Raw genomic sequence first — 94995 nt, forward strand, 5'->3', positions numbered from 1 at the left:
AGGTGTACTCGGGGTCGCACCAGATGCGAACCTCTATGCAGTTAAAGTTTTAGACAACAATGGTAGTGGATCGTATTCGGGGATTGCACAAGGAATTGAGTGGTCGATTATAAATGGGATGGACATCATTAATATGAGTCTAGGTGGCCCGTCTAGTTCATCCATTTTACAACAGTACTCTGACTTAGCTTACAATAATGGAATCCTAGTTGTTGCAGCCGCAGGAAATAGTGGAAACTCATGGGGTTGGGGGGACACAGTAGGTTACCCAGCTAAGTACGACTCGGTAATTGCAGTCGGAGCAGTTGATCAGAATAACAACCGCGCTTCCTTCTCAAGTCACGGCCCAGCTGTAGAGCTAGCTGCACCAGGAGTTGGTGTTTTAAGTACTGTGCCAGGAAACGGCTATAGCTCATTAAACGGAACATCCATGGCATCACCACACGTAGCAGGGGTGGCAGCACAAGTTTGGGAGGCTAAGCCGCATCTTTCAAATGTCCAATTACGATCACTTTTACAACAGACAGCTCAGAACTTAGGTAACTCTAACTACTACGGTAGTGGATTAGTTAAGTCATACCAAGCGATTACGCATTAGGCTATTAGATAGGGAGGGGAACGGGAAACCCTCCCTATCTATTTTATAAAAAGAATAAACTCCTACTCTACTTCTTTTCCCTTCTCTTTTTGTATTTGCTCAATAATATATTTCGAACCGATCATAGAACAAGCAATAACAGTAAAAATTAAGGTGATAATCAATGAATGTGTGATCAGATGGTTATAACCTTCGACAGAGCCATAACCAAAAATATAAGAGAGAATTGGCAAGACAATTATAAAAGAAACAAAAAATAAAAATATAGTTGCAATCAAAGCAATTCCTATTTCCTTCACAGTTTGTACACCTTCCCTTCACTCAATAAAAAGTTTCCTTTGAATAATTGGATAAACAATTATATTAAGTTAACTATGAATACATGAATCACCATTACTAATAGAAACGAAACATATCCAGTTAACTTCACAGGATGATTTGGTTGGTATTCATTTGAAGGATAAACCCTCCTAACAATTTCAAAAAATAATAGTGTTCCGATTAAGATTAAAGGTCCACCAATTAGAAAAGTTTGGTCCAATGAATTTGCGATCCCAACCACGTGATAAATGAATATTAACCATAGATAGCCTAAGAACAAATGTAGGACGATGGAAAATGCAATATTTTTTAATTTCATATGTACACCTCCTTATACTAGAAATTCCTTAAATAAAAAAACATAGTTTCATACAGTTAATCTACGTTCAATTTCACTTTAAATAATTACCTAACTATGTTCTCCAAGTATTAGAAAGAATACCAAACCATCACATATTCAATCTCATGCGTGTTTTCATCCACTTTATCGTCTATAACCTCAAAACCCTCTCGAAGGTAGAAATTGGTCGCACGCTTGTTTTTCTTATAGACCTGTAAAGAAAGCGAGCTGTAACCATCCTTCACATGATTAAGTAAGGCAGTTCCAATGCCATTAGACTGTTTTGTAGGATCAACAAAAATGCCTGCAATTTGATGTTCCTTTAGACCAACAAACCCGAGAATCTCCTTATTTTCTTCATAAACAAAGATAGTTGCTTCCGGTAGCATCCCTTTTACACTTTCATAATTGTCATGCCAATATTGTGCGTCGATAAAATCATGCGCGTTAACATTAGCCTTTAGCCATATCTTCATTACGTTAGTTAAATCGTTGTTGATGAATTTACGTATCATTGTTCTTCCATACTCCTCCAGTGCCCGGATTGAAGCCGCACTTTTTATATAGACTTTCCTTTTCTTTCTCATAAGTAATAGAAACAATCTCCAGACCATATTTATTAGATTCCCCAAGCATCTCTTTTATCATTTTAGTTGCTAGTCCTTTTCCTTGATAGGAGGGGTGCACCATAATATCTTCCATGTAACCATGCTCTAATCCCATTCCGCAGACATAACCAAAAGCAATAAGTTCCGCCTCATCGTTTCTTACACCTATCCAAAAATTACAACGTTCGAATAACTTTGGATAATCTTGCTCTCTTCTTTCCCAGCCTACAGCTGCTCTTAGTTCTGGTACTTCATTATTCGCTATAGGTATGTTGATTTTTAAATCAAAGTTCATCCAACCCCCCCTCACTTCAGCTCTTCTATGAAATAAAAACAACTAACACCAAAGATAAAAATTTATTCAACTAATTCCCAACTCGTATCCGTTTCCTCAATACTTTCGATCACTTTATATTGATCAAACAATTTTTGAGTATGGGTTATAGTATATACTTGTTCAGGGTCAATCAGATTTATAGCAACTGGATGTATTTCTAAAGCCTCAACTTCACCAGTCATAAATTGTACAGTTACAGACATCTCATTTTCAGAATCTACAACTTCCAATACTTTTACAACAGCAATTCCAGATGCTGTAGAATTGTTATATAGGAAACTTCCTCCAACTATTAAGAAAGTTAAAAAGAATAAGATGAATATGTAAATTATCCATTTCCTATTAATACGACTCCCCCCTTTCACCATAATGAATATTCAAATCTAATTACCTTCCGGCGGCAATTTATAAGTAACTTCTCCTTTTTCATTCAAAAATTCCATCCTTGGCACGTCATCATCACCAACTACCATTCTAATCCGTTGGTTTCCTTTTGAATCCATAAGTTTAACGCCAACTTCGCCATCTGGAGTTTTACTCATCGAGGCGCGTGGTGCAGCACCTTGAAATAAGTCATTAATCGCTTTTGCTTTCTCAGCTTCTGGTAGATCCTCACGTTCAATTTCCTGCATTTCTTCTGTAATTTTAGACAAAGGAGTACTCGGCCTATCAAAAATTTCAAAACCATAATGTGATTGACCTTTTTCCTCTGTATAATGCATCTGAACAACTTGATCTTGTTTATATTGATCAATGGTAAAAGACATGCCACTCTCCACATTGCCTTCCTCATCAACTTCACTACCGAAAATCAAACCACCACATTCGTCACCTTCACTGTTGTAAAACATAATCCCTGAAATAGGATCTTCCTGTCTATGGCCTGGAAGAATATCCTTTCCATCCATAATCGCCGGCGGAATATTATTCTGGTTAAATAGGGTCATCTTTAAATTATCGTCTTGATCAACAATATTAAGCTTTTCTACGTTTAATTCTGAATATCTCTTTTTGTCTGACATGAAATCACAACTCCTTATATAGCAATAACCAAAAAATTACTGTAACTTCATTGTTCTCCAAGGTTTCTTCATTCTCCTCCATTTTTTTGACAAAATTCTGTTTGCTCAAATGGATTTGTTTAGCTATAACATAGATTATGAATTTTTAGTTGGATTTAATAGAAATAGAAATTGTAGGTACTTTAAAAGGCTTGTTGATACGTGGCTGTTCGAGGAGAAAAATTGGGGAAATGGCGTACCCCATAATAATTATTATCTATGGTTAAAGTGAGGAGCTAATTGATCCATGACAAGTGATTCCGCCTTTTTATTAGGAGTTGGCACTACCAAGTAAATTTGTGATTGAAGTGCATAAGAAGTGTAGGCTAAAAATTGAAACGTTGGCGATAATGAACTTGTAAAATCCTCAGTAGAAATCTTTTCAACACTTACTTCTTTTTCAAGATAATCATGATTACCTTCATTCTTACTATCAATAGGCGATATCCACGGATACATATTAGACCTCCTTATAATAAGTATTTACAATCTTGAACAAAGAAGACAATTACTGAACTAACACCCTAATCTACATTTAATATCCATTCGTCGATGTACTCAAAAAAATAGTGCAGAAAATTAGTAAGTAAATTGAAGAACTCATTCCCACTTCAACGATTTTTACCTTCATTTCCTCTTTTAAAATTTCCTGTTATCTTTGCCATGATTAATTGTCTTTCCTGTTCGTTTTCAGCAATGTTTATTTTTCTTATAAATTTCTCTGCGGTCTTCCCTTTTAAAATTTTAACTTGCTTACCTTCATAATCCAGAAATACTGTATTGCCTTTATTGACTCGATAATGAAAAGGAACATCGCTTAAACGATTTCTTTTATCAATATTACTCATTGATTTCCACCTTCTTTTTTACAGCACTATTCGACGACTTCGAAAAATAATTAGCTTATTGGAAGATTGTTTCTGTTATATTCATTATCCAATTTAATGATTCCTCCCTATGTTTCACCTAGTAACGAAACAGCTAACTCCTATATGATATAAGAATTTATGTTGGGTTAGGTCCTGATAAATTTAATGCTAAAAACTCCGACAAATCATCAATAACAAAATCGGCAACACAAGAACTTTCATTACTTCCGTTTCTCTTCCAAACGCTCTTCACCCCTATTTGACTTGAAGCCCCGACATCATTGATAAGATGATCGCCAACAAACATGGTTTCTTCAGGGGTCACATTTAGTCTTTGTAGAGCCCTTTGAAAAATTAGGGGGTCCGGCTTTTTAATTCCCTCTTGTTCTGATATTAATATTTCGTCAAAGTAGGATTCAATCCCAAGTGCTTTGATATTATTTAGTTGAAATGGATACTTACCATTTGTGATAATCCCTAGTTTAATAGAATGATCTTTCAAGGTGGATAGTGTTTTTTCTAAATTTGGGTATGGTACGCAACATGAAGGAAAGTGATTAAGATAATCCTCCACTAACGCTTCCCATGATATTTTTGTTATATTAAACTCTTTAATTAGGCTTTGATAAACTACATCCTTCCAAACATAACCGTTATCGTCTAATTGTATAAACCTTGAGGCGAAATCTTCTTTAGGAATATGACTAAAATTACTTCTTAACCTCTCATACTGTGATTCTAAAAACTTTCTCAAAGACTTATTTCGATCTAATAAAGTTCCATCCAGGTCAAATATAATACTTCTTATCATCTCAAACACCTACACCATCTCTTGAAGTCTCGCTACATTCTCTTCCAAAAAATTAGCGTGCTCATTCACACCTCGTCGCTTACACCAGCCTATACTATTAAATGCATCGGTAAATCGGTAAAATGGCAGCACCGCTTCTAAATCAATAATCGGTTTGATGCTTGTATACCCTTGCTTATAAGCATGAAAAATATTAGTATCTAGACTTAAATAATCCCGGTAGAGTTTTGTAAAATCAATTTCAGTTGCCCCGAACCGTACACTTTCAAAATCGATTACACCTTTCACCTGCTCCCCATCAGTAATAATATTTGTCGGGCGAAAATCCATATGAATAAAGCTCGGTCCAACTGGTTCTGGGAGCTGACTCTTCATGTCTTGGAAGGTTTGCAGGGCTTTTTGGTACAACGATTGATCAATAACCTCTTTCACGTCCTCCGCAAAGCTGAAAAATTGATCCTCCACAAATGTAGCCCAGGCGGGAAATTCGTTTTTAATTCCTTTAAACTCAAGGTGTTCAGGGGGTGTTATATTGTGAAGCTGAGCATGGAGCTCTCCTACCTGATAAGCTATCGATTCTGAAGATGATGCGGATAATGGTTCTCCTTTTAAATCTGATAATAAAATAGCTCCCGGCTCCTCGTCACTTCCCGACCAATAATCTAGTAACTCCGGCACAGCAACACGTCCTCTTAATATCTCATAGGATTCGAGTTCACGCTGATATTTCAAATGGGAAAAAGGGATTTTTAAATAGACGCTCTCCCCGTCATTCAATTGACATTTATAAACGGTCGAACTTTTTGCATCCGGAACCTCACTCATCGAAACCACATTAAGTCCAAAGTGTTCAATTTTTTTTTGTACCAATCAAGACCCTCCCTTATGCAGCTACATTGCTTTCGGCGCTTCAATGCCTAGTAAATTCAACCCTTCTTCTATTACTATGGAAACACTTTTAACCAATGCCAATCTAGCTTCTAATCCTTCATCGTCAATTAATATTTTTTCATTCGCATAGTACTTATTAAAGTCCCTGCATAAATCAATCAAATACTTGGCGATCTGTGACGGGTCATTTCCGTGAAATGCTTTTAATATGGTTTTTGGAAACGTATCAATCGCCTTGATAACCGCCCAGCTGTAGGGATCGCTCAAGCCGGTTTCTGTTGAAATCTTTTCAAGTTTTGCTTTTCGTAAAATCGACTGAGTTCTTGCGTACGTATATTGAACATAAGGACCAGTCGAGCCTTCGAACCTAAGCATATCCTCGATTGAAAATTCGATATTGCTCTTTCTGTCGTTCTTTAAATCGTGGAAAATAATTGCGCCAACCCCAACCATACGTGCGACGTCATCCTTATCATTCAATTCAGGGTTCTTTTCCTCAATATTATTTCTAGCTGTGGAGATTGCCTCTTCTATTACTTCTTCTAATAAAACCACTTTTCCTTGTCTAGTGGACATCTTTTTACCATCTTTTAAAATAAACCCAAACGGAACATGCTCCAAACGGTCTGCCCACGGATACTCTCCTTTTTTTAGTACAGAGAATAATTGGTTGAAGTGTAAGCTTTGTTCATGGCCTACGACATACAATGATTTCGCAAACTTATAGTTATCATATCTGTAAAAGGCAGCAGTCAGATCCCGAGTAGCATAAAGTGTCGCCCCATCTGATTTTGTTAACAAGCAAGGCGGCATGTTGAACTCTGATAGCTCAACGACCTCTGCACCTTCTGAATGAGTAACTAAATTTTTACGTTTAAGTTCCGTAATCGTGTCTTTCATCTTATCATTATAAAATGCTTCTCCATGATAAGAATCGAATGCAACGTTTAAAAGCTCATAAATCTTTGAAAACTCCTTAAGGGATTCGCCTCTAAACCATCTCCATAAATTTAATGCTTCCTCATCACCATCTTCAAGTTTCTTAAACCATTCACGCGCAAGTTCGTCTAAGTCAGAATTATTTTTTACCTCTTCATGAAACTTTACATAAAGACTTAATAACTCTTTAATAGGCTCCTCTCTGACTGTAGCTTCATTCCCCCAAAGCTTATAAGCTACAATCAGCTTTCCAAATTGCGTTCCCCAGTCTCCTAAATGATTAACTTTCACTGTCTGGTAACCGCATTTCTCAGCTATGTTTGAAATAGCATTTCCGATCACCGTTGATCTCAAATGCCCCATCGAAAATGGCTTGGCAATATTAGGTGAGGAAAAATCAATTACAATCCGTTCATCGTGGCCAAATTCATGCGAGCCAAAGTTTCTTCCCTGTTCCAAAACAGTTTTCATCACCTCTTTACTCACTTCTGTTTGGTCTAAAAACCCATTTACATATGGTCCTTCAGAAACCACCTTTTCAAAAAGCGGATGCTCCAGTTTTTGCGCGAGATCGCTCGCAATTTTATGAGGAGCAACCTTCATTGTTTTCGCTAATGTAAAGCAAGGAAACGCTAAGTCGCCTTGGCCCTCAAACTTCGGCTTTTCGACTACATTCATAATTTCCTCTTTGGTTAGTTCTCCGTTTAATTGCTTGGCTATTATATCCGAAAATACATCAACATAGGACATACATACCCCTCCTTTTAAATATAAAAATCCCGCCTCTAAAAATAGAGACGAGATTACCCGTGGTACCACTCTGCTTGTTCACACTGAACCAACTTCACATGGATAACGGGCATGACCCGACCACTCCTAATTAATTTCAGGTGGTCTCTTAGAAGTGCGCTTCACTATGAGGTGTCTATTAGGCTCTCACCACTCCCTAATTCGCTTCAAAACACTTATCGTAGCTACTCTCTTCCTCACCGAGTTTAATATTAAGATTCATTATATACATTCGATAAGTAAATATCAAACAGATTTTGTAAAATAATTTTAATTCGCTTTCGCTGGTTTCTTTTTAGTCGTTTTCTTCTTAGTCGTTTTTGTTTTCGTAGACTTCTCTTTCGACGTTTTCTCTAATGATGCTTCTAGAGCTGACATAAGATCGGTGACGTTGTCTGGTTTCGTTGGTGTTTCTTTGGCGGTTGCTATGTCTTCCCCTGCCTTTTTCTTTTCAATTAATTCTAACAATGCGGTGCGGTAATCGTCGGTATATTTTTCTGGTTTAAATTCGGTTGTTAACTGATCAATCAATAACTTGGCGGTATCCAGTTCTTTCTTTGCGACTTGATCCGCTTCTGGAACGCTCGGAACCTCTTCGACATCTCTAACTTCATCAGGATAATGAATGGTTTCCATGACTAAAGTATTTTTATAAATCCTCACTACGGCAAGCTGTTCTTTGGAACGGATCATAATTTTCGCAAGTCCAATCTTACCCGATTCATTCAAAGCTTCTCTTAATAAGGAATAGGCTTTGCTTCCGCCTTCATTTGGCGACAAATAATAACTCCGATCAAAATAGATAGGATCAATTTCTTCTAATTTCACAAAATCTATAATCTCAACAGACTTGTCTGTTTTCTCTTCTTTGATGCTTTCCATTTCTTCTTTTTCAAGCATCACAAATTTATTCTTGGTATACTCAAAAGCACTCACAATCTCTTCTTTCTCCACCTCGCGATCACACACAGGACAAACTTTTTCATACTTAATTGGATTCTGACATTCTTTATGCAATTGGCGTAGCTTTATGTCTTTGCTTTCCGTTGCAGAGTGTAATTTAACTGGAATATTAACCAGTCCGAAGCTAATCGATCCTTTCCACATCGTATGCATGCTAGATGCCTCCTTTTTGCTTAGCTTTTGAGTTTTTTTAATAAAAATACAAAATAAGCAAAAATTAATAAAAAGGATGATGAACATGTGGAAACCGATGCTACCCACGTTAATGGACGAACCACCAACTGATGAAGACTGGATTTATGAAATTAAATATGACGGATTTCGCTGTGGGCTTGAATGGAACGAGTCTGGCGTAAAACTGTGGAGTCGCAATGGCAATGATTTATCTAGGCAATTTCCAGAAATTCTAGACTGGTGCACAGAGAACAGAGACCATTTTAAAACATTTTTTCCTCTACACCTTGATGGCGAGATTGTCATACTAAACACGCCCCTTCAAAGTAATTTTTCCCAAGTCCAACAAAGAGGTCGAATGAAATCAGTGGGTAAGATTAAATCAGCCGCAATATCTCGACCTTCGACACTAATGGTGTTTGATTTGGTTATGAAAAATGGGAAAAGTTTAAAGTCGTTTAAGTATCACAAAAGAAGAGCCGCTTTAGAAGAGATGCCGTGGGAAAGTAGGTTAAAACTTGTTGATACGTATGAGCATTACGACGAAGCCTTTGATAAGGTTTTTCTACATCAAGGGGAAGGCGTGGTCGCCAAAAAAATAACAAACAAGTACGTGGAAGGAAAACGAACGGATCAATGGATCAAAATTAAAAATTGGCGAACAATCAGTGGAATCATCACCTCTTGGAATCTTGAGAATGACTACTTTGGCATGTCTATATATAATGACAAGCAACTAATAGACCTTGGGAAAATCAAGCACGGTTTTTCTGATGAAGAGAAAAACACACTCACACAATTGATACGAAAACATGGGGAAAACATAGGTTCCTCGTGGAAAGTTTCCCCGTCTATTTGTGTAGATGTACATTGTCTGCATGCTCATGAAGGTGAACTTAGAGAACCCGTTTTTAAATCCTTTAGACACGACCTAGTTGCCAAGGATTGTACGATGGAACAGGTAAAAACTGGCCTAGCTATGCTTCCGAAAAATGTGGAATTATCCAACCAAGATAAACTCATTTTCGATCAATACACAAAAAAAGACTTAATTTTTTATTTACGCAAAATCGCTCCCCTTTTATTACCAAAAATAAAAGATAAGCGCTTAACCATGATTCGTTTTCCAGATGGTGTCGATGCTCATTCTTTTTATCAAAAACATTTACCGGACTATGCTCCTGATTACATTCAATCGATTGGGGAGGATTTGTTATGCCAGGACTTGCAATCCCTAATCTGGTTTGGCAATCAAGCTGGTGTGGAGTATCACGTCCCTTTTCAAACCATACATTCTTCTAAACCAGATGAGATGGTCTTTGATTTAGATCCACCTTCATTAAACGAATTTAACTTAGCCATTAAAGCTGCACATTTGATTAAACAAATGTGTGAGCACCACGGATATAAAGTCTATGCTAAAACGTCGGGTCGAACAGGCCTTCAGTTACATGTGCCAATAGAAGACATGACCTTTGCAGAAACAAGAACGTTTATGGAAGCAGTAGCCAACGTCTTAACACAAAAATACCCCGATTCTTTTACCACCGAAAGGCTAATAAAAAATCGAGGCAAACGACTTTATATTGACTATGTCCAACACGCTGAAGGAAAGACGATCATTGCCCCTTACTCCCCAAGAGGGACCAAAGAAGCAACCGTCGCGACACCCTTGTTTTGGGAGGAAGTGAAGGAAGGACTGGATCCTAGGCAGTTTACGATTGGAAATGTAGTTAAGAGGATGGAAGAGAAAGGATGTCCTTGGGTGATCTAATAGGACTCAACATTCCTTGCGACTTTAATTAATTCTTCTTTAGAAGTTGTGTTACTATTTGCTAATAATTCATAAAAGATATCTTCATTGTTCCACCTCAAAATTTTGTGGTCCTGATCGTTACCATAACTACCTTCAAGATCTTTATGTATTTCTACCTTTTCGCTAGTAAAATCAAAAGTATTCGGTGCTAAACTAGATCGGTAGGTCAGTTCATTTTGATCGTTTCCAATAAATTTCACAGAAAAAAGGGAACGATCCGCAGTTATTTCAATATCTTTTGCTTTAAACGGGATTTCTCTAGGAATTTCAGGGGTAAATGAAAGTTCTTCTATTGCTTCACCCAACTCATTTTTTTGATGCTCTTCCAAATCACTTGTAGCACTATTACTACATCCGGCAAGCAGAAAGGTCATTAAAATAATAAATATTTTTTCAAACTACCCCACCTCGCTACTCATCACAAACTGCTCTCCAATTGGCCCGTAAACTCTCCTACCCGTATCTTGAAAGTCAACTTTTTCATACAACTTTTGAGCCGCGATATTTTTATGGTTAACAGCTAACACCAATTCATCGCAGCTTGGGAATTCACGTTTCACAAACTCTCTAAGCTGAGTCATAGCTTGTTTAGCAACACCTTTTCCTTGTGCAGCTTGATTTATGGATAAAGACGTTAACAACATAGCTTTAGGATTGTCAGAGTAATCTTTCACTCTCGCGGTAGCATGTAATAAAAAGAATCCCACCGGCTTCGAGTTGTTCAGAATCACGATCCGATGCTGACCTTCTTCTACCTCAGTGTACTTGTTGGGAAGTGCTGTAAATTTAATCTGGTCCTCAGGAAGCACAAATGAATCAAGCGCTTTTTGGTGTTCGGTACTATAATGACTTAGCTTGACCTCAGGTACCGACATCACACTTCACCTCGACTTTCAAACTCTTCTTTCAATAGTCCCATATGTATAATGTCGTGCCACCGACCATTTCTATATAAAGCTTGGCGACTTTTACCTTCTTCTTGAAAACCTAATTTCTTATATAAGTGAATGGCCTTTTCATTAAATGAGAAGACCCTTAATGATAACCTGTGAAAATTAAGTTCTTGGAAAGCGAAATTCAACAGTAGAGTCACCGCTTCAGTTCCATAACCGCTTCCCCAGTAAGTCTTCTCCCCAATATCAATGATTAATTCTGCATTTCTATTTTTATAATCGATGTTGATTAGAGAGGTGATTCCAATTGCTTGTTGCTGATCTAGTTCCTCTATCATATAACTCTTGGAGGAATCGGAACCTATAAATACGTTTTCAACAAAGCCTCGAGTGTCGTCTAATGAGTATAAATCTAAAGATGGGCTTGTAGACGCCATCACTTCTAAGTCATTTCTCCATTGATGATAGGTTTCGACATCGTCATTTTCTACTTTTCTTAGCTTGATCCTTTTTGATGAAAGCAATTCGTTCCCTCCTTATATACGTACGTCTGAGGCTAAACTAACCTACAAATTTAATTAATCTAATGAAGCTTTAAATACATAACTAACCTTCTCATAATCCATCTTCTCTTCATAAAACCGATGCGCCTCTGATCGGCTTAACCCTGAAGACAGCGCTACACTTTCATAGCCATTGTTCTTTGCCCATTCGTGAATGTGATTAAGCAGTATCTCCCCATAACCCTTCGAGCGTTTTTGTTGGTTAGTAACTAAATCACAAACCCAAACAAAACGACCGTAGTAAAGGGTAATCATCGGCTTAAATCCGATAACAGCTACCATCTCATCTTCATCAATTAAGGCAAACAGTTTATAACGATCTTTTTCCTGTGCCTCTAAAATCAACTCAAGATAGCTCTCTTTATCCAGGTGAGTCCTCAATTGATTCATCACAGGAAATGCTTCAAGGATCTCGTTTTGAGTTTGGAGTTCTTGTACTTTAAGATTATCTCTCATTATATGCTCCTATCAATTTTATTTGGCCCCTAAATAAGTGGTTTGGAGTTCTATTTCTTTGACACCGTCCTCAGCCGAAACTTTATAAGCTTTGGCGTTAGGCCTTGAACTGACGATTTTATCAAGTTCTTCATCAATATAGTGAAGAGCAACGCCGTCATCATGCCCACAATAGCTTTTTTATCCAGTCCCTACCTTCTAAATCATATTTTAATCTAATATGCTGTCTATTTTCATCCGCTTGCCAAAACTCAACCTCATCCGCCACAACTTTGAATAAAGTCCACGATGCTGCTACTTCATCAGGATGATCTTCCAAATAAGACAGTCGAGCTTTTAAAGCTTCCTCAAAATCACTTTGTTTATCTATAATAGAGCTCTGTTTTTCAATTAGTGAAATGGCGCGCGCTACCTTTCCACGGTTCAAAAAGTCCTTAACATTTGTTTCTTCATCCATCTTCATCGCTTTACCACGTATTCTGATTTGACGACCAATTATAGACCAATAAAAGTTCAAAGCGACATCAGAGTTATTCATTAATTGTTTTCCTTTTTCACTATTGGTGCTAGTAGCAAAATACCATCCTTCTTCATCCACATCTTTAAGTATGAGAACTCTAGAATCTGGGGCACCTTCTTTATTAACAGTTGAAAGCGTCATTGCGTGAGGTTCATGCACATCATGAGCCAACGCAACTTGAAACCATTCTAAAAATAATTCGTTAGGGAAATAAGGGGTACCTTCGACATCAAATGTTGGGAAAGGCCCTAAGAGCGTTTTACTATCTTGGATTTTGTTCCTAATGTGATTCATAGCAATATACAGCTCCTTATTAATTGTTAATTCAAAGTTTGATGCCGGGTGTGTTCAAAGATTTTAGTTTAATTTATTTTACCATATGGTGATTAAACTTTTACCTCTCAGCATTTTATTAATCTAATAAAGTATCCAATATAGAGTCCAGTAAACATTAAGAATATACTTTAGAGGCTTTGGAAGAGGGAAATGGTTAAAATAGGTGTTGATAGCGTTCCTACTGACAATAAAATTATAATTTTGCCTCTATTTATTTTCCTATCTGAAGAACTCATAACTTCGTAAGATAAGATGATCCAAATAACTAAAGATATGAATGATACAATTAAAAGCCACACACTATTTACTCCTTTTCATCAAGTTATCTATCTAAAACGAGTTTTAAGCAATCGATTCACTTTATGAGTATTCAAGGAAGTATCCAATATAATATCTGAATTATTATCAACGTCTACTTTGATTGGTCTTATTACGTCTTCTGAATAACCCAAACCACTTAACCGCTCTGTATAAAATGCAAAATAACTTAACTTCTCTTGCGAAGCCATATGCAATATGCCATGAAAGTCTATGTTGATAATCTCTAATATAGCATTAGATAAATCTTCTATATGTACAAATGTACGATACAAATTTGCAGCAGCATTAAAGAAATATTTTTCTTCAACTTGTCTAATAACCTTTTGAGTTCGTATCTCCATATTTTCATATGAGTGACCACCATATATAGGACCAGGTCGAATAATTATGTGATTTGGATGATTTTCTTGAATCATCCTCTCCCCATTTATTTTAGAATTAACATAGGTTGATAGAGGTGAGTCCCCAGCCATAGGGTGCGTATTATCTAATTCAAGGTAACCCCCATTCCCCTCAGAAAAAACAGCATCAGTTGATATGAAGATCAGTTTTGTTTCTGACGGTATAGAAGACAAAAGGTTAGAAAGACCAATATTAATTAGTGAATCTTCATTCTCCATCCCTAACAGTGACCATATGATAGTATCTGGCTGATAATTTTTTATTGTCTGAGAGATGGAAATTTTATCAGTTACGTCCAACTTTATTATATTCGATTTTTCATTCACTGACCTCGAAGTACCCAATACTGTATATTTGGAACCCTCTATTAATCTAATTAAATTAGAACCTAAAAATCCTCTTGCTCCTAAGATTAGAATTTTCAAACTTACCACCCACTAACTTTTGTAGCTACTATTTTACTAGAATATACTATGAAATTATATAAAAGACAATTTCATCCACCTTCATATCTCCCCTAATGTTCATACAATTGTTCACTCCTAAAAATCTTAGAAATAAAATTACTATTTTAGGTAATTTAATTCCAATTATAGAAACTTATGATACAATTAGTTAATCAAAATTAAATTTTCAGAAAAATATGAGAAGGAGAACTTTTTAATGAAAAATAATAAAAAAGCCTTAACGTACATATTAATTGGGGTCATTGGAATGTTGATTGGTATGTTCATAGCAAGTCCCTTATTTCAATCATTTTTTTAAGGTCAACTTTAGTTGTGAGTACTCTAGTTATCTTGGCAGTGATGATGACTCTTTTTTGCTCAGAAAGAAATGAAATAGAATGGGGGAGTATATTGATTTTACATACTGAAGTTATTGGAGACGAAGAACCAATTGTATTTTTACACACTGGGTTGCAAACTGGTGTAACAGATTTTGAATATCAGAGAGATTATTTTAAAGATAAATATAAAATAATCCTACCTGATTTGCGTGGTCATGGCAATTCATTGGGAGATGACTTTACTAATTTTTTTGAGGACTCAGCAGTAGATATTGATGAAACACTCGTCCACTTAGGAGTTGACTCTGCACATATTGTAGGCTGCTCGTTAGGTGCTTTGGTGGGATTGTTTTATGCGAAAAGGTTTCCTCTTAAAGTAAAAAGTTTAACAATTTCAGGCATTTTATCCGAAAGACCAGATGACTGGTTAGATATGCAGAAACAAGACATTAAACATCAGGCAAAACTATTAAAAAATAAAAATACTTTAAGTTACTTTGATAATTTGCATAAGTCTGATTGGAGACAATTTTTAGAGATGGTCAAGGATGAAAATTGGTATCCATTTGAAGAAACTAAAGATTTAGACGGCATCATTTCTCCTGTCTTGTATATTGTTGGGGAGGGAAATAAAGAAGAAACTAAAGGGACACTTTTATACCCTTTATTAAAAGATGATGTTCATGTATCTATTATTCCATTTGCTTCACACTTAGTCCATTTGGAACAACCAGATTTATATTCAAGAATTTTAGAAAAGTTTATAACTGAAATTAACAATTAAAATCCGTATTGAACAAGGAAATCGTAATAATTTTTCAGGATTTTTTTATTCGTGCAAGGCACTGGGGGAATTAGTATGTTTATAGTAAGATCAATTATTTTATGGATTATTATAACTACGATCATTAATGCTTATTTAATGACGTTCCCTATGCCTGTCTTACGAAAACAGGATTATCCGTCCAACTATTTAATAAAAGGAAATAAAAGGATCGAGATACAAAACAAAAGGGAATGTGCAGCACTTTCGACTGCATATATGTTACGCCATTTTGGAATGAAGGCAGATGGAAAAGAGTTGTATACCAACTTTCCATGTAAAACAAGTTCAGGCGAAGTATACCCTAAGGGAATTCGAAAGGTATTAAAAGAAAAGGGATTTAAAACAAGCTATTATAAAGGAAATATAAATACATTAAAGCACGAAGTTAGTAAAGGAAATCCCGTAATTGTTTTTATTAAAGTACAAAATCGACATCATAGCTTGCACTTTGTCCCTGTAGTAGGTTATGACGAGGACCATTTCTACCTTGCAGAATCTTTAGAGCCATTGATTAATAGTAAAGATAATTCCAGCTTTAATCGAAAAGTTCCTATTAGTGAATTTAAGAAATTGTGGAATATAAAGAATTTTAATACGCTTTTTTATAGCAATACGTACATAACGGTAAAGACCTTATAAAGCAAATATAAATAACGACACAAACTTATTTTACTTTAGCAACTTCAATTTAAACTTTTGAACATAGGAGGATAAGGGAATGTTCTATAGACAAAAAAGTTATGTAATAAAAAATGATTTTGTAGATGAGTTTAACGCCCATTTCATTAATACTAATCTACCGAACCAACTTAAATATGGTTCTCGTTTAATTGGTCGTTGGATGAAAGCTAACAATGACAACACCACTGAAATATTTGCCATTTGGGAATATGATAGTTATGAAGAATATATTAATATTGAGGGAAAAATTCGAAATGATGACAAGCATATTGAACGAATTAACAAATGGTACAACGATTTTGGTGGAAGAGATTATGTGTTAGAAGAATATATCTTGGAAGCTAAAAACGAAGCTTTAGTTTCAACAGTATCTAATGATGATTTAAAATAATAGCATAAGAGATTAAGATATGATCCTTTTACTATTGAAAGAAGAAAGTGGAAACCCATTTCGGATCTTTCCACTCCTTCCACTATTCACTCTAAAATTCAACTAAAAAAGGATGTGTGCTCTCATCAAGAGAGTTTTTCTTTTTATTACAGCACGGTGGGTAAAAATGACCACAAACCATTTTACTTATTTATAATGTTTTCTAATCTATCTAACAAATTTGTCTGAAGGTCTTCTGAAATAAAAGAATAATGACTGTCATCTGTGTTAGGTGAAGATGAAATAACCGTTCCATCTTCAAAAATTGTAAACGTAAAAATGCTAGAAGAATTTGCAGCATCATTTTCAGAAAAGCCAAAGCTATAATAAGTTTCTAACTCCATTTTATCCTCAATACTATCTATCTCATCAATACTATTTAATTTGATATTCTCTTCATTTATTATCGAAATAATATTATCAATGGTTCCTTCATCATTAAACTGTTCTGTCATATCACTAGACGATTGATTTTCTTCATTTTTTTGAAGTAACACAGTATTATAATCATTACCTTCTAGCTCTAAACGTACATTGGAATTATTCTGTTCATCATCAGTACTACAAGCGGCTAACAATAGAATTATAATAAAACTTGCTATTAAACTTTTCATTAGGAACCTACCTTTCAGAACATCAAGAACACAAGAAATGTTACAGTAAAAAATGCTACTAAATACATAAAACGGAACGTCCTTAGATTACTTTTCTTGGTTTATCAATTCAAATGACTCTTCGGAATCATTCCATTTCACATTCACTTGAACTACCGCATCCTCTTCTATTTTTGTACTAGTGCTTACTCCACTAATTGTAAACGTAGCATTACTTGGTGGTTCATCGAATTCCCTACTTCTATATCCACCTTCTGCCCCTGCATCATATGAAAATTCAAGTAATTCTATTGACTGGACATCTTCCTCCAGTTCTTTGTACTTCAGTTTAAATTCAGAATCACCTTCATTAGAATACTTGTTCACTCCATCTTCTTCCTCCCAAATTTCTGTTCCCTCATAAATATATTCAGCTTCCCAAGACTCACCTTCACCTATAAATGTATACTCATAGTTAGTCGTTTCTGTATTCGAACATCCAGAAAGTAACAAAATCACTATAAATATTGAAGATATAAATAGATTTTTCACCTCTATCCCCCCTTAATACAAATGATTTTTCTCTTATAATATATTTAGTTAGTTTATGGTAGTTATTTGTTAATCTTCTCTGTATCGTTAGTTGACTTAGGTATGATCTTATACAGTAAACGTTGATAACCATTGTATCATGATTTTCTATATTTAGAATTCAATTACCATTTATTTAATTATAACTTCAGTTGTTGTCAAATAAAAAAGCGATAAGTGTGTAGGCATGGTTTAGAGGAGTTTCCACGGAATCATCAAAAAAGCCACCCCTAATTTGGGTGACTTAAACTTGCTATTTATTCTTCAACTAATTTAAGCAATTACCTTTATCGCATCTATCCAATAGATTCGTTTCTTTCAGTCCATATTTTACTTCAACTGCTCTATATTTATATATAAACAATTAAAGATATATTTTTATTATTCCAAAATATTCTAAAATTACATATACATTTCAATAGTTACTTGATATTCTTACTATAAAATCATGCTTTTAGTAAGTTAAACCTAATTAATCAATTCCATTGGCTAGATCAATTATTCTAATTATAGGCTAAGGAAGGTGGGATATTACATATGACCATTCACAAACCACAAAAAATTAATATATGGATTCAGTTGTTATTATTACTTTTTAATATTATCTTCATTTCATTTTTAATCGAAGAATTAATAGATGCTACTGAACCAAATTATGGGGGTTTGGCTTTCTTCACACCAATAATTGCTTTAATTTCCTTACTGTATATTAGGAATTTAAAAAGCGAAATCCGTAGTTACCTATTTCGATCTTTACAAGTGTTAAACTGGTTCTTTATTATTTTTCCATTTACAGTTTTTATCGTTATCTTTTTAGCTTTTTTATAAAATAAAATGGACATTAGTAAAAAAAATCAATAAAACTAAACAGAAATTCTAGTTTTAAAGAAATTCATTATGATATAGCATAGTTCAACCTAAAATCGCTTTATCGCTAGCAATTTGTTCACCGCGAATGCGTTGGAATTCGTCTAGCAGATCTTTAATGATCAGGTTTTGTTTTTCCTCACCTTTAACATCAAAAATGATCTGGCCTTTGTCCATCATAAATAGTCGGTCACCTAGGTCGAGTGCTTGTTGCATGTTGTGGGTGACCATCATGGTGGTTAATCCGAATTTGGAAACGACATCTCCTGTGATTTTTGTTATTAATTCTGCGCGCGATGGATCGAGTGCTGCAGTGTGTTCATCTAATAATAAAATTTTAGGCTCGGTGAATGTTGCCATTAAAAGTGATAAAGCTTGGCGTTCTCCCCCAGACAATAAACCGACTTTGGCATTTAATCGATCTTCTAATCCTAAATTCAAAGTATCAAGATAGTCCCGGAAATGGTCTTTTCGTTTTTTTGAAACACCGGGAACGAGGCGCCGTTTTTTGTCTCTGGAATATGCCATGGCTAAGTTTTCTTCTATAGTCATGGATGGTGCTGTTCCTGCCATTGGATCTTGGAAGACGCGGCCGACCATTTTTGACCGTTTATATTCAGGGAGATGCACCACATTTTGGTCATCAATCAACACATCACCGACGTCTGGAATTAAACTGCCCGAAATCACGTTCATAAGCGTTGATTTACCTGCACCATTACTTCCAATAACCGTAACAAACTCACCCTTTTGTAGTTCTAAGTTAATATCATCTAAAGCAATCTTTTCATCCGGTGTACCTTCATTAAATGTAAGGGATACATCATGTATGTTAAGCACTGGCCTCCCTCCCTTTCCGTTCCATGAGCGCTGCGCGTTTAGCTAACCTGCGTTTCTTTTCACGTCTTGATTGCAAAATCTTTGGTGTAACAAGTGCAGCTATAACTAGTACGGCTGTAATTAGTTTCAAGTCACTTGATTCTAAGAAATCCACTCTTAATGCAAGTGTGATCACGACACGATAAATGATTGCTCCACCAATAACGGCGAGTGTCACTCTAGCGATCGTTTTCTTTCCGAATAATGCTTCACCGATAATAACCGAGGCAAGCCCGATGACAATCATTCCAATACCCATGTTTAGATTTGCAAATCCCCCGTGTTGGGCGACCAGGGCACCTGATAATGCGACTAACCCGTTTGATAACCCTATCCCAATAATGATTAAAAAGTTCGTGTTCGCTGATAAGCTGCGGATCATCTTTTGATTATCCCCCGTAGCACGAATCGCAAGGCCTACTTCGGTTTTCAAAAAGAAATCTAGCATAAATTTAATCGCAAGTGTCACAATGGTCATAATGATTAAAATTGCCCAAGTCGTCGGGACTCGATCTGCTCCAATAAATATACTATTTAAAGCGGAATCAATTGCCGGTGACCAGAAAGATTGAATTTGATTAACAATCGTTGTTTCATTCAGCATCGAGACGGTTGGCTGCCCCATAAACCTAAGATTAATAGAATATAAAGCGATCATCATGAGAATCCCCGCAAGTAATGCATTGATTTTTCCTTTCGTATGAAGGATTCCGGTTATACATCCTGCAATAAATCCTGCAAAAGCACCTACCAATGTTGCCGTAATCGGAGACATGCCATTAACGATTAACATGCCTGTAATACCTGCCCCAGTTACAAAGCTTCCATCCACTGTTAGATCTGGGAAGTTCAATACTCGGAAGGATAGATAGACTCCTAAAGCCATGATGGCATAGATCGCTCCTGATTCTACTGCACCAAATAATGATATTAGCATGACGCCCTCCCTTTCGTTATGTAGATAAGTAAAGCAGGCTAAGCCTGCTTTACCATTTAAGCTTATTCTTCGCCTTCTATAAATTGAGCATCGTCATCCCAATCCTCATTCCATTCAATATTCTGCTCCTCAGCAGCACCTTTGTTGATGAAAAGTTGAATTTCTGGTGGATACTCCGGTGCGATTTCGTTTGCTGCTGCGTCCCCACTTAAGATATCTGCAGCCATTTCTCCTGCACGGTATCCAATCGTGTGGTAATCAATACCAAATGTTACAAATCCACCTTTTTCCAATGAGCTAGGCTCACCTACTACAAGTGGAATATCTTGGTCATTCGCAACGCCAACTACACTATCAAGCGCTTCTACAACTGTGTTATCTGTTACGACGAAAAATACGTCAATATCACTTACAAGTGATTGTGCCGCTTGTTGTACATCAGCGGCGTTTGCTACTGTACGTTCTTCAAGACTTAGGCTAGTGCCTTCCGTAGCTTCTTTCACAGAATCAATTTGAGCGACAGAGTTTGGTTCTCCAGCATTGTAAATCAGACCTACTGTTGCACCCTCAAAATACTGATCAATAAAGTCGACCGTTGTCTTGATCGCATCTGGATGTAAGTCAGATACACCTGTAATATTTTCACCCGCTTCATCCATAGAAGGAACGAGGTCTGCCCCTACTGGATCTGTCACTGAAGTATAAACAATAGGAATATCATCAGTCGCATTTAAAGCACCTTGAGCACTTGGAGTTGAGTTCGCAAAGATTAAATCTACATCATCTGCAACAAAACCATCTGAAATCGTCTTTACATTATTCTGATCATTTTGTGCACTTTGAAAATCGTATTCAATCTCCAAACCCGCATCTTCTAATGCTTCTTGAAATCCTTCATAAGCTAAATCTAGCGAAGGGTGCTCCACAATTTGTGTTGCACCTACCACGTAGGAATCCCCATCTTCACCTGAAACATCATCATCTCCACAAGCAGCTAATAAACTTAATCCAACTATCACTACAGCCAATAATAAAATCCACTTTCTCATTCAATTTCCCCCTTAAATTTTAATAAAGTACTTTCATTGAACACGTAGATTTACATTAAAAACTTTCTTCTTTTAATTTTGCCTGCTTTTTCTCAGGTGGATGATGAATCGCTTGACCTGTTAAAGCTTCAACTGCTTCAAGTAGGCCTTCATTAATACTCGGGTGCGCAAATAACGGAAACCTTATATCTTCCACTTTAGCTGCCATTTCAAGCAATTGGACGAAGGTAGTCGATAGCTCCACCGCACCTTCTCCAATCATATGAATCCCAAGAATAATCTCCGTGTTTGCTTCACTTATTACTTTAATAGTTCCATCCGTTTTGCCAGTTAGTTTGGCATAGCCATTGGCGTTTAAATGGAACTGACCAACCAAATAGTTGAGTTCGTTTTCTTTCGCCTCTTGTTCCGTTAACCCCACGAATGCGACAGGTGGATCGGTGTGAATGATCGTTGGTAAAAATGTTAAGTCTACCTCTACCTTCTGGCGTGCAATAGCTTCTGCAGCTACTTTTCCTTGTTTGATCGCTTTAACAGCAAGCGACGGACCTTCTGTAACATCACCGACTGCATATATATTTGATACTGTTGATTTCATCGTAGGATCAACAACGATGAGACCCGTTTCTGCTTGCTCCACTCCAAACCTTTTGATGCCTAGTGAATTCAGGTTTGGTTTTGGGGTTCCACTCGTAAATAAGTATGTCCCTTCAACCGAATGCTCCTTACCCTTTTGATCAGTAAGTCGCACAGTCACACCTTCCTCCGCTTCTTCAACGGATTGGAGTGAGGCTTGTTGAATCACTTTAATCTTTTTCTTTTTAAAAGCTCGCTTAAGTTCCTTTTCAACTGCTTGATCTAGATTAAGCTCCTCATCTTGAATTAGGGTTACCTTCGAACCAAAAGATTGATAGGTTGAAGCCATTTCCAAAGCAATATAATCATGACCGTAAATTAAAAGATGGTCAGGGACTTCTTTTAAATCAAACAGTTCATGCGATAAAAGAATTCGGTGACGCGCTTTTGAAAACCCTTCTGGCAAAACAGCAGTGCTCCCCGTTGCGATGATTGCGTGTTTAAAAATATACGTATCGAACTGATGACCATACTCCACACCGATTCGATTTTCCTTAGTAAACGTTGCTTTCCCCTGGAGCACCTCGATTTCATTCGCCTGACACAGGGATTCGACCCCTTTTCGAAGTTGCTCGGTGATCTTCGTTTTATAGGTCAGTAATTTATCTAAGTCTAACTCGGGTTCGTTCATCCCTATCCCTATTTCTTGCATATGGGGTACTTCAGAGATTTTCTTACCTGTATGCGTCCAAATTTTAGAAGGAATACAGCCACGATTTAAACAAATACCACCTAAATCACCTTCTTCAACTAGGGTGACTTGTAAGCCGAGTTGAGCGGCACGAATCGCTGCTGTGTATCCGCCTGGCCCTCCACCTATGATGATGAGGTCACGTTCTTGTGTGATTTCTCCAACAACCATTTATATCATCTCCAGCATGAGTTTGCTCGGATGCTCGATGAAACTAGCTAAGCGATTTGTAAAAGCTACAGCTGTTGCTCCGTCAGCCACACGATGATCGAACGACATCGATAAATTCATCATATACCCAATAGCGAATTCGTCATTATCCGTTACAATAGGGACTTTTCGGGTCTTATGAAAAGCAATCAAGGCTGTTTCTGGATAGTTAATAATCGGTGTCGCCCCTGTGCTACCTAATGGCCCGACATTGCTGACAGTGAAGGTCCCGTTTTGTAGATCAGCATGTGCAAGTTTTCCTTCTTTGGCTTTCTGCGTAAGCTCTTTTATCTCATCATGTAGCTGTTGAATCGATTTTTGGTCCGCATGATGTATAACCGGAACGATCAACCCGTCTTCTGTATCTGATGCCATACCGATATGGTACTCTCTTTTCAATATGATTTTTTCGTTTTCCTCATCTAATTCAGCATTGAATACTGGGAAGTCTTTTAACGCGATGGTGAGTGCTTTAACTAGGAAGGAAGGGACTGAGACAGATACTCCTGAGGCTTTCAGTTCCTCACGAAGCTCGACTACTCGCGTCATATTGATTTCATCAAAATGGGTCACATGTGGAATCGTGTAGATGGATTTCGTCATTTTTTCAGCGATCTTTTTTCGTATACCTCTAAACGGAATCTCATCTGGTTGGATTGTATCGGGTTGTGTTCTTGGTTTCGTTTCTGTCGCTGGTTCTGATGGTGTTTGTTCTCCGTTGATAAATTGGTAAACGTCTTCTTCTGACACCCGACCTGATGGATCTGAGGGGCGGACATTTTCGATATCAATTCCGTGATCACGGGCAATTTTCCTCGTATATGGTGTCGCTAACACACGGTTGAGGGTAGTTTGCATGCGAGTTGGTTGCATGTTCTGCTTACTAGCTTTAGCCGGTATAGTTTCTTCTGATGGTTCCGGATCCGCTGCTTGCTTCGTTCCTTCTCCTTCTAAATATAAAAGAGTCGTTCCAACTTGTACGGTTTCACCAACAGGAACGACAATCTCTTTAATCGTACCTGCGCCAGGTGATGGAAGTTCAGCGACCATTTTGTCTGTTTGTACTTCCACTAGAGGTTGGTCGGTTTGAACGTGATCGCCTTCTTTCACGTAATAATGGGCGATTTCTCCTTCTGTCATCCCTTCTCCGATATCGTGTAGTTTCACTTCTAGCATAGAAATCCCCCCTTAGAAATGAACCACTTTTTCAATACTTTGTAAGATTCGTTTCGGTGACGGCAAATAATGTTCTTCTAACGCAAAGAATGGTACCGGCACGTCAAAACCTGTCACGCGTTCGATTGGCGCTCGTAAGTATAAAAAGGATGTATCATTAATCACAGATAAGATATCGTTCCCAAGTCCACCAGTACCATGTGCTTCATGAACGATTACAGCACGACCGGTTTTTTGAACAGATTCTGCGATTAAGTCACGATCAAGTGGATAAAGTGTTTTCAAATCAAGCACTTCACAGCTCATTCCTCGTTCTTCAGCTTGTTTCGCAGCTTGCATCGCTACGGGTACCATCGCTCCCCAAGCAATGATCGTTACGTCTGTTCCTTCTTGAATTTTTTCCCCTTTTCCGATTTCAACTGTGTATTTACCTGTTGGGACCTCTTCTCGTTGCGCGCGATAACTACGCATCGGTTCCATGAAAATAACTGGGTCGGGATCTTCAATTGCGGCGATTAATAACCCTTTTGCATCATAAGGAGTTGCTGGACAAACAACTTTTATTCCAGGCATATGTGTGAATATTGTCTCTGCACTATCTGAATGGATTTCTGGTGCTCGAATCCCTGCTCCATACGGGGTACGAATGACCATTGGCACGGAAAATCTCCCCATTGTTTTCATCCGCAGACGCGACACATGGGTCATGATTTGGTCGTAAGCTGGGTAAACAAATCCCATAAACTGCATTTCTACAACCGGCTTAAATCCATTTACCGCAAGACCGACGGCAGTCCCGACGATCCCTGCTTCAGATAATGGGGTGTCAACAACGCGATCTTCGCCAAATAGTTCTTGAAGACCCTCTGTCGCACGGAAAACTCCCCCGTTTTTTCCGATATCTTCCCCGAGTAAAAGGGTCGTGTCATCTATTTCAAGCATCGTTTTCATCGCATCGCTCACTGCCTGAACCATTGTCAATTGGTGAGTAGTTTGCTTTTGTTCGCTTTGCTTTTCCATTTTTACGTTCATAGGTTATTCCCTCCCGATCAAATCAAGGTAGGATTCTTTTTGTTCCACTAATTGTGAAGGCGGGTTCGTAAATACATGATCAAATAAGTCTTCTGGCTTGGCAGGTGGATATTCTTCCATTGCTTCAAGGGCAGATTCAACTTCTTGCGTAAGCTCTGCTTCCATTTTGGCTATCCACGTTTCATCCCAGAAGTCGTTATTTTTCATATAGTTTTCTAAGCGTTCAATTGGATGAACGACATTGTCACCTTGGCCAACTGGTCGGTATTTTGATGGGTCATCGGCTGTGGTATGTGCGCCTGTGCGCCATGTCACAGCTTCAATTAACGACGGCCCTTCACCTGCCCTTGCCCGTTCGACCGCTTTTTTCGTTTCAAAATAGACAGCGAACACATCGTTCCCATCAATTCGTACACTTGGTATGTCATATGCTAACCCTTTTTGAGCGATTGTTTTTGAATGCATTTGTTTTTCGATTGGAACAGAAATCGCATATCCGTTATTTTGGTTAAATAGAATCGTCGGGGTTTGAAAGACACTCGCGAAATTTAATCCTTCGTGAAAATCCCCTTCCGACGTTGCCCCATCTCCAAAATAAGCTATAGCTATATTTTTTGTTCCTTTTCTTTTTTCTGCCCAAGCAGCTCCGACAGCGTGCGGAATTTGTGTCGCAATTGGCACCGCAGCTGGGAAAATATTTTTACCTTCAGGTGGTACACATCCTTCCGCCCGACCATTCCAGTAGAGGAATGTGCGTGTCATTTCGGAACCAAATGTCAACATGGCACCGTGGTCCCGGTAAGTTGGAAACAACCAATCATCTGTATCAAGCGCTAAAGCACTTCCAACCTGCGACGCTTCTTGCCCTTCAAATGGAGGGTAAGTCCCAATCCGGCCTTGGCGCTGAAGGCTAATCGCTTTTCTATCAAACAAGCGAATGCGGCTCATATGGTAGTAGAGTTTTTTTACGAGATCTTCGTCTATGTCATTTGCATAACTTGAATCTATTAGATTACCTTGATCATCCATAATCTTTTTCATCGGAAAATGTTCTTCCATATTTGTCCCCCCACACCTTTTTTATCGTATGCTCCATTTCGGGCTAATAGTACGCGTGTAAAAACTGTTTCGTTTTTCTCTTGCTTCCATTAACTTTTCACAGAACTGATTGGCTGCTTCGACTGTCGAGACTTCATTTCTTTCAGCCGTTTTATAAACTTCAACTAATGTGTTATAGATTTCTTTCGTTTTTGCTAGGACGCGAGCCTTATTGGTGCCATAAAGTTCATCGGTCACTTGAATTAACCCACCTGAATTAATGATGTAGTCAGGGGCGTATAGAATGCCTCTTTTTGCTAACTCAGCTCCGTGCTCTTCTTTTAACAATTGGTTGTTGGCAGAACCTGCGATTGCTTTAAACTGGAACTGCTCGATCGTCGCATCATTAATAATCCCACCTAGTGCACAAGGAATGAAGATATCTGCTTGTTGGTGATAGATATCATTTAAGTCAACAATATGAAGGCTGCCTGATGATTTCATCGCGTGTTCTTGTAGGCTATCCACATTGTCTTGAACAATATCGGAAATATAAATGGTAGCACCTTCTTCCAGTAAGCGAACGGCTACTTTGAACCCGACTTTACCAAGCCCTTGAATCGCATAGGTTACAGGCTGTAATTCTTCGTGACCGAAAAGCATTCTGATTGTAGCCTTAAGACCGTAAATAACACCTTCTGCAGTAGGAATCGAGGAATCACCGCCACCGCCATATTCTTCAGGAAGGCCGACAATATGATTCGTTTCCTTCATGGCATGAACGAAATCTTCAATGGTCGTTCCCATGTCCGTCCCTGTGTAAAAACGCCCGTGTAAAGACTCCACATACTGACCAAAGGCACGAAACAATTCTGGTGTTTTTTCCGTTTGTGGATCTCCTATAATTACTGCTTTGCCCCCACCAAAATCAACATCTGCGGCTGCGCACTTGTAACTCATTCCTTTAGACAGGCGCAAAGCATCTTCTAATGCCGCATCAAAATCTTCATAAGGTTGCATCCGACATCCACCAATTGCCGGCCCGAGTTTCGTACTATGTATTGCAATAATGGCTTTTAGATTGGTAGAAGGGTCATTACAGAAAACGACTTGCTCGTGTTCTGCCATTTTTTCGATTAAGGACAAATCTTTATTTTTATCTCCTGGGAATAATTGCGTTGCGAAGCTCATAATAATCCTCCTGTATTAGGAATTTATTTATTAGACACAACTTTCTTTTGAATCATTTCTTTAGGTAAAATCACTTGCTTGACTTCCCCTTTTCCAATTAATTGATCATTGTGCCGAGCTTCTATTGTTGTGAGGACTAAATTATCGCGATGTTCTATGAGGGTTGCTGTGAGAGTAATAGTGGTTTGGTACGGGGCAGCGTCGATGTGTTTGACTTGGACAGCTGCACCCATCCCTTCTTCATCGTCTTCTAGAAAAGGGAGAATAATTTTACGTGATACCCATTCCATGTGGTACACCATGGCAACTGTTGAGTAAACCGGGTGAACCACAACGTCTTCAAATCTAGCAAACATATCTTCTGTCACTTGTATTTGGATAGACTCTTGTCGACCAACTTCCATACCAGATTTCATATGATCGCTCACCTTCTAAACAGAATTAAAGCGCTTTCATAAATATTTAAAATTTTATATGACATATTTATAACGCTATTTTATCACTTCGTTATATTCTATTCAATAAATTGTTAGAATAATTAATATTTTCTAATTACTATTTTTCTTAAGCGGTACATTTAGATTGTTCAGTTGTGATTTCATCTGCTCTGAAGCTTGAAATACCATACCTTCGATTAGCTCTTGTACGGTTGGAATATCTGTAATGAGACCTGCGACCTGCCCACTGTTTAAGAAACCATTTTCTAGATCGCCTTCTAAAGCTCCCCTAGCATGGAGTTCTTCTGAAGTCATATTGCGGTAATTGTCTGGAGTAAGGCCTAGCTTTTCTAGGTCAGTAATTTTTTGGGCATAGGGTGTGTTCAGAATTCGTCTGATTTGGCCTACCGTTCGTCCGATAATAATCGTCCCAGTTCCATTTGCTTCTAGCAGTTTATGTTTATAATTTTCATGAAACGGCGCTTCCTGTGTCGCTATAAATCGCGTGCCCATTTGGACGCCACTTGCGCCTAACATGAGTGTTGCTGCAAGACCCTTTCCATCCCCAATGCCTCCTGCTGCAAGGACTGGAATGTTTACATTTTGTACGATTTGCGGGATCAACGTGAATGTGGTGAGTTCTAGGTTCGAATTAATTCCTGCTGCCTCGTACCCTTCTGCAACAAGGAGATCCGCCCCCGCTTCTTCCGCCTTTTTTGCATGTTTAACCGAAGCGACAAGGGTCATCACTTTGATGCCGTGTGCCTGAAGGAGCGGGATATATGGTGCAGGATTGCCCGCAGATAAGGAGACGACAGGAACTTTGTGTTTGATCACTAGGTCGATTAAATCTTCTGAATGTGGTGATACAGCGAGTGCGATGTTCACCGCAAAAGGTCGGTCTGTTAGTTCTTTTGTTTCTGTAATTATTTGTTCGACTTCTTCTGGCGTCATCGTTCCACATCCGATTGTTCCGAGACCGCCTGCGTTCGATACGGCGGATGTGAGCTGTGCATTACTGATGTTTCCCATCCCACCTTGAATGATTGGATATTGAATGTTTAGCATGTTGCATACCTGGTTCATTACCTGACCTCCTTATTTACATGGTGTGTTAAATTCCATCGTTGATATTGTCAAAGCGCTTAGAAGCGGAAGCTTGCCTAGGGGCTTGCACTCAACTAATTTTTCCTCCATTGTCATTCCGGAAAAATGGATTTTCGCGCTACGCTGATCCCTCAGGCGTCTCCGCTTCACGCTCTTCTCCTCTATACAAATCAATAAAATAACAGGGCTGATTTTTTTCTACTTCCCTCTAAAATTCGGTTTGCGTTTTTCGGCAAATGCTTGCAACGCTTCTTGGCGGTCTTCTGTCGGAATCGTGATTTCATAGGCTTTTGCTTCGATGGCGAGCCCTGTTTGAAGATCAGTACTCATACCGCGGCTTATAGCGTATTTAGCTTGCCTGACAGCTACGGGACCGTTTCCTAAAATTTCTCTCGCTAACCGCCCGCATGTTTCCATCAAGCTTTCTTTTTCAACGAATTTCAGTAAAATTCCAAGGTCAAAAGCTTCTTTTACTGAAAATTTCTTAGCGGTAAAAATGAGCTCCTTTGCCTTCATTTCACCTACAATTCGTGGTAGTCTCTGAGTTCCACCTGCGCCAGGAATGATTGCCCAACTCGTTTCTGTAAGTCCTAACTGGGCCTCGTAAACAGCAATTTTAAAATCACAAGCCAGCATTAACTCAAATCCCCCACCGAAACAGTACCCGTTAACAGCTGCGATTGTCGGCATCGGTAATTCTGCTAAGCTATTGGTCATGTCTTGAATGGCTTTCATGTTGCGCCTGACTTCAGATTCGTTTAATGTTTTTCTTTCCTTCAAATCGGCACCCGCACTAAAGGCTTTCTCACCAGCTCCCGTCACTATTAAAACCTTCACCTCAGGATCTACATGAATGGCATGAATCTGTGTCTGCAAATCGCACAGCATTTCGTAATTCATACTGTTCATCGCCGCTTCTCGGTTCAATGTCAAATAACCGATTCCGTTTTCTTTATGAAATAACACCGTCATCTTCCTGACCCCTTATTCGATATTTTCAACCAGCGAGGCAATTCCCTGACCGACACCGACACACATCGTCGCCAAACCATAGGTGGTCTTTTGTTTTTTCAATTCATGGATCAAGGTCGTTAAAATTCGTGCTCCACTAGCCCCTAGAGGATGACCGAATGCAATCGCTCCGCCGTTAACATTCACTTTGGAGGAATCAAGTTCCAATTGACGCATGCATTCTAAAGCTTGCGAGGCAAAAGCTTCATTTAGTTCAACTAATCCGATGTCCTCAACCGAATGTCCGGTTCGATTTAACAACTTCTGTGTAGCATAAATCGGTCCAAGTCCCATCACGGCTGGTTCCAGTCCTGCGGTTGCTCCACCAACAAATTTAACGAGAGGCTTTAAACCAAGCTTCCGGGCTTTATCCGCACTCATCACGAGTAATGCGGATGCACCATCATTCACTCCAGAGGCGTTACCAGCTGTGACAGTCCCACCTTCAAAAATTGGCCGTAACTTCCCTAACTTCTCCAAAGTCGTTGTTGGCCTTGGGTGCTCATCTTCAGTTACTGTAATCTCATTCCCTTTTCGATCATGGTAGGTCACTGGAATGATTTCTTCCTTAAATCGACCTGATTCCATTGCTCTTTTCGCTCGCGTCTGACTTTCGTAAGCGAATGAATCTTGGTTTTCACGCGAGATTTCGTGTCGCTCGGCTACATTTTCTGCTGTTTCGGGCATAGAATCTGAACCATACATCTCTTTTAACTTTTGATTGGTAAAACGCCAGCCAATAGTGGTATCGTACATTTCCATATTGCCACGTGGAAATTCTTTTTCAGGCTTTGCCATCACAAAAGGAGCTCTCGTCATACTTTCTGTCCCGCCAGCTATGAATATGTCTCCTTCTCCAACTGCAATAGCTCGTGCAGCGTACATAACAGCATCCATGCCTGAGCCACATAAACGATTGATCGTTGTTCCAGCCACTTCGACAGGTAAACCGGCTAACAATGTGGACATCCGTGCAACATTTCGATTGTCTTCCCCAGCTTGATTGGCATTACCTAATACGACTTCTTCCACTGATCCAGGTGCCACACCAGGATTCCGCTCCATCAGTGCTTTTATCACAATCGCGCCAAGGTCATCCGGACGAATGCTTTTAAGGGCCCCTTTATATCGACCAATCGGCGTTCTGACTGCATCTACAATCACGACTTCATTCATTTCTTAACCAACTCATCTTTCTCGGTGTAATCGTACACGCCTTTTCCAGATTTACGGCCTAAACGACCGGCTTTTACGTATTGTTCCAGTAACGGCGCTGGACGATATTTTTCACCTAAAGTTTCGTGTAAGTATTTAAGATTATTTAAACGGGCATCCAAACCAACTAAATCACCGAGCTCGAGCGGTCCCATTGGGTAATTCAGCCCTAGTTTAACCGCTTTATCGATATCTTCCGCTGTTGCTACGCCTTCTTGGAGCATATGAAAAGCTTCGTTTCCAACTAACGCGCTAATTCGACTTGTTACAAAACCAGGGAATTCATTCACTTCAACCGTTTCTTTGCCCATTTGTTTGGATACAGCTTGGATGATTGCAACCGTTTGATCATTCGTTTCCAAACCACGCACAATCTCTACCAATTTCATTTTGTGAACGGGGTTAAAGAAGTGCATGACAGCTACTTGATTAGGGCGGTTTGTAAATGACCCTAACTCTGTTGGACTAATGGTAGATGTATTTGAAGCTAGAATCGCGTGTTCAGGCGCATGGGCATCTGCAGTTTCTAGCAGTCTTTGTTTCAAGTCTCTTCTCTCCGGTACGGCTTCAATCAGTAAATCACAGTGCGCTACGGACACTTCAAGCTCTGTTGACGTATGCAGATGGTTTAATAATTCCACCTGCTTTTCTTTAGTTATTTTTCCAATCTGAATGCCTTTATCAGACGTTCGTTTAGCGTGCTGGTAGGCTTGGTCCAACTGTTCCTCCGACACATCTACTAAGGTCGTGTTGAAACCTGAAAGGGCCGAGACATAAGCGATGCCCCGCCCCATCACACCAGCACCCACGACTGTAATGTTTTGGATCGCCATGGACACTCTACCTTTCTTTCTAACCTATATTTTTTTATACGTTAAACGGGTTAAGAGGCTTTGCTCCGTAATAGGATAGGACACTCTTATCTTCCATATATAAATCTAGTGTTTCGACCGTTAACTCACGTCCGAAACCGGATTGTTTATATCCACCAAATGGGGTTCCAGGAAATGCCGAGAACGGGCTATTAACCATCACAATACCTGCCTGAATTTGGTGGGCAACACGTGTTGCTCGACCTTGATTCGTCGTCCAAATAGCTGAACCTAAACCGTATTTCGTGTCGTTCGCACGTTTAATCACTTCTTTTTCATCTGTAAACTTCTCCACAACGACCACTGGCCCAAAAATTTCTTCCTGAACAGCTTTCATATCAGGTGTGACATCGGTAATCACAGTCGGTGCATACCAATGACCTTCTTCGTGACCTTCTGGATAGATTTGTTTCCCACCTGTCGCGATCTTTGCACCATCTTGGACAGCTGATTGGACATAGCCATCAATGATTTCTAATTGATCCTTACTAATGATGGAACCAAGATGCGTTCCTTTATCCATTGGGTCACCTGACACAAGTTTCTCCGTCTTTTCAATGAATTTTTCCATAAACTCATCATAAATCGATTCGTGCACGAACATTCTAGAACGCGCTTCACACGACTGTCCTGTATTGAAGAAAATCCCGAATAACGACCCAGCTACAGCTGCTTCCATGTCGGCATCTTCAAACACGATGTTCGGAGATTTTCCACCTAGCTCTAAAGTAAGACGCTTCAATGTTTGCGAAGCCTTTTCCATAATGTCTTTACCTGTAGGCGTTGAGCCGGTAAAGGCAACTTTATTCACATCTTCATGTTGTACTAAGTAATCCCCAACAACTGCACCAGAACCAGGAACGGTATTCACCACACCTTCTGGCACACCCGCTTCATGGCAAATTTCATTTAAGATAATCGCTGTAATTGGTGTTAAGGATGCAGGTTTAATAATTACCGAACAACCTGCTGCAATTGCCGGAGCAATCTTCCAAGCCGCCATCATCATTGGATAGTTCCATGGGATAATTTGTGCACATACTCCTAAAGGCTCCTTATGCGTATAGTTGAAGAAACCGTGTGGCATGTTATTAACTTCCCCGCGGTGACCGACAATAGCTCCCGCGTAAAATTCAAAATCCTCAATTGACTGGTTAATTTGCACGGTTGCTGCTCCTACAGACTTCCCACTGTTCAGAACTTCCATCTCGACTAATTCTTTAAAGCGCGAACGCATAATGTCAGCAATTTTATTCATAACACGAGCTCGTTTGCCTACTGGATACTTACGCCACTTTCCATTGTCAAAAGCGTTTCGTGCCGCTTGAACTGCTTTTTCAGCATCTTCTTCGTTTGCTTTTGCGACGGTTGCAAGCGTCTCCCCTTTTGCTGGGTTAAGCGTATCAAATGTGTTTCCTGAACTACTTTCTACACGTTCTCCGTTAATGATCATTGCGTAATGCTGGCGCTTCATTTCGCCAACTTCTGTAATCGCTTCTTTTGTTAATTCCATTTCAAATCGCTCCTTTTATCAATCTATTGACCTGTATATGTCGGTTGACGTTTTTCTTTAAATGCTTGCACTCCTTCGCGATGGTCTGTGGATTGGCCTGCGATGCGCTGAGCATAGGCTTCTTTTTCCAAAAATTCATCGTAGGACTCATGCATGCTATCCATCATGTAACGCTTCACGAGTGCGATTGAGGTTGTTGGCATGTTTGCTATGTTCTGGGTAAACGCACTTACTTGTTCCTTCCACTCACTCTCTTTCACAACTTCTGTCGCCAACCCTAATTCGTGCGCTTCCTGGGCCTTCATCGGTTTTCCTAAAACGGTTATCTCCATTGCTTTCGCATATCCGACTAAACGCGGTAAGTGATACATCATACCAGAATCCGGTACGAGGCCGATTCCAACAAACGCACTTAAAAACTTCGCATCCGAACGCATCAACCTAAAATCACAAGCTAATGCTAAACTCATGCCAGCCCCTGCTGCGGTTCCATTTACAGCTGCAACAGTAGGTTTCGCCATGTCTTTTAGCTGTTTTAACATAGGTTGGTAACGTGCCCTTAAGAACTCTGCATGATTGGTGTCCTCATCTACATCCTGCAGATCTTGCCCCGAACAAAAGGCTTTTCCTTCGCCTGTAAACACAACGCAACGAACGCCTTTGTTTTTGTTAGCAACTTTTAAAGCCTTGGTAATTTCGTGATTCATTTCTTTTGTAAACGCGTTATAAGCTTTGGGACGATTCAACGTAATCGTAGCTATGCCATCCTTTTCGTCATAAAGAATTGTTTCATAACTCATCTTTTACACCCCTTTAAAATGAGGAGGTCTTTTTTCCACAAATGCTTTCATGCCCTCCTTTTGGTCCTCGGAATCAAAAGCTAAATAAAAGTTCTTCCGCTCGAGTTTCATGCCTTCCATAAGTGACAGATCTTCAGCTGCATGAACGGCTTCTTTAATAAATCGAACAGAGATTGGTGCCTGTTCAGCTAATGCTTGCGCAAAACGCATCGACTCTTCGTACACAAGCTCGGAAGCTACTACTCTATTAACAATGCCTAATGATTTTGCTTCATCTGCTTTAAACGATTCGCCAAGCCAAATCCACTCTAACGCCTGGCGCTTCCCAATCACTTTCGTCAGTAACTGCGTCCCACCTGCACCAGGCATGACGCCTAACTTTACTTCCGGGAATCCAAATTTGGCATCTTCACCAGCTATGATGAGGTCACAATGTAGGGCCAATTCAAAAGCACCCCCGAGGCAAAAGCCATTTACCGATGCAATCAAAGGTTTCTTTATTAACGTCATCCGGTCCCATACAGCAAAAGGGTTCGCAAGCTCCATGGAGAGTGGCGTTTCTTCCATCATTTCATCAATGTCCGCTCCTGCTGCAAACACTTTTTCATTCCCTTTAATTATCATGACTCGGATATCCGTATTTCGATCGTACGCTTCCAGTTGTTCCACAATTTCATCTACCATCTGCCGGTTTAACGCATTCAATACGTTTGGACGATGAAGCTCAATCACGCCAACTTGACCCTCTTCATAAACCTTAATTAACGGATGGGACATTGACTTCCTCACCAATCACTAAAGTCACAATATCACCGGCAAATTTCATAACATCCTTACCCGACGCTTTTCCTTCATCCGTTTTCATCGCTGCTTGTAGTGAATCATGGTCTTCATAGAACATTTCACAAAGTAAGTAGTAATCTGTCTCCCCCATTGGCGATCCAACAATTTTCGTTACTTTCATGTCTTTAAGGCCTGGAATCTTCTGTGTAATCGGCGTATGTGTGTTGAAGTAATGCTCATCAAACTTTTCTTGATCCTCCGGTTTCTTATAAATAGCGATTAATTTTACCATTTAAATTCCCCTCTCAATTTTTAAGTAATTACGTAATCCACCACGGGCTTCATGGCTTCAAACGGGTTTCTACAGGAAGTACAATACAATATACTTCTGCATGCCGTTGGTCCGAACACATTTTCCATCGAGGTGTAATCAGATCCACAATATGGGCAATCCACGGTCCACTCTTCTCCAGGTTGATAGTTCTCAGGTGGAGGAGCTATGCCGTGCTTCTTCAATTGTCGTTTGCCTTCTTCCGTAATCGCATCGGTTGACCATTTTTCTTCAAATGAAAAGTGAACTTCACAGCTTTCAACCCATGTCATCTCTTCAACGGCTGTTTTGACGTTTTTCTTAATGAAATCAAGCGCTGGACACCCTGCGAAAGTTGGGGTCATCGTGATAAAAACGTCACCTTCCTTCACAAGGACATCATGCACCATACCTAAATCTGCGACACTTACATTCGGAAGCTCTGGATCATCGACAGTTCTTAGCACCGCACGAATCTCCTCTTGTTTCTGACTCATTGGCATCACCTCCTAAAACCTGACTTACCAAATTGCTTCCTTATCACTTAAATAAACTTCAGATAACGTTGCTAAAGCTTGATCTAAATCCTCCGTATGTTGACCTTCGCGGCCACTTCCGAATTTTTTCCCAAGTGGCTCAGAAGGCAAGTTCGGAATCGTTTTCGCCACTTCATCCATCCATCTCTCTTTTAGCTCCTCTTCTCCAATGATTAAGTCAAAGTGCTCCATTTCAGTTGCTTGGAAACCAAACTCTAAAACATCCCCGAACTCTTCCCACGCTTCATTCAGTCTTGCTTCGATTCGATCGCGGGCCTCTTCTGTTGAATTCAATAGCTGGTTCATCCAAATTCTCCAGTGAGCTAAGTGGTAGGGCTGTTCCATCAACACTTTTCCTGCAATATTCGCAAGTGGCTTATAGGAGCTTTTTGTAATCGCTTCCAATTTCACTTTTTTAAATGTTTCATATAGAAAATGACGGACAACAGTTAACGCCCAGTCATAATATGGTTCTTCTAAGTAATTGCCTTCACCGTTTCTCTTCTCTAAGTAAATCCCGTTACGCCTGACGTCCGGGTGACGTTCATGTGCCAACAAATCGATTTCGCCTTCACCTAAATCCTCTAACAACTGATAAAACATAAATGCATGCCCCATTGTATTCTGGGTAATGGATGAAAAGGCGACATCTTCTTCGATATGAGGAGCTAAACCAAGCCATTCAGACCCACGAAACGAAATGAGAAAATCATCATCTGCTAACTGGTAAATTAACTCTTTTAGTGCTTTAGAATATGCTACATCTTGATTCGCCTCTTCTGCTGAGTTCACCGTCATCACTTCTTCACCTCTTTCCACGAGAGGATCTCTTTTTCATCCAACATGCCTTGTTCTTTCTCTTTCCATTTTTGTCTTAAGTAACCGTAACCTTTCGTCTTACGGTAATCTTTGTTATCCAATCGTTTCGTCCACTGTGCCCGTTCTTCACTCGTCATTCGGCGGACATCACTTCGCTTCACAACCCACACATCAAGCACATCTTCACGACGCATGAAATTTTCAACCGCCATACTTAAGGCCATCTCTTCATTTGGAGCAAGTAGGCTAAATTGATGCTGAACCGGTGACTTGGTGCTTTTTTTACTAAAAACTTCATACTCTTGATAAAAATTTGATTCATTTGTATTGCTCATCAATTCCTCTCCCTTCTAAGTCATGACCTGATCTTTTGCTAACGCCTGGCGTACCCAGCGATTATTTTCGTATGCGATTTCTCTTAAGCGCAGTCGCTCTTTGGAACGTGGTCCTTTATTTTTAATGATCTGTTTAAATTCATTCCAGTCTGGCTGCTGGTAGATCCACTGTTCTTGAGCTTCATCATAATGAACCGTTTCATCGGGTACGGTTAGACCTAACGAAAACACGCGTGGCAAATACTTATCCAAGAAAGCTTGGCGTAATTCTTCATTAGAGCTTTTGCGAATTTTATATTTAATCATAATGTTTTGTTTCGATGACCCGGTTGTATCAGCAGACGCCGGACCAAAGAACATGAGAAGTGATGGCCACCATCGATTTAATGATTCTTGTAAAATCTCACGTTGGTAATCTGTCCCTTCTGCTAAGGCCATGATGATCGCTTCCCCGTGCTGCGCGTGGAAAACTTCCTCCTGACAAATGCGTTGAAGGGCGCGTTGATAAGGGCCATAAGACGCATCTAACATATTCGTTTGAGAAATAATCGCCGCTCCGTCAACGAGCCACCCGACCATACCGGCATCCGCCCATGTTTTTGTTGGCATATGAAAGACGTTGTGGAACTTTAAATCTCCACTAAGTAGATCTTCCATGATGTCACCACGGTCTTTTCCGTAAGGTTGCATTAAATCTTCCGCTACACGTAATAACAGTTGCCCATGTCCCATTTCATCTTGCACTTTCGCCATAATCCCAAGCTTACGTTTCATCGTCGGTGCCTTAGGCGTCCACTCCTTTTCAGGGAGCGCCCCCATAATTTCACTAATTCCGTGCATCGAGATCAGTTTGATTAATCCTTGGCGATAGTCTTCCGGCATCCAGTCATCTGGTTCGATTTTCTCCCCAACTTCAATTCGTGCCATAAACTGCTCATATTTCTCTTGATCGTCTATATTGTCATTGGAAATTTCCGAACTGCCATACTCTATATAGTTATACATATAGCAACATCTCCTTATTACGTTTCTTTAACGTTATAGTACCAAATTGTTATATGTTTGACAATAAGAAATTATAATTTTCAAAAAATTAAACATAACAATATAATACTTACATCAATTCTATGAACGTAAAATGCAAGAAATTCTTTTATTCTTAAGCCTTTCGTAAAATTAATCCATGAATATTAATTTGTTTTGTAGTAAAATAATCACTACACTCAACTAGATAATGAAGGAATGAATTACATATGGATAAACAGTTTAATACACGTTCGATGATTTTTACGTTATACGGAGATTACATACGGCATTACGGAGATGTGATCTGGATTGGTAGTTTAATTAAATTACTTAAAGAATTTGGACATAATAGCCAATCTGTGCGCACAGCCATCTCTCGCATGCATAAACAAGGCTGGGTACAATCTGAAAAACGCGGTAATAAAAGCTATTATTCGTTAACAGACCAAGGTCGAGCACGCATTGATGAAGCTTCCAAACGAATCTATAAATCTGAATCCCCATCGTGGGACGGCACCTGGCGAATTTTAATCTATACCATTCCAGAAGACGAACGTCATTTGCGGGATGAGCTAAGGAAAGAGCTTGTGTGGAGTGGATTCGGATTGCTTGCCAACAGTTGTTGGATCACTCCAAACCCATTAGATGAACAAGTTAATCGGTTAATTGAAAAATATGATATTGCAGACTATGTATCATTCTTTAACGCGTCCTATGAAGGAATGAGTGACGCTAAAACCCTAGTAGAAAAGTGTTGGGATTTAAGTGAGGTCAACCAAAAGTATTCAGATTTCATCAAAGAATACAGTGAAAAATATTACCTGGATAAGAATAAGATTGAAAAAGGCGAGATCAGTGACGGGGAATGCTTTATGAAGTGTGCAGCACTCGTGCATGAGTACCGCAAGTTTTTATTCGTCGACCCTGATTTACCCACGGAGCTTTTGCCAGATCAGTGGTTGGGCGACTCAGCTGCAGCGCTTTTCTCTGATTATCACAAATTGCTGGACGGACCTGCGATTCGGTTTTTTGAGTCTGTTTTTGAATAGGCAAACAGCAGTGTAGGAAAGTACAACTAAAAAGAGTTTGTTTTCAGTAAAAAGCGACTGCTCCTTTCGAGCAGTCGCTTTTAAAGTGAGATGTGTATATATTTTTTTTGCTAAAGGGAGTATAGAATCCGATAATGGGACTATAGAATTTTAAAATGGGGGTATAGAATCTGATAATGGGAGTATAGATTCAAATAACCGGACTATAGGAATATAACACATGCCGCCAAGATTTATGCGATGCACACGGAAAGATGGATCTCTAACTCATAATAATAATTCGTGCTACGTACCCGATTGCAATGGCTATAATGATACTAATTAAAGTACCAATCAAATAATATTCTGCGAAGCGACGATCCTCAAATTGCTTGAATCTAGTTAAAGATTTAATCGCGAGTAAAACGGTCACGCCCATCACCGAGTTAGCGACAACAAACATCGATATGAGAATCCGTTCAAGCATTCCGATATACCTTCCTAATTGATAATCGGAATCGGGATAATACGTGCGTGATTTCTTAACTATTTTCCTAGTAGGATCTTCATCCACTTCCTCTTCTACCACATGCTCACTGGAATTAGGAGGCGCAATTTTCTCCAGTACAATACTTAAAAATCTTCCCGCTACAAGAGTGTTTATTAGGATTAAAATTATTACGGCAATGATTTTTTCACTAATGGTGAAACCTATAAAACTATCAATATTTAATAGATTTACACTATGAAGAACAACGGTTATAACAATAATGTGTAAAAGTTGATCTATGATAAAAGAAAATACTTTCACCCGTTGACGCGAAAACTTTGTATTTACGGTAACCTTCAACCAATCAATCATGTAATGCAGTAACAAAATCAAGATTGTAGCAAAAAGTACCTGGCCCATTAATTGAATCGTTAAGCTCTCTGAAACAAGTATCCATACTAGCAGCAGTACGTTATAAACGATTAGATGTATCCCCACATGCTTTATTAAGGTGGTATGTCTAATCTTACTCTTTTCATGCGAACGATTATCTATCATTTTATTTGATTGTAAAACGAAATCAGATATAAAATGACCGAGTAGAATCAACAGAAAATATATCATCATTTAACCACCTTTTACTTTGATTCTAACTGTTCTTGATAGTACTTCAGTAGTTCAAGAAGTGATTGTTCGATTTGATTTGTTATTTCATAATGCGATGCTTTCAAATGATTACTCACACTGGTCTTCGGTGATTTATAACCGAATTTTTCTCCAATTTCTTCATATGTTTTTGTAGGATTCTCTTCAATCGCTTGAATGATTTGTTTTTGCTTTTTACTTCTTTTATCTGTATAGGATCTCATAATAAAATATTGGCTATTAAGAGACTGATAAGGCACTTCATCTGAATAAAAAAACGTATGATTGCTGCTCATTCTCCACACTCTCGCCTCTACCTTATTACCTTTTGCAAAATGATCGCGCGCTTTTAAAGCATTGGCTATAGCGCTTCCGTTAGCAACATCCATATTACTTTTGTTACTTGTTTCAATTCTCCCAAACCCACAACCAATATAAAATGATAATATATTATCATTTTCAACCATTTTTTCGATTGCTTTAATGATAGGCATGCTTTGATTGAATTCTTTTATAACCCCAATTAGCTCATCCCCTTTTCTGACTTCAAAAGGAATGAGCAAACTGTCTTTAAATTGGTAATTAAGTTTCTCACTATATGTTAGAAGAGTCGCCTCTACCTCTTTTACATCAAGAGTTCTCGACTTGATTACATCCATTGCAATACATGCATAATATCTCATTTCAAACCCCACTTTCTCGTGTACATCTAATAGTTCACGTAAAATACGTGTACTTTAATTAGTACATTTATTAAAGGTGTACTTTAAGTGTAGCATATAGTCAAAACATTATCCATATAAATAAAATAACACAGAACATTTGTTCTGTGTTATTTTATTTCTTTTCAAAGAAAACCCTGTAGGCTGACTTCTACTATTGAATTTATCGTTTCACTTCTTCAAAAACCTCTCTATCTCGAAACTCTTGCCCCTTCTTCGCATACGTTTCAATTGTATCATGTATCATTTCCATATCCTGATCCGTTAACTCTCGCACGACTTTACCAGGCGAACCGAGCACTAAGGAACGCGGGGGAATTTTCTTACCTGGCGAGACTAAGCTATTCGCGCCAATAATCGAGTATTCACCTATTTCTGCCCCATCTAAAACCGTAGTGCCCATGCCAACCAAGACACCTTTTCTTAGTGTACATCCATGTACAATCGCATTGTGACCCACAGATACTTCATCTTCGAGTGTTAGTGGGAATTTTTCATATAAGTGAGCCATAGAATTCTCTTGAATATTACACCGTTTCCCGATTCGAATTGGCCCCTCGTCCCCTCTAACCGTGACATTGAACCAAATGCTGGATTCTTCCCCAATTTCAACATCACCAATGACTTGTGCACTGTCTGCAATAAAAGCTGTATCGTGAATTCGTGGAGTCTGTTCCTTATAACGATAAATCATATGGACCCTCCTATTATTTTATATTTTTAATATAACACAAAAGATGCCAGCCGTTTTAATTTCATAATACGTTGACAGGCAAAAAGTAGTTTTGTATTCTTTTATATAACATATAATTTAATGAGCGTTATTAAATCGTTATACTCTTAGGGAGGGTATTATATGAAAACATATGATATTACCATTATTGGTGCAGGTCCAGTTGGGTTATTTACCGCGTTTTATGCAGGAATGAGAGAGGCGTCCGTGAATGTTATTGATAGCATGCCACAGGTCGGAGGACAATTATCAGCACTTTACCCTGATAAGTATATTTACGATGTGGCCGGCTATAAAGGTGTTAAAGCCCAGGACCTTGTTGATGACTTATACGATCAAGCGCAAACCTTCTCACCAACGATCCACCTAGAAGAATCCGTCCTTCAGGTTCAGCGACTAGAAGAAAACCTCTTTGAAATTACGACCACAAAAGGCTCACACTTTTCTAAAAGTATCATCATCACTGCCGGAGCAGGGGCCTTCCAACCACGCAAACTAAAAGTAGACACAGCTGTTTCCTATGAAGGGAAAAATCTACACTACTTTGTTAAAAATTTAGAAGACTTTAAAGACCGGCGTGTACTCGTTTGTGGAGGAGGAGATTCTGCAGTTGACTGGTCCCTTGCTTTAGAACCAATCGCAAAAGAGGTCACATTGATTCATCGCCGACCACATTTTCGGGCACACGAGCATAGTGTCACGCGGCTCGAACAGTCCAATGTCAATGTTGTTACCCCATACGAGGTCGGGGAATTCTTGGGAAGTGAAGATTCTATTGAACAGGTTGTGTTAAAAGAAGTAAAAGGAGAGTCCACCCAACTCCTAGAAGTGAACGATGTCCTCGTGAACTACGGCTTCGTCACCTCATTAGGACCAGTTAAAGATTGGGGACTTGAGGTCAAGAAAAACTCAATTCTCGTTAATTCCAAAATGGAAACCAACATCCCTGGTATCTTTGCAGCAGGTGATGTATGTACCTACGAAGGAAAAGCCAAACTCATCGCCACCGGATTTGGCGAAGCACCAATTGCGGTCAATCATGCGAAAGCGATGATTGATCCGAAGGCGAAGCTTAATATTCATAGTACGCACTTGTTTGCGAAGTCATAAAATTGAATATGTACATGATTTAAAAAGCCCCTGATTCAGATAGTTTTAACATTAACTATCTGAATCAGGGGCTTTCAGCTTTTTTAAAATTCATTGTTCTATTGCACTCAAATAAAGCCTTAATGTACCTTCGACTTCTTTAGCAACCAACTTAATAAATGAATCATATTCTTTCTTTGTATGCGCTCGATCTAATGCTTCATAATAATCTAATCGATTTTCCACCTTAATCACTGTGGGAGGGAAACCAGCTTTCATCAACTCTAGATTTAATAACAACCGTGAAGCTCTTCCGTTTCCATCAACAAATGGGTGAATGCCAACAAAGAACGCATGCAACATAGCTCCACGTTCAACTGGGTGTAGCTGTGATGTTCCTTCCTGATTATACCATTCAATCAACTGCTCATCGACATTTAGCTAAAAACTCTGTAATTGTTACTAAGACAACTAATTATTCTTTTTATTCACTGCCTTAATGACCCTAGCCATGAATTCTGAATTATTTACAATAAGCAACATAATTTGTTTTCTTGCACGGGTAACTGATTGATAAAACATTCGTTCGGGATCATAATGATTTTTTCCTCTAACAGCAAGACGACCACTTTCACCATAGTAAAATGTTGACCCCACTAAAACAAGAACCTTATCAAACTCTTGCCCCAAAACCCCATGCGCATTTAACCCTCTATGTAGTCTCATCTTTTCGATTAACTGACCGTTCCAATTTTCCCCCGTATAGTCGATGACCTGCCATCCTTCTGTTTCCATGCCCTCTGCAAATCCTCTAGCTTTACTAATATCATTAAAGTAGTGAATTGACATATTATCGGTATTATTGCAGTAATGCATGTAATTTAAGTTAAATAAACCTTTTATAAAAGCGGCAAGTTCTTTATTTGTTCTAATCTTTTTACTTAGCTTATATTCTTCAATACCTTCCAAGGTCATAAGTGTTTTTTTATTATCGTAATTCCATTCTTGAAGAGAGAGAATTTGCTTCGGATCTATCGAAAATATGCAAAAAATATCATTTTCATTCACATATTTAATAAGATAGTTTAGTTGGTAAGGTCTCATTCTTTGCGTCTCATCAACAAAAATAAAATCTGGTTTGAGGTTTTCAATTCCCTTAAAGTCTTTTATAGGAATGATGTTCCATTGATATTGTTGCTTCAATTTCAAATGCCCTATATTTAAGGTTCCCGTATGAATAATGACAGTATTATAATCCTCAATAAATTCTTTTGCTAAATCGTAGAGTAATAATGTTTTTCCGGTTCCTGGAAGTCCGTCTATGATTGTAAATTTTGCACAACTATTTACAATAGCTTCTTTAAACTCCTGTTGTTGTTTTGTCAAAAAATAGGATCCACTAATGAACCTTTTACTATCATTGAAAGGTGACACCAAATAATCGGATGGTTCAAATAATTCATCTAAATTCGAATGGTGCTCCAACTTTTGACTCGTCAAAATTTTTTCAAATACATCAAATTGTATTTGTTGAAAGTTTTGATCATCGTCTAGTTGATAGAGAGTGTTATCTTCTGCGACATATGTAAATGACTTTATTTTCTTGCCTAAGGAAGCCAAATAGTACCGATTCATAATTAGTTGTTCCTTTGCGTCATCTACTTTCAATATTGATTTTATTTCAACATTTAAGATATAGTTTTCTCCAAATCTTAGTAAGTCGAATTCCTTGTCTATTTGTGGTATCTTGTAACCTAAATAAAAATATCCAAAATATTTATCTTCAATATCTAAATTATCTATAAACAGTGAAACCTGTTCTATCTCATCTTTTCTTAAATGAAAATCAAAAAAATCCAAAAGTTCTTTAAAAATCTCTTCAGATAAAGAGTTAAAACTGCTTACTAAAGAGTTTAAATCCATGGGTTTCTTCAAAATTCTCACCTACACATTTCAATTCCTTTATTTAGTATATATTACCATATAAATATAGTTAATAGTACCTCTCTTTTGGAATATTAGGATAGAAGCTCTATCATTTTCTATGTAACCATAACCCCTGAAGGAACCATTAATTTTGTTAATAAAAAAGCATGTCACTGTCATTCGACACTTTAACCAAATAGGAGTTGTAAACTCGTAATACAGAGTTAAATGTCGATACTTCAAAAATGATTACTTAACTGTAACCATTTCAACTTACCTAAATCAACAAACATCCCTCCAAAAACTTTTTACATCAGTAAATTTCAAGCTATGGTTATCTAATATAGACCTTATACTTGATTTTTCTTCTTCTGTGAAAAAATAATAATTGACGCTTTTAATTTTATTGTTATTCTGAATAGCTTGAAATATATGATTATCATTGAAAGGAGATAAGCCTAATATGTTTAATTCACCCTGGATTTCCCCGAAATTTTCCAGTGCTTTATTATAATTAAAATTAAGAGTGTTTTCCTTTTGCTTGATTCTTATTGCATGATAAAGATTTCTAACCAACTCATTCTCTGCCATTTCCCACTCTAGTATTTCATTTTCTAATTCAGGCTTTTCTTTTAACCCACTTATGAATTTATTCATTCCTTTATTAGCACTCTTCATAGTATCAATATTAAATTTTTTATTTTCACCTGAATATGAAGTTAATGCATCCGAATATAGATGACCAAAGTCTTCTATTAATAAATCTATGCTTTTTGTAGGAGCATCAGGTAATTTATTACGTAAACTCTCAGGATTATAAATATCTGATAGAGTATGGAAAGAACCGTGAATGTATTCGATATCTTTCTCAATCACCTTCTCAACATTCCAATCATAATTAGTAGTATAGATACAATCAAAATTGTTTAAAAACTCAATAAATTCTAAAGAGAATTCTTTATATAGTTCTTGGATTTGTCCGTTATTATAAATTGCATCAAGGAAAAAAACTCTTAATGCTTCCTTAAATTGATATCGATCCGAACTATTAATTTGATACTTGTTACAAAATAAAATGTGAATCAAAAAATAGTCTTCAAGTCCAACATCATGGACTTTTGTATTGCTGTTAAAGTTATTATACCTCTCCTTAAATTTTATCAATGATTCTTTTTGTTCATTTGTAAAAACTAAGTTATCGTAAATACCATATATAACTTTCTTAATTTCTTTATGTAGAATTAGTAAGTATTCCTTTATCTCCCTTGGATAGATTTCTTTAGGGAAATCCTTTGTGTTTACATTGTTAATTGCTCTTTTTATTATTTTTGCGTTTGTGTAATCCCTGCCGCCAAATTGTATTGTTACTCCATTACCGTAAATTAAATGCTTCATACTATCACCATTACTTTCTACCAAATTATATTTTATAATTTCTCTCTATTAAACACCAAATTCTTGCAATTGTTAATTTAAGAAGAGGCACTTTTACCAGGTGGCAACCTAAAATGCAATCATTCTCATCCCGCCCACAAACCCAAATTCCTCAATCTGCTTGCAAATAAAGTCTTTAGCGACTCCCCCAATTTTCTCAACTTTTCTCGAAAAATATTCAAAATTTCATTTTGTGAACAAAATAGTCTTGTATAAAAATTATGGGAAACCCCTGATAAATAAGGATTTCCCACTTTTCTTCATACTCTCTTACAAAACTTTATTCTCATGATTTCGGGCGATTTCACAAATGTTTATTCACAATTCAAGACTTTATTGTTGGGCTACATTAAGCCCTCTCCAACAAACAAACCGACTCCACATGATAAGTCTGTGGAAACATATCCACTGGCTGGATTTCTTTCACTTTATACCCGTTCTTAACTAAGTATTTCATGTCTCTCGCCTGAGTTTCCGGGTTACAAGATACATACACCACGCGCTTCGGCTTCAATTTCACTACACTTGATAAAAAGGCTTCGTCACTTCCACTTCTGGGAGGATCCAATATGACGACATCCGCTTTTTCACCACGAGAAGCCATTTCCGTCATGAACTCGCCGGCGTCACCTTGGTAAAAGCGTGCGTTTTGGATGTCATTCCGTTTGGAGTTACGAATCGCATCTCCAACAGCATCTTTATTTTGTTCTACTCCAATGACGTTTCCTGCTTTTTCACTCGCTATTAATCCAATCGTTCCAATTCCACAATACGCATCAATGACGGTTTCTTGTCCGGTCAATTGAGCCATTTCAATCGCTTTGCCGTACAATTTCTCTGTTTGTGGTGGGTTGATTTGGTAGAAGGACTTGGAGGAGATCTCAAACGTCAGTCCACCAAGGGTATCGGTAATTGTCCCTTTGCCATAAAGAACCTTTTCTTGATTTCCAAGCACCACGCTCGTATCACGGTCATTGATGTTGAGTAACACCGTAGAGATTTGAGGGTGTTTCTCACGTAATAGTTTCACAAAGTTTTTCTGTCCTGTGAAAATTGGCGAGGCAGCAACAAGGACGACCATGACTTGTCCGCTTTCTTTGCCAACTTTAATCAAGACATGGCGTAAAAATCCTTTGCCGGTATCCTCGTCATACGGCTGCATTTTATACTTTTTCATAATGCGTTTAATCGTTTGGGCGATGTCATCGGCTTGTGGGTCTTGAATAAGACATTTGTCAATATCAATGATGCTATGAGAATTAGACGCATAAAGACCACCAATGATTTGACGGTCATTTGTCATAGCATATGTCATGTGACTTTTATTTCGATAATCATACGGATGCTTCATCGTCATGATCGGATTCGGCTTACCAAAAGGTTTCATCAATTTATTAACGACATCTTGCTTAAAATCATTTTGAGCCTGGTTGCTCATATGCTGAAGCTGGCAACCTCCACACTCATAGTAATACGGACAAGGTGGCGTCACACGGGTTTCGTGAGCCTTAATGATACGTTTCACTTTTGGATTCGCAAAGCGCCCTTTGGCATTAACCAAAATCTCAGCTTTCTCTCCAGTTAATAGGTGCGGAACCTCAAGCTGTTTACCTTCCCATTCCACAATACCCTTTCCGTCACTGGTAAGTTCTTTACAAGTTACCATAGCAGTCACCTTATTCTCATTACGTTTTTGAGGCTTCGGTGGACGGGAATTGTTTTTCGGTGGTCCAGATTGCTTTTGGGCTTGTTTCTTATTATTCTTTTTCATTCGTTTATTTTCGCGTTGTCTACGATTTGTCATAAGCACGACCTAACTTCTTTGTAGTATTAATACTTCATTATATATGACTGAAGGTAAACGGTAAAATATATTCGTCCTATGCAAGACAGCCTATGAATCCAATAAGCGATCACGATCGGCAGTGAAGCTTACAGTTAACCAATGCTGGTGACCACGCTGACTTAATGTATCTTCTAATCGCCTGCGGAAACGGTCTTGTTGTTGAATCGAAAATGATGTTTCGCCATCAACTAATACATCCATCTCAATAAACAATACCGCTCCGACTTTCGATACCCTTAACTGATAATCAATTGCCACTGAGTTATTTACAACACTTTCGATTGCTTGGCTCACATCACTTTGGATTCCCTCATGCGGCGCCATATCGAGCACCTCTTTAAACGCATCCACCATTCCAAGTAACGGAACTTTCAAGAAATAAACAGATGCCATGACAACCATCAGTGGATCTACGTACGGGATCAAACGATCAACCCCAACCGTCTGTAAGATTAGTGCAATGATAAATCCAGCAAAAACTGCAGCACTCAATATAGAATCCATTCGCCACTGATTCGCCTCCGCTTTCACAAAACCGGATTGCCCAGCCTTACTATTTAAATATCGAAAGTACCCAAAACAAGCAACCGTAGCGAAAAAAGCGTATGCTGTTGCAATTCCAATAGCCGTCTCACGTCCACCAGATATCAGCGCGTCAACAGCTGAAAACAATGCGCCTAAACAAAGCATAATAATAGCCGCATACTTCACAATGATGACCAGCGGCTCGATCATTTGCTTTCCATATGGAAAACGGACCGGATCTTTTTTATTTATAAACCTCGCTGCAAGTAAAGACATGAGTGACAATCCGACACTGATGAATGAATACAGCCCATCAAATAACACCATTTGAGAAGAACTGATTAACCCCAATGCAACACCAGTTATAGAAAATAAGACCGCTCCCCAAATAGAAATCATCAGTAGCCGATTCTCTGAAACCATAGACAATGTCGTTCACTCCCTACTTATTTGTTCTCTAAATTCTTTTTCTCACGTAACAAATCTTGAAATAATTGGTCTAGCTCTTCCGTTGGTTCTATACTTAATTGACTAAGGACATTCGTTATTTCCATTTCCACCCTCAACAACTCCTCTTCATACCTTGAGTGCTGAGTTGTCGATACGGATTGACTTTCTATAAATTTTCTATAATCCTCATCAAAAATAGTGATATGGTCATTTTTAAAGGAAAATATTCTAGTAGCTGTATTTTCTAAGAATCTCCTGTCATGAGAGACATAAAGGATGGTTCCAGGGTAATCTTTGAATAAGGATTCTAATGATTCAACGGCATCAATATCTAAAAAATTTGTTGGTTCATCTAAAATGAGAACATTCGCATCACTTACTAACAGCTTACCTATTGCTACTTTAACACGCTCTCCTCCACTCAACACATGAATTGGTTTAAAGACTTCACCACGAAAGAAACCTAGTCGAGCCAAAATAATTCTTATTAAAGATTCATCCTGAGAAGATGTTTTTCTAACATTAGTCAGTATGTCCTCCTCCTCATTTAATACTTCAAGCATTTGGCTAAAGTATCCGATTGATACAGAAGGTGATATTCTAATTTCTTCTGACTCGCTCATTATCTTTTTTAAAAAGGTTGTCTTTCCAGCTCCGTTAGGTCCAATTATCGCAACTTTTTCACCTGCTTTAATGGAGAAATCGATTGGATTCCAAAGTTTCTTTCCTTCTATCACACCGGCTAGCTTTTCCCCTTTTATAATCGTCCGATTCTTTAGTTGATTTTCATTAATGAGCTCCATTTTAATGGGTGGATCCTCTTTCTTCTTTTCAACTTTTTCTAGTTGATCAAGTCGTGTTTGAATGGATGAAACACCACTATGGAGCTTCTTTTGCTTTTTTGCAAAGTATGGTTTTGCCCCGGTTATTCTTGCTTCAGAGGACGAAACACTCTTTGGCTTATAAGTAGCCCTTTCAGCCTTCCTTTCTTTTTGAATCATCGCATCTTCTAGTTGTTTACGTTTTTGAACATATTTTTCATACCTTTTTTCATGATGCTTAATCTCCAACTCTTTTTGTTGTTGATAAGTTGAATAATCTCCCTTATAAATGTGAACCTGCCCATCTTCCATTTCCCATATTTGAGAACACACTTCATCCAAAAACTTTCGATCATGAGACACGACAATGCAGGCACCTCTGCACATTTTTAAACGTTCCTCAAGTCTCTCTACATTTTCTAGGTCAAGGTGGGTTGTCGGTTCATCTGCTACCAGAAGACCCGCTGACTGAGACATCGCGTCATCGATCGTAGCCAGAGATATTTCACCACCACTCTTCTCTTCATTATAAGGCTTCAACTGAGGGATGTATGATACCTCAGTCCTTCTTTCCACAAACCCTGTAGTTGGTTCTTCAAATCCAGCCAATACACGAAGGAGCGTTGTCTTACCCGCCCCATTCGCCCCAACAAGTCCAATTCTGTCCTTATCCTGTATAGTAATTTGATCTATATGGAATAATGTCCGATCTCTGACTTCACAACGTACATCTTGTAAACGAATCAATGCCATATCTATCTACTCCTTTAATATTTCGTAGCACTTTTACATAAAAAAGTGCCCCTATTCTTGAATTTACACGTTCAGAATAGGAGGCATAGATAGACCTATATATTAGTGAGCAAATTAAAGGCCTACTAACCCTATTCTGAACAAAGATAAATTACCACCTCAAAAAGCCCTTCTTATAAGGGTGGATAATTATAGTCATTTGTTCTTTAAAATAGGATTAGTACTTCATTGGCCTAATGTTCACCTGCTTTCCATTAATTAACTGTAATTTTATTTATTTATCTCCACAATGTCAACTGGTAAATAGATTCCAATCATTTTCAGTAGAATGCTAGTAATTACATACAACACATTTATTATTTATAGGAAAAACTGGTGCCAATTCAGTGGTAAATTACCCCTTACTAAAAAGATTAACATTTTCAATATCAGGAAGCTTTCTTAATACTGAATTGCTTAACCATACCAAACTGAAGACCACCATTGAAATGCTACAAACCATAACAGGTAAAACTGGTGTAAATGTCTCCCCTATTGCTCCTCCAACCAATGCACCGAGGGGAATACCTAACGAGGCCATGCTTGTTAAAACCGTAATAACTCTTCCAATGTATTCCGTCTCCACCTGTTGTTGAATAGAGGAGAAGACAAGTATGTTAAGGATTCCGATAGAGATCGCTCCTAAACTGAATAAAATGAGGGAAGCTATAAAAGGTAAAGTGGCTGTCCCCATCCACATAACTCCGGAAGCTAAGTAAGCGATAATCATTAACTTTCCAAAATCTATATGCTTAATTTTGGGGGTGATGAGCGTGCCAATCATAATACCTATTGATAGTGATGCTAAATAAAACCCGTACGCTGCTTCTAAACCGTCACCTTTTATAAGCGAGAAGGCAGGTAAATTAGTCGTCATGATTGCCATAGCTATATTGATAAATACGATCGAACCAATCATTTTAGGAATTAAAGATTCGCTTATATATGTAAATCCTGCTTTTAAGTCGTTTTTGTATCCTGTAATAGCTGTACGCATTGAAGAAGATTTTTCTCTTTCAATAGTTGGTTGCTTAAAGTTGAAGAAGATATAGAGAATCGATACTAATAATATACAACTAGCAGTAATCCCTATAGCTGGGACAGCCCCGATCAACGTCACTAAAATACCAGCCACAGCTATAAACACAATATCCATCGCTTCTCGAATGGTTTGTAAGTATGTATTTGCTTCCACAACATAACCTTTACCAACAATTACGGGTAAAATAGTTGATTCAATAGGGTATGTATACTGGCTAAATAAACTTGCAATAAATAAGATTACAATGACATACCAGACATCGGTTCCGACAGTATAATGCAATAGCGGAATCGTAAATAATATCATCGCTTTAATCAAGTTACTATAAACTAAACCATTTTTATATTTAGCATAGTTAGCTAAAGGAGCAATTAAAAATGCCAGTGTACTTGCTAAAGAAATGGCAAATACCGCGAAACCAGAATACAACACACTCCCACTTAAGTTAAGAACAAGTAACATCCCAGCAATTAAGAAAATTCCACTTCCAATACTGTTAATAAGAACACCTGTCATCAAAATTAAAAAGTTCCTTTCAACTACAAATGGTTTCACCTTTATCATTCACCTTCCTCCTCTTTGTATTCCTTAATTTGATATTCGACAGTATATGGCGATTGTTCTTCTGAATCTTTTTCTTTAAAAGATAGGTGACCGTATTTAAAGAGGAGTTCATGTAGTTCTTCACTAAACTGTTCAAGAAGTTTTTGAGACAGATAGATGTTTACAGACCTTCCATCAACATAATCCTTTTTCTGATCTGGATTCTCAAAGTTTATTGCTTTTGCTCTATAATACTTTTCAACAACACCCTTGTCCGTATTTACACTTTCAACCTCCAGTATGTCGTGCTTCATAAGCTGTTGAATATGATAGTAAATCGTACCAGGATTCTTCCCTAATAAATCAGCTGTTTGCTTCGGTGTCATTGCTTGCTCAAAAAGCAAGGCAATTATATTTGACCGAAGCGGATTTGAAATCACCTTTTGTTGCTCCCAATTGATCTCCATAGTCGTGGATCTAACTAAATCTTTTCTGTCCATGCGATCACCTTCTTCATATAGATTGATTTATATTTTTAAATCGATTTATAAATCCAAATCATTATTTATATATACTTTACATTTATTTCAATAAAAGTGCAACTAGTTTCAAGAAAATTAATTGATTTAAACTTTTTCCTCTTTCTATCAGACGTTAATTTTCTCTATCAGTCGTTAGACACTTTCTATCAGTCGTTAATTTCCTCTATCAGTCGTTAGACACTTTCTATCAGTTGTTAAATTCCTCTATCAATCGTTAGACTTTCTAGAAAGGTATTAAATACCAGATATTGAAACTTATGATACACTGAGGCTATCTTAGTTAAGTAGGATTAGGAGGATAAAAATGAAGAAATTCATATTAACTCTGTTTATTATTGCTATAGGTTTTATGGTGTCCGGCTGTAATTTCTTCGAAGATCAAATTAACTCTGAAGAGCAAAGCCCGACATTTGAAGTGGATGGTCAAACCATGCACGGAGTAGAAGAAGAGTTCGGGATCGTTAAACAAAATGGTAAAGAAAATGAACCAGAGTTTATCGCTAGTGATCAAGGGAGACTTTATCGTGTTTATTTTTGGAGTGACAATGATTTAGTAGGAAAAACTTATAGTATGGAGGCTACACATACAGAAAGCGGAACGACAAAAGAGTTATATGAATGGGGAATTGATCCTAATGATAATACATCCCTCCCCGGGGATACGCACAGTGGTGCTAAATTTGGATTCGATGAAGACGATGCTGGATTATGGCAAATTGATGTGAAGGTTGAAAATGAACTTTATACTAGCTTCATAATTGAAGTAGAGGAACCTTAATGAAGACAATAAAATAAAAAAAGAAAGAGCACATTCGTTTGAAATGTGCTCTTTTTAGCTATATAGTAATGAACTTACTTAATCGAATTTTTATAGTAAATAAGATTGTCCGTCCACTCACCGAACTCAAAGATGAATTTTTCTCTTGTACATTCATACTTCAATCCAACACTCTTAGCTAAATTGATAGAAGCTTCGTTATCTAAATTAATATGTGCTTCTAACCGATGGAATTTCAAATCATTAAATCCTATAGTCAGTCCTTTTCTTACAGCTTCCTTACCGTACCCCATTCCCCAATACTGGTTATGAATAGAGTAGCCGAGTCTTCCCCATTGAAAGTCCTCTCTTTCTAATGTTGAAAAATCGACCATACCTAAATGTGTACCATCTTCTTTTCTAAACACTCCAAATACATATGCGGTATCAGCATGGGCTAACTTCCGATGTTTATGAACCAAACCTTCAAACCAATCTTTCGTGCATTCGCTCATATCCATTTTCCCTTGATCGTGACGATGCTTGGATGGATATCGATTGGAGAATTCTTTATACCAATTTTCATAATCAGTGTTTTTCAGCGGCCTGATTACTAGTCTTTCCGTCTCAGTAACCAGTTCAAAATTTTCCTCTTTTACTGTCAATATAACATCTCCTTAGGCTTTTTTCGTTCCTGCTAACAACATATAAGTTATGAATCTCTTTTATTGTTTTTGCCATAAGCCATCACACCCTTCATTTAGTAATGAAACATTTATGTACTTAAATTCTTTAGTTGATTTAATTTCCATATATTATATCATAGAAATATGGAAAAAATAGTTTAAATAATGTGTGGTGGTAGCCAATGAAATGGAAACTTAGAATACCGATGATCCTGTTTATATTTGGCTTCGTTTCAGGAATCTATCAATATTACTCAAGCATATTCATCACTGAAAATTATCTACTAAACAGTATTCAGTTCTTAACTTCAGTAGGAATTCCTATATACATACTTGAGAAAACGAAAATTAACGAAAAGAAAGTAAGCGTCGCGATTGGGTTGACACTGATCCTTGCAGGAGTAATATTTGATTATGTAATGGTAAAGAGTTAATTTAGCTTTGATTTTTAAAAAGGAGTGGTCTAATGTCAGAAACCTATGTATATGGAGGCGTGGCTAATCTTTTCAAAGGGATTGAAGCTGTTGGTGGAGATTTATATTTAACGAACCATGCTCTCATACATCGCCCACATAAAATGAATATCCAATCTGGTGAGACTAAGATTGATTTGAGCAATATTACTGAAGTTACCACCAGAAACACATTTTTTATTGTTCCAAACGGCCTTCATGTAAAAACAACAGATGGAAAATCATACAAACTAGTAGTTAAAGACCGTGATAGTTGGATGGATAAAATTAATTCACTTAGAAAAACTCAATAAACATATAAATGCAAAGCATAAAAATAGAGCATCAAGTCGCCCACACAACTTGATGCTCTTTCTATTCATCTTAAAATTTAGTTCTTCACAGTCCCTGCGTCCGCCGGGCTCACACCATGGCGATAATAATCGATCTCAATCGGAGCAAGCGGCTTCTTCCCTTGAATTAAGTCTGCTGCTTTTTCTGCAAGCATTAAGACAGGTGCGTGGATGTTACCGTTTGTCACGTATGGCATTGCCGAAGCATCTGCCACGCGTAAGTTTTCCACCCCATGAACTTTCATTGTTTCTGGATCAACCACTGCCATTGGGTCTGTTGCTGGTCCCATTTTTGCTGTACAAGATGGGTGAAGTGCTGTTTCTGCATCTTTTGCTACCCAGTCTAGGATTTCTTCGTCTGTTTGAACAGCTGTTCCAGGTGAAATTTCTCCACCGTTATATGGTGCCATGGAAGGTTGGTCCATGATTTCTCGTGAAATACGAACTGCTTCAATCCACTCGCGGCGATCTTGTTCGGTGGATAAGTAGTTGTACACCATACTTGGATGTTCTTTTGGATCTTTCGACTTAATCTTAAGTGATCCGCGTGCATCGGAATACATTGGTCCAACGTGAACTTGGAAACCGTGCTTCGTGTCGGCTTTCTTACCGTCATAACGAACGGCCACAGGTAAGAAGTGGAACATCAAGTTCGGATATTCTACATCTTCATTGGAACGGACGAATCCGCCACCTTCAAAGTGGTTAGTAGCGGCTGCACCTTTACGACCTAGTAACCACTGCAGGCCAATCCAAGGCATTTTTGCATAATTTAAGTTTGGCTGTTCCGATACAGGTTTGGAACACTTATATTGGATATACGTTTCCAAGTGGTCCTGTAAGTTTTCGCCTACACCAGGTAGATCAACAACTGGTTCAATGTCTAAAGAACGTAAATGTTCTGCATTACCAACACCTGAAAGTTGAAGCAGTTGCGGAGTATTAATTGCACCACCTGCAAGAACGACTTCTCCAGCATTCACTTGATAGGTTTTTCCACCTTTTGTATACGTCACACCAGTTGCACGTTTCCCATCAAAATTCACACTTGAAACGAACGCACCTGTTGTTACCGTGAGATTTTCACGATTCATCACTGGGTGAAGATACGCACGAGAAGCGGACAAACGTCTACCATTATATACATGCTTATCAAACGGACCGAATCCTTCTTGGCGATACCCGTTCACGTCTGGCGTACGAGAATATCCAGCTTCTACTGCCGAATCAAAGAACGCTTCAAATAAAGGATTCTTAGCCGGGCCGCGCTCCAATTTAAGCGGACCATCATGACCACGGAATTCGTCATCCTTTTCAGAAGCTAGCGCACTCTCCATTTTCTTAAAATACGGAAGACAGCTGGCAAAGTTCCAATTTTCCATCCCATCATCAGCACCCCAACGTTCATAATCCAAGGGGTTACCACGTTGGAAAATCATACCGTTTATTGAGCTAGATCCACCAAGAACTTTTCCTCGCGCATGAGGGATCCGACGTCCTCCCATATAAGGTTCTGGATCTGATTCATAACTCCAGTCATAAAAACGATTACCAGAAGGAAACATCAACGCTGCTGGCATCTGAATTAATAGATCCCAAGCATAATCTTTACGCCCCGCTTCTAATACAAGCACGCTCTTCTCTCCGTCTTCACTTAAACGGTTGCCGAGGATTGAACCAGCACTTCCGCCCCCAACAACTACGTAATCATATGTTTCTGTCATGATAAAAACCTCCTTAAAATATGAAAGCATGCAAAAGAGAAGATTCTTCCATCCTCACTTGCAATTATTTTGTTAAATTATTTTTTAACGTATTTAATGATTTTAATATACCATACCCACCTTATGATGTAAACCGACCTAAAATGTTTCTCTTAAATTAAGATAATGGCATTATAAAAAACTCGCATTCCGAAGAATACGAGTGCTCCGTTTTATAATAAAACAGGAAATGTTTAAGACGAACTACTCGATGCAACCGAAGCAGCTCCAACAGCTGCAATGACAGCTGAATCTACAGCCTGGACTGCTTCAGAAACAGATTTCGAAACTACTTGACTGTTCATAATTTCTTTAACACGCTTCTTCGCTTCTTTTCTTTCTTCACGTGAAAATAACTTTGGTAATAGGTTACTTGTCTTTAATAACCCAACTAATAAAACCGTCCGAGGATCCTCTACACTTTCGATGTCATCCGTAAATACAGCTTCACGAACTTCCTCCCTCAATAGCTCAACTTCACTACTTTTCTCAATTGGGTAACGTCGCACAGGAAATAGCCCTATAAAACGATAACTCTCATTCCGTAATATCCCCTTCTCCGTCAAGGTAGCATAAGTTTCATCTAATAAGCGATTACTAGCCAGTTTCTCTACCCAATACTTCGCCTTACGTTCCTTCTTTGCCTTCATCATTTTTTGAAGTGCATCATCGAAAATCCCTGTTCCAGTTGGCTCTGAGTTTTTCACAGTTAATTTCTTCTTACGGATATCAATCCTGTCAAGCAATGCTAGTTCCATTAAAATGGCACCTGCAATATTTAGGTTTATCTTAGATCCTACGTCCATTGGTAAGGAGCCTTTATCGCGTTTTGTTCCTAATAACAATATTCGTTCCTGAATATACATAGAATCACCTCCCGAAAAACCGCTTAGTATATTAGTTGATTAAATAATAACACAGTCTACGGATCAATTATACGAACATTCAGAAAATATAGAGTGGATTTTTCTGAATATCATAAACAAAGGCCACCCACTAGTTATATCGACTAATGAGTAACCTTTATTGTCGCAACATGTAAATGCAATTAGTAGTAACTAGTCTCTAATTTAACCCACCTATTACAGTCCAACTTGATCAACAGCATATGTTGCATGCTCCAAACTAAATCCTTCAAAAGTAAGTTGATCAATTAAACCCGATCTGGAAAAAGAACTGTAATCAAGGTATTGTTGTGCCATCATAATTGCTTGTTCTTGCCAGTCTACCGAAATATTTTCTACACCATAGCTTGCATCTGCAGCACTGAAACCTTCAAATTCTAATTGCTCGATCAATCCTGATTTAGAAAATGCACTGTAATTGATATATTGATTCGCCATATCAACCGCCTGCTCTTGCCAATTGACAGAGATATTCTCCGCACCATAAGTTGCATCTGCTGTACTAAAACCTTCAAATTCTAACTGATCAATCAATCCAGATTTTGAGAAAGCACTATAATTAATGTACTGTTTTGCCATAGACACAGCCTGTTCTTCTGAAACAGTTCCACTTGCTGATTCCGCTTCTTTTTGTTCTTCCTCTTTCGCTTTACGTTCCTCTTCTTCTTTCTTCGCTTCTTCTTCCTTCTTCGCCTGTTCCTCTGCCTCTTTAGCTTCTTGTTCTTCCTGTTCTTTCTTGGCTAGTTCTTCTGCTTCTTTTTCTTCTTGCTCTTTTTGTGCCTGTTCTTCTGCTTCTTGCTCTTCTTTCTCTTTCTGGGCTTGTTCCTCTGCTTCTTGTTCCTCTTGTTCTTTCTGTGCCTGTTCTTCCGCTTCTTGCTCTTCCTTCTCTTTCTGTGCTTGTTCTTCCGCTTCCTGTTCTTCTTTTTCTCTTTGAGCTTCTTCTTCCGCTTCTTCTTCAGCCTTCTCTTCAGCCTCTTCTTCTGCAGCAGCTTCTGAGCGAACATCATCTGCCACTTGTGTTCCTCCACCTAATGCGCTTGCAATAAGTGAGAAAACTACAAGGGCAAGTAAAAAGCTACCCGACACCGCCAAGTTACGTGACCTACTAGCTTTACCTTTCATAAAGGCTAAGATGATGTAAACTACCATACCAGCAAAAGCCGTCAACATTAAAATAGATAAGAGAGTTTGTAAAAATCCTTCCGTTGATCCAGAAATCAGTACTAAAACCGATAATGCGTACAAGCACCCTCCTGACTTCGCAAAATTCCTGACCCTGTTTTCCTTACCCTTTACAAAAGCAAAAATCAAATAAGTAATCATTCCTGCAAATGCCGCAAGTATTAAAATCGTTAAGAAAGCGTCCACTAAATACCCTCCTCTTATTAAATTTTATACAACTAATACTATTATACCATTTAATGCACTATAATTTTCTATTTAATTCCTAATTTATAAAATATTTTGAATAATAGTGCTTAGTGAAATGCTTTGATGATAGGACAATCTTAATTTGGAGGAATATTTTGATGTGATGGTTTCAGAAGCGTACACTGGTTGGAGCATATTCAATCAAGTCATTTCGACCCTAAATCAGATCTTTATTTTACAGAAGTTGAAGAATTGATAACCTATCTAGTCAACTAGTCGCCTCATCGTCTATTTGCCCTTATCCAGAGTAAGACTCGCTTAGCTTTAGCATAATGAAATAACACTTCACCTTCATCCGCACTCTCAAGTCCAGATGGTAGTAGATTGGAAGTTTGAAAACTAGCTTCCACTTCTTGGACATCCCATGGTAGGTGGTGAATCTCAACTTCCACGAGAAACCTACCTTTTACTGCCCAAGCGTAATACCTCTCAAATAGCCAGGCATCAAGAGTGTCTTCTTCTGGGATCCATATAGAAGAATTCGGGCAATACGAACTCTTAAAACTAGCTCCATTCCTTCCCCGTCGCTGACTTTCGTAACTAAATGTATCTCCATCCTTAAGCATACTCATCTTGGCATAATAGTAGGGAAGAGTAGCACTTCTTGCCCCAATAACTGCAAGAATTTTATCCGCATCTAAGCTAAAGAAATATATACCATGCACACCATTTAGTTTCACATAGGTCCGTACATTTAACTCAAGGTAAGAATGTAAATAAGGAATCGAAGACGTGCCTCTAAGATGCATATCAGTGACTTCAAACGGAATGATCGTCACCCATGCATCACCCTGAAAACAATCAAGTTCCAGTCCATCTGGAATACATTCTTTAATCGCTTCTTTTTTAACGGGATAATGAATAAACAGTAGGTTCTCCCACCGTTGACTCATAAGCCATTTGCCAGGTGATAAGCTGTTGTGACGATGCGCTGTATGGTTAAGCAGTTTGTCGTACATCCTCTCACTCCTAAATAAGCTTTTACGAATTTACTTCCCTGAATGTAAACGATTTATACTTTTGATCAAAAACAAAAAAGGAAAATATCTTTACTACATATTATCTAGTTTTCAAAATTATATGGTATACTTTAGGAAAGTTGTATGTAAATTTTTACTAAATGATTTGGAGGGACAACATTGAAAACTGGACGCCTTAAAGATACGATACTATTTTTCGGTTTGTTGAGTTTTATTGTTATAGATTTAATAGGTTCGATTTATATTTCCGGTAAACTCACTGGTAATGATGTTTGGAGTTATCTGTTCGACTTAACAATCGACTTCAACACTTGGAAGGATATACTGAATAAATAATGGAATTCTTTTTCAAATAAATCACCCTTCCCAAAATAAATGGGAAAGGTCTCTTTATATATAGGGGGTATTATGAAGCGAGAGATAATATAAAATTATTCTCTCATAAGTAAATGATAACGTACTTATGAATCTATAACGTTTGATATTGTGAAAATAGTGTGATAAATCTGCATATTTTGAAGTGTTCTATTCTCATACATATCCTAAAATTCCACTCCAATTAGTAAAACCCAATTCCTATAATAGGAATTGGGCACCATACTCTATCTATCCGGGGAAGGGAATCTTGCTGCGGCAAAGAACGGAGTATTAAACCCTGGAGTAAAGGATAGTAACTCTCCAGCAATGGAACTTTCCATATAGATTTCGACCTGATCTCCTGCTTCAAGGTTAAGAATGGTAGAAACTTGTGCTGCATTTGAATTCTCTACACCTGTGCCCCAAAAATCATTGTCTGCTGCTTCATAAGGATTGCCATTGATTCTAATGTCGACACGCACCCGATAATCGGTATCAAAGTTTTCAGGAGCAAAGGAAATTTGTCCCTGAATTAAATAAACCCCATCTCTTCTTGGGATAAAAACGGAGTTATTAGAATTATATTCACCTCTTAAGTCAAACTGCTCTTCTTGATAGAAAACCTTAATCACTTCATCGACTGGGACAGCTACAGATTCTGTAGATACCGCACGGAAAGCTGAGGATCTCGTAGAAGTACTATCAACTCCAGATCCATCCACTCCAATATTAATCGTCGGATTCCCGATGTTAGACAGCTTATCTATTTGACCTTGTGCTTGACCTTGTGCTTGAGCTTGACCAGAGTTTTGTCCGCACCGTCTATGATTCACTTGATCTCTTAATTTTATAAATCGGCATTGTTTACAAGAACAGTTAGGGAAATGTTTATGACCATATCCACTCATTGTGTTCACCTGCCTTTTATATTTTACTAAGTGGAAATTCCACCTTGTCTAAGTTATGTAATAGATTTTAAAAGGGAAGGGTTTTCAAACTACTAAACTGCTAAAAACATAAAAAAGAGGCATCCCACATTGATAGAATTAGTGAGATGCCTTAAGTAGATTGGTTATACCGCTATTCCCTTATCAGTACAGGTAAAATTTGATAGGACTCCCCATAAATTTCATCGTCCCATATAAGTTGAGCAACTATATTATAGCGTCCTTCCGTTTCTAACATTGGAAAGGTATCTCCAAAAATCAATGTTTCACTATGTGTTTCTACGAGCTCATCGGATGCTGAATAATACATAATGTTAATTTCATCGGGATTGCCTATTCTTGGATCATCCACCACTCGAAAGCTCATGCTGGTTTCGTGTCCTGGCGGGAATGTACGGGTATGTGCTCCTACTACAACTTCACTTGGATCATTTGGGTTTACTTCACACTTCTCTCCACTAGATGCCCAACAATGTTTATCCCTCAATAGTGTGTAACCTTCATTTTTCCCACTATGACTAAATCCAATATCAGGTGGTGATATATGGCTGGCAATTTGCTCTTCTGTCTCTTCAGGTGATTCTTCTTCACTTGTACAGGCTGTCATTAGAAATAATCCAATACATACAATTAGAATGTATCTCATAATTCCTCCTCATTTACTAAATTTTCTTAATTTTACCATACAAGGAAGTTTTATTGAAGCAGATTTTTGATAATATCGAAATGTTAAAAACATTAATTGATTGTATCTAATCATTAATAAAAAAGCTTTGAGAAACTATTGGACAAGTTTTTACCACCCCCCTAAATAATACATTAAATTACAAAAATAGAAGGAAGATATAGGTTCTTGTCGAAATGTTTATGAAGAAGGAGGTGTTCTAATGAAATCATTGATAAAATTTGAATCGTTAAAAATTATTAAATCAAAATATTTTCTATCATTGATCACCCTAATTACGGTTATCCTTTGCTCTTATTATAGTTACAACTATGTACATACATTAACTATTGATGACTTAATCCAAGATATTAGAACTAAATTAGAAATGGAAGAAGAAAGTTTAGCGGCTTATGAAGAAGAGATTGATGAAGGAAATATAAGTGAAAATAACATGGAAGTGGAGAACATCTTAACCCGAATCGAATTTGATACTGAAAAATTACAGGGCTACCTTGATAAAGACTGGGAACGAGTCACCACCGCTGAGTATCAGAGGGCCGCTGAAGAGAAGGAACGAAATGACAACATTTATTCTTGGCCGACCGAATTTACTAGTGAAGCACGCTATGAAGAGAATAAATGGCTAGCTGACCATCAACTCCGTCCCGTCTTTCCTATACATTATTGGTCAACCTTAACCATATATGATGAAGCCTTTGATAGTGCGGTTATTGAAGAATCTGTGCGCGAGTCCAGTAACAAACATTCCGGAAACTCCCTTTACTTCTTATACAATTCCTACAATGTTGGCTTTGGAATCGTTGGTGTTGCCTTTCTTCTTTTCCTTTTCGGGGACATTATCACAAAGGAAAGCATGGGTCGGAATGGGACGATAAACTTTCTAACTACGCAACCTCATTCTCATCTTAAGATCATTACTTCTAAGTTTTTGACGCTCATGATGGTAACGATTGGACTACTTATATCGCTAACGTTTATAGGGATTATTCTTGGCATTGTGTTTGATTATTTTGGTAAATGGATGTACCCAGTGCTGATCTATCAACCGGAGCTGTCCATGTCGTTTATACCAATGGGGCTTTACTTACTCTATTGCGTCATTCTATTTTTATTCGTCGTCCTATTCAGTTACTCATTGATGTTTTTATTCAGTGTAATCACGAACAGAACCTCGATGGCTTTAGGATTGACGCTTGTCACGCTCATCTTAGGGATGCAACTGAACGAAACAATTCGGGAAACGGCATTCGCTGCGTATTACCCGTTTACGTATATCGATGTTGAAAAAATTATCTCGCATGAATGGGCAGCATTACATGACAATTTTGAACTCACTTTGCACAATGGCGTGATTACTTTACTCCTTTCAACGATCCTGATCATGACCTTAACCATCAAATTATTTTTAAAGAAAATAAATGAATGAGGTGTTTAAATGATTATTCATGTTGACAATGTTAAGAAAAAGTATAAGAAGGAATGGGTTTTAAAAGGTATTAATATGAAGGTGGAAGAACCTAACATCATAGCGTTAGTCGGGCCAAACGGTTCAGGGAAAACCACCCTTCTCAATTGCATGACAAATATTCTAAAACTCGATGAAGGATCGATTACATTACTAGATCAACCACATACCGATACATCCATTTTCAAGGAAGTCTCTTATTTGCAAGACAACCGAATCTTATATGGTCATTTAACTGCTTATGATCACTTAAAGTTCATTTGTGATGTCCAGAAAATTCCTTATAAGAAGATTAAGGAAGTGACAGATCGGGTGGGCATGTCCAGTTATGTAAAAAGGCGCGTCCAGAACTTTTCACTAGGGATGAAGCAACACCTATTACTCGCAATGGCAATCATCAATCAACCCAAAATCTTATTAATGGATGAGCCGTTAAACGGTTTAGATCCTACAAGTGCGATTAATATGAGAGAAATATTGCTTCAATTATATGAGGAAGGCACGACGATTTTTGTTTCTTCTCATAACTTAGATGAGATTGATCGGCTCACGCATAATATCCATTTCATGAAAGACGGAGCTTTGTTAAAAGAATCGTTAAAAGATATGGATTCAGTTACGTATTCTATCAAAACAAATGACGATGATCAGGCTAACCTTTTGCTCAAAGAGAACGCCTTTGACGTCCAACTGCAAAAGAATCGAGGAATCACCTTTTCTGAACGTGATGTCTCGCTTCAGCATGTCATGAAGCTCTTGCATGATCACGATTTTACGATTATTTCGGTTGATAACAAGGTTGAAGGAGCGGAAAAAAGATACCGAGAGTTGTTTGAAGAGGGATCTGTATGAGGTTATTAATATTTGAGTTGAAGAAAATCCTATTGACGAAAAAGTTCATAGCCATTTGTCTGTTAATCATCGCCGGGATCACGTTTTTATTTTTTCGAAACTATATTTCTCAAGACTTTGCTCATGGTCAAATCGCAGCTGAGTACAATGAATATGTAAACGTTCATGAACAAAGAGCCAATTACTATGAAGCCATCATGGAGAACCCAAGTGATGACATACTAGGAGATTTAGAGCAACTAGAAGAACAGCAAGAATTAAATGAAACAGCCTTAGAGACTTCCAATCAATTACTCAGTCAACTCGACACAAGTGAGTGGCAAGAACGCCTACAATTAGAAAATCAATATTATCAAGAAGTTGAAGAATACAAATACGCAAACGGTGATCATCCACTCACGTTTGAAGAAATCAATCGATCCAGGGCTTTAAACACAAAATTACTCGATGAAGATATTGCTCCCCAGTACGCCAATTACAGCATAGCGACACCCAATTTTATGATGCAAGTCATGCAGATTTTTATCACTTTTACAGCCATTGCCTTAATCCTTTTATTTATTGCAGACATATTAACCCGGGAGTTTGAAGAAGGGTCCATCCACTTCTTAATTACCCAACCCATTAAACGCCACACCATCGTCTTAAATAAATTTATTGGAGGCGTCGTGATTTATGCAATTGTCATACTGCTCGTCACGATTACGCCCTATACACTTGGTCTGATCTTTGGAAATCCAGGAACCTTTTCCTATCCCGTTGTTGTAGAAAATAATGGCGTAATTGACTTCATTACCATTCAACACTATTTAATGACATCAACCATATTAATCACAGTCTTCAGCGTGTTTTGTATAACCTTGTATTTATTTTATAGCTTAATCTTCAGACAAACTCTAATAGCTTTATTCGCTTTTATGGCCACTATGTTAGTCGGATACTTGATTAATACACTTACTGCCGGAACGTTTTGGGCATGGGTTAATCCGCTTCAGAACATGTTACCAGAACAGATGATATTGGTTCAAAATAGCCATGAGTGGTACATGGCAATACCGGTGACATTGGTGGTTATTGTGGTTCTACATGTTGTTATGGTCGGTAGGGTTAGACGGTTGAAGGTTGGTTAGGATCGGGTGCGGGAAAAGAATTCAGAGCATTCCCGTTTCATAGGTGGTGAGAAACTATTAGTCTCACCACCATTTGGAAACATGAACAAATTCTTGTAGTATGTTACCTTAGTAGGAACATGTTTACATATAAGAAGGATAAAATGTCTACTGAAAAAAGATCAAATGTAAGTAGTTTAGGATTAGCTTCATTCATACTCGGCATTATGTCACTAGGACTTCTTATGCCCAGCTCTTTTTTTGCTACAGCCATTGGGTTAATAGCCGTAGTTTTAGGGGTTGTTAGCTTAGTTATCTCAAAAGAGGTTAATAAAGTTTTCCCTTCTATTGGGTTAATAACTGGATTGGTAGCGCCTGTAATTCTGTTAGTTTTATTTATAAATTTCTAGTGATAAAAACTATAAAAGGGAAGGGTGAGCATGTGCCTTCAATGGTTATGAATATACACACCAACCCAAAGGCGGATCCTATTAGCTACTCGGGAGCAAAGAGTACACATATGTATCATATGCCTTTCCGTCTTGATACATATAATTTTTAAGAAGACCCTCCTTTTGAAACCCCACTTTAGAAAGCAGGTGATTAGAAGCTGTGTTTTCTTTAAATACAATAGCTCCAACACGGGTAAGCCCTAATTCCTCAAAGCCAAAGTGTATTACCTTTAACAAGGCCTCAGATGTATATCCTTTTCTCCACTGATCAGGGTGAATCTCATAACCAATCTCTGCTCGCCTATGTTTAGGCGTCCACGCATTGAAACCGATTGTTCCTATTATTCCAGGACTCCCTTTTCTTTCGATTCCCCAGCGTATTCCCCTCTTTTCTTTGTAACTTCTTTCGAAGAAATCCACGATCGCTTCTGCTTGGTCTATACTTTCTAACATTTCTTGTCCATAATATTTCGTTACTTTATGATTAGAAAAGCAAGCGAATATACCTTCTGCATCGTTTTTTGTAATTTCTCTTAGTAATAATCTATCAGTTTCTAACGTAGGAATCATAATATTTCCACCCTTATAGGTTGTTTTGTAAAAATTGATGCCACTTATGCAACTTTTACAATAGTTACCCCGTTAATATACTAAATTTCTTTACCATGACTTATCAAATATTCTTCTAAATTTGGAGTCTGATTATATTTAATCGCGGCCTGCTCATCCTTTTTAATAATGGCTTCAGTTAAATCTATACCATTTAAGCTAGCAATCGCCACTGTGTAATGAATAACGTCAACTAACTCTTTCTCTAAAGAAGCAGTGTTTGAAGTTTCTTTTCGACCTTCTAGCTGGTTAAGAACCTCTGCGACCTCGCCAATTTCTTCTACAAGTTTCATAAACAGAGCCGATGAAGATCTACCTTCTTTATACTTTAGTTTTAAATAGCTTTGTAAATCATGGAATGATAATTGCTTCATATGTATTCTCCGTTCTCTGTTTCTAGTAGTTTTTTATCTAATCGCTACAATTCACCTACTAGTTCTTCAACCTTCTTTAAAATAAAACCTTTATTAATATCATCGTTGGAATCATCTTTAAAATTGATTTTCGAGAGTATTTGACCAAAATTCTCATATCTTAGTTTTTCTGACTCAGTTAAGTCATTAGTTTCCTTGAAAGGTTCAACCGGCTCGTATGTTTGCAAGTAAACTTGTAAATCGATCAGCGCAGTTAGTTCAGCTTGTGAAAGCATATTTGTTTCAGCGCCGACATTCATACTTGTAATAAGCGCCCAAAATAAATCTTCCATTTTCGTTGTCACTAAAGTAGGGTTAGACCAATCATCCTCAGTTTGATCTGTAATCAATTCTTCTAATTGAGAGATATTCCTGTAAACATCAACAAGTACTCGCTCGTTGACATAACCTAACTTAGAATATCCCCACCACACCGTCCCTATGAGTAATACATTCAAAACCATTGAGATTACAAGAAACATTTTTACTTTATCCCTCAAAAAAATTCACCACCAGTTTCAAGTACTCGTATGCTCTTCTACTTACACAGTTTAGATTACATTCTCGTTATTTAGGTCTTCCCTCACCTTTTTTTTCGTATGTTCATAAAGACTCTATTTAAAACACTGTATACTAAAGTGAAAGGCATCAATATCCAAATAGTAAACAAGACAACTGGATTATTTATATCAAGGAAGTTTAATCGAATTAAAAGAATCATACTAACACTAATAACTGCTGTAATGATGACTACATTGTCAAAGATTTTTTTCATTTGAACTTACTCCTATTTTTATATTACCGTTAAAACATTCTCTGGCTTATAAACGTAAATAGCATTCATTTGGACAATCTATAAACGATTACAAAGCAATCAATATCAGTTTTACTAAGTATCTTAATAAGGTTTTTGATTCGCCTTTTTATGTCGTCTATATTTTATCTCTTTACGTACCGAATGTATTATAAGTGTTGGTATCAATACCCAAATTGCGACGCCTAAGAATTGGAGGTCGGCTTCAAAGAAATTGAATGTCGCAAGACCTACGAGAACTGCACAAATAATTATAATAAGAATAAAAATGCTGTCTAATGATAATTTCATCCGAACCCTCCAAATAAAATAGTTTTACTGCAAACAAGCAATCTAAAGTTAGTTAGCAATTAAAGCAATTTATAATCTTATCTTATTTTATCGAAGTAATCTAAGCTCTTAAAGTTCACCTCAGTATTTAACCCCCGTATTACCGAGTTAAACTCCCCAAGACCCAACGGACCTGTTACCTCTTCATCCTGAATTTTTATAATCCAGTAACGATATTCGCCTTCATTCAGTTGCTGCTTTGCGAAAAGATGAGTGTCATCCCAATCTAATTCAACTACCTTTGAAGGTACGATGTTTGTTGCTGGAAACTCCTTTTCTCCTATTGGTACAGAAATCCCTATGTTCTGAGGGTTCGACCTCACCAATTGAAGCTCGCCTGGTAAATCAATGGTATAATCATTAACCCCAGGACAACCTGCGAGAAATATGGAGAAACATATTAGTATTATGCTTAAGCGTTTTATCAAATGTACTTCCTCCGATTAGGACTTTTAGTGACCGATATAAATAGTTACTCATTAGATCAATCACTAATGAGTAACTTCTTCATTGTTGGACCATTCACCTTTAATCCTTAGTAATATATTTAAATAGTTTGTAGTCAACAGGGTTTTCTAGCACCATATCCATATGAACAACAGGAATCTCCTTACCATTCTTATCATTCATCGTAGCTTCTACTGCTGTGTCTTTCTCTGGTAGGGCTTTTCCTAGATAGTAAAAGTCTTTGCCTTCATCATCATCTTTTTTTATAAAAATATGTAGATCAATATCCTTATTCTCAGCTTCAATAATATTCTGGACCTCGTGAGACCTTAACGAACGATTACTTCTGGTATACCATCTTAATAAGTCTGGACTCATCAGTTCGTCCCCGTAATCTACACTCGATTCTACATCATCTTGCTTGTGATAAGTGATAAAAATAGGACAAGTTCCGTGCTTAATCTTATAACCATACATAGTCGAACTTTCGTCGTTACCCCAATTTAATAGTTTACAGGCATCTTTTCTCGAGTATTTTTCGTACAAAGTAAATGGTTGATTCTGAGTGTATTTATTAGCCTTTTCTTTAGCAGTATGAATAACATCGATCACTAGTACCTTAAAGAAATCATTATTGGCTACTGCTTGGGCAAAGTTATCATTTAATTTATAGTGACCATTACTAATCGAAATAAACGATTTGTTTCCAAATTTCTTCGAATCTGTTTGCGTATAAAATGACAAGGAGAGGAGGTTTTCAACTGAATTTAATGTTCCCTCATCTATATTACAACCCAGATCACTCAGCTCAGCCTCATATTCTCTTTTGGACATATCACCATTATTAATAAGCTGCTCCAATAATTCAATCTCATGCAACCTTTTGCCTTGCAAGATTTCTTTTGATAACATGGTTAGAATTTTATATTCTTCCTGGCTAATAGAAGGAAGATCTTTTTCCCCAACTTTGAATAAGAATTCATAGCAGTTATCATATTTTTCAGCAATGACAGTAGGATCTATAGAGTTATTTCTTAGAAAGTCATAAAAGAATGGTACTCTTCCTATCTTATTTTTTAATTGCTTAAACTCTTCTCTTAACATTTTTGCTTTGGAAAGGTTCTCACTATCGATTGATTGGTATATTCTTTTCTTAGCGATCTCTTCAAAGTTGATCGTCGAAACACCATTAAGATAACTAGTATCAACCGTTTTCCGACGAATATTGTCTTTATTTTGAGAGTGATCACCTGAAAGCGCTACAGGGATCAGATAATTCTTTTTATAGTTTCCAATAAAATCAATCACAGTGACAAACTCTTTAGAATCGTGTTTCCGTAATCCCCTTCCAAGTTGCTGCACAAAAATGATGCTCGATTCTGTTTGCCTTAGCATGACGACTTGATTAATACTCGGTATATCTATACCTTCATTGAAGATATCTACAGTTAGAATATAATCTAGCTCATCATTCTCTAATCTTTGTACGCATTCTGATCTAAAGTCTTGTGAATGATCACCCGTTAATGCTACCGTCTTTAAGCCATGTGAATTTAAAGACTCGGATAATTTTTCTGCTTCATCTTTTCTACTACAAAACATCAGTCCCCTAATAGATTGACCGGAATATCCATAGTATTTCACCTTATCCAATATGTGTTCTACTCTTTCCTTGTTCACTAGCTTTGATAGCGTACTCGTTTCATCTACTGTTGCTCCACCTATTTCATAATCAGTGACCCCAAAGTAGTGAAATGGACATAACATATCTTCCTCTAGAGCCTCTTGTAACCTAATCTCATACGCAATGTTGTAATCAAACAATTCGTATATATTAAAATCATCTGTTCTCTCAGGTGTTGCCGTCATTCCCATAAAAAACTCTGGATTAAAATGATCAATAACCTTCTGGTAAGACTGAGCCCCTGCTTTATGAACTTCATCGATAATAATATAGTCAAAAGCATCCGCATTGATTTGGCTTAACGTTTCATCTTTAGAGATGGTTTGAATCGTCGCAAATAAATATTTAGCATTCAGATCTTTGTTACTTCCTGTTAAAAAACCAAACTCGCTTTCGATTCCTCCAAGTACTTGCATGTAGTCACGTTTAGCTTTATGTAGTATTTGTTCCCGGTGAACGATGAACAACATTCTCTTAGGGTTAAAACGTCTGACATCGAAAGCAGATAGATACGTTTTTCCTGTCCCTGTAGCTGAAACTACAAGCCCTTTATCGTGTCCCTCATCTCTTACTGCTTGAATCTCACTAAGTGCCGCTTCTTGCATCTTATTTGGTTTAATGTTGAGTGAATCTTCGAGGGAATTGATTTTATATTGCTCTGGTATTTCCACAACATTTTCTATGTATTCTCTAGGTTCTAATGGTTTGTATACAGATTCATAATAACTAATCCATTCATCTGTAAGAGGTTGTGAAGAATTCCAAACTTCTTGGAACTGTCTTTTGAAATGATGAATAACCTCTCCATTATTATGGGAGGTTAACTTGATATTCCACTCATGATTTACCTTCAAGGCATGGGCTGTAAGGTTAGAGCTCCCTACAATCAATGAATGATAAGAATCGTGTTCAAATATGTAACCTTTCGAATGAAAACCTTCGATTGACGTCATTCTTACTTCTACATTTGTGATTTTTAATAACTCTCTAAACACCTTAGGTTGGTTAAAGTTTAAAAACGTAGAAGTTAATATTTTCCCTTTAATTCCTCTTCTTTTTAAATCTAGTAGAATCGCCTTTAGTGTCGCAAGTCCACTCTCTGTGATAAAGGCAACGGAAAAGATAAACGTATTGCACCGTTCGAGCTCCTCGAGAAAGGTAGATAAAACATTTTCACTCTTATTTCTGTTGTTTACTAATAGCTGAGGTTCGTATTTTCCAGTACTTTTCGTATGATGATCTATAAAACCCTTCCTTAAAGAGTTTTCAAGGTCATTTACTAATAAGTTGTTATTCAAGTTAATCTACCTCCTCTTTGAAGAATGTTCTTATTTAACTGCTGCATCCTTTTCTATCTTTTCGATAGCTGGAATGTCTGCTGGAGCCCAATCTAAGTTAGAAAGTTCTGAAGGTGCAAGCCATTCCATTTTCTCATGCTCTGTCAGAACAGGTTCACCATCAATCAAATCACAATAATAAGTAGTCAAATGAACAATACCAAAATCATATTCATAAACCGTGTGCTCGACCTGATCACCTACACTAACACTACATTTAAATTCCTCGTTAATTTCTCGTACAAGAGCTTCATTGGCCGTCTCGTTTTTTTCGACCTTACCTCCTGGGAACTCCCACTTAAGCGGTAAGGTGGTATTGGAAGCTCTTTGTGCGCATAGGACTTTTCCGTTTTTAATGATCACTGCGCCAACTACGTGGATGTCTTTTTTCATGGGGGCCTCCTAGTTATAATCTATACAATATGCTTCTATTCTATACAATTAAGATCGGTAAAAAAAGGAATATTTTTAAACGCTACCTTATAATTTAGGGCCAATCTAATAACCGAAGTAAACGAGAATGATTAATTCACTCCCACGTTATGACTTCGGTTTTCCTTCTCCAAAAGAATCAATCAACTGCGTAGCAGCCAAAGCACTAAACGGTAACGTAACATGATGCTTAATTCCTTGCTGGTTAACAGCCGTTAAATCATTCAACAGAATTTTCAAGGTAGCATCTGCCGTCCACTCTGACACGTCACTCCAATTTCTAACTACCCAGCTATCACCTGTGCTGACTTGTAACAGGTTCAGTAACTCGTCTTGAGGTAAATTGAAGTGCTCCGCTAATTTAAGGCCTTCTGCCACGGCATTGACATTGACTCCTAGAATAAGATTGTTAATTAATTTAGCGATCTGGCTATTGCCTGTTTCGTTTCCGTAGTAAAAAATATTAGAACCCATTGCGTCAAAATAAGGACGACAAGACGTCACGATGTTTTCAGATCCTGAGACCATAATAGACAACGTACCCGCTTCCGCTCCAGCAACGCCTCCACTCACCCCAGCATCAATTAAATTCATGTCACTTTCGTCTTCTACTTTTTGGTTTAATTGTTTCATCGTATCTGGATCCAGTGTGCTCATACATATAACCGTTTTACCTTTCGAGTCTCCAGTCATCAGACCGTCTGAGCCAAAAATGACATCTACATTCTGATCATAGTCACGTACCATCGAAATAATCGCTTCATCCGCTTGCTCGGCAACTTCTTTTAATGTCTCTACCATTGTAAGCCCTGCTGCTTCCGCTTTTTCATAAACACCTTTAAAAGCGTCATAACCGATCACTTCAAATCCAGCTTTCTTTAAATTAACAGCCATCGGAAAACCGACTGCTCCTAACCCTACGAAACCAATTTTCTTACTCAATGGTCATGCCTCCCATAATGATATAATGTATTCTCTTGTATACTACTATCTCAATATCATTGATTATCATTTATGAAATGATAGATTTATTAATATCGTAAGCGCTTTCATTATTTACATCAAATAAAAGGCATTTCAAACAAATTGACTTGAAGTTAGATCTTCGTATTGTGTATGGAGGCGATAACTGAGGATGTGTAATATACCAATTCCAGTTAACTTTCGTAAATTATTTAATTCTTTAAGGGTATAAATTAGATGTCTGTAATACAATGGCAACCATTCAACTTTGGTCCTCTTTCTCTAGTAAAATCTCCCAATCAATAATAAGTTCTTCTAATAGTTCCATTCTCGAGTGTCCATCCTCTAAATACTGTCTACCCTTACTAGTATAATCTATACTTCCTACCCTACTATTAATTACCACCTTAACATTTCTAACTTCAGACAATATCTCATCTAATTCTTCTTTATTTACTTTACTAGGTTGATTTAATAATCTTTGATTAACTAATTCATTTATGTGCGTAAGCTTATAACTAATTAATTCAATGGTCGAGTCACTATCTTCTGTGTCAATAATACTTTTCTTGGCAGGAATAAAAGCATTTAATTCTCTGTTAGATTGCTCAATTTTTTCTACTGGATTGTCTCTGTTTGTATGATTTTGCTCATCAAAAATTGAATAAGGACTTAAAAAAACAACAAACAAAGATAATACAAACATACTCAATATTGCAACAATTAAAGCAATCTTTGAAAAAGTATTCATTGATAAACCACCTTCATTCCAAATTATAGATAAATTGTAATATTTTATAATTTATGTTACGCTATTCAGCATAAAGCTTTGGGAGGTGAAAAAATGAAAAAACTAGTAATTTCAACAGTACTGGCGATTGGATTCTTTTCTCCAATCTCATCAAGTGCAGGTGGTGATGTAGAAATTCAGAATGAACCGAATCCCCCATGTTATTTCGCTTGTGTGATTGAAACCTCATAAGCTGTACATCTTTTTTAAAAAGGAAGTTCACAATTTATCTTAGGACTTCCTTTTTAAAATATATAAAGGTTATTGTTTAATGTTGGTAATTAATATATATTCTAACATTAAATCCTGCTAAATAGTCAGTATTTGGTGAATCTTTACATAACTTGTTCACCGCTTCAAAATATTCAGCTTCATTTTATATTGGTAATTAAGCTGTATCATTTTACAGTACAATAAAACCTTACCAGCAAATTCAATTATATCTACCTAACTATTAATATATATTTATAACTTTTATTGCTTGCTCCCTCATCTCTACTTCCCCAACAACCACCTGTGGAAAGTAATCCTTAAATATACAATTAAGGAGTTTTAATAGTAACCTCTAATTCAATATCCACATTGCCTTGAATTGCACGGCTAATCATACAGGACTGTTCAGCTTTTTCAGCAAGTTTTTGTACCTCATTCTTGTCTCGAACGGAAGCACCTTGTTTCAATACTATTTCTGGGCGATGAATAATTCTTTTATATGTAATGACACCATTTGTTACATCAACAATTCCTTCTGATTCCATAGTTAATCCATCTTTCTCGATCTGACTACGTTCCAACATTGCAGCTAGTGTAATAATGTAACATGTCGATGCCGCTCCAAGGAGCATTTTATCAGGATTTGTACCAATGCCCGGTAAACTCATTTCTTTAGGTATAGAAATTTTTGTAAATAAATGCTCTACTTCGATTTCCCCTACGTCATTACGTAGTCCCAGTCAATCTGCCCGTTTCTTTTACTACCACATAATAATGCCCGTTAAATGAAGGCTTGGAATTGACATATTTATTGTTAACACTTATTCCGGCTTCATATGATACAGCATTAAAGCTATTTTAATTTCTTTATTTTTGTCTCCTTCCAGATAAAAGACATAATTAAACCACGTCTGATCACTTTCATTTTCAAATTTAATATAGTTAGGATGCTCTTTCATTGCATCCTTTGCTTTAGCTACTATCGAACTAAAGTCATTATTTCTTACAAACATTATAATTGCCGTCTTTGAATCTCTCCATGTTAAATAGCGTAACAATTGATTTATTGTTTTTATTAATGAACTACCACCTTTCCAAAACTTGCATTCACCTATAAAAATATTATCGTTTTGGTACCTTAAAAGGATATCAGTTTTACCTTTTTGGTTAAACGTTTCTCCTGTTGCGCTACCATCGAAAACAGGCTCTAGATTCATCAAGATATGGTCTCTTAAAGTTTCCTCTACTTTATCCGCATATACTGAGGGTTTTCTTTCAAGCGCTTTTCCTGTTCCGTTTATGTTGTCTAAAATGATTTTATAATCATCATCACTCAGCATTGGGTAAGGCTTAACATTCTTATCAGAAGGTACTGTTGGTTTAGGCGAAATGTTCCTTTTTATTTTTGGAGGTGGTGCTGAGTATGCATGATTGTTGTCTTGATTTCTTTTCAACGGAACTATTAGCTTTTGTTGCTGATTTCTTTTGTCGAGAATTTGGTCCTTTCTCGACCTAAACACATTTTCCACATGTTCTTTAAGAGTATTATTGTAACTTCGTATATCCTCATTTATATTTTCTATATTGTATTTTAAATCATCATTTATTGATAAAATTTCATTGTTTAATTTATTCATGTCATTATCAAAAGAAATAAACTTTGTAGTTAGCTTATCGCTACTTATTCTCACGTAAGGATGATGCAGTCGAAAAGTTGATGGACGAAGTCTTAGTAGATTTGATTCACCTTCGTATGGAATATTATAATAATAAACAGGCCTAGGATAGCTTTTGCCTTCTCTTACAAAAAAAGTGCTTGGAAAGTACTCATCCGGAATCATTTCTTCTCTTTCCTCTACTTCTGCGTGATCTAAATACATGGTTAATTCATTTATCATGTTTGAGTCAACCATATATTCAACAAATTGTGCCTCTCCTACTTTTATCAAATAATCTTCTTTTTTCTCTCTTATTTCCTTTGTAACGGCTTCTTTACAGCTTCTAAGATGATTTGAAATATCTCCCTGTGAAAATAATGGTTCTCCGTATCTTCTCATTGAACTTTTCCCCTTCCTTTTTATCTAATATATAGTTAGTTTTCTATGTACGGATTGCTTAAATTCAGTCATGGACATTTATAACTGTTATTTGGAATTAAATATTGCTGTCTTTAGTAACTCCATCGCTCGGGTGCCTGGAAAAGAAAGATTCTATTTAGTATTAGTAGACTATATAATAGCGAAAAATTTTTATAGATACATTGATGTGAATTGCAAAAAAAGTTTAGTTCATTCAATTTTAGACCGTTTTTTGCGTAATATTTAGTCTATTGCGGATTATGCTGGTAGGGCGGTTCCTACAGTGAATTAAGAAAGATAGGAAGGGGTTTGCAAGATTTTGATCGATTTAAAATAGGGAAGAACAATTTTGACTCTAGTTATATCAAGGTGCTGTCGAACCTATGTCCATAAACATCAAAAAGACCTTAAGTTATATTGCTTAAGGCTCATTTCATTATTAATACTAGAATCTTATTACGAGGATCATTTCTACCAGTATTTATAATAAATTTCACTTAACAGAATACTCTATAGTTCTCAATCACTTAGTTCTGAAATCTTCTTCGGATTCATACACATTAGTTGCTGAGATGCTATTTTTATGACCACAATCTGTACATTCCCAAGTATATTTATGATCATCAAATTCTGACTGTTCATTTAAATATGCGTTGCAACGATCACAGTACCAATCAACATTAGGAAAACGTTCAGATTCTCCTGACAACGCATCAAACATCTTACCAAAAAGTCCCATTTCAAAATTTCCTTTCATAATCAACTTTTTTCCAACATTTATGATTCGGTTCATGCAGAGAAGAATTTTGCAAAATTAAGTTTTCTAGGAAATGGTTCAAAATTTTTTTAACAAAATGAATGCAGACGATCCTAAACTTCTAGTTCGTATTGCTGAGTTTTTTTGAGAAGAAGGAAGATTCTGATCCACCATTGAATAATCAATTCATCAGATTCCTCCACAACCTTTTTTAATGTCCTTACCATTGTGATCCCCGTGTTTCATCTTTCTTGTAAACACCTTTAAAAGCAACATAACCGATCACTTCAAATCCAGCTTTTTTAAATTTACGGCCATCGGAAAACGAACTGTCCTTAATCCTTAGAAACCAATTTTCTTACTCAATGGTCATCCCCCCCCTAATGTAATAATGTTTTCTCCTGTATGCTACTATCTCAATATCATTCACTATCATTTATGAAATGATAGATTTGTTATTATAGTAAGCGCTTTCATTATTTATATTAAATATAAGGCATTTCAACCCTAATGACTCACCATTAGACAGGGTTAAGCAAGACTACTATGTTATACAATTAAGAAGTTTTAATAGTAACTTCTAACTGAATATCCACATTACCTTTAATTGCACGGCTAATCATACAGGATTGTTCAGCTTTTTCTGCAAGTTTTTGTACCTCATTCTTGTATCGAACGGAAGCACCTTGTTTCAATACTATTTCTGGACGATGGATAATTTTTTTATATGTAATGACACCATTTGTTACATCAACAATTCCTTCTGATTCCATAGATAATCCATCTTTCTCTATCTGACTACGCTCCATCATCGCAGCTAGTGTAATAATGTAACATGTCGATGCCGCTCCAAGTAGCATTTCATCAGGATTGGTACCAATACCGGGGCCATCCATTTCTTTTGGAATAGATACTTTTGTCACTAAATGCTCGGCTTCAATTTCTCCTACATCATTACGTAGTCCTGGCCAATTTGCCTTTAGATTAAAATGGTGTTCTGCCATGCTTTTCACTTCTCCTTGCGTACAATTTTATATCGTTAAACTTATCTTGGTTTTCAAGTCAGCATTCCAACGTTACTTTAACAAAATAATCTATCGGAATATATTAACATGAAACTTATTATATTTAACAATGTCCTATTAGTTTAATAGATTTTTCACCCTTATCTTCACTTCCCACGGTAATGGCTGTTTCAAAGCTTTTTCTAACAATCGTGGATGTAATACTCCATTAGTTCTTAGATAATTTTCAATAAGTAATGCTTTTTCTTGTTTATTTGGAATTAACCAATATAAGATATACCAATCTTCAAGCGCACATAAAGGGATGTCTACTCCATTTATATTTTTATGGGCAACAATGGATTCCTGTTCCAGCGGTATTTTATAAATTCCTTCGTCATGTTGTATTGCGAAGCCACCCATGATATCTATATCATCTTCTTTAATTCTATATTTAGAGAAGCTCTTTGTGTGAAAGGGTTGAGAGCTTACTGCTTCTTTTGGTTTCCCAATCGAGGATATTATTTCATTTAATTTGGCCGCATCTGTTTCTTCTACTAAAATATCTATATCATTAGGCTTATCAATAATATTATAAAAACTAAGTAGCAGGGAACCACCAATCCCCCAAGTTATATTATTGTGTTCTATTCTTTCTCCGATAAAAGATAATGTCTGTAGCATATGTACTCTCCTGGTATTCATGATTATTTTGTATAGTTTGATTAAGTATTGTTCGAAATATAGTTATTTAAACCATCTACTTTTCGAGGTACAGTTCAGTTTTCACCGCACCTTTTCATTTGTGTAATTTGAGAATAACTTTTTCTAAAACCACCAAAGTTTGTTATGCTCCGGATCGGCACTCTTTCCATGTTTCCAACGTCTGTAATTATATGTATACTTGAAGGTACTTCCAGTAATTAATACGATGGTAAAAATAATAGTTAATGTCCTAGGTATTACTTCGGTAATATAAGCAACAATCAGCAGCGGAAACACAACAGCATCCATCCATAAACCTCTGATGATTTTTTGTTTATGATTTAGCTTCTTATACTTTTCGAATGCCAATAGACCCTCTCCTTTTTCCCGTTTGAAACATTATACAATAAATAGATTAATCTTACATTTATTTTTCAAAAGTTAGTATTAAATATAGATATTGTTTGCCATATTTGTAGGTTTGTATTTCTTTAGGTATTTATAACTACAATTAATTATTAAAACAAAACGACACCCCTTCATATAAAGGAGTGTCGTATTTACTTTAATTACATCATGCCCGGCATGCCGCCGCCCATGCCGCCCATGTCAGGCGCGCCGCCGCCATCTTCTTCTGGGATGTCTGCGACTACCGCTTCTGTTGTTAGGAACATTGCGGCAACGGATGCTGCGTTTTGAAGTGCTGAACGTGTTACTTTTGTTGGGTCTACGATTCCGTGTTCGATCATGTTGACCCATTCGCCAGTTGCTGCGTTGAAGCCGATTCCTACTTCTTCGCCTTTTAGTCGTTCTACAACGATCGAGCCTTCAAGGCCTGCGTTGTGAGCGATTTGGCGAACTGGCTCTTCTAGTGCGCGAAGTACAATGCTTGCGCCTGTTGCTTCGTCATCACTTAATTCTAGTTCTGCTACTTTTTTGTAGATATTTACAAGCGCTGTTCCACCACCAGCAACAATTCCTTCTTCTACTGCTGCGCGTGTGGAGTTTAATGCGTCTTCAATGCGTAGTTTCTTCTCTTTTAATTCTGTTTCTGTAGCTGCACCGACTTTGATGACTGCTACTCCACCTGCTAGTTTCGCTAGGCGTTCTTGTAGTTTTTCTTTATCGAAGTCAGAAGTAGATTCTTCTAGTTGGGCACGTAATTGGTTTACGCGGCCTCCTAGTTTTTCTGTGTCTCCTGCTCCTTCTACGATTGTTGTGTGCTCTTTCGTTACAACCACTTTAGAAGCTTTACCTAGTTGGTCAATTGTTGCACTCTTCAGGTCTAAGCCTAAGTCTTCTGTAATTACTTCTGCACCAGTTAGGGTTGCGATGTCTTCAAGCATTGCTTTACGACGGTCACCGAAACCAGGTGCTTTTACAGCTACTGCGTTGAATGTTCCACGAAGTTTGTTAACTACTAATGTAGCTAGTGCTTCTCCTTCTACATCATCCGCAATAATTAAAATTGGCTTGCTTTGTTGTACGACTTGCTCTAAAACTGGTAGTACTTCTTGGATATTAGAAATCTTCTTATCTGTGATTAGAATGTACGGATCTTCTAATTCAGCTTCCATAGAATCCTGGTCCGTCACCATGTAAGGAGATGCATATCCGCGGTCGAACTGCATACCTTCTACTACTTCAAGTTCTGTATTAAAGCCTTTAGATTCTTCAATTGTGATGACACCATCATTTCCAACGCGCTCCATTGCTTCTGCGATTAACTGTCCTACTTCATCATCAGAAGAAGAGATAGAAGCTACTTGTGCAATCGACTCTCTACCTTCGATTGGCTTAGAAATTTTGTGTAATTCTTCTGTAGCTAATCTAGATGCTTTTTCAATTCCACGACGGATGCCAACTGGGTTCGCACCGGAAGTTACGTTTTTCAGACCTTCTGTGATCATCGACTGTGCTAAAACAGTTGCGGTAGTCGTACCGTCACCTGCGATTTCATTTGTTTTCGAAGCTACTTCTGATACAAGTTGAGCTCCCATGTTTTCAAATGCATCTTCTAATTCGATTTCTTTTGCGATTGTTACACCATCATTGGTGATCAATGGGGAACCGAATTTTTTATCTAAAACAACATTACGTCCTTTTGGTCCTAATGTTACTTTTACTGCGTTTGCTAATGTATCCACACCACGTAGCATTGAGCGGCGTGCGTCTTCACTAAACTTTAATTCTTTAGCCATTCTTAAATACCCTCCTTGAGTAGATCAAACTTTACTTATTCATCATTTGTATTATTGAATAACTGCTAAGATGTCGTTTTCACGTAGGACTAGGTATTCTTTCCCGTCCTTTTCTACTTCTGTACCGGCAAACTTGGAATAAATGATATGGTCGCCTTCACTTACTTCTAAAGCTACCTTTTCTCCATTGTCTGTTACACGGCCAGTGCCGACTGCAACAACTTTGCCTTCTTGAGGTTTTTCTTTTGCAGAATCAGGTAAGACAATACCACTTGTTGTTGTCTCATCTTGTTCTACTAGTTCTACAATAACGCGATCTCCTAATGGTTTTAACACAATAAAACCCTCCTCCAAATATCTGTTGAAGATAATTATTAGCACTTAACGTTAGTGAGTGCTAATTCCAATTATTATAATAATGAATCTGAGAATTTTTTGCAAGTATTAGCTTAAAATTTTTGTTTCAATATTCTATTTAGTATAGAATATGATAGAGATATAATATCAGACGAGCTTAGAATAGAAGGAGAAGATGAATTTGCCAAAAAGGTATTGGGGAATTTTAATTGTTTATCTTGCAGCCCAGCTATCTGGGGTTATTGGCGTACCTATATTAAGAGAGTTTTATCCGAATGAATCAATAGAAAACTTATTTGTCTATTGGACACTTGGTTCGATGACGGTTGGCTTTTTATGGATTATGTTTTTATTGAAAAAAGATATGCAGCAAGTAAATATGAGAAGTGGGCCGAGTTTTGGAAAAATTATCGGTTGGTCTGTGTTAGGTGTATTCCTAGCCTACTTTGTACAGATCATTGCGAATATCATTAATATCTATGTACTCGGAATCGATCAAGGATCTGAGAATACAGCTGATATCATGGGGCTTATTGAAGAAAATATCTTATTTATCCTCTTGCCCATTTTATTCGCACCGGTATTAGAAGAAATCATTTTCCGTAAAATTATTTTTGGAGAAATTTATAAGAAAACGAATTTCATTATTGCTGGTTTAGCATCATCCTTAATTTTCGCAGCTGTGCATTGGGACTTCACGTTCATCTTAACGTACACGGCAATGGGCTTTGCGTTTGCGTACTTGTATGTGAAAACCAATCGTATTATCGTACCAATCATTGCGCATATGGCGATGAATACGATCGTGATTTTGATTCAAATGAATTTAGATATCGACGAACTAGAACGACAACTTGAAGAAATGAGCAGTATTGTACTGTTATACCTTGGAGGAAAATAAGCTATGAAGTTTTCACCTTTATTTCTCGCAATCGTCTATGCGATTATGGGCGTATTGTTTATGTATATTGCAATCGAAACGGCCGAAGAGACAATCTGGAATTTTATGACGATTCTCTTTGCTGCTATAGCAACGATCGATTTCATTGTCGCCTTTCGCATGATTGGTCTACACAATGCTTCTAATAAGAAAAAATAATTTTCGGGGGACCTTAACAACGAGGTCCTTTTTTTATGCATGAAACAGATTAGTCATACATATATTGGACTAACCTGTCAGGTATTAATTTGATTTTTAATCATTATTGTAAATTTTCTGAAAAAATATATTGTAATATTTTCGCAAGTTTTATATGATTTAAACGTAAGTTCATAAATTATACACAAAAAAGGAGGAATACGATGGAACAACAAATCACTGATTTTTTCTGGGATTTAAGTGGTATTGTTTGGGGACCTTGGTTATTAATCTTATTAGTTGGTACAGGGATCTTCTTAACGTTTAGGTTAAGCTTCCTGCAATTCAAGACACTTCCTTATGCCTTGAAATTATCTTTTAGTCCTAAAAAGCAAGACAAGAAATCAGAGGGGGATATCTCTCACTTTCAATCCTTGACGACTGCTCTAGCAGCAACAATTGGTACAGGTAACATAGCCGGTGTTGCTACAGCTGTTGTACTTGGTGGACCAGGTGCCGTTCTTTGGATGTGGATTTCTGCACTATTCGGTATGGCAACAAAATATGCCGAGGCGATCTTAGCGGTTAAATACCGTGTAAAAGAACCAAGTGGCCGTATGGCTGGTGGACCGATGTACTATATTGAAAAAGGTCTGAACATGAAATGGTTAGCGGTATTATTTGCGATTTTCGGTGCTGTTGCAGCATTTGGTATCGGAAACATGGTACAGTCTAACTCGGTATCAGATGTTATGGATAGTACGTTTAGTGTTCCTTTATGGGTCACTGGTATTATACTTACTGGTTTAGCTGCTCTTGTTATCTTAGGTGGTATTAAGAGTATTGGTAGAGTAACTGCTTATATCGTTCCGTTTATGGCACTATTCTATGTAATTGGTGGATTAATTATCTTAATTATCAACTTTGACATGGTGCCAGCAGCAGTTGGATTAATCTTCACAGATGCATTCACAGGGGAAGCTGTCGCAGGTGGTGCAATCGGTGCAGTTATTCGTTGGGGTGTAGCGCGTGGTGTATTCTCAAACGAAGCTGGTTTAGGTTCTGCTCCAATCGCAGCAGCCGCAGCTCGTACAGACTACCCTGGTCGTCAAGCACTTGTATCGATGACGCAGGTATTCATTGATACGATTGTTGTTTGTTCGATCACAGGTATCACAATCGTTATGGCCGATATGTATATCGGTGGAGAAGAAGGTGCTAGCTTAACAGCTCAGTCATTTGAATTCTTCCTAGGACCAACAGGCTCGATGATTGTTTCCATCGGTTTAATATTCTTCGCCTTCTCAACCATTCTAGGTTGGTCATATTACGGCGAGAAATGTTTCGGTTACCTAACGAAGCACAAAGGCCTTAACATTTACCGCGTTGCCTTTATTGCATTCATTTTCTTAGGTGCAATTGTACAATTAGAAGTTGTATGGGCATTCGCAGACGTAATGAACGGATTAATGGCAGTACCAAACTTAATCGGTCTCCTCCTCTTATCCGGAGTGGTTGTAGCGGAGACGAAGCGATTTATTAAGGTACGCCAAGAAGAAGAAGCTAAAGAACGGGAAGCGAATGAAACATCTTAAAGATATTGCAATCTGATCAAAGTAAAAAGGCATACTATTTCACACGTGAATTCACATTTGAATTCACGTGTTTTATTTTAGTTCAAAATAAAATAGTAAATTATGTTAAAATTCATGAAAGAACTCATATAAGACATAAGATTTTATGAAGTAATGTATTTAAAGTTTTATTCACTAAGGGGGGAAAGTAATGGAGATAGTAATGATTTTGATTGTTGTAACAATCGTATCTATAACTATTAGTTTTATAATATCAAGGGCATTCAAAGATGTAGAAAAAAAGGATAAAGGTTTTGTCATAAGCTATCATAAACTAACTTATAGAAGAAGGATGATACGTACATTATGGGGAATTCCATTTATACCTTTATTATATATAATTGTATATTGGTTTCTTGACTTAACTTCAAATGAACTCATATTATTTGGAACTTTTATCATTTTACTTTTTTTATTGCAGTTCGTTTACAATTATATAAAGTGGAAAATGAATGAAAAAGATGCATGAATTGTTGTGAGTCAATTTACTCAAAGTTACTTGTAGCGTTACTTATAAAAAGTTTTCAATTGTAAAGGGACTTAGAATAAATCCTAAGTCCCCTTTTTGATATAATTTTAGAATAGATGTGTTCCCTTTTCTTATACCTTCTCAATACACTGCTCATCATTATTACGAGGGCTATTCACATACGTACTAACTGGATGATAAGCAAGCGGTTCTGAATCCAACCCTAATATCCACTTTTTCATTTCAGTCGGATCTTTCGGTTCGAAATCGATCCAGGTTTGTTCCGCTTCTTTCGGTAAAATGACAGGCATTCGATGGTGAATATCACTGACGTATTCATTTGCTTCTTTCGTGAGAATCGTACACGTAACCATCTGCTCGCCGTCTTTTTCCCATCTGTCCCATAGGCCTGCAAATGTGAAAAGCTGTCGGTTTGGCATATAGATTCTTACTGGTTGTTTGTTTCCTTGCTCATCTTTTACCCACTCATAGAAGCTATCGGCAACAATTAAGCACCTTCTTCTCGCCATCAGTCGTTTGAAGCTTGGCTTTTCATCTGCAGTTTCTAGTCTTGCGTTAATCATTTTCGATTGCATTTTTTGATCCTTGGCCCATGATGGAACGAGCCCCCAGCCCATCTTCCCTAGCCTGTTTTGACTGCCATCATAAACAATCGACACCACTTCCTGGGTTGGGGCGATATTAAAACTTTCATTCCAATTAAAATCCGAGCTCGCTTCAAAAGCTTCTTTTAAAAAGTCCGTACCCACTGTTAACGTAAACCTTCCGCACATGGTACCCTCTCCTTTTCCTATTCATCTAACCCTTTCATCTTAAAGGCTGCAGGAATGGCTAAAGCTATGATTACTGCTGCGATGATAAATGCTTCGTTAATGGCATGTAGAGTGGCCTCTTGTGTTGTTTGCTGATCATAGAGCATTAAATTCCCTCTTCTAATTTCATAATACACGGAAAAGAAGACAATCCCAAACGATGAGGCAAATTGACGGATTAAATTATTCATTGCTGAACCTTGTGCAACTAAATGTTCTGGTATCGAATTCATGCCCGCAGTTGTAGCAGGCATGTTTCCTAACCCAAGTCCAATTCCATGAAAAATATAAATCACTACAACAACCCAAAATGCTGTCGTTAACTCAATAAATCCAAACGCCAAACTAGCACTTGATAATAAGGCTAGTCCAACTGGTATAACAAATCGTGGTCCTTTTTTATCTAACAGCTTTCCACCAATACTCATAAATAGACCACTGGCTAAAGCACTTGGAAGGAAAATCAACCCTGTCGCAACCAATCCAAATTCAAACGCCTCTTGCAGGAGGTATGGGATGAGGAAAAGTCCAGAAAACAACCCAATCGAAGCTGCAGATGTGACGAGGATGGAATAGCGATATGTTTTAATTTTAAATACCGATAAATTTAGCAGCGGCTGTTCTTTCTTCCATTCATATTTCACGAAGGCGACGATCAATAAAACACCTAATACAAAGATGATGATATTTTGAATTTCTAATAACGTTTCAAATTCTCTTCCTCGACCTAAAACGTATAGAACTGAACCGACACCTACTGTAATGATTAAGAATCCAATATAATCAAAGCGTAAATTCGGATTGGATTCTGTCGGCTTTAAGTATTTATAGGAAAAGAACAAGCTTAATAAAGCGAAAGGAATATTAAATAAAAACAAGAACACCCAGTTGAAATTCTCGGCTATGATCCCTCCAATTGTTGGTCCAATTGCAGGTGCCACCATAACAGAGATTCCATAGATTCCAACCGCGAACCCTCGTTCATTTTTCGGAAAGGCATTGAAGATTAATGCCATCGCATTCGGCATCATTAATCCACCAGCTATACCTTGAATCGCACGGGCAATAATCACCATACTTAACGTCTGTGAAAGAGCCCCTAAAATAGATCCGGCCATAAATAAAAGCACACCGGTTAAATAGATTTTCTTTTTCCCAAACCGGTCTCCTAAATATCCTGTAAGCGGCATCGTCATCCCCATCGAAATCATAAAGATGGTTAAGATCCAACTTACCCCTACCGCATCTGAATCAAATATGTACATGAACTCTGGTAGCACTGGATTTAACATACTATTATTTAATATGACTGTGAATGTTCCAAATAACACCGCAAACACCACAAGCCACTTATTCGGTAACTTACTCATTATTTTGTCCCCTTATTTCATTCGATTCACGAACTATTTTACTCCTCTTTGGTGGTAAAAGAAAGGAATGAAATGGAAAGTTGTAGAATTGTAAAGATTGCAGTCGAAGCAATATTTATTAAAACATCCCATTTTCGTTCGGAGAATCTTCCGGTATGGGTTGACCCAAATCCCATAATTCAATAATCTTACCCTCATGAAAACGGAAGATATGTACAACGGCTACCCCTAGATCTTCAGGGTTCTGTTTCACATGGGAATATACCGTTACCATCTCTTCTTCTTGAATAGCAAGTTTGGTTTCGAGTACCTTATTAGGATTCGCAACTGCATTTTCTTTCATTGCAAATTTAAGCGAATCTGCATCACCTTGGAAATGGGCGTTATGATGAAGGAAGTCAGGCGATACGTATCTCTGATATGCTTCCTCTACCTCTCCTGATGCTATAAGCTTTAGAAATGTGATTGCTTGTTTTTTGTAATTGTTCGTTTCATTACTATGATTTTTTGTACGCATTGGAATCACCCTTTTTTCAAGAAATAAATAAGTGACTGCAACTCCACCGACAAATCAATGTGATGAACTCGCACGGTGTCTGGTACTGTTAATCTCGACGGGGTAAAGTTCAAGATCCCTTCTACTCCCGCTTCTACTAGTTCGTCGGTAACATCTTGAGCTACTTGAGCAGGTACCGTCAAAATGACAACACGGATGTCTTTTTCCTTCAGTACTTCCTTCAACCGATCGCTAGCATAGATTGGTACGTCTCCGATTTCTGTACCAATTAAGTTTTTCTTGGTATCAAAAGCTAACTCCACTTTCGTATTGTTATTTTTAATAAAATTATAATGAAGTAATGCAGTCCCCAAATTACCCACACCTACTAATGCAACTTTCGAGACTTCATCTTGGTCCAATGCTTTGCGAAAGAATTGAATAAGGTGCTGAATGTCATAGCCATATCCTTTTCTCCCGAGTTCTCCGAAGTAGGAAAAGTCTTTACGGATGGTTGCTGAATCAACTTTCACAGCTTCACTTAATTCTTTAGACGAAATACGTTGCTTTCCTTGTTGGTGCAAGTTATTTAGATGGCGATAATATAATGGTAAGCGCTTTGCTGTTGCCTGTGGAATTTTATTTCCGTCCATATGCACTGCTCCTTTATCACGCTCATAGGGACGAACCGACTATTTACGTGCTACAATATAGTAAGGTCTAAGCTTTGAGTATTAATCAAATAGGCTAAAAATTAAATTTAATCGATTGATCGGGTTAAAATTGTTGGAAGTATAAGATACACTAGTCCCGTTGAGGTGAAAAATATGATTGTTATGCAACTTGATGAGGTTGGTAAGTCTTTTGGTGCTGACCTTATTTTATCGAAAATTAAATTAGAAGTACATCACAACGACCGAATTGCGATTGTTGGAAGAAACGGAGCAGGGAAATCTACCCTTCTTCAGGTGATGGCAGGAATCTCTGAATATGATGAAGGCGAGATCTACAAACCGAAAAGTGTAACGCTTGGTTACTTAGAGCAGCACGCTGGATTAGACTCTTCTTTGACGATTTGGGATGAAATGTTAACGGTATTTAAAGAAACTCGGAAATTAGAAAACGAACTTAGGCAGTTGGAGCAACAAATGGCAGAGCGTGACTCCTCTGATTACGATACGCTTTTAGAAACATATGACCGTAAGCAAGCAGAATTCCAGGCATTAGGTGGATTTAATTATGAATCGGAAATTGAATCTGTCTTACATGGACTTGAATTTGGGAAGTTTGATTTCCAAACGCCGATCACTTCTTTAAGTGGTGGTCAGAAAACGCGACTAGCTTTAGGTAAACTGTTATTAGCTAAACCGGATCTATTAATTTTAGATGAGCCTACGAACCATTTAGATATTCATACCTTAAATTGGCTAGAAGGTTATTTAAATAAATACGAAGGTGCAATTGTGATTGTATCTCACGACCGTTACTTTCTTGATCAGACGGTTAAGACAGTTTATGAAGTCGCATTTCAGTCATCCAAAAAGTATTCCGGGAATTATAGTTACTATTTAAAGAAACGACAAGAGGATTACGAATTGCAGATGAAATGGTTCGTAAAGCAACAGTCAGAGATTAAGCGACATGAGGAATTTGTGCAAAAAAACATCGCGCGTGATTCCACGAGTAAACGTGCGCAGTCTCGACAAAAGATGCTCGAAAAGATGGAGCGCGTGGATCGGCCGGACCTAGACGATGCCAGTGCGAAGTTTTCCTTTCAAGTTAATCAAAAAAGCGGTAATGATGTGTTAAAGGTCTCGAATTTAACTGCAAAATACGCAGCCCTTGACGATCCGATTTTTAGAAACATTTCCTTTAACGTCAATAGAGGCGACCGGATTGCGATTGTTGGTCCAAACGGGGTAGGAAAAACAACACTCCTAAAAGCTTTGCTGCAAAAAATGGAACATGTTGAAGGGGAAGTACAAGTAGGAACGAATGTTGCCTTTGGTTATTACGACCAAGAGCAGGTTTCATTAAGCCGATCGAAGACCGCACTAAGTGAATTATGGGATGATTACCCGGACATGCCTGAAAAGGATGTACGCACAGTTCTCGGAAACTTTCTATTTACTGGTGATGATGTCTTAAAGACCATCGGAATGTTAAGTGGTGGGGAAAAAGCTCGTGTCTTATTAGCTAAACTCATGTTGCAACGTGCAAATGTTTTAGTCATGGACGAGCCTACCAACCACCTCGATCTAGATAGCAAAGAAGTGCTAGAAGCTGCTCTGCAAGATTTTCCTGGAACGATTATTTTCGTTTCCCACGACCGTTACTTCATTAACCGAATCGCATCGCAGATCTTCGAGATGCAACAGGATTCCATGCGGACGTTCTTGGGGAACTATGACTACTATTTGGAAAAGCTTGAGGAAGAAAAACAACTCCGTGAAATGGAAGAACAAAAAAACAGTGTTCCAGATACTACGGAAACGAAAAAGCAATTCCATCAAGATAAACAAACAAAACGGGACTTACGGAAACTGGAACGAAAATCGGAGACACTGGAAGAAGAAATTAGTTCGATTGAGTCTGAGATTGAGAAACTGGAAAATGAAATGGCCGATCCTGATTTAGCAGGTGATTTCATTCGTTTACAAGAAATAAACGATAGCCTAAAGCATTATCAAACAGAACTTGAAGAAAAAATGAACGACTGGTCTGAAACTCAAGAGAAATTAGAAGAATTTGAGGAGTAAGGTTTCAACATAGTTATCCACAGAAAAATCGTTATTATACAAGTTACACACAGACTTATCCACAATATCCACAGTTTTATGTAATTTTTGTCCACATTTTCACGAACAGGCAAATCGCTATATACGAATAGATAATAAAAATAATCCACAGCCAATGATCAGGCTGTGGATTATTTGTGTACGAGCATGTTAAAGCATGAATCCTGGATTTGCATTTAATGATAAATCCGCAAAATCTTCTTGATGGTATTGAATCGATGCAGCTGCTCCAATCATCGCCGCATTATCAGTACATAAATAGAGTGGTGGAATCATTACTTGAATCGAAGAATCCTTAAACTTTTCTTCCATTCGCTCTCTTAACTCTTTGTTTGCGGAAACGCCTCCAGCAACAATTAGCTGCTTCACTTCATACGCAGTTGCCGCTTGGTACGTTTTTTCCACAAGAACTTCCATCACACTAGATTGAAAGGATGCAGCGATATTCTCTTGATCAATCGTTTGATCCTTTTGTCTAAGCTTGTGCAGTTGGTTAATCACCGCAGTTTTCAACCCACTAAAACTAAAATCATACGAATCTTGTAACCAGGCACGAGGGAAATTGTATGTATCCTCCCCTTGTTGTGCTAAACGATCGATCTGAGGTCCTCCTGGATAAGGAAGCTTCAGTGCTTTTGCTACTTTATCATAAGCTTCTCCTGCTGCATCATCCCGGGTTTCACCAATAATGTCATAAGAGCCATGCTCATCCATCACAATTAACTCCGAATGACCCCCAGAAACAACTAGCGATAGTAACGGAAAATCAAATTCAGCTTGAAAACGATTCGCATAAATATGCCCTGCAATATGATGGACAGCAATCAATGGCTTCTGATGTGCAAATGCGATAGCTTTAGCTGCATTTACCCCAACTAATAACGCCCCTACTAGACCAGGGCCCTTCGTCACAGCTACTGCATCAATTTGTTCCATCGTTACTTTTGCTTCCTCTAAAGCCTGTTCCATGACAAGCGTAATTTGTTCCATATGATGCCTAGAAGCAACTTCTGGGACGACCCCTCCAAATTTTTGGTGAATCTCCATTTGAGTAGCAACGACATTTGATAGGATTTTATTCCCGCCTTGAATAACAGCAACAGCCGTTTCGTCACAACTTGTTTCTATAGCTAAGATTATTTCGTTTGTTTTCTTCATAATTTCACCCACATTACTAACGCATCTTCAAAATCTTGATAGTACCTTTCTCTTTTTCCGACCACTTCTAAGCCGAATTTTTTATATAATTCTTGTGCAACAATATTCGATTCTCTCACTTCCAACGTTAACGTTTCTGCCTCTTTTAATTTCACTAAAGCAAGTGCGGCTTCAAATAATCGGTCCCCGTAATGATTCCCACGCTCCTCGGGATGCACAGCTATATTTGTAATTTGAGCAGCATCATAAACAATCCAAATCCCGCAGTAACCTATAATCTCCCCAGCTTTCACTGCTACTAAATAATACGAGTAGAAATTTTCAGTTAAATCAAATATAAAATTTTCTTTCTTCCACGGAGATTGGAATGACGCATGCTCCACTTGCATCACAGCATCCAAATCGGAAGTTACCATATTCCTAATTGTTATATCATCCATTGTTACTCTTCCTTTTGTTGCTCTAACCATTTCGCTTCTGCTTCCACAAGGCGGTGATAGTTTGGAGCTATTAAATGCACAGAATCAGCATCTTGATTGACCCCGATCGAGGCAAGCATTCCTGCCCTAGGGATATTTAATGTATGTTCTATATATTGATAATCTAGTTGGAATTGGGCTGCGATCTCTTCTTTAAAAGCATCTGCATTGGGAGATATGAATGTAATTGGATGCTCTCGTTCATTTAATTTGGAGATCCAATCTTGCATCGATAAATTCTGATCTGGGATTATTTGTTCCACAGACCCTTTAGAAACTTTATATAATCCAGTAAATACATTGCCTCTTCGCGCGTCGAAAAACGGACTTACGTACCCGTCCATATATAGGAGGGAGGCAGCAGTTAATTTTAAGCTAGAAACTTGTACAATCGGAAGATCTAACGACCAAGCAAGTGACTTCGCAGTGGTTACTCCAATTCTTAACCCTGTATAAGAACCTGGACCACCTGCTACAACAATCTTATCAATGTCTTTGATCGAGGTAGAGGCGTGCTCTAATACTTGTTCAATCGCAGGCATCAACTGAAGCGAGTGATTTCGTTTCACATTCACCGTTAGTTCTGATTCAAGAATCATATTTTCCGTAACTGCAACACTCATTGGTTGATTAGATGTATCAATGGCTAGTACTTTCATTCCTTTAACTCCTTACTAATTTGTTCATACCGATCCCCTTTTGGGTTGATTGTAATGCTACGTTGTTGCTCATCTACTTTCTCAATAGAAATCATCAGTCTGTTTACAGGTAAATATGACTCGATAAATAAAGACCACTCTACTACAGTGACTCCTTCACCTTCAAAATACTCGTCAAAGCCAATATCCTCTTCACTACCTTCTAAACGGTAAACATCCATATGATACAAAGGAATTCGTCCCTCATATTCTTTAATGATTGTGTAGGTGGGGCTATTAACTGTACGTTTGATTTCTAAACCTTCTGCGAGTCCTTTAGTAAACGTTGTTTTACCTGCACCTAAATCTCCATCCAAAGTAATAACATCGCCAGGATGCAGCATTTCTGCAAGTTTTATAGCTATCTCTTTTGTTTCCATCTCAGATTGTGTCTTAAACATTAACATGCGATCACCTACGATTCAGAACGGTGTTGATAGCCGTTCGATTTTAAAATCAGATCTTCCCTGCCATTATTTAACCAAACAGTAGGTTGATTCTTCTTATTAGTTACTTCCCCAATTAGAGTAATGGGAACCTCATTTATTTCACAATTACGTTTCAAAATATTCCATTCTTCCTTCGAACAAGTGCCGACAAGTTCAAAGTCCTCACCAGCAGAAAGTGTAAAATAATCTAACCCCTCTTTGGATAAATGTTTCATATTAGGGTGTACCGGTAATATCTCACGCTTAATGTGCATGTTCACATCTGAGGCAACAGCAATCTCATTTAATTCCGAGGAGATTCCATCACTAATATCGTTTAAACATAATCTAGTTAAGTCCTTTTGTGCTTCTATAAATCCCTGTCTTGGCGTTGGGCGTTTATGTCTATTTATAAAATAAGTCTCGTCTTGTTTATTTTCTTGAAGCAATGAAAGCCCATAGCCTGCTTCACCAAGATTACCAGTAACAAAGATCAGATCACCCACTTTTGCATCCGACCGAAGACGTTTCTTATTCGCGAAAACGGATCCAAACGCAGTTATAGAAAACATTAATTGTTCTCCAGATACTGTATCGCCACCAATCAAATCCATCCTGTAACGAGAAGCCAGCTCTTTCATCCCATCAATCGCCTCAACTAATTGATGTTGCGAAACATCATTTGGAACTACAACATTAACGACGTAATAAGTTGGTGTACTACCCATAGCAATCAAATCACTAATATTAGCAGCTAACACACGGTAACCAATGTCTTTGAAAGTCATATAATCCGTTGTGAAATGAACGCCATCTACCATAGAATCAGAAGTAATAACCATGTTGCCCGCCATACTTGGTTGAACAACAGCTGCATCATCTCCAATTCCTTTAATGACAGATGATTGATAATAAAAAGATGGTTTGATAGCTTGTATAAAGTCAAATTCCTTCATTTATAATCCTCTTTTGTTTTTATAAGTTAAATTCATGATAGCAAATTCTACATGAAGAAGGAAATAACTTCATTTCAGTAACCATACTTTCTTCTTCATTCAATAAAAAAAATCAATACAAGAAAAGTAGGAAGTAGGTCGATATCCAGAAAAGTCATTTCATATCCAGAATTCTTCTCCTTTATCCACGAGAATTTTTTTATATCCAGAATTGTTGCGAGGATATCCAGAATTCTTATGAATATATCCATAAAAAGTAGACTTCATCCATAAAAGTAACTTTATATCCAGATGTATATTGCGACCAATAGTAACTTATATAAATAAATACCATAGAACAGAATTCTATGGCCGAAGTTTTATATACTTTCTTATCCATTAAAAAAACCTGTGGAATATCCACAGGTTTGGTCTGAAATTTTAAATGGCGGTCCGGACGGGACTCGAACCCGCGACCTCCTGCGTGACAGGCAGGCATTCTAACCAACTGAACTACCGGACCAATTATGTATCAAAGTTGTAGCTTGGTTATATATAACTTACTTGATTATTCTAAGTAGTTTTGTGATAAATATTGGTTGCACTAAAGCACTCCTGATATCACTTCTCATAGAAGCATATTCGACGTAGTGTTGTGATAAATATTGGTTGCGGGGGTAGGATTTGAACCTACGGCCTCCGGGTTATGAGCCCGACGAGCTACCAGACTGCTCCACCCCGCGATATTAACTGAATACTACTATTTTCTTCAGTTTAAATTTGTAACAGCCCGGCAGCGTCCTACTCTCACAGGGGAAGAACCCCAACTACCATCGGCGCTAGAGAGCTTAACTGCTGTGTTCGGCATGGGAACAGGTGTGGCCTCTCTGCCATTGCTACCGGATCGTGTTACTTTTTTAGAAGGATGTACCTTCAAAACTAGATAAGAGTTTGTAACCAAGCATTAAAATGTTTCACGTTCGATCGAAGTTAAGTCCTCGATCGATTAGTATTCGTCAGCTCCACGTGTCACCACGCTTCCACCTCGAACCTATCTACCTCATCGTCTCTGAGGGATCTTACTTGCTTGAAGCAATGGGAAATCTCATCTCGAGGGGGGCTTCATGCTTAGATGCTTTCAGCACTTATCCCGACCACACGTAGCTACCCAGCCATGCCCTTGGCAGGACAACTGGTACACCAGCGGTGTGTCCATCCCGGTCCTCTCGTACTAAGGACAGCTCCTCTCAAATTTCCAGCGCCCACGACGGATA

106 protein-coding genes, 2 tRNA genes, 2 rRNA genes, 1 pseudogene and 1 other annotated feature (1 of these 112 cut by a window edge) are annotated in these 94995 nt (G+C 37.8%); of the genes and pseudogenes, 22 read left to right on the forward strand and 89 right to left on the reverse strand.

What is annotated here, in order from left to right; translation table 11 throughout:
- Window positions 1–598, forward strand: partial view of a S8 family peptidase gene (locus G532_RS0105960; RefSeq protein ID WP_027963976.1) — the 3' portion only. 521 nt of this gene lie to the left of the window's left edge; the window shows 598 of its 1119 coding nt (coding positions 522–1119); the start codon falls outside the window, past its left edge; it ends in the stop codon at window positions 596–598.
- Between the two features lie 62 nt (window positions 599–660).
- Here the strand turns inward: G532_RS0105960 and G532_RS0105965 are convergent, their stop codons facing one another.
- From G532_RS0105965 to ku, 12 genes are all read right to left on the reverse strand, one after another.
- Window positions 661–897 (reverse strand): hypothetical protein, encoded by a 237-nt coding sequence (locus G532_RS0105965; protein ID WP_027963977.1) that lies wholly within the window; start codon window positions 895–897, stop codon window positions 661–663.
- Between the two features lie 59 nt (window positions 898–956).
- Window positions 957–1238: a hypothetical protein gene (locus G532_RS0105970; protein WP_027963978.1), complete on the reverse strand. Its 282-nt coding sequence runs from the start codon at window positions 1236–1238 to the stop codon at window positions 957–959.
- 110 nt (window positions 1239–1348) lie between these two features.
- Window positions 1349–1774, reverse strand: a complete 426-nt coding sequence (locus G532_RS0105975; RefSeq protein WP_027963979.1) for an N-acetyltransferase — start codon at window positions 1772–1774, stop codon at window positions 1349–1351.
- Entirely contained in the window at window positions 1764–2162 is a 399-nt protein-coding gene (locus G532_RS0105980; RefSeq protein ID WP_027963980.1) for a GNAT family N-acetyltransferase, read from the reverse strand. Before G532_RS0105980 ends, G532_RS0105975 begins: the two co-directional genes overlap by 11 nt.
- Before the next feature lie 62 nt (window positions 2163–2224).
- A complete protein-coding gene (locus G532_RS16185; protein ID WP_169513897.1) occupies window positions 2225–2434 on the reverse strand; it encodes a hypothetical protein in 210 nt (69 codons plus the stop codon).
- A 153-nt stretch (window positions 2435–2587) separates the two neighbouring features.
- A complete protein-coding gene (locus G532_RS0105990) occupies window positions 2588–3226 on the reverse strand; it encodes a hypothetical protein (protein WP_027963982.1) in 639 nt (212 codons plus the stop codon).
- 252 nt (window positions 3227–3478) lie between these two features.
- On the reverse strand, window positions 3479–3724 hold the full coding sequence (locus G532_RS0105995) for a hypothetical protein (protein WP_027963983.1): 246 nt from the start codon (window positions 3722–3724) through the stop codon (window positions 3479–3481).
- Window positions 3725–3876: 152 nt separating this feature from the next.
- Entirely contained in the window at window positions 3877–4113 is a 237-nt protein-coding gene (locus G532_RS0106000; RefSeq protein WP_027963984.1) for a hypothetical protein, read from the reverse strand.
- A 157-nt stretch (window positions 4114–4270) separates the two neighbouring features.
- Window positions 4271–4945: an HAD family hydrolase gene (locus G532_RS0106005; protein ID WP_027963985.1), complete on the reverse strand. Its 675-nt coding sequence runs from the start codon at window positions 4943–4945 to the stop codon at window positions 4271–4273.
- Window positions 4946–4954: 9 nt separating this feature from the next.
- Complete coding sequence (locus G532_RS0106010; protein WP_027963986.1) at window positions 4955–5815, reverse strand: aminoglycoside phosphotransferase family protein; 861 nt, start codon at window positions 5813–5815, stop codon at window positions 4955–4957.
- 21 nt (window positions 5816–5836) lie between these two features.
- Entirely contained in the window at window positions 5837–7525 is a 1689-nt protein-coding gene (argS, locus tag G532_RS0106015) for an arginine--tRNA ligase (protein WP_027963987.1), read from the reverse strand.
- 40 nt (window positions 7526–7565) lie between these two features.
- Window positions 7566–7774 (reverse strand) — a binding site (T-box leader).
- A 60-nt stretch (window positions 7775–7834) separates the two neighbouring features.
- On the reverse strand, window positions 7835–8680 hold the full coding sequence (ku, locus tag G532_RS0106020; RefSeq protein WP_027963988.1) for a non-homologous end joining protein Ku: 846 nt from the start codon (window positions 8678–8680) through the stop codon (window positions 7835–7837).
- Between the two features lie 85 nt (window positions 8681–8765).
- Between ku and ligD the strand changes: the two genes are divergently transcribed.
- On the forward strand, window positions 8766–10475 hold the full coding sequence (gene ligD, locus G532_RS14865) for a DNA ligase D (RefSeq protein WP_051189081.1): 1710 nt from the start codon (window positions 8766–8768) through the stop codon (window positions 10473–10475).
- Here the strand turns inward: ligD and G532_RS0106030 are convergent.
- The 7 genes and pseudogenes from G532_RS0106030 to G532_RS0106055 all read right to left on the reverse strand — a co-directional run bounded on the left by G532_RS0106030 (window position 10472) and on the right by G532_RS0106055 (window position 14433).
- Window positions 10472–10846: a DUF4367 domain-containing protein gene (locus G532_RS0106030; RefSeq protein WP_169513898.1), complete on the reverse strand. Its 375-nt coding sequence runs from the start codon at window positions 10844–10846 to the stop codon at window positions 10472–10474. The two genes, ligD and G532_RS0106030, sit on opposite strands and share 4 nt — an antisense overlap.
- Window positions 10847–10915: 69 nt before the next feature.
- Window positions 10916–11392 (reverse strand): GNAT family N-acetyltransferase, encoded by a 477-nt coding sequence (locus G532_RS0106035; RefSeq protein ID WP_027963990.1) that lies wholly within the window; start codon window positions 11390–11392, stop codon window positions 10916–10918.
- Window positions 11392–11934, reverse strand: coding sequence for a GNAT family N-acetyltransferase (locus tag G532_RS0106040; protein ID WP_027963991.1), 543 nt, complete (start codon window positions 11932–11934; stop codon window positions 11392–11394). Before G532_RS0106040 ends, G532_RS0106035 begins: the two co-directional genes overlap by 1 nt.
- A gap of 54 nt (window positions 11935–11988) precedes the next feature.
- On the reverse strand, window positions 11989–12429 hold the full coding sequence (locus G532_RS0106045; RefSeq protein WP_035512634.1) for a GNAT family N-acetyltransferase: 441 nt from the start codon (window positions 12427–12429) through the stop codon (window positions 11989–11991).
- A gap of 18 nt (window positions 12430–12447) precedes the next feature.
- Window positions 12448–12591, reverse strand: a pseudogene (locus G532_RS16235) (peptidase E); the annotation flags it as partial.
- The gene (locus G532_RS0106050) at window positions 12590–13243 is read right to left on the reverse strand and encodes a pyridoxine/pyridoxamine 5'-phosphate oxidase (RefSeq protein WP_035512637.1); all 654 of its coding nucleotides are present in this window, start codon (window positions 13241–13243) and stop codon (window positions 12590–12592) included. The gene G532_RS0106050 and the pseudogene G532_RS16235, both read right to left, overlap by 2 nt.
- Window positions 13244–13611: 368 nt before the next feature.
- On the reverse strand, window positions 13612–14433 hold the full coding sequence (locus tag G532_RS0106055; RefSeq protein ID WP_027963994.1) for a sugar nucleotide-binding protein: 822 nt from the start codon (window positions 14431–14433) through the stop codon (window positions 13612–13614).
- Window positions 14434–14865: 432 nt separating this feature from the next.
- Between G532_RS0106055 and G532_RS0106065 the strand changes: the two genes are divergently transcribed.
- From G532_RS0106065 to G532_RS0106075, 3 genes are all read left to right on the forward strand, one after another.
- Entirely contained in the window at window positions 14866–15579 is a 714-nt protein-coding gene (locus G532_RS0106065) for an alpha/beta fold hydrolase (protein ID WP_027963995.1), read from the forward strand.
- 75 nt (window positions 15580–15654) lie between these two features.
- The gene (locus tag G532_RS0106070; RefSeq protein ID WP_027963996.1) at window positions 15655–16260 is read left to right on the forward strand and encodes a cysteine peptidase family C39 domain-containing protein; all 606 of its coding nucleotides are present in this window, start codon (window positions 15655–15657) and stop codon (window positions 16258–16260) included.
- Between the two features lie 79 nt (window positions 16261–16339).
- A complete protein-coding gene (locus tag G532_RS0106075; protein WP_027963997.1) occupies window positions 16340–16693 on the forward strand; it encodes an NIPSNAP family protein in 354 nt (117 codons plus the stop codon).
- A 182-nt stretch (window positions 16694–16875) separates the two neighbouring features.
- Here the strand turns inward: G532_RS0106075 and G532_RS0106080 are convergent, their stop codons facing one another.
- A complete protein-coding gene (locus G532_RS0106080) occupies window positions 16876–17346 on the reverse strand; it encodes a hypothetical protein (RefSeq protein WP_027963998.1) in 471 nt (156 codons plus the stop codon).
- A gap of 87 nt (window positions 17347–17433) precedes the next feature.
- Window positions 17434–17877: a hypothetical protein gene (locus tag G532_RS0106085; RefSeq protein ID WP_027963999.1), complete on the reverse strand. Its 444-nt coding sequence runs from the start codon at window positions 17875–17877 to the stop codon at window positions 17434–17436.
- A gap of 576 nt (window positions 17878–18453) precedes the next feature.
- On the opposite strand from G532_RS0106085, the gene G532_RS0106090 reads away from it, so the two are divergent.
- A complete protein-coding gene (locus G532_RS0106090) occupies window positions 18454–18744 on the forward strand; it encodes a hypothetical protein (protein WP_027964000.1) in 291 nt (96 codons plus the stop codon).
- An 84-nt stretch (window positions 18745–18828) separates the two neighbouring features.
- Here G532_RS0106090 and G532_RS0106095 read toward each other — a convergent pair whose 3' ends face one another.
- From G532_RS0106095 to paaA, 21 genes are all read right to left on the reverse strand, one after another.
- Window positions 18829–19623, reverse strand: a complete 795-nt coding sequence (locus tag G532_RS0106095) for an ABC transporter ATP-binding protein (RefSeq protein ID WP_027964001.1) — start codon at window positions 19621–19623, stop codon at window positions 18829–18831.
- Window positions 19616–20599, reverse strand: a complete 984-nt coding sequence (locus tag G532_RS0106100; RefSeq protein ID WP_027964002.1) for an ABC transporter permease — start codon at window positions 20597–20599, stop codon at window positions 19616–19618. The genes G532_RS0106095 and G532_RS0106100 overlap by 8 nt, the downstream gene beginning before the upstream one ends.
- 62 nt (window positions 20600–20661) lie before the next feature.
- The gene (locus G532_RS0106105) at window positions 20662–21648 is read right to left on the reverse strand and encodes an ABC transporter substrate-binding protein (protein WP_027964003.1); all 987 of its coding nucleotides are present in this window, start codon (window positions 21646–21648) and stop codon (window positions 20662–20664) included.
- 55 nt (window positions 21649–21703) lie between these two features.
- Complete coding sequence (gene lpdA / locus G532_RS0106110; protein WP_027964004.1) at window positions 21704–23146, reverse strand: dihydrolipoyl dehydrogenase; 1443 nt, start codon at window positions 23144–23146, stop codon at window positions 21704–21706.
- A complete protein-coding gene (locus G532_RS0106115; protein WP_027964005.1) occupies window positions 23147–24361 on the reverse strand; it encodes a dihydrolipoamide acetyltransferase family protein in 1215 nt (404 codons plus the stop codon).
- Between the two features lie 12 nt (window positions 24362–24373).
- The gene (locus G532_RS0106120) at window positions 24374–25393 is read right to left on the reverse strand and encodes an alpha-ketoacid dehydrogenase subunit beta (RefSeq protein WP_027964006.1); all 1020 of its coding nucleotides are present in this window, start codon (window positions 25391–25393) and stop codon (window positions 24374–24376) included.
- 3 nt (window positions 25394–25396) lie between these two features.
- Window positions 25397–26452, reverse strand: coding sequence for a pyruvate dehydrogenase (acetyl-transferring) E1 component subunit alpha (gene pdhA, locus G532_RS0106125; RefSeq protein ID WP_027964007.1), 1056 nt, complete (start codon window positions 26450–26452; stop codon window positions 25397–25399).
- Between the two features lie 21 nt (window positions 26453–26473).
- Window positions 26474–27622 (reverse strand): Leu/Phe/Val dehydrogenase, encoded by a 1149-nt coding sequence (locus G532_RS0106130; protein ID WP_051189082.1) that lies wholly within the window; start codon window positions 27620–27622, stop codon window positions 26474–26476.
- A gap of 23 nt (window positions 27623–27645) precedes the next feature.
- Complete coding sequence (locus G532_RS0106135; RefSeq protein WP_027964009.1) at window positions 27646–28038, reverse strand: thioesterase family protein; 393 nt, start codon at window positions 28036–28038, stop codon at window positions 27646–27648.
- A gap of 132 nt (window positions 28039–28170) precedes the next feature.
- Window positions 28171–29145, reverse strand: a complete 975-nt coding sequence (locus G532_RS0106140; protein ID WP_027964010.1) for an NAD(P)H-dependent flavin oxidoreductase — start codon at window positions 29143–29145, stop codon at window positions 28171–28173.
- Between the two features lie 219 nt (window positions 29146–29364).
- A complete protein-coding gene (locus G532_RS0106145; RefSeq protein WP_027964011.1) occupies window positions 29365–30138 on the reverse strand; it encodes an enoyl-CoA hydratase-related protein in 774 nt (257 codons plus the stop codon).
- Window positions 30139–30150: 12 nt separating this feature from the next.
- Complete coding sequence (locus G532_RS0106150) at window positions 30151–31353, reverse strand: acetyl-CoA C-acyltransferase (protein WP_027964012.1); 1203 nt, start codon at window positions 31351–31353, stop codon at window positions 30151–30153.
- On the reverse strand, window positions 31350–32225 hold the full coding sequence (locus G532_RS0106155; RefSeq protein ID WP_027964013.1) for a 3-hydroxyacyl-CoA dehydrogenase: 876 nt from the start codon (window positions 32223–32225) through the stop codon (window positions 31350–31352). The genes G532_RS0106150 and G532_RS0106155 overlap by 4 nt, the downstream gene beginning before the upstream one ends.
- Window positions 32226–32259: 34 nt before the next feature.
- Window positions 32260–33777 carry an aldehyde dehydrogenase family protein gene (locus G532_RS0106160; RefSeq protein ID WP_027964014.1) on the reverse strand — a complete coding sequence of 506 codons (1518 nt, stop codon included), beginning with the start codon at window positions 33775–33777 and terminating at the stop codon, window positions 32260–32262.
- Window positions 33778–33800: 23 nt separating this feature from the next.
- Entirely contained in the window at window positions 33801–34577 is a 777-nt protein-coding gene (locus tag G532_RS0106165; protein ID WP_027964015.1) for an enoyl-CoA hydratase-related protein, read from the reverse strand.
- Between the two features lie 3 nt (window positions 34578–34580).
- Window positions 34581–35354: an enoyl-CoA hydratase/isomerase family protein gene (locus G532_RS0106170; RefSeq protein ID WP_027964016.1), complete on the reverse strand. Its 774-nt coding sequence runs from the start codon at window positions 35352–35354 to the stop codon at window positions 34581–34583.
- Window positions 35335–35652 (reverse strand): EthD family reductase, encoded by a 318-nt coding sequence (locus G532_RS0106175; protein ID WP_027964017.1) that lies wholly within the window; start codon window positions 35650–35652, stop codon window positions 35335–35337. The genes G532_RS0106170 and G532_RS0106175 overlap by 20 nt, the downstream gene beginning before the upstream one ends.
- A 20-nt stretch (window positions 35653–35672) precedes the next feature.
- Window positions 35673–36167: a 1,2-phenylacetyl-CoA epoxidase subunit PaaD gene (paaD, locus tag G532_RS0106180; protein WP_027964018.1), complete on the reverse strand. Its 495-nt coding sequence runs from the start codon at window positions 36165–36167 to the stop codon at window positions 35673–35675.
- Window positions 36168–36191: 24 nt separating this feature from the next.
- Window positions 36192–37025 carry a 1,2-phenylacetyl-CoA epoxidase subunit PaaC gene (gene paaC, locus G532_RS0106185; RefSeq protein WP_027964019.1) on the reverse strand — a complete coding sequence of 278 codons (834 nt, stop codon included), beginning with the start codon at window positions 37023–37025 and terminating at the stop codon, window positions 36192–36194.
- On the reverse strand, window positions 37004–37360 hold the full coding sequence (gene paaB / locus G532_RS0106190; RefSeq protein ID WP_027964020.1) for a 1,2-phenylacetyl-CoA epoxidase subunit PaaB: 357 nt from the start codon (window positions 37358–37360) through the stop codon (window positions 37004–37006). Before paaB ends, paaC begins: the two co-directional genes overlap by 22 nt.
- Window positions 37361–37375: 15 nt before the next feature.
- Complete coding sequence (gene paaA / locus G532_RS0106195) at window positions 37376–38365, reverse strand: 1,2-phenylacetyl-CoA epoxidase subunit PaaA (protein ID WP_211220357.1); 990 nt, start codon at window positions 38363–38365, stop codon at window positions 37376–37378.
- A 248-nt stretch (window positions 38366–38613) separates the two neighbouring features.
- On the opposite strand from paaA, the gene paaX reads away from it, so the two are divergent.
- Window positions 38614–39435 (forward strand): phenylacetic acid degradation operon negative regulatory protein PaaX, encoded by an 822-nt coding sequence (gene paaX, locus G532_RS0106200; protein WP_027964022.1) that lies wholly within the window; start codon window positions 38614–38616, stop codon window positions 39433–39435.
- 262 nt (window positions 39436–39697) lie between these two features.
- Here the strand turns inward: paaX and G532_RS15610 are convergent, their stop codons facing one another.
- The 3 genes from G532_RS15610 to G532_RS0106215 all read right to left on the reverse strand — a co-directional run bounded on the left by G532_RS15610 (window position 39698) and on the right by G532_RS0106215 (window position 41965).
- Window positions 39698–40528: a DUF3307 domain-containing protein gene (locus G532_RS15610; RefSeq protein ID WP_051189083.1), complete on the reverse strand. Its 831-nt coding sequence runs from the start codon at window positions 40526–40528 to the stop codon at window positions 39698–39700.
- A gap of 14 nt (window positions 40529–40542) precedes the next feature.
- Window positions 40543–41232, reverse strand: coding sequence for a SatD family protein (locus G532_RS0106210; RefSeq protein ID WP_027964023.1), 690 nt, complete (start codon window positions 41230–41232; stop codon window positions 40543–40545).
- A 202-nt stretch (window positions 41233–41434) separates the two neighbouring features.
- Complete coding sequence (locus G532_RS0106215; RefSeq protein WP_027964024.1) at window positions 41435–41965, reverse strand: gamma carbonic anhydrase family protein; 531 nt, start codon at window positions 41963–41965, stop codon at window positions 41435–41437.
- Window positions 41966–42127: 162 nt separating this feature from the next.
- On the opposite strand from G532_RS0106215, the gene G532_RS0106220 reads away from it, so the two are divergent.
- Window positions 42128–43114: an NAD(P)/FAD-dependent oxidoreductase gene (locus G532_RS0106220; RefSeq protein WP_027964025.1), complete on the forward strand. Its 987-nt coding sequence runs from the start codon at window positions 42128–42130 to the stop codon at window positions 43112–43114.
- 90 nt (window positions 43115–43204) lie between these two features.
- Here the strand turns inward: G532_RS0106220 and G532_RS14875 are convergent, their stop codons facing one another.
- The 8 genes from G532_RS14875 to G532_RS0106260 all read right to left on the reverse strand — a co-directional run bounded on the left by G532_RS14875 (window position 43205) and on the right by G532_RS0106260 (window position 52972).
- Window positions 43205–43516: a Fic family protein gene (locus G532_RS14875; RefSeq protein WP_084500592.1), complete on the reverse strand. Its 312-nt coding sequence runs from the start codon at window positions 43514–43516 to the stop codon at window positions 43205–43207.
- Between the two features lie 48 nt (window positions 43517–43564).
- A complete protein-coding gene (locus tag G532_RS0106230; protein ID WP_245570116.1) occupies window positions 43565–45037 on the reverse strand; it encodes a DNA/RNA helicase domain-containing protein in 1473 nt (490 codons plus the stop codon).
- 264 nt (window positions 45038–45301) lie between these two features.
- Window positions 45302–46414: a hypothetical protein gene (locus tag G532_RS0106235; protein ID WP_027964027.1), complete on the reverse strand. Its 1113-nt coding sequence runs from the start codon at window positions 46412–46414 to the stop codon at window positions 45302–45304.
- A 388-nt stretch (window positions 46415–46802) separates the two neighbouring features.
- A complete protein-coding gene (gene rlmD / locus G532_RS0106240; protein ID WP_027964028.1) occupies window positions 46803–48257 on the reverse strand; it encodes a 23S rRNA (uracil(1939)-C(5))-methyltransferase RlmD in 1455 nt (484 codons plus the stop codon).
- A 90-nt stretch (window positions 48258–48347) separates the two neighbouring features.
- Window positions 48348–49247 carry a cation diffusion facilitator family transporter gene (locus G532_RS0106245; RefSeq protein WP_027964029.1) on the reverse strand — a complete coding sequence of 300 codons (900 nt, stop codon included), beginning with the start codon at window positions 49245–49247 and terminating at the stop codon, window positions 48348–48350.
- Between the two features lie 23 nt (window positions 49248–49270).
- Window positions 49271–50848: a ribosomal protection-like ABC-F family protein gene (abc-f, locus tag G532_RS0106250; RefSeq protein WP_027964030.1), complete on the reverse strand. Its 1578-nt coding sequence runs from the start codon at window positions 50846–50848 to the stop codon at window positions 49271–49273.
- Between the two features lie 394 nt (window positions 50849–51242).
- The gene (locus G532_RS0106255; protein ID WP_027964031.1) at window positions 51243–52493 is read right to left on the reverse strand and encodes an MFS transporter; all 1251 of its coding nucleotides are present in this window, start codon (window positions 52491–52493) and stop codon (window positions 51243–51245) included.
- Window positions 52490–52972: an ArsR/SmtB family transcription factor gene (locus tag G532_RS0106260; protein WP_027964032.1), complete on the reverse strand. Its 483-nt coding sequence runs from the start codon at window positions 52970–52972 to the stop codon at window positions 52490–52492. The genes G532_RS0106255 and G532_RS0106260 overlap by 4 nt, the downstream gene beginning before the upstream one ends.
- Window positions 52973–53318: 346 nt before the next feature.
- Here G532_RS0106260 and G532_RS0106265 point away from each other — a divergent pair, with 346 nt between their 5' ends.
- Window positions 53319–53792, forward strand: a complete 474-nt coding sequence (locus tag G532_RS0106265; protein ID WP_027964033.1) for a hypothetical protein — start codon at window positions 53319–53321, stop codon at window positions 53790–53792.
- A gap of 74 nt (window positions 53793–53866) precedes the next feature.
- On the opposite strand, the gene G532_RS0106270 is transcribed toward G532_RS0106265, so the two are convergent.
- Complete coding sequence (locus G532_RS0106270) at window positions 53867–54436, reverse strand: GNAT family N-acetyltransferase (protein WP_027964034.1); 570 nt, start codon at window positions 54434–54436, stop codon at window positions 53867–53869.
- Between the two features lie 203 nt (window positions 54437–54639).
- Here G532_RS0106270 and G532_RS14880 point away from each other — a divergent pair, with 203 nt between their 5' ends.
- Together G532_RS14880 and G532_RS0106280 are read left to right on the forward strand one after the other, a co-directional pair.
- Window positions 54640–54891 (forward strand): hypothetical protein, encoded by a 252-nt coding sequence (locus tag G532_RS14880; RefSeq protein WP_035512640.1) that lies wholly within the window; start codon window positions 54640–54642, stop codon window positions 54889–54891.
- A gap of 32 nt (window positions 54892–54923) precedes the next feature.
- A complete protein-coding gene (locus G532_RS0106280; protein ID WP_027964035.1) occupies window positions 54924–55223 on the forward strand; it encodes a PH domain-containing protein in 300 nt (99 codons plus the stop codon).
- A gap of 77 nt (window positions 55224–55300) precedes the next feature.
- Here G532_RS0106280 and betA read toward each other — a convergent pair whose 3' ends face one another.
- The 4 genes from betA to G532_RS0106300 form a co-directional block, all read right to left on the reverse strand.
- Window positions 55301–56986 carry a choline dehydrogenase gene (betA, locus tag G532_RS0106285; RefSeq protein WP_027964036.1) on the reverse strand — a complete coding sequence of 562 codons (1686 nt, stop codon included), beginning with the start codon at window positions 56984–56986 and terminating at the stop codon, window positions 55301–55303.
- Window positions 56987–57219: 233 nt separating this feature from the next.
- Complete coding sequence (locus G532_RS0106290; RefSeq protein ID WP_027964037.1) at window positions 57220–57891, reverse strand: GOLPH3/VPS74 family protein; 672 nt, start codon at window positions 57889–57891, stop codon at window positions 57220–57222.
- Between the two features lie 216 nt (window positions 57892–58107).
- Window positions 58108–59298, reverse strand: coding sequence for an Ltp family lipoprotein (locus tag G532_RS15615; protein ID WP_051189085.1), 1191 nt, complete (start codon window positions 59296–59298; stop codon window positions 58108–58110).
- Window positions 59299–59582: 284 nt separating this feature from the next.
- Entirely contained in the window at window positions 59583–60320 is a 738-nt protein-coding gene (locus G532_RS0106300) for a YqjF family protein (RefSeq protein WP_035512642.1), read from the reverse strand.
- A gap of 180 nt (window positions 60321–60500) precedes the next feature.
- Here G532_RS0106300 and G532_RS16035 point away from each other — a divergent pair, with 180 nt between their 5' ends.
- The gene (locus tag G532_RS16035) at window positions 60501–60677 is read left to right on the forward strand and encodes a hypothetical protein (protein WP_156882551.1); all 177 of its coding nucleotides are present in this window, start codon (window positions 60501–60503) and stop codon (window positions 60675–60677) included.
- A gap of 266 nt (window positions 60678–60943) precedes the next feature.
- Here G532_RS16035 and G532_RS0106310 read toward each other — a convergent pair whose 3' ends face one another.
- Window positions 60944–61606 (reverse strand): hypothetical protein, encoded by a 663-nt coding sequence (locus tag G532_RS0106310; protein WP_245570117.1) that lies wholly within the window; start codon window positions 61604–61606, stop codon window positions 60944–60946.
- A 172-nt stretch (window positions 61607–61778) separates the two neighbouring features.
- Window positions 61779–62291: a hypothetical protein gene (locus tag G532_RS0106315; protein WP_027964040.1), complete on the reverse strand. Its 513-nt coding sequence runs from the start codon at window positions 62289–62291 to the stop codon at window positions 61779–61781.
- Window positions 62292–62532: 241 nt separating this feature from the next.
- Between G532_RS0106315 and G532_RS0106320 the strand changes: the two genes are divergently transcribed.
- The 4 genes from G532_RS0106320 to G532_RS0106335 all read left to right on the forward strand — a co-directional run bounded on the left by G532_RS0106320 (window position 62533) and on the right by G532_RS0106335 (window position 66169).
- Window positions 62533–63759 (forward strand): ABC transporter permease subunit, encoded by a 1227-nt coding sequence (locus G532_RS0106320; RefSeq protein ID WP_027964041.1) that lies wholly within the window; start codon window positions 62533–62535, stop codon window positions 63757–63759.
- 9 nt (window positions 63760–63768) lie between these two features.
- Window positions 63769–64650 (forward strand): ABC transporter ATP-binding protein, encoded by an 882-nt coding sequence (locus tag G532_RS0106325; RefSeq protein ID WP_027964042.1) that lies wholly within the window; start codon window positions 63769–63771, stop codon window positions 64648–64650.
- Window positions 64647–65780, forward strand: coding sequence for an ABC transporter permease (locus G532_RS0106330; RefSeq protein WP_027964043.1), 1134 nt, complete (start codon window positions 64647–64649; stop codon window positions 65778–65780). The genes G532_RS0106325 and G532_RS0106330 overlap by 4 nt, the downstream gene beginning before the upstream one ends.
- A gap of 143 nt (window positions 65781–65923) precedes the next feature.
- Window positions 65924–66169: a hypothetical protein gene (locus G532_RS0106335; RefSeq protein ID WP_027964044.1), complete on the forward strand. Its 246-nt coding sequence runs from the start codon at window positions 65924–65926 to the stop codon at window positions 66167–66169.
- Window positions 66170–66250: 81 nt separating this feature from the next.
- Here the strand turns inward: G532_RS0106335 and G532_RS0106340 are convergent, their stop codons facing one another.
- The 8 genes from G532_RS0106340 to G532_RS0106385 form a co-directional block, all read right to left on the reverse strand.
- Window positions 66251–66781 (reverse strand): GNAT family N-acetyltransferase, encoded by a 531-nt coding sequence (locus tag G532_RS0106340; protein WP_027964045.1) that lies wholly within the window; start codon window positions 66779–66781, stop codon window positions 66251–66253.
- Between the two features lie 80 nt (window positions 66782–66861).
- Window positions 66862–67194, reverse strand: a complete 333-nt coding sequence (locus G532_RS0106345) for a MazG nucleotide pyrophosphohydrolase domain-containing protein (protein ID WP_027964046.1) — start codon at window positions 67192–67194, stop codon at window positions 66862–66864.
- A gap of 44 nt (window positions 67195–67238) precedes the next feature.
- Window positions 67239–67715 carry a hypothetical protein gene (locus tag G532_RS0106350; protein WP_156882552.1) on the reverse strand — a complete coding sequence of 159 codons (477 nt, stop codon included), beginning with the start codon at window positions 67713–67715 and terminating at the stop codon, window positions 67239–67241.
- Between the two features lie 700 nt (window positions 67716–68415).
- Window positions 68416–68805 carry a DUF3997 domain-containing protein gene (locus G532_RS0106365; protein ID WP_027964050.1) on the reverse strand — a complete coding sequence of 130 codons (390 nt, stop codon included), beginning with the start codon at window positions 68803–68805 and terminating at the stop codon, window positions 68416–68418.
- A gap of 100 nt (window positions 68806–68905) precedes the next feature.
- Window positions 68906–71806: a DEAD/DEAH box helicase gene (locus G532_RS0106370; RefSeq protein WP_035512644.1), complete on the reverse strand. Its 2901-nt coding sequence runs from the start codon at window positions 71804–71806 to the stop codon at window positions 68906–68908.
- Between the two features lie 30 nt (window positions 71807–71836).
- Window positions 71837–72238, reverse strand: coding sequence for a (deoxy)nucleoside triphosphate pyrophosphohydrolase (locus G532_RS0106375; protein ID WP_027964052.1), 402 nt, complete (start codon window positions 72236–72238; stop codon window positions 71837–71839).
- A 147-nt stretch (window positions 72239–72385) separates the two neighbouring features.
- Window positions 72386–73219, reverse strand: a complete 834-nt coding sequence (locus tag G532_RS0106380; protein ID WP_027964053.1) for an NAD(P)-dependent oxidoreductase — start codon at window positions 73217–73219, stop codon at window positions 72386–72388.
- A 283-nt stretch (window positions 73220–73502) separates the two neighbouring features.
- A complete protein-coding gene (locus G532_RS0106385) occupies window positions 73503–73991 on the reverse strand; it encodes a hypothetical protein (protein ID WP_027964054.1) in 489 nt (162 codons plus the stop codon).
- Window positions 73992–74084: 93 nt separating this feature from the next.
- On the opposite strand from G532_RS0106385, the gene G532_RS16040 reads away from it, so the two are divergent.
- Window positions 74085–74222 (forward strand): hypothetical protein, encoded by a 138-nt coding sequence (locus G532_RS16040; protein WP_156882553.1) that lies wholly within the window; start codon window positions 74085–74087, stop codon window positions 74220–74222.
- A gap of 350 nt (window positions 74223–74572) precedes the next feature.
- Here G532_RS16040 and G532_RS14890 read toward each other — a convergent pair whose 3' ends face one another.
- The 8 genes from G532_RS14890 to groES form a co-directional block, all read right to left on the reverse strand.
- Window positions 74573–74983 (reverse strand): SACOL1771 family peroxiredoxin, encoded by a 411-nt coding sequence (locus tag G532_RS14890; protein ID WP_051189086.1) that lies wholly within the window; start codon window positions 74981–74983, stop codon window positions 74573–74575.
- Between the two features lie 81 nt (window positions 74984–75064).
- Window positions 75065–76300 carry a hypothetical protein gene (locus G532_RS0106400; RefSeq protein WP_027964055.1) on the reverse strand — a complete coding sequence of 412 codons (1236 nt, stop codon included), beginning with the start codon at window positions 76298–76300 and terminating at the stop codon, window positions 75065–75067.
- Window positions 76301–76844: 544 nt separating this feature from the next.
- Window positions 76845–77114 carry a Sec23/Sec24 zinc finger-containing protein gene (locus G532_RS0106405; RefSeq protein ID WP_245570118.1) on the reverse strand — a complete coding sequence of 90 codons (270 nt, stop codon included), beginning with the start codon at window positions 77112–77114 and terminating at the stop codon, window positions 76845–76847.
- A gap of 521 nt (window positions 77115–77635) precedes the next feature.
- Window positions 77636–78082, reverse strand: a complete 447-nt coding sequence (locus G532_RS0106415; RefSeq protein ID WP_027964057.1) for an OsmC family protein — start codon at window positions 78080–78082, stop codon at window positions 77636–77638.
- A 138-nt stretch (window positions 78083–78220) separates the two neighbouring features.
- Entirely contained in the window at window positions 78221–78766 is a 546-nt protein-coding gene (locus G532_RS0106420; RefSeq protein WP_027964058.1) for a nucleotidyltransferase family protein, read from the reverse strand.
- A gap of 144 nt (window positions 78767–78910) precedes the next feature.
- The gene (locus tag G532_RS0106425) at window positions 78911–79156 is read right to left on the reverse strand and encodes a hypothetical protein (RefSeq protein ID WP_027964059.1); all 246 of its coding nucleotides are present in this window, start codon (window positions 79154–79156) and stop codon (window positions 78911–78913) included.
- 200 nt (window positions 79157–79356) lie between these two features.
- Window positions 79357–80988 carry a chaperonin GroEL gene (gene groL / locus G532_RS0106430; protein WP_027964060.1) on the reverse strand — a complete coding sequence of 544 codons (1632 nt, stop codon included), beginning with the start codon at window positions 80986–80988 and terminating at the stop codon, window positions 79357–79359.
- A gap of 51 nt (window positions 80989–81039) precedes the next feature.
- Entirely contained in the window at window positions 81040–81324 is a 285-nt protein-coding gene (gene groES / locus G532_RS0106435) for a co-chaperone GroES (protein ID WP_027964061.1), read from the reverse strand.
- A 202-nt stretch (window positions 81325–81526) separates the two neighbouring features.
- On the opposite strand from groES, the gene G532_RS0106440 reads away from it, so the two are divergent.
- The 4 genes from G532_RS0106440 to G532_RS0106455 all read left to right on the forward strand — a co-directional run bounded on the left by G532_RS0106440 (window position 81527) and on the right by G532_RS0106455 (window position 84526).
- A complete protein-coding gene (locus G532_RS0106440) occupies window positions 81527–82246 on the forward strand; it encodes a CPBP family intramembrane glutamic endopeptidase (protein ID WP_027964062.1) in 720 nt (239 codons plus the stop codon).
- 3 nt (window positions 82247–82249) lie between these two features.
- Window positions 82250–82444, forward strand: a complete 195-nt coding sequence (locus G532_RS0106445; protein WP_027964063.1) for a YdiK family protein — start codon at window positions 82250–82252, stop codon at window positions 82442–82444.
- Between the two features lie 203 nt (window positions 82445–82647).
- Window positions 82648–84018 (forward strand): alanine/glycine:cation symporter family protein, encoded by a 1371-nt coding sequence (locus G532_RS0106450; RefSeq protein WP_027964064.1) that lies wholly within the window; start codon window positions 82648–82650, stop codon window positions 84016–84018.
- A gap of 190 nt (window positions 84019–84208) precedes the next feature.
- Entirely contained in the window at window positions 84209–84526 is a 318-nt protein-coding gene (locus G532_RS0106455; protein ID WP_051189087.1) for a hypothetical protein, read from the forward strand.
- 131 nt (window positions 84527–84657) lie between these two features.
- Here the strand turns inward: G532_RS0106455 and G532_RS0106460 are convergent, their stop codons facing one another.
- The 4 genes from G532_RS0106460 to G532_RS0106475 all read right to left on the reverse strand — a co-directional run bounded on the left by G532_RS0106460 (window position 84658) and on the right by G532_RS0106475 (window position 87884).
- Window positions 84658–85320, reverse strand: coding sequence for an SOS response-associated peptidase (locus G532_RS0106460; protein ID WP_027964066.1), 663 nt, complete (start codon window positions 85318–85320; stop codon window positions 84658–84660).
- A 17-nt stretch (window positions 85321–85337) separates the two neighbouring features.
- Entirely contained in the window at window positions 85338–86729 is a 1392-nt protein-coding gene (locus G532_RS0106465) for a DHA2 family efflux MFS transporter permease subunit (RefSeq protein WP_027964067.1), read from the reverse strand.
- Between the two features lie 118 nt (window positions 86730–86847).
- Window positions 86848–87246 (reverse strand): nuclear transport factor 2 family protein, encoded by a 399-nt coding sequence (locus G532_RS0106470; RefSeq protein WP_027964068.1) that lies wholly within the window; start codon window positions 87244–87246, stop codon window positions 86848–86850.
- A gap of 5 nt (window positions 87247–87251) precedes the next feature.
- Window positions 87252–87884, reverse strand: a complete 633-nt coding sequence (locus G532_RS0106475; RefSeq protein ID WP_027964069.1) for a redox-sensing transcriptional repressor Rex — start codon at window positions 87882–87884, stop codon at window positions 87252–87254.
- Window positions 87885–88052: 168 nt separating this feature from the next.
- Between G532_RS0106475 and G532_RS0106480 the strand changes: the two genes are divergently transcribed.
- Entirely contained in the window at window positions 88053–89984 is a 1932-nt protein-coding gene (locus G532_RS0106480) for an ABC-F family ATP-binding cassette domain-containing protein (protein WP_027964070.1), read from the forward strand.
- Between the two features lie 189 nt (window positions 89985–90173).
- Here G532_RS0106480 and tsaD read toward each other — a convergent pair whose 3' ends face one another.
- The 9 genes from tsaD to G532_RS0106530 all read right to left on the reverse strand — a co-directional run.
- Entirely contained in the window at window positions 90174–91181 is a 1008-nt protein-coding gene (tsaD, locus tag G532_RS0106485; RefSeq protein ID WP_035512647.1) for a tRNA (adenosine(37)-N6)-threonylcarbamoyltransferase complex transferase subunit TsaD, read from the reverse strand.
- The gene (gene rimI / locus G532_RS0106490) at window positions 91178–91621 is read right to left on the reverse strand and encodes a ribosomal protein S18-alanine N-acetyltransferase (protein WP_027964072.1); all 444 of its coding nucleotides are present in this window, start codon (window positions 91619–91621) and stop codon (window positions 91178–91180) included. Before rimI ends, tsaD begins: the two co-directional genes overlap by 4 nt.
- A gap of 2 nt (window positions 91622–91623) precedes the next feature.
- On the reverse strand, window positions 91624–92319 hold the full coding sequence (tsaB, locus tag G532_RS0106495) for a tRNA (adenosine(37)-N6)-threonylcarbamoyltransferase complex dimerization subunit type 1 TsaB (protein ID WP_027964073.1): 696 nt from the start codon (window positions 92317–92319) through the stop codon (window positions 91624–91626).
- Window positions 92316–92765, reverse strand: a complete 450-nt coding sequence (gene tsaE, locus G532_RS0106500) for a tRNA (adenosine(37)-N6)-threonylcarbamoyltransferase complex ATPase subunit type 1 TsaE (protein ID WP_027964074.1) — start codon at window positions 92763–92765, stop codon at window positions 92316–92318. The genes tsaB and tsaE overlap by 4 nt, the downstream gene beginning before the upstream one ends.
- 8 nt (window positions 92766–92773) lie before the next feature.
- Complete coding sequence (gene thiL / locus G532_RS0106505; protein ID WP_027964075.1) at window positions 92774–93742, reverse strand: thiamine-phosphate kinase; 969 nt, start codon at window positions 93740–93742, stop codon at window positions 92774–92776.
- 425 nt (window positions 93743–94167) lie between these two features.
- Window positions 94168–94244: transfer RNA gene (locus G532_RS0106515), tRNA-Asp, on the reverse strand.
- Window positions 94245–94387: 143 nt separating this feature from the next.
- Window positions 94388–94464, reverse strand: a tRNA-Met gene (locus G532_RS0106520).
- A 45-nt stretch (window positions 94465–94509) separates the two neighbouring features.
- Window positions 94510–94625: ribosomal RNA gene (rrf, locus tag G532_RS0106525) — 5S ribosomal RNA — on the reverse strand.
- Window positions 94626–94707: 82 nt separating this feature from the next.
- Window positions 94708–94995, reverse strand: a 23S ribosomal RNA gene (locus G532_RS0106530); the annotation flags it as partial.

It is taken from the genome of Halalkalibacillus halophilus DSM 18494 (genome assembly GCF_000423105.1).
GTDB lineage: Bacteria > Bacillota > Bacilli > Bacillales > Alkalibacillaceae > Halalkalibacillus > Halalkalibacillus halophilus.

What these genes read in the sequence shown, in the direction of transcription:
- argS (WP_027963987.1), bottom strand. Translation starts at nt 7,525, where the DNA reads ATGTCCTATGTTGATGTATTTTCGGATATAATAGCCAAGCAATTAAAC.
- G532_RS0106320 (WP_027964041.1), top strand. Translation starts at nt 62,533, where the DNA reads ATGAAATCATTGATAAAATTTGAATCGTTAAAAATTATTAAATCAAAA.
- G532_RS0106300 (WP_035512642.1), bottom strand. Translation starts at nt 60,320, where the DNA reads ATGTACGACAAACTGCTTAACCATACAGCGCATCGTCACAACAGCTTA.
- G532_RS0106465 (WP_027964067.1), bottom strand. Translation starts at nt 86,729, where the DNA reads ATGAGTAAGTTACCGAATAAGTGGCTTGTGGTGTTTGCGGTGTTATTT.
- G532_RS0106255 (WP_027964031.1), bottom strand. Translation starts at nt 52,493, where the DNA reads ATGATAAAGGTGAAACCATTTGTAGTTGAAAGGAACTTTTTAATTTTG.
- G532_RS0106170 (WP_027964016.1), bottom strand. Translation starts at nt 35,354, where the DNA reads ATGTCCCATCCGTTAATTAAGGTTTATGAAGAGGGTCAAGTTGGCGTG.
- G532_RS0105980 (WP_027963980.1), bottom strand. Translation starts at nt 2,162, where the DNA reads ATGAACTTTGATTTAAAAATCAACATACCTATAGCGAATAATGAAGTA.
- G532_RS0106080 (WP_027963998.1), bottom strand. Translation starts at nt 17,346, where the DNA reads ATGAAAAGTTTAATAGCAAGTTTTATTATAATTCTATTGTTAGCCGCT.
- paaD (WP_027964018.1), bottom strand. Translation starts at nt 36,167, where the DNA reads ATGAGTCAGAAACAAGAGGAGATTCGTGCGGTGCTAAGAACTGTCGAT.
- G532_RS14880 (WP_035512640.1), top strand. Translation starts at nt 54,640, where the DNA reads ATGAAATGGAAACTTAGAATACCGATGATCCTGTTTATATTTGGCTTC.
- groL (WP_027964060.1), bottom strand. Translation starts at nt 80,988, where the DNA reads ATGGCTAAAGAATTAAAGTTTAGTGAAGACGCACGCCGCTCAATGCTA.
- G532_RS0106445 (WP_027964063.1), top strand. Translation starts at nt 82,250, where the DNA reads ATGAAGTTTTCACCTTTATTTCTCGCAATCGTCTATGCGATTATGGGC.
- G532_RS0106165 (WP_027964015.1), bottom strand. Translation starts at nt 34,577, where the DNA reads ATGAGTTATGAAACAATTCTTTATGACGAAAAGGATGGCATAGCTACG.
- G532_RS0106245 (WP_027964029.1), bottom strand. Translation starts at nt 49,247, where the DNA reads ATGGTTTCAGAGAATCGGCTACTGATGATTTCTATTTGGGGAGCGGTC.
- G532_RS0106150 (WP_027964012.1), bottom strand. Translation starts at nt 31,353, where the DNA reads ATGAATGAAGTCGTGATTGTAGATGCAGTCAGAACGCCGATTGGTCGA.
- G532_RS0106315 (WP_027964040.1), bottom strand. Translation starts at nt 62,291, where the DNA reads ATGAGATACATTCTAATTGTATGTATTGGATTATTTCTAATGACAGCC.
- G532_RS0106130 (WP_051189082.1), bottom strand. Translation starts at nt 27,622, where the DNA reads ATGAGCTTCGCAACGCAATTATTCCCAGGAGATAAAAATAAAGATTTG.
- G532_RS0106340 (WP_027964045.1), bottom strand. Translation starts at nt 66,781, where the DNA reads ATGATTCCTACGTTAGAAACTGATAGATTATTACTAAGAGAAATTACA.
- G532_RS0106000 (WP_027963984.1), bottom strand. Translation starts at nt 4,113, where the DNA reads ATGAGTAATATTGATAAAAGAAATCGTTTAAGCGATGTTCCTTTTCAT.
- G532_RS0106335 (WP_027964044.1), top strand. Translation starts at nt 65,924, where the DNA reads ATGTCTACTGAAAAAAGATCAAATGTAAGTAGTTTAGGATTAGCTTCA.
- tsaB (WP_027964073.1), bottom strand. Translation starts at nt 92,319, where the DNA reads ATGAAAGTACTAGCCATTGATACATCTAATCAACCAATGAGTGTTGCA.
- rimI (WP_027964072.1), bottom strand. Translation starts at nt 91,621, where the DNA reads ATGGATGATATAACAATTAGGAATATGGTAACTTCCGATTTGGATGCT.
- G532_RS0106405 (WP_245570118.1), bottom strand. Translation starts at nt 77,114, where the DNA reads ATGAACCGAATCATAAATGTTGGAAAAAAGTTGATTATGAAAGGAAAT.
- G532_RS0105990 (WP_027963982.1), bottom strand. Translation starts at nt 3,226, where the DNA reads ATGTCAGACAAAAAGAGATATTCAGAATTAAACGTAGAAAAGCTTAAT.
- G532_RS0106135 (WP_027964009.1), bottom strand. Translation starts at nt 28,038, where the DNA reads ATGAAATCTGGTATGGAAGTTGGTCGACAAGAGTCTATCCAAATACAA.
- G532_RS0106075 (WP_027963997.1), top strand. Translation starts at nt 16,340, where the DNA reads ATGTTCTATAGACAAAAAAGTTATGTAATAAAAAATGATTTTGTAGAT.
- G532_RS0106235 (WP_027964027.1), bottom strand. Translation starts at nt 46,414, where the DNA reads ATGAAGCATTTAATTTACGGTAATGGAGTAACAATACAATTTGGCGGC.
- G532_RS0106045 (WP_035512634.1), bottom strand. Translation starts at nt 12,429, where the DNA reads ATGAGAGATAATCTTAAAGTACAAGAACTCCAAACTCAAAACGAGATC.
- G532_RS0106120 (WP_027964006.1), bottom strand. Translation starts at nt 25,393, where the DNA reads ATGAACGTAAAAATGGAAAAGCAAAGCGAACAAAAGCAAACTACTCAC.
- G532_RS0106415 (WP_027964057.1), bottom strand. Translation starts at nt 78,082, where the DNA reads ATGGCAGAACACCATTTTAATCTAAAGGCAAATTGGCCAGGACTACGT.
- G532_RS0106105 (WP_027964003.1), bottom strand. Translation starts at nt 21,648, where the DNA reads ATGAGAAAGTGGATTTTATTATTGGCTGTAGTGATAGTTGGATTAAGT.
- thiL (WP_027964075.1), bottom strand. Translation starts at nt 93,742, where the DNA reads ATGAAGGAATTTGACTTTATACAAGCTATCAAACCATCTTTTTATTAT.
- G532_RS0106375 (WP_027964052.1), bottom strand. Translation starts at nt 72,238, where the DNA reads ATGAAAAAAGACATCCACGTAGTTGGCGCAGTGATCATTAAAAACGGA.
- abc-f (WP_027964030.1), bottom strand. Translation starts at nt 50,848, where the DNA reads ATGGCATTGATTCGTTTACAAGATGTACGTTGTGAAGTCAGAGATCGG.
- G532_RS0106100 (WP_027964002.1), bottom strand. Translation starts at nt 20,599, where the DNA reads ATGCTAATATCATTATTTGGTGCAGTAGAATCAGGAGCGATCTATGCC.
- ku (WP_027963988.1), bottom strand. Translation starts at nt 8,680, where the DNA reads ATGCATACGATGTGGAAAGGATCGATTAGCTTCGGACTGGTTAATATT.
- G532_RS0106460 (WP_027964066.1), bottom strand. Translation starts at nt 85,320, where the DNA reads ATGTGCGGAAGGTTTACGTTAACAGTGGGTACGGACTTTTTAAAAGAA.
- betA (WP_027964036.1), bottom strand. Translation starts at nt 56,986, where the DNA reads ATGACAGAAACATATGATTACGTAGTTGTTGGGGGCGGAAGTGCTGGT.
- G532_RS0106310 (WP_245570117.1), bottom strand. Translation starts at nt 61,606, where the DNA reads ATGAGTGGATATGGTCATAAACATTTCCCTAACTGTTCTTGTAAACAA.
- G532_RS0106480 (WP_027964070.1), top strand. Translation starts at nt 88,053, where the DNA reads ATGATTGTTATGCAACTTGATGAGGTTGGTAAGTCTTTTGGTGCTGAC.
- G532_RS0106420 (WP_027964058.1), bottom strand. Translation starts at nt 78,766, where the DNA reads ATGCTACAGACATTATCTTTTATCGGAGAAAGAATAGAACACAATAAT.
- G532_RS0106005 (WP_027963985.1), bottom strand. Translation starts at nt 4,945, where the DNA reads ATGATAAGAAGTATTATATTTGACCTGGATGGAACTTTATTAGATCGA.
- G532_RS0106035 (WP_027963990.1), bottom strand. Translation starts at nt 11,392, where the DNA reads ATGTCGGTACCTGAGGTCAAGCTAAGTCATTATAGTACCGAACACCAA.
- paaA (WP_211220357.1), bottom strand. Translation starts at nt 38,365, where the DNA reads ATGTATAACTATATAGAGTATGGCAGTTCGGAAATTTCCAATGACAAT.
- rlmD (WP_027964028.1), bottom strand. Translation starts at nt 48,257, where the DNA reads ATGACAAATCGTAGACAACGCGAAAATAAACGAATGAAAAAGAATAAT.
- G532_RS0106265 (WP_027964033.1), top strand. Translation starts at nt 53,319, where the DNA reads ATGAAGAAATTCATATTAACTCTGTTTATTATTGCTATAGGTTTTATG.
- G532_RS0106260 (WP_027964032.1), bottom strand. Translation starts at nt 52,972, where the DNA reads ATGGACAGAAAAGATTTAGTTAGATCCACGACTATGGAGATCAATTGG.
- G532_RS0106330 (WP_027964043.1), top strand. Translation starts at nt 64,647, where the DNA reads ATGAGGTTATTAATATTTGAGTTGAAGAAAATCCTATTGACGAAAAAG.
- paaB (WP_027964020.1), bottom strand. Translation starts at nt 37,360, where the DNA reads ATGAGCAATACAAATGAATCAAATTTTTATCAAGAGTATGAAGTTTTT.
- tsaE (WP_027964074.1), bottom strand. Translation starts at nt 92,765, where the DNA reads ATGTTAATGTTTAAGACACAATCTGAGATGGAAACAAAAGAGATAGCT.
- G532_RS0106385 (WP_027964054.1), bottom strand. Translation starts at nt 73,991, where the DNA reads ATGAATACTTTTTCAAAGATTGCTTTAATTGTTGCAATATTGAGTATG.
- tsaD (WP_035512647.1), bottom strand. Translation starts at nt 91,181, where the DNA reads ATGAAGAAAACAAACGAAATAATCTTAGCTATAGAAACAAGTTGTGAC.
- G532_RS0106115 (WP_027964005.1), bottom strand. Translation starts at nt 24,361, where the DNA reads ATGCTAGAAGTGAAACTACACGATATCGGAGAAGGGATGACAGAAGGA.
- G532_RS0106325 (WP_027964042.1), top strand. Translation starts at nt 63,769, where the DNA reads ATGATTATTCATGTTGACAATGTTAAGAAAAAGTATAAGAAGGAATGG.
- G532_RS0106220 (WP_027964025.1), top strand. Translation starts at nt 42,128, where the DNA reads ATGAAAACATATGATATTACCATTATTGGTGCAGGTCCAGTTGGGTTA.
- G532_RS0106280 (WP_027964035.1), top strand. Translation starts at nt 54,924, where the DNA reads ATGTCAGAAACCTATGTATATGGAGGCGTGGCTAATCTTTTCAAAGGG.
- G532_RS0106290 (WP_027964037.1), bottom strand. Translation starts at nt 57,891, where the DNA reads ATGTATATTCAGGAACGAATATTGTTATTAGGAACAAAACGCGATAAA.
- G532_RS0106345 (WP_027964046.1), bottom strand. Translation starts at nt 67,194, where the DNA reads ATGAAGCAATTATCATTCCATGATTTACAAAGCTATTTAAAACTAAAG.
- G532_RS0106215 (WP_027964024.1), bottom strand. Translation starts at nt 41,965, where the DNA reads ATGATTTATCGTTATAAGGAACAGACTCCACGAATTCACGATACAGCT.
- G532_RS0106140 (WP_027964010.1), bottom strand. Translation starts at nt 29,145, where the DNA reads ATGAACCAGGTATGCAACATGCTAAACATTCAATATCCAATCATTCAA.
- lpdA (WP_027964004.1), bottom strand. Translation starts at nt 23,146, where the DNA reads ATGGTTGTTGGAGAAATCACACAAGAACGTGACCTCATCATCATAGGT.
- G532_RS0106050 (WP_035512637.1), bottom strand. Translation starts at nt 13,243, where the DNA reads ATGAATCACATTAGGAACAAAATCCAAGATAGTAAAACGCTCTTAGGG.
- ligD (WP_051189081.1), top strand. Translation starts at nt 8,766, where the DNA reads ATGTGGAAACCGATGCTACCCACGTTAATGGACGAACCACCAACTGAT.
- G532_RS16040 (WP_156882553.1), top strand. Translation starts at nt 74,085, where the DNA reads ATGAAAAAACTAGTAATTTCAACAGTACTGGCGATTGGATTCTTTTCT.
- G532_RS0106155 (WP_027964013.1), bottom strand. Translation starts at nt 32,225, where the DNA reads ATGGCGATCCAAAACATTACAGTCGTGGGTGCTGGTGTGATGGGGCGG.
- G532_RS0106090 (WP_027964000.1), top strand. Translation starts at nt 18,454, where the DNA reads ATGACCATTCACAAACCACAAAAAATTAATATATGGATTCAGTTGTTA.
- G532_RS0106160 (WP_027964014.1), bottom strand. Translation starts at nt 33,777, where the DNA reads ATGGAATTAACAAAAGAAGCGATTACAGAAGTTGGCGAAATGAAGCGC.
- G532_RS0106450 (WP_027964064.1), top strand. Translation starts at nt 82,648, where the DNA reads ATGGAACAACAAATCACTGATTTTTTCTGGGATTTAAGTGGTATTGTT.
- G532_RS15610 (WP_051189083.1), bottom strand. Translation starts at nt 40,528, where the DNA reads ATGATATATTTTCTGTTGATTCTACTCGGTCATTTTATATCTGATTTC.
- G532_RS0106455 (WP_051189087.1), top strand. Translation starts at nt 84,209, where the DNA reads ATGGAGATAGTAATGATTTTGATTGTTGTAACAATCGTATCTATAACT.
- G532_RS0105975 (WP_027963979.1), bottom strand. Translation starts at nt 1,774, where the DNA reads ATGATACGTAAATTCATCAACAACGATTTAACTAACGTAATGAAGATA.
- paaX (WP_027964022.1), top strand. Translation starts at nt 38,614, where the DNA reads ATGGATAAACAGTTTAATACACGTTCGATGATTTTTACGTTATACGGA.
- G532_RS0106070 (WP_027963996.1), top strand. Translation starts at nt 15,655, where the DNA reads ATGTTTATAGTAAGATCAATTATTTTATGGATTATTATAACTACGATC.
- G532_RS0105995 (WP_027963983.1), bottom strand. Translation starts at nt 3,724, where the DNA reads ATGTATCCGTGGATATCGCCTATTGATAGTAAGAATGAAGGTAATCAT.
- G532_RS0106145 (WP_027964011.1), bottom strand. Translation starts at nt 30,138, where the DNA reads ATGACGGTGTTATTTCATAAAGAAAACGGAATCGGTTATTTGACATTG.
- G532_RS0105970 (WP_027963978.1), bottom strand. Translation starts at nt 1,238, where the DNA reads ATGAAATTAAAAAATATTGCATTTTCCATCGTCCTACATTTGTTCTTA.
- G532_RS0106350 (WP_156882552.1), bottom strand. Translation starts at nt 67,715, where the DNA reads ATGTTTCTTGTAATCTCAATGGTTTTGAATGTATTACTCATAGGGACG.
- G532_RS0106470 (WP_027964068.1), bottom strand. Translation starts at nt 87,246, where the DNA reads ATGCGTACAAAAAATCATAGTAATGAAACGAACAATTACAAAAAACAA.
- pdhA (WP_027964007.1), bottom strand. Translation starts at nt 26,452, where the DNA reads ATGGAAGAACATTTTCCGATGAAAAAGATTATGGATGATCAAGGTAAT.
- G532_RS0106400 (WP_027964055.1), bottom strand. Translation starts at nt 76,300, where the DNA reads ATGAGAAGATACGGAGAACCATTATTTTCACAGGGAGATATTTCAAAT.
- G532_RS0106175 (WP_027964017.1), bottom strand. Translation starts at nt 35,652, where the DNA reads ATGGTAAAATTAATCGCTATTTATAAGAAACCGGAGGATCAAGAAAAG.
- G532_RS0106210 (WP_027964023.1), bottom strand. Translation starts at nt 41,232, where the DNA reads ATGAGATATTATGCATGTATTGCAATGGATGTAATCAAGTCGAGAACT.